The sequence below is a fragment of the Streptomyces silvisoli genome (assembly GCF_029269905.1).
Classification (GTDB): Bacteria; Actinomycetota; Actinomycetes; order Streptomycetales; family Streptomycetaceae; genus Streptantibioticus_A; species Streptantibioticus_A silvisoli_A.
On record NZ_JARJBC010000016.1, the window covers coordinates 1 to 114950 of the forward strand.

Annotated in this window: 103 protein-coding genes and 1 pseudogene (1 of these 104 running past the window's edge); 40 read left to right on the forward strand and 64 right to left on the reverse strand. The window is 71.1% G+C overall.

The features are described 5' to 3' along the window. Positions 1-674 precede the first annotated feature (674 nt). A complete protein-coding gene (gene trpS, locus P3G67_RS23430; RefSeq protein ID WP_276095234.1) occupies positions 675-1673 on the forward strand; it encodes a tryptophan--tRNA ligase in 999 nt (332 codons plus the stop codon). Positions 1674-1682: 9 nt separating this feature from the next. On the opposite strand, the gene proC is transcribed toward trpS, so the two are convergent. The 3 genes from proC to P3G67_RS23445 form a co-directional block, all read right to left on the reverse strand. Then, complete coding sequence (proC, locus tag P3G67_RS23435) at positions 1683-2492, reverse strand: pyrroline-5-carboxylate reductase (protein WP_269857799.1); 810 nt, start codon at positions 2490-2492, stop codon at positions 1683-1685. Between the two features lie 122 nt (positions 2493-2614). Beyond that, the gene (locus P3G67_RS23440) at positions 2615-3352 is read right to left on the reverse strand and encodes an ABC transporter permease (protein ID WP_276095235.1); all 738 of its coding nucleotides are present in this window, start codon (positions 3350-3352) and stop codon (positions 2615-2617) included. Continuing rightward, positions 3349-4110, reverse strand: a complete 762-nt coding sequence (locus P3G67_RS23445) for an ABC transporter ATP-binding protein (protein WP_276095236.1) — start codon at positions 4108-4110, stop codon at positions 3349-3351. The genes P3G67_RS23440 and P3G67_RS23445 overlap by 4 nt, the downstream gene beginning before the upstream one ends. Before the next feature lie 122 nt (positions 4111-4232). Between P3G67_RS23445 and P3G67_RS23450 the strand changes: the two genes are divergently transcribed. Both P3G67_RS23450 and P3G67_RS23455 read left to right on the forward strand, forming a co-directional pair. Beyond that, positions 4233-5627, forward strand: coding sequence for a sensor histidine kinase (locus P3G67_RS23450; protein ID WP_276095237.1), 1395 nt, complete (start codon positions 4233-4235; stop codon positions 5625-5627). Beyond that, entirely contained in the window at positions 5579-6226 is a 648-nt protein-coding gene (locus tag P3G67_RS23455; RefSeq protein WP_269857803.1) for a LuxR C-terminal-related transcriptional regulator, read from the forward strand. The genes P3G67_RS23450 and P3G67_RS23455 overlap by 49 nt, the downstream gene beginning before the upstream one ends. A 6-nt stretch (positions 6227-6232) precedes the next feature. On the opposite strand, the gene P3G67_RS23460 is transcribed toward P3G67_RS23455, so the two are convergent. The 5 genes from P3G67_RS23460 to P3G67_RS23480 all read right to left on the reverse strand — a co-directional run bounded on the left by P3G67_RS23460 (position 6233) and on the right by P3G67_RS23480 (position 11216). Further along, the gene (locus tag P3G67_RS23460; RefSeq protein ID WP_276095238.1) at positions 6233-6742 is read right to left on the reverse strand and encodes a hypothetical protein; all 510 of its coding nucleotides are present in this window, start codon (positions 6740-6742) and stop codon (positions 6233-6235) included. 11 nt (positions 6743-6753) lie between these two features. Then, a complete protein-coding gene (gene ilvD, locus P3G67_RS23465; protein ID WP_276095239.1) occupies positions 6754-8595 on the reverse strand; it encodes a dihydroxy-acid dehydratase in 1842 nt (613 codons plus the stop codon). Between the two features lie 89 nt (positions 8596-8684). Beyond that, positions 8685-9308, reverse strand: coding sequence for a TetR/AcrR family transcriptional regulator (locus P3G67_RS23470; protein WP_276095240.1), 624 nt, complete (start codon positions 9306-9308; stop codon positions 8685-8687). Further along, positions 9305-10117 carry a sugar phosphate isomerase/epimerase family protein gene (locus P3G67_RS23475; RefSeq protein WP_276095372.1) on the reverse strand — a complete coding sequence of 271 codons (813 nt, stop codon included), beginning with the start codon at positions 10115-10117 and terminating at the stop codon, positions 9305-9307. Before P3G67_RS23475 ends, P3G67_RS23470 begins: the two co-directional genes overlap by 4 nt. 175 nt (positions 10118-10292) lie before the next feature. Beyond that, positions 10293-11216 carry a Ppx/GppA phosphatase family protein gene (locus P3G67_RS23480; protein WP_269857807.1) on the reverse strand — a complete coding sequence of 308 codons (924 nt, stop codon included), beginning with the start codon at positions 11214-11216 and terminating at the stop codon, positions 10293-10295. A gap of 62 nt (positions 11217-11278) precedes the next feature. On the opposite strand from P3G67_RS23480, the gene P3G67_RS23485 reads away from it, so the two are divergent. After that, positions 11279-12082, forward strand: a complete 804-nt coding sequence (locus tag P3G67_RS23485; RefSeq protein ID WP_391858328.1) for a hypothetical protein — start codon at positions 11279-11281, stop codon at positions 12080-12082. Between the two features lie 87 nt (positions 12083-12169). Here P3G67_RS23485 and P3G67_RS23490 read toward each other — a convergent pair whose 3' ends face one another. Further along, positions 12170-13717, reverse strand: a complete 1548-nt coding sequence (locus tag P3G67_RS23490) for a BACON domain-containing protein (RefSeq protein WP_276095241.1) — start codon at positions 13715-13717, stop codon at positions 12170-12172. A gap of 346 nt (positions 13718-14063) precedes the next feature. Between P3G67_RS23490 and radA the strand changes: the two genes are divergently transcribed. Both radA and disA read left to right on the forward strand, forming a co-directional pair. Continuing rightward, positions 14064-15452, forward strand: coding sequence for a DNA repair protein RadA (radA, locus tag P3G67_RS23495; RefSeq protein WP_269857809.1), 1389 nt, complete (start codon positions 14064-14066; stop codon positions 15450-15452). 92 nt (positions 15453-15544) lie between these two features. Beyond that, positions 15545-16669, forward strand: a complete 1125-nt coding sequence (gene disA / locus P3G67_RS23500; protein WP_269857810.1) for a DNA integrity scanning diadenylate cyclase DisA — start codon at positions 15545-15547, stop codon at positions 16667-16669. Between the two features lie 9 nt (positions 16670-16678). Here disA and P3G67_RS23505 read toward each other — a convergent pair whose 3' ends face one another. Continuing rightward, entirely contained in the window at positions 16679-17482 is an 804-nt protein-coding gene (locus P3G67_RS23505; protein ID WP_276095242.1) for a hypothetical protein, read from the reverse strand. 123 nt (positions 17483-17605) lie between these two features. Between P3G67_RS23505 and P3G67_RS23510 the strand changes: the two genes are divergently transcribed. The 6 genes from P3G67_RS23510 to P3G67_RS23535 all read left to right on the forward strand — a co-directional run bounded on the left by P3G67_RS23510 (position 17606) and on the right by P3G67_RS23535 (position 22298). Beyond that, positions 17606-18514, forward strand: coding sequence for an A/G-specific adenine glycosylase (locus tag P3G67_RS23510; protein ID WP_276095243.1), 909 nt, complete (start codon positions 17606-17608; stop codon positions 18512-18514). Positions 18515-18734: 220 nt separating this feature from the next. Beyond that, complete coding sequence (locus P3G67_RS23515) at positions 18735-19292, forward strand: SigE family RNA polymerase sigma factor (RefSeq protein WP_276095244.1); 558 nt, start codon at positions 18735-18737, stop codon at positions 19290-19292. After that, complete coding sequence (locus P3G67_RS23520) at positions 19280-19870, forward strand: hypothetical protein (RefSeq protein ID WP_276095245.1); 591 nt, start codon at positions 19280-19282, stop codon at positions 19868-19870. The genes P3G67_RS23515 and P3G67_RS23520 overlap by 13 nt, the downstream gene beginning before the upstream one ends. Next, positions 19863-20558, forward strand: coding sequence for a two-component system response regulator CseB (gene cseB, locus P3G67_RS23525; protein ID WP_269857815.1), 696 nt, complete (start codon positions 19863-19865; stop codon positions 20556-20558). The genes P3G67_RS23520 and cseB overlap by 8 nt, the downstream gene beginning before the upstream one ends. Before the next feature lie 15 nt (positions 20559-20573). Beyond that, entirely contained in the window at positions 20574-21848 is a 1275-nt protein-coding gene (locus P3G67_RS23530; protein WP_276095246.1) for a sensor histidine kinase, read from the forward strand. Positions 21849-22046: 198 nt separating this feature from the next. After that, the gene (locus P3G67_RS23535; RefSeq protein WP_269857817.1) at positions 22047-22298 is read left to right on the forward strand and encodes a hypothetical protein; all 252 of its coding nucleotides are present in this window, start codon (positions 22047-22049) and stop codon (positions 22296-22298) included. Positions 22299-22370: 72 nt separating this feature from the next. Here P3G67_RS23535 and P3G67_RS23540 read toward each other — a convergent pair whose 3' ends face one another. Continuing rightward, positions 22371-24902: an ATP-dependent Clp protease ATP-binding subunit gene (locus tag P3G67_RS23540; RefSeq protein WP_276095247.1), complete on the reverse strand. Its 2532-nt coding sequence runs from the start codon at positions 24900-24902 to the stop codon at positions 22371-22373. A gap of 413 nt (positions 24903-25315) precedes the next feature. On the opposite strand from P3G67_RS23540, the gene P3G67_RS23545 reads away from it, so the two are divergent. Continuing rightward, positions 25316-25954, forward strand: coding sequence for an SCO3374 family protein (locus tag P3G67_RS23545; protein ID WP_276095248.1), 639 nt, complete (start codon positions 25316-25318; stop codon positions 25952-25954). Here P3G67_RS23545 and P3G67_RS23550 read toward each other — a convergent pair. The 12 genes from P3G67_RS23550 to P3G67_RS23605 all read right to left on the reverse strand — a co-directional run bounded on the left by P3G67_RS23550 (position 25885) and on the right by P3G67_RS23605 (position 36071). Then, a complete protein-coding gene (locus tag P3G67_RS23550) occupies positions 25885-26220 on the reverse strand; it encodes a histone-like nucleoid-structuring protein Lsr2 (protein WP_269857820.1) in 336 nt (111 codons plus the stop codon). The two genes, P3G67_RS23545 and P3G67_RS23550, sit on opposite strands and share 70 nt — an antisense overlap. A gap of 225 nt (positions 26221-26445) precedes the next feature. Further along, positions 26446-26997 carry an amino-acid N-acetyltransferase gene (locus tag P3G67_RS23555; RefSeq protein WP_276095249.1) on the reverse strand — a complete coding sequence of 184 codons (552 nt, stop codon included), beginning with the start codon at positions 26995-26997 and terminating at the stop codon, positions 26446-26448. A 9-nt stretch (positions 26998-27006) separates the two neighbouring features. Beyond that, positions 27007-27414 carry a BlaI/MecI/CopY family transcriptional regulator gene (locus P3G67_RS23560; RefSeq protein WP_255932763.1) on the reverse strand — a complete coding sequence of 136 codons (408 nt, stop codon included), beginning with the start codon at positions 27412-27414 and terminating at the stop codon, positions 27007-27009. Between the two features lie 65 nt (positions 27415-27479). Then, the gene (locus tag P3G67_RS23565; protein WP_276095250.1) at positions 27480-27662 is read right to left on the reverse strand and encodes a hypothetical protein; all 183 of its coding nucleotides are present in this window, start codon (positions 27660-27662) and stop codon (positions 27480-27482) included. Positions 27663-27750: 88 nt separating this feature from the next. Further along, complete coding sequence (locus P3G67_RS23570; RefSeq protein ID WP_276095251.1) at positions 27751-28419, reverse strand: hypothetical protein; 669 nt, start codon at positions 28417-28419, stop codon at positions 27751-27753. A gap of 196 nt (positions 28420-28615) precedes the next feature. Next, a complete protein-coding gene (locus P3G67_RS23575; RefSeq protein WP_269857824.1) occupies positions 28616-29413 on the reverse strand; it encodes a type III pantothenate kinase in 798 nt (265 codons plus the stop codon). Continuing rightward, positions 29413-30432, reverse strand: a complete 1020-nt coding sequence (nadC, locus tag P3G67_RS23580) for a carboxylating nicotinate-nucleotide diphosphorylase (protein WP_276095252.1) — start codon at positions 30430-30432, stop codon at positions 29413-29415. The genes P3G67_RS23575 and nadC overlap by 1 nt, the downstream gene beginning before the upstream one ends. Next, entirely contained in the window at positions 30429-32126 is a 1698-nt protein-coding gene (locus P3G67_RS23585) for an L-aspartate oxidase (RefSeq protein ID WP_276095253.1), read from the reverse strand. Before P3G67_RS23585 ends, nadC begins: the two co-directional genes overlap by 4 nt. Beyond that, positions 32123-32977 carry a pantoate--beta-alanine ligase gene (panC, locus tag P3G67_RS23590; protein ID WP_276095254.1) on the reverse strand — a complete coding sequence of 285 codons (855 nt, stop codon included), beginning with the start codon at positions 32975-32977 and terminating at the stop codon, positions 32123-32125. The genes P3G67_RS23585 and panC overlap by 4 nt, the downstream gene beginning before the upstream one ends. Next, positions 32974-33888 (reverse strand): Rossmann-like and DUF2520 domain-containing protein, encoded by a 915-nt coding sequence (locus tag P3G67_RS23595; RefSeq protein WP_276095255.1) that lies wholly within the window; start codon positions 33886-33888, stop codon positions 32974-32976. Before P3G67_RS23595 ends, panC begins: the two co-directional genes overlap by 4 nt. A gap of 247 nt (positions 33889-34135) precedes the next feature. Continuing rightward, complete coding sequence (locus tag P3G67_RS23600; protein WP_276095256.1) at positions 34136-34822, reverse strand: response regulator; 687 nt, start codon at positions 34820-34822, stop codon at positions 34136-34138. A gap of 46 nt (positions 34823-34868) precedes the next feature. Further along, entirely contained in the window at positions 34869-36071 is a 1203-nt protein-coding gene (locus P3G67_RS23605) for a sensor histidine kinase (RefSeq protein ID WP_276095257.1), read from the reverse strand. Positions 36072-36194: 123 nt separating this feature from the next. Between P3G67_RS23605 and P3G67_RS23610 the strand changes: the two genes are divergently transcribed. Continuing rightward, positions 36195-37208 (forward strand): SAM-dependent methyltransferase, encoded by a 1014-nt coding sequence (locus P3G67_RS23610; RefSeq protein ID WP_391858330.1) that lies wholly within the window; start codon positions 36195-36197, stop codon positions 37206-37208. 12 nt (positions 37209-37220) lie between these two features. Next, a complete protein-coding gene (locus P3G67_RS23615) occupies positions 37221-38363 on the forward strand; it encodes an NADH-quinone oxidoreductase subunit D (RefSeq protein ID WP_269857832.1) in 1143 nt (380 codons plus the stop codon). 68 nt (positions 38364-38431) lie between these two features. Here the strand turns inward: P3G67_RS23615 and P3G67_RS23620 are convergent, their stop codons facing one another. The 4 genes from P3G67_RS23620 to P3G67_RS23635 form a co-directional block, all read right to left on the reverse strand. Beyond that, on the reverse strand, positions 38432-39367 hold the full coding sequence (locus tag P3G67_RS23620; RefSeq protein ID WP_276095259.1) for a hypothetical protein: 936 nt from the start codon (positions 39365-39367) through the stop codon (positions 38432-38434). 90 nt (positions 39368-39457) lie between these two features. Further along, a complete protein-coding gene (locus P3G67_RS23625; RefSeq protein WP_276095260.1) occupies positions 39458-40429 on the reverse strand; it encodes an ABC transporter substrate-binding protein in 972 nt (323 codons plus the stop codon). Beyond that, positions 40426-41151 carry an ABC transporter permease gene (locus P3G67_RS23630; RefSeq protein ID WP_276095261.1) on the reverse strand — a complete coding sequence of 242 codons (726 nt, stop codon included), beginning with the start codon at positions 41149-41151 and terminating at the stop codon, positions 40426-40428. The genes P3G67_RS23625 and P3G67_RS23630 overlap by 4 nt, the downstream gene beginning before the upstream one ends. Continuing rightward, the gene (locus P3G67_RS23635) at positions 41151-41873 is read right to left on the reverse strand and encodes an ABC transporter permease (protein WP_269857925.1); all 723 of its coding nucleotides are present in this window, start codon (positions 41871-41873) and stop codon (positions 41151-41153) included. The genes P3G67_RS23630 and P3G67_RS23635 overlap by 1 nt, the downstream gene beginning before the upstream one ends. A gap of 251 nt (positions 41874-42124) precedes the next feature. On the opposite strand from P3G67_RS23635, the gene P3G67_RS23640 reads away from it, so the two are divergent. After that, a complete protein-coding gene (locus P3G67_RS23640; protein ID WP_276095262.1) occupies positions 42125-43276 on the forward strand; it encodes an ABC transporter ATP-binding protein in 1152 nt (383 codons plus the stop codon). A gap of 127 nt (positions 43277-43403) precedes the next feature. On the opposite strand, the gene P3G67_RS23645 is transcribed toward P3G67_RS23640, so the two are convergent. From P3G67_RS23645 to P3G67_RS23670, 6 genes are all read right to left on the reverse strand, one after another. Further along, complete coding sequence (locus P3G67_RS23645; protein ID WP_276095263.1) at positions 43404-43865, reverse strand: DUF3180 domain-containing protein; 462 nt, start codon at positions 43863-43865, stop codon at positions 43404-43406. A gap of 46 nt (positions 43866-43911) precedes the next feature. Continuing rightward, complete coding sequence (gene folK / locus P3G67_RS23650; RefSeq protein WP_269857838.1) at positions 43912-44502, reverse strand: 2-amino-4-hydroxy-6-hydroxymethyldihydropteridine diphosphokinase; 591 nt, start codon at positions 44500-44502, stop codon at positions 43912-43914. After that, positions 44499-44858, reverse strand: coding sequence for a dihydroneopterin aldolase (gene folB / locus P3G67_RS23655; RefSeq protein WP_276095264.1), 360 nt, complete (start codon positions 44856-44858; stop codon positions 44499-44501). Before folB ends, folK begins: the two co-directional genes overlap by 4 nt. 321 nt (positions 44859-45179) lie before the next feature. Then, positions 45180-45659, reverse strand: coding sequence for a nuclear transport factor 2 family protein (locus P3G67_RS23660; protein ID WP_391858331.1), 480 nt, complete (start codon positions 45657-45659; stop codon positions 45180-45182). A gap of 2 nt (positions 45660-45661) precedes the next feature. Continuing rightward, on the reverse strand, positions 45662-46516 hold the full coding sequence (gene folP / locus P3G67_RS23665) for a dihydropteroate synthase (protein ID WP_276095266.1): 855 nt from the start codon (positions 46514-46516) through the stop codon (positions 45662-45664). Between the two features lie 60 nt (positions 46517-46576). Beyond that, a complete protein-coding gene (locus P3G67_RS23670) occupies positions 46577-48418 on the reverse strand; it encodes a phosphatidylglycerol lysyltransferase domain-containing protein (RefSeq protein ID WP_276095267.1) in 1842 nt (613 codons plus the stop codon). A 203-nt stretch (positions 48419-48621) separates the two neighbouring features. Between P3G67_RS23670 and P3G67_RS23675 the strand changes: the two genes are divergently transcribed. Further along, a complete protein-coding gene (locus P3G67_RS23675) occupies positions 48622-49743 on the forward strand; it encodes an alpha/beta hydrolase (protein ID WP_276095268.1) in 1122 nt (373 codons plus the stop codon). A gap of 244 nt (positions 49744-49987) precedes the next feature. Here the strand turns inward: P3G67_RS23675 and folE are convergent, their stop codons facing one another. From folE to dacB, 6 genes are all read right to left on the reverse strand, one after another. Continuing rightward, positions 49988-50593, reverse strand: coding sequence for a GTP cyclohydrolase I FolE (gene folE, locus P3G67_RS23680; protein WP_269857844.1), 606 nt, complete (start codon positions 50591-50593; stop codon positions 49988-49990). Between the two features lie 114 nt (positions 50594-50707). Next, on the reverse strand, positions 50708-52792 hold the full coding sequence (gene ftsH, locus P3G67_RS23685; protein WP_276095269.1) for an ATP-dependent zinc metalloprotease FtsH: 2085 nt from the start codon (positions 52790-52792) through the stop codon (positions 50708-50710). Between the two features lie 254 nt (positions 52793-53046). Beyond that, complete coding sequence (gene hpt / locus P3G67_RS23690; protein ID WP_276095270.1) at positions 53047-53601, reverse strand: hypoxanthine phosphoribosyltransferase; 555 nt, start codon at positions 53599-53601, stop codon at positions 53047-53049. 33 nt (positions 53602-53634) lie between these two features. Next, positions 53635-54711: a tRNA lysidine(34) synthetase TilS gene (gene tilS / locus P3G67_RS23695; RefSeq protein ID WP_276095271.1), complete on the reverse strand. Its 1077-nt coding sequence runs from the start codon at positions 54709-54711 to the stop codon at positions 53635-53637. A gap of 166 nt (positions 54712-54877) precedes the next feature. Continuing rightward, positions 54878-56035: a zinc-dependent metalloprotease gene (locus tag P3G67_RS23700; RefSeq protein WP_276095272.1), complete on the reverse strand. Its 1158-nt coding sequence runs from the start codon at positions 56033-56035 to the stop codon at positions 54878-54880. Between the two features lie 79 nt (positions 56036-56114). Next, a complete protein-coding gene (gene dacB / locus P3G67_RS23705; RefSeq protein ID WP_276095273.1) occupies positions 56115-57638 on the reverse strand; it encodes a D-alanyl-D-alanine carboxypeptidase/D-alanyl-D-alanine endopeptidase in 1524 nt (507 codons plus the stop codon). A gap of 229 nt (positions 57639-57867) precedes the next feature. On the opposite strand from dacB, the gene P3G67_RS23710 reads away from it, so the two are divergent. After that, on the forward strand, positions 57868-58359 hold the full coding sequence (locus P3G67_RS23710; RefSeq protein ID WP_269857926.1) for an inorganic diphosphatase: 492 nt from the start codon (positions 57868-57870) through the stop codon (positions 58357-58359). Between the two features lie 138 nt (positions 58360-58497). Here P3G67_RS23710 and P3G67_RS23715 read toward each other — a convergent pair whose 3' ends face one another. Further along, positions 58498-60141 (reverse strand): threonine/serine exporter family protein, encoded by a 1644-nt coding sequence (locus tag P3G67_RS23715; protein WP_276095274.1) that lies wholly within the window; start codon positions 60139-60141, stop codon positions 58498-58500. A gap of 68 nt (positions 60142-60209) precedes the next feature. Further along, positions 60210-60941, reverse strand: coding sequence for a DedA family protein (locus tag P3G67_RS23720; protein WP_269857851.1), 732 nt, complete (start codon positions 60939-60941; stop codon positions 60210-60212). Positions 60942-61082: 141 nt separating this feature from the next. On the opposite strand from P3G67_RS23720, the gene P3G67_RS23725 reads away from it, so the two are divergent. Then, positions 61083-61451, forward strand: a complete 369-nt coding sequence (locus P3G67_RS23725; RefSeq protein WP_276095275.1) for a YbjQ family protein — start codon at positions 61083-61085, stop codon at positions 61449-61451. Between the two features lie 56 nt (positions 61452-61507). Here P3G67_RS23725 and P3G67_RS23730 read toward each other — a convergent pair whose 3' ends face one another. Beyond that, positions 61508-63193, reverse strand: coding sequence for a SpoIIE family protein phosphatase (locus tag P3G67_RS23730; RefSeq protein WP_276095276.1), 1686 nt, complete (start codon positions 63191-63193; stop codon positions 61508-61510). 269 nt (positions 63194-63462) lie between these two features. Here P3G67_RS23730 and asnB point away from each other — a divergent pair, with 269 nt between their 5' ends. Next, positions 63463-65313 carry an asparagine synthase (glutamine-hydrolyzing) gene (gene asnB, locus P3G67_RS23735; RefSeq protein ID WP_276095277.1) on the forward strand — a complete coding sequence of 617 codons (1851 nt, stop codon included), beginning with the start codon at positions 63463-63465 and terminating at the stop codon, positions 65311-65313. Positions 65314-65416: 103 nt separating this feature from the next. Here the strand turns inward: asnB and P3G67_RS23740 are convergent, their stop codons facing one another. Continuing rightward, the gene (locus P3G67_RS23740; RefSeq protein WP_269857855.1) at positions 65417-66067 is read right to left on the reverse strand and encodes a phosphatase PAP2 family protein; all 651 of its coding nucleotides are present in this window, start codon (positions 66065-66067) and stop codon (positions 65417-65419) included. A 116-nt stretch (positions 66068-66183) separates the two neighbouring features. On the opposite strand from P3G67_RS23740, the gene P3G67_RS23745 reads away from it, so the two are divergent. From P3G67_RS23745 to P3G67_RS23755, 3 genes are all read left to right on the forward strand, one after another. After that, positions 66184-66618 carry a BlaI/MecI/CopY family transcriptional regulator gene (locus P3G67_RS23745; protein ID WP_276095278.1) on the forward strand — a complete coding sequence of 145 codons (435 nt, stop codon included), beginning with the start codon at positions 66184-66186 and terminating at the stop codon, positions 66616-66618. Then, the gene (locus P3G67_RS23750) at positions 66615-67610 is read left to right on the forward strand and encodes a M56 family metallopeptidase (protein ID WP_276095279.1); all 996 of its coding nucleotides are present in this window, start codon (positions 66615-66617) and stop codon (positions 67608-67610) included. Before P3G67_RS23745 ends, P3G67_RS23750 begins: the two co-directional genes overlap by 4 nt. Before the next feature lie 214 nt (positions 67611-67824). Beyond that, positions 67825-68508: a DedA family protein gene (locus P3G67_RS23755; protein ID WP_269857858.1), complete on the forward strand. Its 684-nt coding sequence runs from the start codon at positions 67825-67827 to the stop codon at positions 68506-68508. 25 nt (positions 68509-68533) lie between these two features. On the opposite strand, the gene P3G67_RS23760 is transcribed toward P3G67_RS23755, so the two are convergent. Further along, complete coding sequence (locus tag P3G67_RS23760; RefSeq protein ID WP_269857859.1) at positions 68534-68782, reverse strand: hypothetical protein; 249 nt, start codon at positions 68780-68782, stop codon at positions 68534-68536. 229 nt (positions 68783-69011) lie between these two features. Here P3G67_RS23760 and tatA point away from each other — a divergent pair, with 229 nt between their 5' ends. The 14 genes and pseudogenes from tatA (at position 69012) to tgmC (ending at position 82208) form a co-directional block, all read left to right on the forward strand. Continuing rightward, on the forward strand, positions 69012-69317 hold the full coding sequence (gene tatA / locus P3G67_RS23765; protein ID WP_276095280.1) for a Sec-independent protein translocase subunit TatA: 306 nt from the start codon (positions 69012-69014) through the stop codon (positions 69315-69317). Positions 69318-69559: 242 nt separating this feature from the next. Continuing rightward, positions 69560-70177: an NAD(P)H-dependent oxidoreductase gene (locus tag P3G67_RS23770; protein WP_276095281.1), complete on the forward strand. Its 618-nt coding sequence runs from the start codon at positions 69560-69562 to the stop codon at positions 70175-70177. A 4-nt stretch (positions 70178-70181) separates the two neighbouring features. Further along, a complete protein-coding gene (locus P3G67_RS23775) occupies positions 70182-71408 on the forward strand; it encodes an MFS transporter (RefSeq protein WP_276095282.1) in 1227 nt (408 codons plus the stop codon). Next, complete coding sequence (locus tag P3G67_RS23780; protein WP_276095283.1) at positions 71405-72208, forward strand: arylamine N-acetyltransferase family protein; 804 nt, start codon at positions 71405-71407, stop codon at positions 72206-72208. Before P3G67_RS23775 ends, P3G67_RS23780 begins: the two co-directional genes overlap by 4 nt. Positions 72209-72262: 54 nt before the next feature. After that, positions 72263-72703, forward strand: coding sequence for a YybH family protein (locus tag P3G67_RS23785; protein WP_276095284.1), 441 nt, complete (start codon positions 72263-72265; stop codon positions 72701-72703). Positions 72704-72917: 214 nt separating this feature from the next. After that, the gene (gene wrbA, locus P3G67_RS23790; RefSeq protein ID WP_276095285.1) at positions 72918-73565 is read left to right on the forward strand and encodes an NAD(P)H:quinone oxidoreductase; all 648 of its coding nucleotides are present in this window, start codon (positions 72918-72920) and stop codon (positions 73563-73565) included. Between the two features lie 235 nt (positions 73566-73800). After that, positions 73801-75372, forward strand: coding sequence for a class I adenylate-forming enzyme family protein (locus P3G67_RS23795; RefSeq protein ID WP_276095286.1), 1572 nt, complete (start codon positions 73801-73803; stop codon positions 75370-75372). Positions 75373-75469: 97 nt separating this feature from the next. Continuing rightward, positions 75470-75961, forward strand: a complete 492-nt coding sequence (locus P3G67_RS23800; protein ID WP_276095287.1) for an RrF2 family transcriptional regulator — start codon at positions 75470-75472, stop codon at positions 75959-75961. 218 nt (positions 75962-76179) lie between these two features. Continuing rightward, on the forward strand, positions 76180-77664 hold the full coding sequence (locus P3G67_RS23805) for an MFS transporter (RefSeq protein WP_276095288.1): 1485 nt from the start codon (positions 76180-76182) through the stop codon (positions 77662-77664). A gap of 292 nt (positions 77665-77956) precedes the next feature. Next, entirely contained in the window at positions 77957-79174 is a 1218-nt protein-coding gene (locus tag P3G67_RS23810; RefSeq protein ID WP_276095289.1) for a helix-turn-helix domain-containing protein, read from the forward strand. Positions 79175-79273: 99 nt separating this feature from the next. Next, positions 79274-79606: pseudogene (locus P3G67_RS23815) on the forward strand (recombinase family protein); the annotation flags it as partial. Positions 79607-79720: 114 nt separating this feature from the next. Continuing rightward, positions 79721-80035 (forward strand): putative ATP-grasp-modified RiPP, encoded by a 315-nt coding sequence (gene tgmA, locus P3G67_RS23820; protein ID WP_269857927.1) that lies wholly within the window; start codon positions 79721-79723, stop codon positions 80033-80035. After that, positions 80032-80991 (forward strand): ATP-grasp ribosomal peptide maturase, encoded by a 960-nt coding sequence (gene tgmB, locus P3G67_RS23825; protein WP_276095290.1) that lies wholly within the window; start codon positions 80032-80034, stop codon positions 80989-80991. The genes tgmA and tgmB overlap by 4 nt, the downstream gene beginning before the upstream one ends. Then, positions 80988-82208, forward strand: a complete 1221-nt coding sequence (tgmC, locus tag P3G67_RS23830) for an ATP-grasp peptide maturase system methyltransferase (protein ID WP_276095291.1) — start codon at positions 80988-80990, stop codon at positions 82206-82208. Before tgmB ends, tgmC begins: the two co-directional genes overlap by 4 nt. On the opposite strand, the gene P3G67_RS23835 is transcribed toward tgmC, so the two are convergent. The 9 genes from P3G67_RS23835 to P3G67_RS23875 all read right to left on the reverse strand — a co-directional run bounded on the left by P3G67_RS23835 (position 82133) and on the right by P3G67_RS23875 (position 95019). After that, entirely contained in the window at positions 82133-83320 is a 1188-nt protein-coding gene (locus tag P3G67_RS23835; RefSeq protein WP_276095292.1) for an NAD(P)/FAD-dependent oxidoreductase, read from the reverse strand. The two genes, tgmC and P3G67_RS23835, sit on opposite strands and share 76 nt — an antisense overlap. Before the next feature lie 2 nt (positions 83321-83322). After that, on the reverse strand, positions 83323-84711 hold the full coding sequence (locus tag P3G67_RS23840; protein WP_276095293.1) for an FAD-dependent oxidoreductase: 1389 nt from the start codon (positions 84709-84711) through the stop codon (positions 83323-83325). Continuing rightward, positions 84708-86786, reverse strand: coding sequence for a molybdopterin oxidoreductase family protein (locus P3G67_RS23845; protein WP_276095294.1), 2079 nt, complete (start codon positions 86784-86786; stop codon positions 84708-84710). The genes P3G67_RS23840 and P3G67_RS23845 overlap by 4 nt, the downstream gene beginning before the upstream one ends. Beyond that, positions 86779-88197, reverse strand: a complete 1419-nt coding sequence (locus P3G67_RS23850; RefSeq protein ID WP_276095295.1) for an MFS transporter — start codon at positions 88195-88197, stop codon at positions 86779-86781. Before P3G67_RS23850 ends, P3G67_RS23845 begins: the two co-directional genes overlap by 8 nt. Positions 88198-88239: 42 nt before the next feature. After that, entirely contained in the window at positions 88240-89640 is a 1401-nt protein-coding gene (pcaB, locus tag P3G67_RS23855) for a 3-carboxy-cis,cis-muconate cycloisomerase (RefSeq protein WP_276095296.1), read from the reverse strand. Next, the gene (locus tag P3G67_RS23860; protein ID WP_269857877.1) at positions 89637-91616 is read right to left on the reverse strand and encodes an FAD/NAD(P)-binding protein; all 1980 of its coding nucleotides are present in this window, start codon (positions 91614-91616) and stop codon (positions 89637-89639) included. The genes pcaB and P3G67_RS23860 overlap by 4 nt, the downstream gene beginning before the upstream one ends. Positions 91617-91652: 36 nt before the next feature. Beyond that, complete coding sequence (locus tag P3G67_RS23865) at positions 91653-93278, reverse strand: class I adenylate-forming enzyme family protein (protein WP_276095297.1); 1626 nt, start codon at positions 93276-93278, stop codon at positions 91653-91655. Between the two features lie 59 nt (positions 93279-93337). Then, positions 93338-93880: an SRPBCC family protein gene (locus tag P3G67_RS23870; RefSeq protein ID WP_276095298.1), complete on the reverse strand. Its 543-nt coding sequence runs from the start codon at positions 93878-93880 to the stop codon at positions 93338-93340. A gap of 164 nt (positions 93881-94044) precedes the next feature. Beyond that, positions 94045-95019 (reverse strand): NADPH:quinone reductase, encoded by a 975-nt coding sequence (locus tag P3G67_RS23875; protein ID WP_276095299.1) that lies wholly within the window; start codon positions 95017-95019, stop codon positions 94045-94047. A gap of 292 nt (positions 95020-95311) precedes the next feature. Between P3G67_RS23875 and P3G67_RS23880 the strand changes: the two genes are divergently transcribed. After that, complete coding sequence (locus P3G67_RS23880) at positions 95312-96541, forward strand: IS701 family transposase (protein WP_276095300.1); 1230 nt, start codon at positions 95312-95314, stop codon at positions 96539-96541. On the opposite strand, the gene P3G67_RS23885 is transcribed toward P3G67_RS23880, so the two are convergent. After that, positions 96529-98484 (reverse strand): helix-turn-helix domain-containing protein, encoded by a 1956-nt coding sequence (locus tag P3G67_RS23885; RefSeq protein ID WP_276095301.1) that lies wholly within the window; start codon positions 98482-98484, stop codon positions 96529-96531. The two genes, P3G67_RS23880 and P3G67_RS23885, sit on opposite strands and share 13 nt — an antisense overlap. A 631-nt stretch (positions 98485-99115) precedes the next feature. On the opposite strand from P3G67_RS23885, the gene pabB reads away from it, so the two are divergent. After that, positions 99116-101215, forward strand: coding sequence for an aminodeoxychorismate synthase component I (gene pabB, locus P3G67_RS23890; RefSeq protein WP_276095302.1), 2100 nt, complete (start codon positions 99116-99118; stop codon positions 101213-101215). A gap of 83 nt (positions 101216-101298) precedes the next feature. Here pabB and tal read toward each other — a convergent pair whose 3' ends face one another. From tal to P3G67_RS23940, 10 genes are all read right to left on the reverse strand, one after another. Then, positions 101299-102441, reverse strand: coding sequence for a transaldolase (gene tal / locus P3G67_RS23895; protein WP_276095303.1), 1143 nt, complete (start codon positions 102439-102441; stop codon positions 101299-101301). 149 nt (positions 102442-102590) lie between these two features. Further along, entirely contained in the window at positions 102591-103175 is a 585-nt protein-coding gene (locus tag P3G67_RS23900; protein WP_269857886.1) for an NADPH-dependent FMN reductase, read from the reverse strand. 334 nt (positions 103176-103509) lie between these two features. Next, positions 103510-105114, reverse strand: a complete 1605-nt coding sequence (locus tag P3G67_RS23905) for an FAD-dependent monooxygenase (protein WP_276095304.1) — start codon at positions 105112-105114, stop codon at positions 103510-103512. A gap of 13 nt (positions 105115-105127) precedes the next feature. Further along, positions 105128-105928 carry an arylamine N-acetyltransferase family protein gene (locus tag P3G67_RS23910; RefSeq protein ID WP_276095305.1) on the reverse strand — a complete coding sequence of 267 codons (801 nt, stop codon included), beginning with the start codon at positions 105926-105928 and terminating at the stop codon, positions 105128-105130. Between the two features lie 51 nt (positions 105929-105979). Then, positions 105980-106996 carry a 3-oxoacyl-ACP synthase III family protein gene (locus P3G67_RS23915; RefSeq protein ID WP_276095306.1) on the reverse strand — a complete coding sequence of 339 codons (1017 nt, stop codon included), beginning with the start codon at positions 106994-106996 and terminating at the stop codon, positions 105980-105982. A gap of 219 nt (positions 106997-107215) precedes the next feature. Then, positions 107216-109099 carry an anthranilate synthase family protein gene (locus P3G67_RS23920; RefSeq protein WP_276095307.1) on the reverse strand — a complete coding sequence of 628 codons (1884 nt, stop codon included), beginning with the start codon at positions 109097-109099 and terminating at the stop codon, positions 107216-107218. Next, the gene (locus P3G67_RS23925) at positions 109096-109773 is read right to left on the reverse strand and encodes an isochorismatase family protein (protein ID WP_269857891.1); all 678 of its coding nucleotides are present in this window, start codon (positions 109771-109773) and stop codon (positions 109096-109098) included. The genes P3G67_RS23920 and P3G67_RS23925 overlap by 4 nt, the downstream gene beginning before the upstream one ends. 263 nt (positions 109774-110036) lie before the next feature. After that, a complete protein-coding gene (locus P3G67_RS23930) occupies positions 110037-110807 on the reverse strand; it encodes a 2,3-dihydro-2,3-dihydroxybenzoate dehydrogenase (protein ID WP_276095308.1) in 771 nt (256 codons plus the stop codon). A gap of 68 nt (positions 110808-110875) precedes the next feature. Beyond that, positions 110876-112039, reverse strand: coding sequence for a 3-deoxy-7-phosphoheptulonate synthase (locus P3G67_RS23935; RefSeq protein WP_391858332.1), 1164 nt, complete (start codon positions 112037-112039; stop codon positions 110876-110878). Between the two features lie 239 nt (positions 112040-112278). Beyond that, on the reverse strand, positions 112279-113910 hold the full coding sequence (locus P3G67_RS23940; protein ID WP_276095309.1) for a carboxylesterase family protein: 1632 nt from the start codon (positions 113908-113910) through the stop codon (positions 112279-112281). A gap of 768 nt (positions 113911-114678) precedes the next feature. Here P3G67_RS23940 and P3G67_RS23945 point away from each other — a divergent pair. After that, positions 114679-114950, forward strand: the start of a protein-coding gene (locus P3G67_RS23945; protein ID WP_276095310.1) for an nSTAND1 domain-containing NTPase. 3745 nt of this gene lie beyond the right edge of the window; only the first 272 of its 4017 coding nucleotides appear in the window; its start codon is at positions 114679-114681; its stop codon lies beyond the right edge, outside the window.

Below are 114950 nucleotides of genomic sequence, written 5' to 3' on the forward strand. Positions count from 1 at the left end.
CAGGAGGAATAATCCCGGTAGTGCACAGCGTCCTCGCTGTGTTATTTCTTCAAAGGAACCTCGTCCGAGATGGACGGGGTATCAACATATCTGGCGTTGACTTTTGGCACGCTGTTGAGTTCTCAAGAAACGGAAGCTTCCTTCGAGACCGTCTCACCGGTCCCTCCGGGCTTTCCCTTCGGGCTTTCCCTTCGGTTTCTCCAGCTTATCAGATCTTTTCGGACCCGATTCCCGCTGGCGGGATTTCCTGCTCTGCCTTTCCGGCCTCTCGGCCCGTCCGGCGTGTTCACTACTTTAGCGGATTTCCCCGCCGGCTCATAATCGAGCCGATCGAATCGAATTTCGGCATGCCGAAATTGACCCTGAAGGGAGGCCGTGCAGTAGTGGTTTGCCGCGGAGCGGCGGAAGTGGCTGCCGTTGGACCTTGTTCGGCCCGCGGCAACTGTTCGACTCTACACCAGGCCCGTATGGCTTACAAGCCGCGCCAGTTGGCTCGCCGCGCGCTACGCTGCCTGCCATGACTTCGCATGCGCTCACCCAGCAGTGGTGGCCCGCCTGACGGCGGCCGCCCCTCAGTGCATGCATCCAACGGCCGCCGCTTCGGCGGCCGTTGGCGTATCCGCTCCCGCATCCGGCCGCCGCGGTAGGCGGCCCGTATCCAGGGAGACAGCGAGATGACGCGAATCTTCAGCGGTATCAAGCCGACCGGCCACCTCACCTTGGGCAACTACCTCGGCGCCGTACGCCGGTGGGTGGAGGTGGACCAGCACCGGGCGGACGCCCTTTTCTGCGTCGTCGACCTGCACGCGCTGACCGTCGACCACGATCCCGGCCGCGTGCGGCGGCTGAGCCGCCAGGCGGCCACCCTGCTGCTGGCGGCCGGGCTGGACCCCGGCCGGTGCACCGTGTTCGTCCAGAGTCACGTCGACGAGCACGCCCGGCTGTCGTACCTGATGGAGTGCACCGCCACCGACGGCGAGATGCGGCGCATGATCCAGTACAAGGAGAAGGCGGCCCGCGAGCAGCAGCGCGGCGGGAGCGTACGGCTGTCGCTGCTGACCTATCCGGCGTTGATGGCGGCGGACATCCTGGCGTACCAGGCGGACGAGGTGCCGGTCGGGGACGACCAGACGCAGCACGTGGAACTGGCCCGGGATCTGGCGGTCCGGTTCAACCAGCGGTACGGGCACGCATTCACCGTGCCGAGGGCGGTCCGTCCGCAGGTGGCCGCTCGGGTGATGGATCTCCAGGATCCGGCTTCGAAGATGGGCAAGTCCCATGCCGCGACGGCCGGGATCGTCTATCTGCTGGACGAGCCGGACGTGATCCGCAGGAAGGTGATGCGCGCGGTGACGGACAGCGGCAGTGAGGTCGCGTACGAGCCCGACACGCGGCCGGGGGTGGCGAACCTGCTGGACATCCTGGCGGCGTGCACGGGGAGTTCACCGGAGGAACTGGCCGAGGGCTACGACTCGTACGGCGCGTTGAAGAAGGACACCGCGGAGGCGGTGGTCGAGGTGCTGCGGCCGTTGCGGGAGCGGCATGGCGAACTGTGCGCCGATCCGGGCCAGGTGGACCGGGTGTTGCGGGAGGGCGCCGAGCGGGCGCGGGCGCTGGCCCGCCCGACCGTTGACGCGGCGTACTCGGCGATCGGGCTGCTGCCAGCGCTGTAGGCCGGTGAATCAGCCGTTCCCGGAGGCCAGTTCGCGACTGCGGTCGCGGGCGGCCTCCAGGGCGGCGAGCAGCGCGGCCCGTACGCCGTGGTTCTCCAGTTCGCGGATGGCGCTGATGGTGGTCCCCGCGGGGGAGGTGACGGCCTCGCGGAGCTTGACCGGGTGCTCGCCGCTGTCCCGGAGCATGACGGCGGCGCCGATGGCGGCCTGGACGATCAGGTCGTGGGCCTGGGCGCGGGGCAGGCCGAGCAGGATGCCCGCGTCGGTCATCGCCTCGACCAGGTAGTAGAAGTAGGCGGGGCCGGAGCCGGACAGCGCGGTGGCCGCGTCCTGTTGGGACTCGGGGACCCGCAGCGTCTTGCCGACCGGCTTGAAGATCTCCTCGGTGCGGATCAGGTGCGCTTCGGTGGCGTGGCTCCCGGCGGAGATGACGGACATGCCCTCGTCCACCAGGACCGGGGTGTTGGGCATGACCCGTACCACCGGGGTGCCGTCGGCGAGCCGCTCCTGGAGGAACGCGGTGGTGATGCCCGCGGCGGCGGAGACCACCAGGCGGTCGGCGGGGACGTGCGCGGCGAGTTCGTCCAGCAGGGCTGCCATGTCCTGCGGCTTGACGGTGAGGATGAGGGTGTCAGCGGCCTTGGCGGCTTCGACGTTGCTGACCGCGTCGACACCGTACCGGGTACGCAGTTCCGCGGCGCGGTCCGCGCGGCGGGTGGTGACCAGCAGGTCCCCCGGGGCCCAACCGGCTCGGATCATTCCGGAGAGCAGCGCTTCGCCGATCTTTCCGGTGCCTAGTACGGCGACTTTCTGGGGCATCGTGCTTCACCTTTCCGCTGCCGTTCTGGCTGGTTGCCGGGCCATCGTCGCATCTCGGGGTGCGCGTGTGCGGGCCGGTCGCGGGTACGCGTGGGTTTTCCCCACCCGCCCGCTTCTCTGTCCTACGGTGTGCGGCGCCGTAGTGTGGCCGAGCCGAGGGCCAGTACGAGCAGGGCGCTGCCCGCGATGACGGCGAGGTCGCGCAGCAGGTCCGCGTTGGCGGAGGCGTCGAGCGAGACGCGGGTCATGGCGTCGACGGCGTATGACATGGGCAGGGCGTCGGAGACGTAGGACAGCGCGGTCGGCATGGCGCCGCGCGGTACGAACAGGCCGCACAGCAGCAGTTGCGGGAAGATCACCGCGGGCATGAACTGGACGGCCTGGAACTCGCTGGCCGCGAAGGCGCTGACGAACAGCCCGAGCGCGGTGCCGAGCAGTGCGTCGAGCACGGCGACGAGCAGCAGCAGCCAGGTGGAGCCGGCGAGGCTGAGGTGGAGCAGTCCGACGGCGAGGCCGGTGGCGAGGGCGGCCTGGACGATGGCGAGCAGGCCGAAGGCGAGCGCGTAGCCGAGGATCAGCTCGGCCTTATGCAGCGGCATCGACAGCAGACGCTCCAGGGTGCCCGAGGTGCGTTCGCGCAGCGTCGCGATCGAGGTGACCAGGAACATCACGATCAGTGGGAAGACGCCGAGCAGTGCTGGCCCGATGTGGTCGAAGGTCTGCGGGGTGGCGTGGAAGGCCCAGTAGAGCAGGGTGAGCAGAACGAGCGGGACGCCCAGCATGAGGGCGATGGTGCGCGGGTCGTGGCCGAGTTGGCGCAGTACCCGGCGGGCGGTGGCGAGGGTGCGCTGGGCGGTCATCGGGTCGCTTCCTGGTGGTGTGCGGCCTGGTCCACGAGGTGCAGGAAGGCGTCCTCGACGGTGGCGGTGCGGGTGCTGGCGCGTAGTGCGTCGGGGGTGTCGTCGGCGAGCAGTCGTCCGTCGCGCATGAGCAGCAGCCGGTCGCAGCGTTCGGCCTCGTCCATGACGTGGCTGGAGACCAGCAGGGTGGTGCCGTGGTCGGCGGCCAGGCGGTGGAAGAGGTGCCACAGCTCGCGGCGGAGCACCGGGTCGAGTCCGACGGTGGGCTCGTCCAGGACGAGCAGTTCGGGGGTGCCGAGCAGGGCGACGGCGAGCGAGGCGCGGGAGCGCTGGCCGCCGGAGAGGCGGCTGACGAGGTGGTCGGCGTGTGCGGTGAGGTCGACCTCGGCGAGTACCCGGCGAACGGTCGACCGGCGGTCGGCGCGTGCCGTGCCCGGGGCGAGCACGGTGGCGAAGTAGTCCAGGTTCTGACTTACCGTCAGATCTGTGTACACCGAGGGCGCCTGGGTCACGTAGCCGACGCGGGAGCGCAGTACGGGATGGCCCGCGGGGTGGCCCAGGACGTCGAGCCGCCCGGCGACCTTGGCCTGGGCGCCGACCAGGGCGCGCAGCAGCGTGGACTTGCCGCAGCCGCTGGGGCCGAGCAGGCCGGTGACCTGGCCGCGGGGAACGGTGAAGTCGAGGCCCTGGAGGACGGTACGGGCACCGCGGGTCACGGTGAGGCCGGCGGCGCGTACGGCCGGTGGAGCTGAATTCATCACGCGATGAATAATGCGCGTCGGTGCCGCCGGCGTCAAGGGGCGCGGGGTGGGTCTGGCCCCACCCCGGATCGGGCCCTGGAGGCAGTGCCAGCGGCCCGGCGCTCGCCGAAACTGGTGCCATGAGGGGACAAGGGCGAGCACGGCGGAGGACCCACGACCGCGAGCGGCTGGCCCGCCGGGTCCGGCGGGCCGAGCAGTGGAGGGCGCTGGGGCTCGGGCTGCGGATGTTCCGCAGGTCGCTGGGGACCGTGATGCCGCTGGCGGTGGCGCTGGCCGCCACGGCGTTGACGTTCTGCGTGGGACTGGTCTTCCTGGCACCGCCCGCGCTGCGGCTGACCCAGTGCATGGCCAGGCGCGAACGCCGCGTGCTGGCCGAGGAGTTCGGCATCGAGGTCCCGGAGGCGTACAAGCCGCAGGTCACCGTGGAGACGCTGCCCGACGGGCGGTACCGCTTCGGCAGGCGCGTCAAGCGCACGGTGCCGGGCCAGTGGGAGCTCGACTTCCAGCAGTTCACCACCGATCCGGCGATCTGGCGTGATCTGCGCTGGCTGTCCAGTGCCCTGGTGCTCGGGGTGCTGGCCACGGTACCGGCGGCGCTGATCGGCTATGGGCTGATCGGCCAGCTCATACCGGTGATCGCCTGGGGGGCGCACCATCTGGGACAGGGCGACAGCACCGTCTACACCTGGTTTCTGGCCGCGCCCGACGGGGAGCTGTCCTGGCCCGCGCACGTCCTGCTGGGCGCGACGTTCTTCGGCGGGTTCGGGCTGGCCCCGGCCCTGGTCCAACGCTACGGCGCCTGGTCGGCGAAGCTGCTCTCGCCGCCGCGGAACGCCCAGTTGCGGCAGCGGGTGCGGCGGCTCACCGAGACCCGGGCCGACGCCCTCGACGCACAGGCCGCCGAACTGCGCCGGATCGAAAGGGACTTGCACGACGGCGTCCAGGCCCGGCTGGTCGCGATGGGCCTGAACCTGGGCGCGGTCGAGCAGTTGCTGGAGCGCGACCCGGCCGCCGCCAAGGCGCTGCTGGCGCAGTCCCGGGAGGCGTCGGCGACGGCGCTGCGCGAACTGCGCGGCCTGGTGCGCGGGATCCATCCGCCGGTGCTCGCCGAGCGCGGCCTGGCGGACGCGATCAGGGCGCTCGCGCTGGACAGCCCGCTGGCCGTCGAGGTGACCGAGGACCTGCCGGGGCGGGCCGAACCACCGGTGGAGTCCGCGGTGTACTTCGCGGTGAGCGAGCTGCTGACCAACGCGGCCCGGCACGCGGCGGCCGACCGGGTGTGGATCGACGTGCACCACACCGGCGACGCGCTGCGGGTGCAGGTCACCGACGACGGCCGCGGCGGTGCCGACGCCTCCAACGGCAGTGGGCTGCGCGGCGTCGAGCGCAGGCTCGCTACGTTTGACGGCGTGCTGGCCCTGAGCAGTCCCAAGGGCGGACCGACCATCGTGACCCTGGAGCTACCGTGCGCATTGTCCTCGCCGAGGACCTCTACCTCCTACGGGACGGCCTGATCCGGCTGCTTGAGGCTCATGGCTTCGAGATCGCGGCGGCCGTGGAGAGCGGCCCCGAGTTGCAGCGGGCGCTGGTCGAACTGCGGCCGGACGTCGCGGTGGTGGACGTACGGCTGCCGCCGACGTTCACCGACGAGGGGCTGCAGGCCGCGCTGGCCGCCCGGCGCGAGGTGCCGGGCCTGCCGGTGCTCGTACTGTCCCAGCACGTGGAGCAGTTGTACGCGCGCGAGCTGCTGGCGGACGGCTCCGGCGGGGTGGGCTATCTGCTCAAGGACCGGGTGTTCAACGCCGAGCAGTTCACCGACGCGGTACGGCGGGTGGCCGCGGGCGGCACCGCGATGGACCCGGATGTCATCGCCAAGCTGCTGCGCAGCAACGCACGGGACGAGCCGCTGGCCGCGCTGACCCCGCGCGAGCGCGAGGTGCTGGAGCTGATGGCGGAGGGCCGCTCCAACACAGCTGTGGCGGGGCGGCTGTTCATCAGCGAGGGGGCGGTCAGCAAGCACACCACCAGCATCTTCGCCAAGCTGGGCCTGGCCGCCTCGGACGACGACAACCGCCGGGTGCTGGCCGTGCTGGCCTACCTCAACGGGGCGTGACGCGGGTCAACGGCGCTTGCGCCTGCCGGAGTTGGCGGAGCGTGCCGCCGGGTTGCCGGTGCGTGTGGAGCGCCGCCGCTCATACGCCTCACGGGCCCGCTCGTACTCGGTGCGGCGCAGCCGCTCCCCCGGCGCCTCACGCAGGCAGCGCACGAAGTAAGCGAACAGCGAGCCGATGAAGCCGATCAGCAGCAGTCCGCGGTTGTCGCCCCTGGACTCGGGGCGGCGGTTGAAGCCGTCCCAGGTCTGCCGGAAGGCCAGCGCGGTGCAGATGGCGAAGGCCGCGACGAACAGGATCTTGACGAAGGCGCCCACATCGGCGGTGTCGAAGCCCTGGTAGGCGAAGCGCACCACGAACGCCCCGGCCGCCGCGGCGAGCAGCGAGCCGATCGCGAGACCGGCCCGCCGCCAGCCGTAGCCGCCGTCGTGGTGCACCCAGGTGGTACCGAAGAACCGGATGGGCTCGGGCTCCGGGCCACCCTCGTCGCTGCTGCGCTGCTGCTCTGCCTCGCTCACACCGGCAATTGTCACCCGAGCTTGCTGACGTCCCGCACCGCACCCTTGTCGGCACTGGTCGCCATGGCCGCGTACGCCTTGAGCGCGGTGGAGACATGGCGGTCGCGGTCGACCGGGCGGTACACCCCGCCGAGCGCCGCGCGCCGCTCGGCCAGCTCCGACTCGCCCACCTTCAGCTCGACGGACCGGGCCGGAATGTCGATGCGGATCAGGTCACCGTCCCTGACCAGCGCGATCGTTCCGCCGGCCGCCGCCTCCGGGGAGACATGGCCGATCGACAGGCCGGAGGTGCCACCGGAGAACCGGCCGTCGGTGATCAGCGCACACGCCTTGCCCAGGCCGCGGCCCTTGAGGAACGCGGTCGGGTAGAGCATCTCCTGCATGCCCGGCCCGCCCTTGGGTCCCTCGTAGCGGACGACCACCACGTCGCCCTCCTTGACCCGCTTGTTCAAGATCGCGTCGACCGCCTGCTCCTGGGACTCCACGACCACCGCGGGACCCTCGAAGACCAGGATCGACTCGTCCACCCCGGCGGTCTTGACCACACAGCCGTCCACGGCGAGGTTGCCGCGCAGCACCGCGAGGCCGCCGTCGGCGGAGTAGGCGTGCGCGACATCACGGACGCAGCCGGACTCGGCGTCGGTGTCCAGCGAGTCCCACCGCTCGGACTGGGAGAACGCGGTGGCCGAGCGAACGCAGCCGGGCGCCGCGTGGAACAGCTCCACGGCCTCGGGGGACGGGGAGCCGCCGCGGACGTCCCACTTCTTCAGCCAGTCGGCGAGGGACGCCGAGTGCACCGCGTGCACGCTCTCGTCCAGCAGCCCGGCCCGGTGCAGTTCGCCGAGGATCGCCGGGATGCCGCCCGCCCGGTGCACGTCCTCCATGTGGTACGTGCCGTTGGGGGCCACCTTGCACAGGCACGGCACACCGCGGGAGAGCTGGTCGATGTCGGCCATCGTGAAGTCCAGCTCGGCCTCCTGGGCGGCGGCGAGCAGGTGCAGGATCGTGTTGGTCGAGCCGCCCATGGCGATGTCCATGGCCATGGCGTTCTCGAACGCGGCGCGGTTGGCGACGGCGCGCGGCAGGATGGTCGCATCGTCCTGGTCGTAGTACCGCTTCGTGAGCTCGACGACGGTGCGGCCCGCGTCCTCGTACAGCCTCTTGCGGGCGGTGTGGGTGGCGAGCACCGAGCCGTTGCCGGGCAGCGCCAGGCCCAGCGCCTCGACCAGGCAGTTCATCGAGTTGGCGGTGAACATGCCGGAACACGAGCCGCAGGTCGGACAGGCGGCCTCCTCGATCCGGGCCAGGTCCTCGTCGGAGACCGAGTCCGAGACGGCGTCGGACATCGCCGAGATCAGGTCGAGACCGGTGCGCACCGTTCCGTCCACCAGCACGGCCTTGCCGGCCTCCATGGGGCCGCCGGAGACGAAGACCGTGGGGATGTCGAGCCGCAGGGCGGCCATCAACATGCCCGGAGTGATCTTGTCGCAGTTGGAGATGCAGACCAGGGCGTCCGCGCGGTGCGCCTCGACCATGTACTCCACGGAGTCGGCGATCAGGTCCCGGGACGGCAGGGAGTAGAGCATTCCGCCGTGTCCCATGGCGATGCCGTCGTCCACCGCGATCGAGTTGAACTCGCGCGGGATGCCGCCCGCCTGCTTGATGGCGTCGGAGACGATACGGCCCACGGGGGCGAGGTGGGTGTGGCCGGGCACGAACTCGGTGAAGCTGTTGGCCACCGCGATGATCGGCTTGCCGAAGTCCTCACCGGCTACGCCTGCCGCGCGCAGCAGCGCGCGGGCTCCCGCCATGTTGCGGCCGTGGGTGACCGTACGTGACCTCAGCTCGGGCACGGGACCTCACTCCTCGAATTCGTGGGCGCCTTCCGAGGGTACGCCTACCGTGTCGGGATGCGGACGTGCCGTCCGCGATCCGGACAGCCTCACTCGGCGGCGGTCAGGTAGCGCTGGATGGTGGGCGCCACGTACGCGACGATCTCCTCCTCCGTCGCCGAGGCCAGCGGCTCCACCTTGAGCACGTAGCGCACCAGCACCACGCCGATCAACTGCGCGGCGGCCAGTTCCGCGCGCAGCCGGGCGTCCGGCAGGTCCAGCTCGCCCGCCACCTTCAGCAGCACCCGGCGCAGTACGAAGCCGCGCAGTACGCCCGCCGCCGTCTCGTTGGTGACCGCCGAGCGCACCACGGCGAGCAGCGGGGCACGGGTCGCCGGGTTGTGCCACACCGACAGGAAGTAGCGGGCCAGCCGCTCCCCCACCTGGTCGGGACCCGCGGCCAGCACGTCGGGCACGCCCAGCGCGGGCGCGAAGCTGACCTCGATCGCCGCCTCGAAGATCTGCTCCTTGGCGCCGAAGTAGTGGTGGACCAGCGCCGGGTCGACCTCGGCGGCCTTGGCGATCGCCCGGATCGAGGTCTTGTCGTAGCCGCGCTCGGCGAACACGCCACGGGCGGCGCCCAGGATCCGCTCCCGGGTGCCGGAGTCACCGGCGCGGGCACCGGTGGGACGGCCACGGCGGCGTCGGGTGGGCGGCTGCTCGTGTTCGGTCATCGGGTGCGGCCGACCCCCGCCTCGGAGGCCAGGTGCAGCCGGGTGAAGGCCAGGGCCTCGGCCAGGTCGGCCTCACGTTCGGCGGCGGACATCGCCCGCCGGGTGTTGACCTCGACCACCACATGGCCGCTGAAGCCGCTCGCGGCCAGCCCCTCCAGCAGTTCGGCGCACGGCTGGCTGCCCCGGCCGGGCACCAGGTGCTCGTCCTTGGCAGAACCGTTTCCGTCGGCAAGGTGCACATGTGCCAGCCGGTCGCCCATCCGGTCGACCATCTCCAGCGCATCGTTGCGGGCCGTCGCGGTGTGCGAGAGGTCGACCGTGAAGTGCCGGAAGTCCTCCTTGGTGGGGTCCCAGTCGGGGGCGTACGCCAGCATCTCGCGGTCGCGGTAGCGCCACGGGTACATGTTCTCCACCGCGAACCGGACATCGGTCTCGTCGGCCATCCGCCAGACGCCCCGCACGAAGTCCCGGGCGTAGTTGCGCTGCCACCGGAAGGGCGGATGCACCACGACCGTGGACGCGCCCAGCCGCTCGGCGGCGCTGCGGGCGCGTTGCAGCTTGATCCACGGATCGGTGGACCAGACCCGCTGGGTGATCAGCAGACACGGTGCGTGGACGGCCAGGATCGGCACGCCGTGGTAGTCCGACAGGCGGCGCAGCGCCTCGATGTCCTGGCTGACCGGGTCCGTCCAGACCATCACCTCGACGCCGTCGTAGCCCAGTCGGGCGGCGATCTCGAAGGCGGTCGCGGTGGACTCCGGGTATACGGACGCGGTCGACAGGGCGACCTTGGCGTCCGGCACCGTCACGGCACGGCGCTTCGCCGTGCCTCCTGCGCGCGGGGTGCGCTGCGGGTGCGGGTGCGTTGGGTCGGCCACGGGCAACAGCGTACGGGGGCACCGGCGCACGGCGAGCGTGATCCCGGTTACCCCGGGTGGGGGGTGGTCCCGGGTAGGCGCGTCGGCCCCGGGTGGAAGTGCCGGACTAGATCCGGTCGAGCCGCCGCAAGATGACTCCCTCCCGCAGCGCCCAGGGGCAGATCTCCAGCTCGTCCAGCTCGAACAGGTCCATCGCGCCCTCCGCCACCAGCGCGCCCGCCAGCAACTGGCGGGCACGCCCCGCGGACACCCCGGGCAGCATCGCCCGCTCTGCCGCGGTCATGTTCGCCAGCCGCGGCACCCACTCCTCCAGCGCCCGCCGCCCCAGCGTGCGCTGCACGTACAGCCCCTCCGCGGAGCGGGCCGCGCCCGCGATCCGGGCGAGTTGCTTGAACGTCTTGGACGTACCGACCACATGGTCCGGCGTGCCGAGCCGGGCGAACTCGGAGACCGTCCGGGCGATCTCCGCCCGGACGTGCTTGCGCAGCGCCCGCACGTCCTCCGCCGAAGGCGGATCACCGGGCAGACCGGCGGCCGTGAGCCGCCCCGCGCCCAGCGGCAGCGAGACCGCCGCGTCCGGCTGCTCGTCGATCCCGTAGGCGACCTCCAGCGAGCCGCCGCCGATGTCCAGCACCAGCAGCCGTCCGGCCGACCAGCCGAACCAGCGGCGGGCGGCCAGGAAGGTCAGCCGGGCCTCGTCCTCGCCGGAGAGCACGGCCAGCTCGGTGCCGGTCTCCTGGGCGACCCGGGCCAGCACCTGCTCACCGTTGGCCGCCTCCCGTACCGCCGAGGTGGCGAACGGAAGGACCTCCTCCACGCCCTTGTCCTCGGCGACCTGCCGGGCCTCCAGGATCTGCGCGATCAGCTGCTCGACGCCCGCGTCGTCGATGGCCCCCTTCTCGTCGAGCAGTTCGGCCAGCTTCAGCTCCGCCTTGTGGGAGTACGCGGGCTGTGGCCGCGCGCCCGGATGCGCGTCCACCACCAGCAGGTGGACGGTGTTGGACCCCACGTCGAGTACTCCGAGTCGCATAGCCAAGACGCTAGCGCGTCCGTACGCCGCGGTGAGCGGGGGCAGCCCCTACCCTGGACCGCGTGGCAAAGGCGGCAAAGGTGAAGAAGTCGAAGAAGAAGCAGCAGCGGGACGCGGCCGACGAGGTCGGTCTGGACTTCCCGCGGGCCTGGGTCGAGTTTCCCGACCCGGCCGATGACGAGCAGGTCTTCCGATGTGACCTGACCTGGCTCACCTCCCGCTGGACGTGTGTGTTCGGCCGCGGTTGCCAGGGCATCGAGGCGGGCCGGGCCAGCGACGGCTGCTGCACGCTGGGCGCGCACTTCTCGGACGAGGACGACGAGGCGCGGGTCGCCAAGCACGCGGCCCGGCTGACCCCGCAGACCTGGCAGCTGTACGACATCGGTACCGGCCCGGAGGGCTGGGCCGAGGTCAACGAGGACGGCGACCGGCAGACCCGCCGGGTGGACGGCGCGTGCGTCTTCCTGAACCGGCCGGGGTTCCCGGGCGGCGAGGGCTGCGCACTGCACACGCTGGCGCTGCGCGAAGGCCGCGAGCCGCTGGAGACCAAGCCGGACGTGTGCTGGCAGCTGCCGATCCGCCGGACGTACGAGTGGGTGGACCGGCCCGATGACAGCCGGGTGCTGGTGGTGTCGATCGGCGAGTACGACCGGCGCGGCTGGGGCCCGGGCGGGCACGACCTGCACTGGTGGTGCACCAGCGCCACCTCCGCGCACGGAGGCGGCGAACCGGTCTACCTGTCGTACCGGCCGGAGCTCACCGAGCTGATGGGTTCGGCCGGATACGGCAAGCTGGCGGAGCTGTGCGAGGCGCGGCTGGCCGCGCAGTTGCCCCTGGTGGCCCCCCACCCGGCGGATCCGGCGTAGCCCCTGCCGGGGCGGGGGTACGGGTCTGTGTCTTTCGGGGCGTCCGCCGAACCCCCGCTCACTCGGGGCAAGCCCCCGATGCCCCGGTTATGACGCCGACGCCCGAGGTGTCGGCGTCGTGGTGGCGGAGGGGGTCGGGGAGGGCTGGCCCTGGCCCTCGATGGTGACCATGGCGCCGGACGGCGTGAAGACGATGCGGCCCCGCCAGGGGCCGGCCGGTTCCGCCTGGCGGTTCACGGTCACCGTCACCGTGACGCTCTCGCCAGGGCTCAACTGACCCGCCGCGAGGCTGAGTTGGAGCCAGGACGCGCCCGTCGAGGCGGCCCAGTGGATCGGTGAGCCGCCCTCGTTGGTCAGTGTGATCAGCGTGTCGGTGCCGGCCGGCTGGGCACTGACGGTGAGTCGGCCCGGGGACGGCGCGCCGCTGCCGCCGGAGCCGGACGGGGACGGTGAACCGGGCGCGCCGGGTGCGGACGACACGCTGCCCGTACCGCTCGGCGAGGCGCCCGGGCTGCCGGGCAGCGCGCTGGGGCCGCCGCTGCCGTCCTTGCGTCCGCGCTCCTCCGCGAGCCGCCCGCTGCTGCCCGCCTTCTGGTACGAGTAGCCGTCACCGCCGTCCGCCTCGGTGGCGGAGACGGTGGTGGCGTCCTGGCTCTCCCCGGTGTGCGGGGCGCTGCGGTACGCGGCCCACAGCGCCAGGGCCGGGGCGGCCACCACGGCCGCGACCACCGTGGTGGTCACCGCGCGGTGCCGGATCAGCGCGCGGCGGGCGGCCCGGTCCTTGCTGTCCACCGGGAAGCCCCGCCGGTCGAAGTGCGGTACCGGACGGTGCCCACCGGCGCGCATGGCGCGCAGCGAGTGCTGCATGGCGCTGTGCGCGGCCTGCCGCGGCGCCTCCAGTACGGAGAGCACGGACGGGGTGGCGGTGCCCGGCCACGGTCCGGCGGCCACCGCCTGTTCCGCGGTGAGGCGGCACGCCGGGCACTCGTCGACGTGCCGTACGAGTTCCCGGCGCAGCGCCGTACCGAGCAGCACCTGGGTGTCCCCGGCGAGCCGGGCGACGGCCGGGCAGCTGCCGAGTTCGACCACCGCCAGCGCGGTGCGGGTGCGTTCGATCTCGCAGGCGGCTCGGGAGAGCAGGGCGCGGGCGATCTCCCGGTCCATTCCGGTGACCATCGCGATCTCGCGTTCGGACAGCTGGTGCCGTACGGCGAGTTCGATGGCCTCGCGCTGTTCCGGGCTGGTTCCGGCGGCCTCCGGCCAGGCGAGGGCGGCGAGTTCGCGGCGGCGCTCCTGGGCGGCCTGCTGCGAGGTCTCCGGTGAGCCGACGGCGGGGCGCCCCTCGGCGAGGCGGCGCAGGCAGGCCCAGCGGGCGATGGCGTACAGCCAGGGGCGGCGCAACTCGGGGTCGCGCAGCCGTCCCCGGTAGCGCTCGGCGACGGCGAGGGTGTCGCCGAGCGCGGCGACGGCGGTGTCGCGTTCGCACAGCACCGACAGGCAGTAGGTGAACAGCCCGTCCAGATACGGCTCGTACGGCGAGGGAGCGGGGCCGGGCACGCGGCGGCCGACTCGCGGCACGGCCCGGTGCGCACCGGTGATGGTGGGGGGCGACTGGGGGTGTTCGGGCCTGCTCATCACTGGGCGACGGTAGGGCGGCGATTAGCGCCATCCCACCCCCGATCGCAAGGTTTAACCCTTTCGGGTGCACTTCACCCGCAAAGGAGGACACCAGGTTCGGCCATATGGGTGACGCCGTACCGGGCCAACGGCGCACCACCCGGGTGCCTGCGGTGCCAGGCCGTCTTGCGGCATGCCGCCGCGAGTGAGCCGAAGGGCGCGCCGGTCCCGACGGCGACGAGGACGGCGGAGGGAGCGGCGGGGGACCGGCCGCTCGACGTGGAGTGCCGAGACCGGGGCAAAGCGCCCGGAGGCGAGAGAGCCCGGACCAGGGTTGTCGGACCCCACCGCTACGGTGGCGGTCATGGCTGCCCGTACGCGTACGACCGCAAAGGACCGACCGTCCTATCGCTGCACCGAGTGCGGCTGGACCACCGTCAAGTGGGTCGGCCGGTGCGGGGAGTGCCAGACGTGGGGCACCGTCGAGGAGTACGGCGCCGCCCCCGCCGTGCGCACCACCGCGCCGGGCCGGGTCACCGCACCGGCGCGGCCGATCGGGCAGGTCGACGGGCGGCAGGCGACCGCTCGCGGCACGGGCGTGCCGGAGCTGGACCGGGTGCTGGGCGGCGGCCTGGTGCCGGGCGCCGTGGTGCTGCTGGCGGGCGAGCCGGGGGTCGGCAAGTCGACGCTGCTGCTGGACGTGGCGGCGAAGGCGGCCAGCGGCCAGGCCAGGACGCTGTATGTGACGGGAGAGGAGTCCGCCGGGCAGGTGCGGCTGCGGGCGGACCGGATCGGGGCGATCAGCGACCATCTGTACCTCGCTGCGGAGACCGATCTGAGCGCGGTCCTCGGCCATCTGGACGACGTCAAGCCCGCGTTGCTGGTGCTGGACTCGGTGCAGACCGTGGCCTCGCCGGAGATCGACGGCGCGCCGGGCGGGATGGCGCAGGTCCGCGAGGTGGCCGGGGCGCTGATCCGGGCGTCCAAGGAGCGCGGGATGTCCACGATCCTGGTCGGCCACGTCACCAAGGACGGTGCGATCGCGGGTCCCCGGCTGCTGGAGCACCTGGTCGACGTGGTGCTGCACTTCGAGGGCGACCGGCATGCCCGGCTGCGGCTGATCCGCGGAGTGAAGAACCGGTACGGCGCGACCGACGAGGTGGGCTGCTTCGAACTGCACGACGAGGGCATCACGGGCCTGGCCGACCCGTCGGGCCTGTTCCTGACCCGGCGTGACGAGGCGGTGCCGGGCACCTGTCTGACCGTCACGCTGGAGGGCCGCCGCCCGCTGGTCGCCGAGGTGCAGGCGCTCACCGTCGCCTCGCAGATCCCCTCGCCGCGGCGGACCACCTCGGGGCTGGAGACCTCGCGGGTGTCGATGATGCTGGCGGTGCTGGAGCAGCGCGGCCGCATCCACCAGATCGGCAAGTGCGACATCTACAGCGCCACGGTGGGCGGGGTGCGGTTGTCCGAGCCGTCCGCCGATCTGGCTGTGGTGCTCGCGCTGGCCAGCGCGGCCAGCGACACACCACTGCCCAAGAACCTGGTGGCGATCGGCGAGGTGGGCCTGGCGGGCGAGGTCCGGCGGGTCACCGGGGTGCAGCGGCGGCTCGCGGAGGCGGCCCGGTTGGGCTTCACCCATGCCCTGGTGCCGCAGGATCCGGGCAAGGTCCCGGCGGGCATGCGGGTGACCGAGGTGGCCGACGTCAGCGAGGCCCTGCGGGTCCTTCCGGCCCGGGGCCGCACGCGCTAGCGGGCACCGGCAGCCCTCGGCGGCGGTGGCGTGGCCGGTAGACTTTGCCCTGGTCTCGCCCGTCCGGGCATCCGTACGACCGGAGGAGAGCAGTGGCAGCCAACGACCGGGCAGCGGCTTCCGGCAGGTCTGGCGGGGGTTCCGGCACCGACGGGCTCATGCGCGCCTCGCTCAGCGCGGTAGCGCCCGGTACGGAGCTGCGGGACGGTCTGGAGCGGGTGGTCCGCGGCAACACCGGCGGGCTGATCGTGCTGGGCATGGACAAGACCGTGGAGTCGCTGTGTACCGGGGGCTTCGTACTGGACGTGGAGTTCACCGCGACCCGGCTGCGCGAGCTGTGCAAGCTGGACGGCGCGGTGATCATGGACCGGGACATCACCAAGATCCTGCGCGCGGGCGTCCAGCTCGTCCCGGACCCGACCATCCCCACCGAGGAGACCGGCACCCGGCACCGCACCGCGGACCGGGTCAGCCGGCAGGTGGGCTTCCCGGTGGTATCGGTCAGCCAGTCGATGCGGCTGATCGCGCTGTACGTCGGCGGGCAGCGCCGGGTGCTGGAGGACTCGGCGGCGATCCTGTCCCGCGCCAACCAGGCGCTGGCCACGCTGGAACGTTACAAGCTGCGGCTGGACGAGGTGGCGGGCACGCTGTCCGCGCTGGAGATCGAGGACCTGGTCACCGTGCGGGACGTGACGGCGGTGGCGCAGCGGCTTGAGATGGTGCGCCGGATCGCCACCGAAATCGACGAGTACGTGACCGAGTTGGGCACCGACGGGCGCCTGCTGTCGCTCCAGCTGGACGAGTTGATCGCGGGCGTGGAGCCGGAGCGCGAGCTGGTGGTGCGGGACTACGTACCGGAGCCCACCGCGAAGCGCACCCGTACCGTCGGCGACGCGCTGGCCGAGCTGGACTCGCTGCCGCAGAGCGAACTGATCGAACTGACCACCGTGGCCCGGGCGTTGGGCTACACCGGCTCGCCTGAGTCCCTGGACACCGCGGTCAGCCCGCGCGGCTACCGGCTGCTGGCCAAGGTGCCCCGGCTGCCGAACACCGTCATAGAGCGGCTGGTCGAGCACTTCGGCGGTCTGCAGAAGCTGCTGGCGGCCAGCGTGGACGACCTGCAGATGGTGGAGGGCGTCGGCGAGGCCCGGGCCCGTTCGGTCCGCGAGGGCCTGTCCCGTCTGGCGGAGTCCTCCATCCTGGAGCGGTACGTCTAGTTCCGGCCCTCAGGAACCCCCGTTGAGGGTGAACGTGGTCTGCGCGGAACCGATTCCGCCCGTGGTGACCTTGACCTGGTAGTTGCCGGAGGGCGCGGTCTGCGCGCCGGACGGCGAGGCGCACTGCGGGACGCTCAGGGTGCGGTCCCACTGGACGTAGAAGCTGGTCGAACCACCGGCCGGGACCTGGAGCGGGTAGGCCTCACGGGTGGGCGGGCAGTCGTCCGAGGCCCACACGTGGTGGCCGGAGCCGTCCACGATGGTGACCACCGCGGCGGTGCTGCCGAAGTCCACCTTGCAGGCGCTGCCACCGGAGTTGACCGCCGTCAGCTCGAACTTGGGCTTGTCGGTGAGGTCGTAGGTGTTCTTCACGCTGCGCAGCTTCAACTGCACCTGTGCGGAAGCGCAGTCGGGCAGCGCGGAGTCCGCCGGAAGCGGCGGCGGGTTGCCACCGGAACCGGAACCACCGCCAGACGAGCCGCCGGAGGAACCGGAGTTGGCGCCCCCGGCGCCCCCGCCGCCCGCGTTGCCGCCGGAGCCTCCGGACGAGCTGGTGCCGCCGGTGTCGCGGCCGCCCGGCCGTGCGGTGATGCCGGTCTGGCTGCTCGTCGGACCTGGGGTGATGGAAGGAACCGGAGTACGGCCGCCGGGCCCCTGCGCCTCGCCCTTGTGCCCGGCGTTGCTGTCACCGCCGGGCAGCAGCATCCAGACTATGAGCCCGACGAGGAGCACGAACAGGCCCAGCACAACTGCCCGCCGCCGCCAGTAGATGGAGGAGGGCAGGGGGCCCACCGGGTTGCGCAGATTGCCCACGCACCAAACTCTATGGGAGATCCGACGCCGCTCTGTGCACCACCCGCCGCACGGACCTCAACTCTTTGCAGCTCTTCATATGTTTCGACGCCGCCGGAACGGTGTGGAAGGATCGAACACGTCATGACCACCGATACCGCCCGTACCACCGGGAACGCCGCCGCCACGCTGCACCTGCCGGTGAACGCCTGGTACGAGGCCAACGCCCGCGATCTGCCCTGGCGCCGCCCGGAGGCCGGTGCGTGGGGGGTCATGGTCAGCGAGTTCATGCTCCAGCAGACTCCGGTCTCGCGGGTGCTGCCCATGTACGAGCAGTGGCTGGCCCGGTGGCCTCGCCCGGCCGACCTGGCCGCCCAGCCGCCCGGCGAGGCGGTGCGAGCCTGGGGGCGGCTCGGCTACCCGCGCCGTGCGCTGCGGCTGCACGCCGCCGCGAACGCCATCACCGAGCGGCACGGCGGTGAAGTCCCCAGCGACCACGCCGAGTTGCTGGCGCTGCCCGGGGTCGGCGAGTACACGGCGGCCGCGGTCGCCTCGTTCGCCTACGGCCAGCGGCATCCGGTGCTGGACACCAACGTGCGCCGGGTGTTCGCCCGTGCGGTCAGCGGCCTGCAGTACCCGCCGAACGCCACCACGGCGGCGGAGCGGCGCCTGGCGCGCCAGTTGCTGCCGGACGAAGAGGCCACGGCGGCGCGTTGGGCGGCGGCCACGATGGAACTGGGCGCGCTGGTCTGCGTGGCGCGCGGTCCGCAGTGCGGGCGGTGCCCGATCGCGGCGCGGTGCGCATGGCGGCTGGCCGGGTTCCCGGAGCACGACGGTCCGCCGCGGCGCGGCCAGTCGTACGCGGGGACCGATCGGCAGGTGCGCGGCAAGCTTCTTGCCGTACTACGCGAATCCCGTGAACCCGTGACGCAAGCCACACTTGATGCGGTTTGGGACGAACCGGTACAACGGGCCCGGGCGTTGGACGGCCTGGTGGCCGACGGTCTGGTGGAGCCCGTCGCACCGGGCGTGTACCGCCTGCCCGTTGAGTGAGCGGCCGTCAGCGCGCTGTGACCGCGCAGTGATCGTCAGGGCCGTTGGTTCCGGTTGTTACACAACCGATGGGTTCCTGTGAAACCGCTGTGCGCCCAAGGTCGGGGTATCCGCAACAGCCGGTCCCTAGCGTCCTTCCCTGCGTCCTTCCTTTCTCGGGTTGACCAACCGATCGGACGCGAACGGTGACACCACGGCAACGGGACGTTTGGAGGCGGTCATGGCGGCGGACTCGGCGATCGACGGCAAGACGCTGGACTTCGAGGAGTACGTGCGAGCCCGGCAGGACTCGCTGCTCCGCAGCGCGCGCCGACTGGTCCCCGACCCCGTGGACGCCCAGGACCTGGTGCAGACCGCGCTGTGCCGTACGTTCCCGCGCTGGGAGCGGATAGCGGACAAGGGCCTGGCCGACGCCTACATGCGCCGGGTGATGATCAACACCCGGACCGAGTGGTGGCGCGCCCGCAAACTGGACGAGGTGCCCACCGAGAACCTCCCGGACGCCAGCATCGACGACGGAACCGAGCAGCACGCGGACCGCGCCATGCTGCTGGGCGCGCTCGCGGTGCTCGCCCCCAAGCAGCGGCAGGTCGTCGTACTGCGACACTGGGAGCAGATGAGCACCGAGGAGACCGCCAAGGCGCTGGGGATGTCCATCGGGACGGTCAAGAGCACCCTGCACCGCGCCCTGGCCCGGCTGCGCGAGGAGCTTGAGCGCACCGCGTACGGCCAGGAGCACGTCGACGGGGAGCCAGGGGAGGGCGCGTGCGCCGCATAGCCCCGTCCCCTTGGCGATGCGCACTGCTGACCGCCGCGCTCGCGCCGCTGGTGCTGATCACCGGCTGCGCCGAGGGCGGCGGTGTGCGTGTCGAGGGGACCGCCGGCACCGCCGCGGTGAGTTCCTCGCCCTCGCTACGGCCGACGCCGGCCACCAAGGTCGATCCGGTCGCACTGCTGAGCAACGACCCCAAGGTCGGCACCGACATAAAGCGGAACCTCAAGCCGTGCGCGGGCCACGAATACCCCATCGACACCAGCTACGGGAACCTGACCGGAAACTCTGTGCCCGATGTGGTGATAAACGTCCAGACTTGCGCGGATGGCGTGGGACTGGGTAGTTACGTCTACCGTATGGAGAACGGCGAATACACCGATGTCTTCGGGGACGAGCAGCCGCCTGTCTACATTGACATCGACAAGGGCGACCTGGTGCTGACGCGGCAGGTCTACGGGCCCGAGGACAAGGTGTGCTGTCCGTCCGGTGAGGACGTGATCACGTACCACTGGACGGGCGACCGGTTCGCCGAGACCGCCCGCACCCACAGCGACTACGGAAAAAAGGCCGCCGATGGCTGACACTCATGTCCTGTTCGTGGAGGACGACGACGTGATCCGCGAAGCGACGCAGCTCGCCCTGGAGCGCGACGGCTTCAAGGTGACCGCCGTCCCGGACGGGATCGTCGGCCTGGAGGCGTTCCGCGCCCGGCAGCCGGACATCGCGCTGCTCGACGTGATGGTGCCCGGCCTCGACGGAGTCAGCCTGTGCCGCCGGATCCGGGACGAGTCCACGGTTCCGGTGATCATGCTGTCGGCACGCGCCGACTCCATCGACGTGGTGCTGGGCCTGGAGGCCGGGGCCGACGACTACGTCACCAAGCCGTTCGACGCCGCGGTCCTGGTGGCCCGGATCCGGGCCGTGCTGCGCCGCTTCGGGCACGCCACCGCGCACGGCGGAAGGGAATCCTCCGCCGAGGACGACGGATCGCTGCGGTTCGGCGACCTGGAGATCGACACCGACGGCATGGAGGTACGGCGCGGTGGTGAGCCGGTATCGCTCACCCCGACCGAGATGCGGCTGCTGCTGGAGTTCTCCGCCGCGCCCGGCTCGGTCCTCTCCCGTGACCGGCTGCTGACCAGCGTCTGGGACTACGACTGGGGCGGCGACACCCGGGTCGTGGACGTCCATGTGCAGCGGCTTCGCACCAAGATCGGCCAGGACCGGATAGAGACGGTGCGTGGCTTCGGATACAAGCTCAGGGCCTGAGCGACCGTGGCCCCCTTGAACCGTGCCGCACTCCGCCGCGCTGGGCTGCGCTGGCCCGGGCTGCGCTGGAAGCTGACGGTGGCGATAGCGGCGGTCTCCGCGCTGGTCGCGCTGGCCATGGCCGTGGTGGTGCACAACGCGGCGCACCTCAGCATGCTCAACAGCGCCCGGGAACTACAGGACCAGCGGGTGCAGGTCGCGGCGCGGATCTACCAGTCCAACCACCGGCTGGTGATCTCGGCCAAGATCAACGACCCCAATCTGCCCGCACCGCTGAAGGCCGCTGCGGCGAAGGGACTTCGCGCCACCTACATCAAGAGGGTCAGCGGGGAGCCCATCGTCTGGGCCGAGATGCCGCTGCCCAACAACAAGGTCATCTCGCTCTACGACCGCTCCCCCGACCTCGCCCAGGTGCTCTCCGACCTGGACGGGGTGCTGATCGCGGGCTCGGTCGCGGTGGTGCTGGCCGGGGCGGCGCTGAGCGTGATCGTCGGCGGACAGCTCTCCCGGCGGCTGCGCAAGGCGGCCGTCGCGGCACGTGCGGTGGCGGGCGGCGAGCCGGACGTACGGGTACGGGACGCGGTGGGGCGCCGGGTACGGGACGAGACCGACGAGTTGGCGCGGGCGGTGGACGAGATGGCCGACGCGCTGCAGAAGCGGCTGGAGGCCGAGCGACGGGTCACCGCGGACATCGCGCACGAGCTGCGTACTCCGGTCACCGGCCTGGTCACCGCCGCCGAGCTGCTGCCGCCGGGCCGCCCCTCGGAGCTGGTGCGGGACCGGGCGCAGGCGCTGCGCACGCTGGTGGAGGACGTGCTGGAGGTCGCCCGGCTGGACGGCGCGGAGGAGCGCGCCGACCTCCAGGAGGTGGCGCTGCCGGAGTTCGTCCGCCGCCGGGTGCGCGGGCTCGCGCCGGAGGCGACCGTCGAGGTGGTACGGGACGCGTGGGTGCAGACGGATCCGCGGCGCCTGGAGCGCATCCTGGGCAATCTGCTGGCCAACGCGGTCCGGCACGGCAAGGGGCCGGTCGAGGTGATGGTGGACGGCACGGTCGTGCGGGTCCGCGACCATGGGCCGGGGTTCCCCGACGTGCTGCTCCAGGACGGGCCGAGCCGGTTCCGCACCGGCAGCAGCGACCGGGCGGGCCAGGGCCACGGCTTGGGCCTGACCATCGCCACCGGCCAGGCCCGGGTCCTGGGCGCCACCCTCTCCTTCCACAACGCCGCCGACGAGGATGGCGGCGGCGCCATAGCCGAACTCCACCTTCCACCCGCCCAGCCGGACGCGTAGCGGCCCCGAGGGCCGGTTTACGGGCGGGGGGTGCGGTCGGCTTGCACGGGCAGCCTCCGTACCGAGGGGGTTACGGGGATATACCGCCTCTTTTGGGAAATTTTTCCTGATCAGGCCAAAACTTCCCGGTGCCGCGGATCGGTAGGCAGGACGCATGTCCATCGGGCACCGTTGTGCCCCAGTTCGGCGAGGAGTTTCATGTCGTCCCTCAAGCGTCGGATCGCCCAGGTCACCCTGCTGGCCACCGCAAGCACCCTGCCCGTCATCGCCTCGGCGGGCTCCGCCAGTGCTGTGGGGGCCGACCTCGGCCCGCTGGTGGAGCGGGTGGCCAAGACGGCCGTACCGCTCGTCGCCAACACGCTGAACGGCTTGCAGGGCCGCCATGGCGCGGCCCCGCTGAGCAACGCCATCGGCCAGAGCGGCGGCATGGCCTCCCCGGGCGGCCTGTGACCGACACGCGCAAAGGGGTCGGCCCCGGAACCACATGGGTTTCGGGGCCGACCCCTTCTGTGTCCGCGTCTGTCAGACGTCCTTGCTGAGGTTCGGGCCGGCGCCACCCCTGCCCGCGGCCTCAACCGGCGGAGCGTCCGCCACCGTGACCTTCTCCTCGCCGCGGAAGGTGAAGGTCTTCTCCTCGCCTTCGCCCTCCGTGCCGACGACCACGATGTGACCGGGGCGCAGCTCGTTGAAGAGGATCTTCTCCGAGAGCTGGTCCTCGATCTCCCGCTGGATCGTGCGGCGCAGCGGCCGGGCACCCAGGATCGGGTCGTAGCCCTTCTTGGCGAGCAGCGACTTGGCCTCCTGGCTGAGCTCGATGCCCATGTCCCGGTCCTTGAGCCGCTCGTCCACCTTGGCGATCATGAGGTCGACGATCTGGATGATGTCGTCCTCGCTGAGCTGGTGGAAGACCACGATGTCGTCGACACGGTTGAGGAACTCGGGCCGGAAGTGCTGCTTCAGCTCCTCGCTGACCTTCGCCTTCATCCGCTCGTACCCGGTCTTGACGTCACCCGCGGCGGCGAAGCCGAGGTTGAAGCCCTTGGAGATATCCCGGGTACCGAGGTTCGTGGTCATGATGATGACCGTGTTCTTGAAGTCGACCACCCGGCCCTGGGAGTCGGTCAGGCGACCGTCCTCCAGAATCTGCAACAGCGAGTTGAAGATATCCGGGTGGGCCTTTTCGACCTCGTCGAACAGCACCACCGAGAACGGCTTACGGCGCACCTTTTCGGTGAGCTGGCCGCCCTCTTCGTAGCCGACGTAACCGGGAGGCGAGCCGAAGAGGCGGGAAACGGTGTGCTTCTCGCTGAACTCCGACATGTCGAGCTGAATCAGCGCGTCCTCGTCGCCGAAGAGGAATTCGGCGAGCGTCTTGGACAGCTCGGTCTTACCCACACCGGACGGACCGGCGAAGATGAACGAGCCACCGGGACGCTTGGGGTCCTTCAGACCCGCACGAGTGCGTCGAATGGCCTGGGAGAGCGCCTTGATGGCGTCCTTCTGGCCGATGACGCGCTTGTGCAGCTCGTCCTCCATGCGCAGCAGGCGGGAGGACTCCTCCTCGGTGAGCTTGAAGACCGGGATACCGGTGGCCGTGGCCAGGACCTCGGCGATCAGCTCCTCGTCGACCTCGGCGACGACGTCCATGTCGCCGGCCTTCCACTCCTTCTCCCGCTTGGTCTTCGCGGAAAGCAGCTGCTTCTCCTTGTCACGGAGCGAGGCGGCCTTCTCGAAGTCCTGGGAGTCGATGGCCGACTCCTTCTCCCGGCGCACGTCGGCGATCTTCTCGTCGAACTCGCGCAGGTCCGGCGGAGCGGTCATCCGGCGGATGCGCATCCGGGAACCGGCCTCGTCGATCAGGTCGATCGCCTTGTCCGGCAGGAAGCGGTCGGAGATGTAGCGGTCGGCCAGGGTGGCCGCCGCGACCAGGGCCGCGTCGGTGATCGAGACACGGTGGTGCGCCTCGTACCGGTCGCGCAGGCCCTTGAGGATCTCGATGGTGTGGGGCAGCGACGGCTCGGCGACCTGGATGGGCTGGAAGCGGCGCTCCAGGGCCGCGTCCTTCTCCAGGTGCTTGCGGTACTCGTCGAGCGTCGTGGCGCCGATGGTCTGCAGCTCGCCCCGCGCCAGCATCGGCTTGAGGATGCTCGCGGCGTCGATCGCGCCCTCGGCGGCACCCGCACCCACCAGGGTGTGGAGCTCGTCGATGAACAGGATGATGTCGCCGCGGGTGCGGATCTCCTTGAGCACCTTCTTCAGGCGCTCCTCGAAGTCACCGCGGTAGCGCGACCCGGCCACCAGCGCGCCGAGGTCGAGGGTGTAGAGCTGCTTGTCCTTGAGCGTTTCGGGAACCTCGCCCTTGACGATGGCCTGGGCCAGGCCCTCGACAACGGCGGTCTTGCCGACACCGGGCTCGCCGATGAGGACGGGGTTGTTCTTGGTACGGCGGGACAGCACCTGCATGACCCGCTCGATCTCCTTCTCGCGCCCGATGACCGGGTCGAGCTTGGTCTCGCGAGCGGCCTGCGTCAGGTTGCGGCCGAACTGGTCGAGGACCAGGGAGGTCGAGGGCGTGCCCTCGGCCGGGCCGCCGGCCGTGGCCGACTCCTTGCCGCCCTGGTAGCCGGAGAGCAGCTGGATGACCTGCTGCCGCACCCGGTTCAGGTCGGCGCCGAGCTTCACGAGGACCTGGGCGGCCACGCCCTCGCCCTCGCGAATCAGGCCGAGCAGGATGTGCTCCGTACCGATGTAGTTGTGGCCGAGCTGGAGGGCCTCACGGAGCGACAGCTCCAGGACCTTCTTGGCGCGCGGGGTGAAGGGAATGTGCCCGGACGGGGCCTGCTGGCCCTGGCCGATGATCTCCTCCACCTGCTGGCGGACCGCCTCGAGCGAAATCCCGAGGCTCTCCAGGGCCTTAGCGGCGACACCCTCACCCTCGTGGATCAGGCCCAGGAGGATGTGCTCGGTGCCGATGTAGTTGTGGTTGAGCATCCGGGCTTCTTCCTGAGCCAGGACGACAACCCGCCGCGCACGGTCGGTGAACCTCTCGAACATCGTTAATCGCTCCTCAGAGCGGTCAGGCAGATCGGGGCCGGTCCCCTCCCTGTCCTTCCGCATGCTAGTCCCGACGAGCGGGACAGCTCACTTCAACCGTCGACACCCGTGAGAAGCTTCGCTGCCCTCACAGCCGACAACAGCTCCAACCCGATGGTGCGAGACGATGTTCCCGCAGGCCAGGCGGATGAACACTTATCGCGTACGCCCGTGGCGAACGCCCACCTCACCTGCGATCGCGCCATCCCTCCCCACTAGGTATTTCTTACCCGCTCACACCGACAATCCATGCGGCGCACATCCGTCATGTCTGCTACCAGCGAACAACCTTGCGCCGGGTCGGCGCCGAATGCGCCCCGATGAACCATCACTCTTCGTATTGCCCGTACAGCTTTCCGTAACCCTTCTCGGGGATGGCAGTTGCTACGGGCATGGGACACGGCACGCTCGACTGGTACGAACGCGAGCTGGGGTGGGCCACATCCGGCCACACACCGGTGGAACTGCTCACCGGGCTGCGCTTCGACGTGCTCGACGTGCCCGCCGCCGCGGGGCTCGCGGTGCTGCGCAGGATCGCCCGCACCGGACCGGCCGCGTTGGCCGGGGAGAGGATCCTGCTGCTGGTCGCCGCGGGCAGCGCGGACGAGCTGCCAGGGCTGCTCGACTGGCTGGAATGGGGCGGTATCGAGCTGGATCTGACGGTGCGCGGCACGGGCGGACGCGTCCCCGCGCCAGTCGTCCCGGGGGAGGCCGGCTACCGGTCGGACACGGCCCCGGCCACGGCGACCGCCGGTGACCGGCACCGGCCGATGTGGCTACGGCCTCCCGAGCCGGGTCGCGAGGTGGAGCCGACACTGCCGTCGCTTTCGGTGTACGCGGGCGGCGGCGGGCCGGGCGGCACCGGCCCGGTAGGTCTGGTGCCGCTGGTTGGGGCGGTGGCCACCGAGTGCCACCGGACCCGGATCCTGTCGGCGCGGACGGATCAGCCGTGCGCCTTCTCGTACGCCTCGCGGATGGTGGCGGGGACGCGGCCACGGTCGTTGACCTCGTAGCCGTTCTCCTTCGCCCAGGCGCGGATCTTGGCGGTGTCCTGGCTGCTGCTGGCGGCGGCGCGCACGGTCCGGCCACGGCCACGGCTGCGGCCACCGGTCTTCCGGCCCGCGTCCACGTACTCCGCGAGCAGGCCGCGCAGCTTGTCCGCGTTCTCCGTGGTGAGGTCGATCTCGTACGTCGCGCCATCGAGGGCGAACGTCACGGTCTCGTCGGCCTCGCCGCCGGTGATGTCGTCAACGAGAAGGACCTGGACCTTCTGTGCCACGGGCTTCCCTTTCATCGATATGGTTCCGGGGACTCCCCGGGATAAAGCAGTACGAGAAAAGGAAACCGCTTTTCCCGGAAAAACTCAAACCCTTGGGCAGCGGTCGACCGCGCACCAGTACGGAGGTAGCGCGTTCCGCATGGCGCGATTCGGACATACCCGTACCGGGAGCGGGGCCATGCCGGTGGCAACATCTAGCGGAAAATACACCTCGGGGTGCGGCGGTCACAGATGCAAGAGCATCCGGCTGTTGCCCAGGGTGTTCGGCTTCACTCGTTCGAGACCCAGGAACTCCGCGACGCCCTCGTCATAGGAACGCAGCAGCTCGCTGTAGACATCGCCGTCCACCGGAGTCTCGCCGATCTCGACGAAGCCGTGCTTCGTGAAGAAGTCGACTTCGAAGGTGAGGCAGAAAATACGGCGCACTCCCAGCCAGCGCGCGGTCTGCAAGAGCTTGCCGAGCACCAGGTGTCCAACGCCTTTGCCGTGCTGGTCCCGCCGCACCGCAAGAGTTCGCACCTCGGCGAGGTCCTCCCACATCACGTGGAGCGCGCCGCAGCCCACCACCTCGGCGTCGGTGTCCTGTTCGGCGACCCAGAACTCCTGGATGTCCTCGTAAAGCGTCACGGTGGGCTTGTCGAGCAGGATGCGTTCGTGTACATAGCCGTCGAGCAACCGCCGGATCGCGGCCACATCACTGGTCCTGGCCCGGCGGATGGTGACGTGATTTGCGGCGCGGGGCGTTGTGGACGATGACGGCGAAGGCGCAGAGGACATAGCCGGACGCTATCGCCCGGGCGCTTCCCGGGTACCGGCGGGTTCGCCGGGAGCGGCTTCCGGCTGGACGATCCTGGACGCGTCCCGCAAGGCTTCGCGTTGTTCCGGCGACATCATGCTGAAGAACTGCACGAGAGCCGCGGCCGGGTTCTCGCTCGCGGCCCATGCCTCGTGCATCAGTGCGGCCGAGTACGCGTCCCGGGTGGAAACGGCCTCATAGCGATAGGCGCGGCCTTCGTGTTCCCGGCGGAGCATGCCCTTCTGATGCAGGTTGTCCATTACGGTCATCACCGTCGTGTAGGCGATGGACCGTTCCTGCTGCAAGTCTTCCAGCACTTCGCGGACCGTGACCGGGCGGTTCCACTGCCACACCCTGGTCATGACCGCGTCTTCGAGATCGCCCAATCGACGTGCCACAGCAGAATAGTAGTGGCAAATGTCACGGATGCGGCATTTTCAGGGCCGATTGGAGCCCCGAGACATTAACTCCGGGGCTCCGCTGAAGCGGCTTGGCGGGCCGCCTCGGCGCGGGCGAGCGCCGCGTCGACGGCGGCGTCCTCCTTGGACTTGTTGACACCACCCTGGTTCTTGATGATCGTCACGACGAGGTACGTGAAGGCCACCGCCATTACGATCGGCGGAACCAGCGCGGAGACGTAGCCCACGATTGCCTCACTCCTTCTACGGGAAACCGTGCCAAGGCTCCCAGAGTAGGCCAGTGGGTTTTCCCGTCCGGCCCCGAGGGGCCATAAGTCAGCCGATGGCGCGCCGTTCCTGTTCAGGCGTGGTGTCCCGGCGGCGCGGCGGCCAGATTTCCGCCGGGGTGGGCACCCGCCGCTCCGGGTCGGGGGATTGCGGCGGCTGCGGCGGCTCCTCGACGGGGCCGCCCGCCCGGCGGCCACCGGGGAGCGCCAGCAGCTTGCGGTCGGCCGGTCGCGCCCAGCTCCATTCCGCGGGCCTCGGGCGCGGCGTACGGCCGTCGAGCCGGGCGCGTGCGGCCCGTTCGGCGAGGTCTTCACAACGTCGGCGCATACCTTCCCTCCGGTACGACTCGGCGGGTCCGCAGGGCAGCCCGCACAACTCCCCCAGCGCGGTGAGGTCTTCGGGGCGCGGCAGATAGCCGCTGTCCAACGCCTCACCGAGCAGCTCCAGGTAGTCCGCCGCCGTGCCGGGCAGGGCCGCCCGGTACCGCGCCAGGTCGGCGCGGAGGAAGGAGCGCAGGCGGTCGCCCTCGCGAGCCGCCTCGTCCAGCGCTTCGGCGAGCCGCAGATAGTTGTGCACGGCGCCCGCCCGGTGGGCGGGCTCGGCCGGGAGTTCCGCGGTGGGTGCGGTGCGGGCGGCCTCGGCGAGGGCGCGCCGGAGCACACGCAGCTCGTCCGCGCTGAACGCCATGCCGCCTCGGGACCCGTGTGGCGTGGGCATGGCCTGACTTTACGTACTTAACGGACAAATGCCGCGCATTTGTCCGTGACGGCGCGGCGGACTGCCGCCGGACTCCGCGGTCGTGGTCGCTCACCGCCGCCGCGGTTTCCTTGTCGGGGGCAAGCCCTCGGACCCCCGAGCGCCAAGAAGCCGGGCGGCGCCGAAACCGCCGTACGCAGAAAGCCCGCCGGGAGGGCTACGTCACCGAGACGTTGCGTTCATAGACCAGGCGGAGGCCGATCAGCGTCAGCCAGGGTTCGTGGGCGTCGATGATGGAGGCCTCGCCCAGGACCAGGGGAGCCAGGCCACCCGTGGCGATGACCGTCACGTCGTCCGGGTCGTCGGCCAGCTCCCGGGCCATCCGCTCACCGATGCCGTCCACCTGGCCGGCGAAGCCGTACAGGATGCCGGACTGCATCGCCTCGACCGTGTTCTTGCCGACGACGCTGCGCGGCCGGGCCAGCTCGATCTTGCGCAGCTGCGCACCCCGTACCCCGAGCGCGTCCACCGAGATCTCGATGCCGGGGGCGATCGCGCCGCCCAGGTACTCACCGCGTGCGGAGACCGCGTCGAAGGTCGTGGCGGTGCCGAAGTCCACCACGATGCAGGGGCCGCCGTAGAGATGGACCGCGGCCAGCGCGTTGATGATGCGGTCCGCGCCGACCTCCTTGGGGTTGTCGGCCAGCACCGGAACCCCGGTCTTGACGCCCGGTTCCACCAGGACCGACGGCACGTCCCCGTAGTACCGCCGGGTCACCTCGCGCAGCTCGTGCAGCACCGAGGGGACGGTCGAGCAGATGGAGATGCCGTCGATGCCGTCGCCCAGGTCGTCGCCGAGCAGCGGGTGCATGCCCATCAACCCCTGGAGCAGCACGGCGAGTTCGTCGGCGGTGCGCCGGGCGTCGGTGGAGATGCGCCAGTGCTCGACGATCTCCGCGCCGTCGAACAGGCCGAGCACCGTATGGGTGTTGCCGACGTCGATGGTGAGCAGCATCAGTCCTGCTCCGCCCTGAAGTCCAGGCCGATGTCGAGGATCGGCGAGGAGTGGGTGAGCGCGCCGACCGCGAGGTAGTCGACCCCGGTCTCGCCGTAGGCGCGGGCGTTGTCCAGCGTCAGTCGGCCCGAGGACTCCAGCAGGGCCCGACCCGCGTTGATCGCGACCGCCTCCTCGGTCTCGACCGGGGTGAAGTTGTCCAGCAGCACCAAGTCGGCCCCGGCGTCGAGGACTTCGCGCAACTGGTGCAGGGTGTCCACCTCGACCTCGATGGGCAGCTCGGGGAACTCCGTGCGCACCGCGCGGAACGCCTCGGTGACGCCACCGGCCGCGACCACGTGGTTGTCCTTGACCAGTGCCGCGTCGGACAGCGACATCCGGTGGTTGACGCCGCCGCCGCAACGCACCGCGTACTTCTCCAGCGAGCGCAGGCCCGGAGTGGTCTTGCGGGTGTCGCGGACCTTCGCCTTGGTGCCCTCCAGCGCGTCGGCCCAGGCACGGGTGGCGGTGGCGATGCCGGAGAGCCGGCACAGCAGGTTGAGCGCGCTGCGCTCGGCGGTGAGCAGGTCGCGGGTGCGGGTGCGTACGGTCAGCAGCACCTGGTCCGCCTCGACCCGGTCGCCGTCCTCCACATGCCGTTCGACCTCGAACTCGTCGGTGCAGACCACCGACAGGACCGCCTCGGCGATCCGCAGACCGGCCACCGTGCCCGACTGGCGGGCGGTGAAGTCGCCCACGCAGACGGCGTCTTCGGGGACGGTGGCCACCGTCGTCACGTCGACGCCGTTGTCCAGGTCCTCCTCGATCGCCATGTGCGCGATGTCCTCGACCTGTACCGGGTCCAGTCCGGCGTCGGCGAGCAGCTGCGCCAGATCGGGGTCGAGGCCGCACTCCAGCGGGTCGACGTCGTACACCTCGGATTCTCCGCAGCCGCAGGCGTCACCGCAGCCTCCCGCGGCGTCGACCGGCACTTGCCCCGGGCGGCCGATCTGGAGGAGTGGCAGGTCTGGCGTGCTCATGAGCGGGGCTCCCTGTTGCTGTGGACGGGCTTGGGGAAGTCGGCGGTCGCGGTCAACGACACGGACAGCGTCCGCTCGGGGGTAAGGCGGACCACCAGGTGGCGGCGCCAGTTGGTGTCGTCGCGGTCCGGGCGGTCCTCGCGCCAGTGGCAGCCGCGGGTCTCCTCGCGGCGGCGGGCGGCGGCGACCAGCACCCGGGCGACCAGGTTGAGGTTTGTGGCCTCCCAGGTCTCCACGCAGGGTTCGGCGGTCTTCCCGTCCCGCTCCAGGTCCTCCACGGCCTGGGCGTGGATCCCCTCCAGCGCCTCGGCCGCCCGCGCCAGGCTCTCGGCGCTGCGCAGCACGCCCGCGCCGCGGGTCATCACGCGCTGGATCTCGTAGCGCGCGGAGTGCTCCAGCAGCGGGTCGCGGGACGGTCCCGGCGGCACCGGGGCACCGGCGGTCGGGGGGTTCGCCCGGATGTCGTCGGCGATCCGCTCGGCGAACACCAGCCCTTCCAGAAGGGAGTTGGACGCCAGCCGGTTCGCGCCGTGCACCCCGGTGCAGGCCACCTCACCGCACGCGTACAGACCGGGGACGGTGGTACGGCCGCGCAGGTCGGTGCGTACGCCGCCGGAGGCGTAGTGCGCGGCGGGCGCGACCGGGATGGGCTGGGTCACCGGGTCGATGCCGTTGGCACGGCAGGCGGCGAGGATGGTCGGGAAGCGGTGCGCCCACATCTCGGCGCCGAAGTGCCGGGCGTCGAGGTACATGTGCTCGGTGCCGGTCTCCCGCATGCGGCGCATGATGCCCTTGGCGACGATGTCGCGCGGCGCCAACTCGGCCAGTTCATGCTGGCCCCGCATGAACCGCACGCCGTCCGCGTCCACCAGGTACGCGCCCTCGCCGCGCACCGCCTCGGAGACCAGCGGCTGTTGGCCTTCGGCATCCGGGCCGAGCCACAGCACGGTGGGGTGGAACTGGACGAACTCCAGATCGGAGACCTCGGCTCCGGCCCGCAGCGCCAGCGCGACGCCGTCGCCGGTGGACACCGGCGGGTTGGTGGTGGCGGAGAACACCTGGCCCATGCCGCCGGTGGCCAGCACCACGGCGGGTGCGTGCACCGCGCCCACACCGTCGCGCTGCCCCTCGCCCATCACGTGCAGGGTGACTCCGGCGGTACGGCCCTCGGCGTCCGTGAGCAGATCCAGGACCAGCGCGTTCTCGATGGTCTCGATGCCCTTGCCCCGTACCGCGCCGACCAGGGCGCGGGAGACCTCGGCCCCGGTGGCGTCGCCGCCCGCGTGCGCTATCCGGCTGCGGTGGTGGCCGCCCTCGCGGGTCAGCAGGATCTCGCCGGTGTCCTGCGAGGTGTCGAACCGGGCGCCGGAGGCGATCAACCGCCTTACCGCGTCCGGACCTTCGGTGACCATGGCGCGCACCGCGGGCTCGTCGCACAGCCCGGCGCCCGCGACCAGCGTGTCGTCCAGGTGCTGCTGCGGGGTGTCGCCGTCGCCGAGGGCGGCGGCGATGCCGCCCTGCGCCCAGCGGGTGGAGCCGTCGTCCAGCTTGGCCTTGGTGACCACGGTGACCCTGGCGCCCGCGGCGGCGCAGCGCAGCGCTGTGGTCAGTCCCGCGACGCCGGAGCCGACGACGACCACGTCGGCCTCGATGGCCCAGCCGGGCGCCGGGGCGAGCAGCCGTATGCCGGTCATGGGCGGGCTCCGAACTCCAGGGGGACGTTGTCGATCAGCCGGGTGGTGCCGACCCCGGCCGCGACCGCGAGCACCGCCGGGCCGGTGTGGCCGGTCGCGACCTCGGTGAAGTCCGCCGGGTCGACCAGGGCAAGGTAGTCCACCGCCACCCCGTCGGCCGCGTCGAGTACCGCGCGGGCCGCCTTGCGTACCGCGTCCGGCCCGTCGGCGAGCGCGTCCCGCCCGGCGAACAGGGCGCGGGACAGCGCCAGGGCACGTCGCCGCTCGTCGTCGGAGAGATAGCGGTTGCGGCTGGACAGGGCGAGGCCGTCCGGTTCGCGGACGGTCGGTACGCCGACGATCTCCACACCGAAGTCGAGGTCGGCCACCATGCGGCGGATCAGCGCCAGTTGCTGGGCGTCCTTCTGGCCGTAGAAGGCGATGTCCGGACGGGTGAGGTGGAGCAGCTTGGCGACGACGGTGAGCATGCCGTCGAAGTGGCCGGGGCGCGAGGCGCCCTCGTAGCCCTCGCCCATCGGTCCGGCGGTGATCCTCACCCGCGGCTCGCCGCCGGGGTAGACCTCGTCGGTGCCGGGGGCGAACACCACGTCGGCACCGGCCTTTTCGGCGACCTTCACATCCGCGTCCAGGGTGCGCGGGTAGCGGTCGAAGTCCTCGCTGGGGCCGAACTGCAGGGGATTGACGAAGACGGTGACGACGACCTGGCCGTCCCGCACCCGCTCGCGGGCCGCGCGGATCAAGGCGGCGTGCCCCTCGTGCAGGGCGCCCATCGTCATGACGACGGCACGCGCACCGGACGCGGTGGCCGGCAGCGCGTCCAGTCCGCGCGAGGTGTGGACCAGCTCCGTCATACGTTCCCTCCATCGGCGAGCACGCCGAGCAGCGCCTCGGCCTGTTCCGCCTTCAGCATCCCGTTGGCCAGCGCCCGGTCGGCGGTCGCCCGGGCCATCGCCAGATACGAGTTGACGGCCTGCGGGGCGGCCTTGCGCAGTTCGGCGACGTGCGCCGCGACGGTGCCGGCGTCGCCACGGGCGACCGGGCCGGTGAGCGCCTGGTCGCCGGAGCGCAGCGCGTTGTCCAGTGAGGCGCCCAGCAGCGGGCCGAGCATCCGGCCGGGGTTGGCCACCCCGGCGGCGCTGAGCAGTTCGCGGGCCTGTGCCACCAGGGTGACCAGGTGGTTGGAGCCGATGGCCAGCGCCGCGTGGTAGAGCGGGCGGGCCTCCTCGGCGATCCACTCCGGTTCGCCGCCCATCTCCACCACCAGTGCCTCGGCGGCCAGCCGCAGCTCCTCGGGGGCGGTGACGCCGAACGAGCAGCCGGCCAGCCGCTGCACGTCGACGGCGGTGCCGGTGAAGGTCATGGCCGGGTGCAGCGCGAGCGGCAGCGCACCGGCGCGCAGCGCGGGGTTGAGGACGGCGGTTCCGTACCGCCCGGAGGTGTGCACCAGCAGTTGCCCGGGGCGGACGGCTCCGGTCTCGGCCAGCCCGGCGACCAGGCCGGGCAGCACGTCGTCCGGGACGGTGAGCAGGACCAGGTCGGCGCGGGCCAGCACCTCGGCGGGCTCCACCAGCGGTACGCCGGGCAGCAGTGATTCGGCGCGGCGGCGGGACGCCTCGGACACCCCGGACACGGCGACCGGCCGGTGCCCGGCCAGTCGTAGCGCGGCGGCGAGCGCCGGGCCGACCCGCCCGGCTCCGACCACACCAACGGCGAGCCGCGCCGGGCGCGACTCGGCGGACTCGGTGATTCGGTGGGTGTTCACTCGGCTGCGGCCTTCCGTTCCAGTCCGCGGGGGTACCGGACGTCTCTCATCATGCTACGCGAGACGGTTTCTCCCACCCCCCACCCGTTTTGCCTCGCGCCGTGCGCTGCGGGTGCGCGGTTGGGCCGCTTTGCCGCCCGCCCACCCGTTCGTCCTCGGCCCTCGCTTTCCGTTGCGCACGGGCGTTCGCGGGCCGGGTTGTGCCCTGTACGGGTTGTGCCCTGGACAAGAGGGCGGGCGGTCAGCGTCAGGCGCCGCCGGCTCTGACCAGGCCCGTTTCGTAGGCCAGCACGACCGCCTGGACGCGGTCGCGCAGATCCAGCTTGGTCAGGATGCGGCCGACATGCGTCTTCACCGTCGCCTCCGACAGCACCAGCCGCTGGGCGATCTCCCCGTTGGACAGCCCCTGTGCCACCAGCAGCAGCACCTCGCGCTCGCGCTCGGTGAGCCGGGACAACTCGGCGGTGGTGGGCTGGTCGCCGCTGGGCGGCAGCATCGGCGCGAAGCGGTCCAGCAGCCGCCGGGTGGTGCTGGGGGCGACCACCGCGTCGCCGCTGTGCACGGCGCGGATCGCGGCGAGCAGTTCGCTGGGCGGCACGTCCTTGAGCATGAACCCGCTGGCCCCCGCCTTGAGCGCGGCGAACGCGTACTCGTCCAGGTCGAAGGTGGTCAGGATCAGCACCCGGGGGCCGCCCGCGTCCGGGTCGTGGTCGGGGCCGCCGCAGATCCTGCGGGTGGCCTCGACCCCGTCGAGCTTCGGCATCCGCACGTCCATCAGCACCACGTCGACATCCGCGGCGCGCAGCACGTCCAGCGCCTCCGCGCCGTCGCCCGCCTCGGCGACCACCTCCATGTCCGGCTGCGCCTGGAGCACCATCCGGAAACCGGTGCGCAGCAGTACCTGGTCGTCGACGAGCATGACCCGGATCGCCATTCCCTCAGCCCTCAATCCCTCTGTTTCCACCAAATCTGACATGCCGTCAGCTAACTGGTTTGAGCGGCAGTTCCGCGCTGATCCGGAAGCCACCGCCAGGACGCGGCCCGGCGGACAGCGTGCCGCCCACCATGGCGATGCGCTCCCGCATGCCGATCAGGCCCTGACCGAGGCCGTCGGCGCCGCCCTCCTCGTACAGCTCGTGCTGCGCGCCGCGCCCGTCGTCCTCGATCAGCATCTTCAAATCGCTGTCGCCGTAGGTGAGGTGCACGGTGGCCCGCGCGTCCGGGCCGCCGTGCTTGCGGGTGTTGGTCAGCGCCTCCTGCACGATGCGGTACGCGGTCAGCTCCACCCCGCTGGACAGCGGTCGCGGAGCGCCGTCCACGGCGAAGTCCACCGGAAGGCCCGCGCCGCGCACCTGGTCTATGAGGTCGCCGAGCTGGTCCACGCCGGGCTGCGGTACGTACTCGCCGCCGCTGTCGTCCGAGGCGCGCAGCAGCCCGAGCAGGCGGCGCATCTCGGCCAGCGCCAGCCGCCCGGTCTGCGAGATGGTGGACAGCGCCTGCTTGGCCTGCTCCGGCGAGGCGTCCAGCACGTACGCGGCGCCGTCGGCCTGGACCACCATCACCGAGACGTTGTGCGCCACCACGTCGTGCAGCTCCCGGGCGATGCGGGCCCGCTCGGCGGCGACCGCGGCCTTCGACTGCGCCTCGCGCTCGCGCTGCAGCCGCTCGGCCCGCTCCTCCAGCTGCGCGTAGTAGGCGCGACGGGTGCGCAGGCTGTCGCCGATCACCCAGGCGAGGAAGAACGGAATGGTCATGAAGACGACGGCGAGGGCGATGTTGACCAGATGCCCGCTGGTCTCCGCGCTGGTCGGCCACCGCAGCTGGTACAGCCCCGCCGCGCTCAGCGATCCGACCAGCGCCAGCCTGCGGGCCCACTGAGCGCCGACCGAGGCGACCGTGTAGACGATCACCAGCATCGCGAAGTTGGCCAGAGTGGGCGTGACGCGCCAGACCAGCTGCGCGATGCCGGTGGCGATGGCCAGCAGCAGCAGCTTCTCCGGCGCCCGGCGACGCAGCGCCACGACCAGGCACAGCGCCACCGCGACCGGAAGCTCCATCAGCCGCTCACCGCGCGACCCGGACTCCGAGACGATCTGCAGCGCCCCGAACCCGAGCAGGACGAACGCCCAGAAGCTGTCGACCATGGTCGGGTGACGGCGGAGGAAGTCGTAGAGGCGCTGCACGTAACCCAGCGTAGGCACGGGTCATACGTGATGGGGTCAACCGGTAGAGCGATCCTGGGCGGCACCCGCTACTCCGCAGGGTGGATGGCTGATCAATCCACCGTCACCGCCTACGGTGGAGCGGTGACGACGCGGTGGCAGGGGTGGCGGCAGGCGACGGAGGCGGCGCTGTACGGGCCGAACGGGTTCTTCCACCGGCCCGAGGGGCCTGCCGGGCACTTCAGCACGTCCGTGCACGCCTCACCGAGGTACGCCGCCGCCGTCGCGGAACTGCTCGCGCGGGTCGACCGGGCACTGGGCGGACCGGCCGAGCTGGCCCTGGTGGACGTCGGCGCCGGACGCGGCGAGCTGCTGACCGGGGTGCTCGGGTGCGTACCGGCCGAGCTGTCCGGACGGTTGACGCCGTACGCCGTGGAGCGCGCGGCGCGGCCGGAGGGCCTGGATCCGCGGATCCGCTGGTGCGCGGAGCCGCCGCGCGGTGTGACCGGGCTGCTGTTCGCCAACGAGTGGCTGGACAACGTCCCCGTCGAGGTGGCCGAGTCCGACGAGCACGGTGTGCCCCGCTACGTCCTGGTGCGCGCCGAGGACGGCGCGCAGCGGCTGGGCGAGCCGGTGACCGGGGCGGACGCGGAGTGGCTCGACCGCTGGTGGCCGATCGCGGGCGCGCCGGGCGCCCGCGCCGAGATCGGTCGGCCCCGGGACGCGGCGTGGGCGGAGGCGGTCGGCTCGCTGGCCCGGGGGCTCGCGGTGGCGGTGGACTACGCGCACCAGCGGGCCACCCGGCCGCCGTTCGGCACCCTGACCGGCTACCGCGCCGGGCGGGAGGTCGATCCGGTGCCGGACGGCTCGTGCGATCTGACCTCGCACGTGGCGCTGGACGCCTGCGCCGCGGCGGTCGGCGAGACCGGGTGCCTGCTGCTCTCCCAACGGGAGGCGCTGCGCGACCTGGGGGTCGGCGGGGCACGGCCGCCGCTTTCCCTGGCCGCCACCGATCCGGCGGGCTATGTGCGCGCGCTGGCCGAGGCGAGCCGGGCCGCGGAGCTGACGGCCGCGGGTGGGCTGGGTGACTTCGGCTGGCTGGTGCGCTCGGTCGGCGTTCCGGTGGAGGCGGCTTTCACCACCGCGCCGCCCTCGTAGGAGACTGTCCCCATGACGGAGACGACGGTCGGCATCGGCGGCGCCGCGGAAGGCACCGACATGGTGCTCAACATCGGCCCCCAGCACCCCTCCACACACGGCGTACTGCGGCTGCGGCTGGTCCTGGAGGGAGAGCGGATCAGCCACGCCGAACCCGTCATCGGCTATATGCACCGCGGCGCGGAGAAGCTGTTCGAGGCGCGCGACTACCGCCAGATCATCATGCTCGCCAACCGGCACGACTGGCTGTCCGCGTTCTGCAACGAACTCGGCGTCGTCATCGCCGTCGAGCGGATGCTGGGCATGGAGGTGCCGGAGCGCGCGGTGTGGACGCGCACCCTGCTCGCCGAGCTGAACCGGGTGCTCAACCATCTGATGTTCCTGGGCTCGTATCCGCTCGAACTCGGCGGCATCACCCCCGTCTTCCACGCGTTCCGCGAGCGCGAGGAGTTGCAGAACGCCATGGAGGAGGTCTCCGGCGGCCGGATGCACTACATGTTCAACCGGGTCGGCGGCCTCAAGGAGGACCTGCCCAACGGCTGGCTGGGGCGGGCCCGCCAGGCCATCGCCGACGTGCGCTCCCGGATGGACGTCTTCGACCGGCTGGTGCTGGGCAACGAGATCTTCCGCGGCCGCACCCGGGGCGTCGGCCACCTCACTCCGCAGACGGTGCACGCGTACGGGGTGAGCGGGCCGATCGCCCGCGCCTCCGGCGTCGACTTCGACCTGCGGCGGGACGAACCGTACCTGGCGTACGGGGAGTTGGCGGACACCCTGAAGGTGGTCACCCGCACCGAGGGCGACTGCCTGGCGCGGTTCGAGTGCCTGCTGGAGCAGACGCACAACTCCCTCGACCTGGCGGACGCCTGCCTGGACCGGATCGCCGAGCTGCCGCCCGGGCCGATCAACCAGCGGCTGCCGAAGGTACTCAAGGCACCCGAGGGGCACACCTACGCGTGGACCGAGAACCCGCTCGGCATCAACGGCTACTACCTGGTGTCCAAGGGCGAGAAGACCCCCTACCGGCTCAAGTTGCGCTCGGCCTCGTACAACAACATCCAGGCGCTGACCGAGCTGCTGCCGGGCACGCTGGTCGCCGACATGGTGGCGATCCTCGGCTCGATGTTCTTCGTGGTGGGCGACATCGACAAGTAGCCGTCGCAAGGAGAAGGCCCGGCACCCGCTGAGCGGATGCCGGGCCTTCGGCCGCCTTGGGTACGCGGCTACTGGGCGCGCAGTACCCGAACGTCGATCTGCTCTGTCTCGTCGTGCGCCGTGAGGTCGATGACCTCGGGGTCGTCGTCGTGGTCCTGGCCCGCCCTGTGCTCGGCGTAGGCCTCGTCACCGATCACATCGGCGAGGTCGGGTGCGGCGGAGGTCTTGTGCACGCCGAAGAAGTCGAAGCCGCCCTGCGGGCGCTTGGCCGCCGTGCCCCGGGCCTGTGCGTAGGGCAGTACGGCGGCCGAGGCCGGGACGAGGCGCGGCTGCTCGGGGAGCGGCGCGTGGTCCTCGGCGGTGGTGGCCCGCGGCGGCACGGCCGGGGCCCGGTCCTCCGCCTTGGCGGCTTCGGCGGCGCGCTGCCTGGCGGCGTTGCGCTCGAAGTTGCGCAGCGCGTTGGCGGCCTTCAGATACGCGGCCGGGGACACCGAGCTGCCGCCGGACGGCGTCGCGGAGGCGATGGCGCCGCGCGGTACGGCGGCCTCGATCGCCAGCCTGCGGCGGCTCTCCAGGGCGCGGGCCCGCTCGCTCTCGGCGGTGGCGTACCGGCGCAGCAGGTCCGCGTGCTCTCCGCGCAGTCGGGACAGCTCGCCGCGCTTGGCGCGCAGCGCGCTCTCCAGTCGGCGGCGGATCTCGCGGGACTCCTCCACGTCGGTTTCCAGTTCGGCTATGCGCTCGTCGGTGCGCCACTCGTCGCGCACCCGGGCGGCGGTCAGCTCGGCGACCCGCTTGCCCGCGGCGCGGTCCCAGCTGCGCAGCAGCACCGCGCCGGCGCACGCGGCGGCGGCCGCCGCGGTGACGAGCGCACGCAGGACGACCGCATGTTCACCACTGGGACTGAACCAGGCACCTACGGCCAGGGCCGTGGCCGACCCGGCGACCGTCAACGGGGGAAGGAGCCTGTGCAGCGGCGGTGAATGGCGGTGTCGTCCACGTGGCATGGCTTGAAACCTAGCGTGCGAAAGAGGCCAGTGGGAGGGGACTGCCCGATTCGTCCCTTCCTGTTCTGTCACATATCGGATTGATCTTGCTCAACTCTTGATCAATCCCTTCGATTTGAGGTAATCCGTGGCGACATCCGACGGCTTCTTCCGCTCCGCGTCCACCTGTTTGTCGAGCGCGGTGAGATCGGCGGTGGTGAGCACCTTCGTCAGCCTGTCCAACGCCTCGGCGATCTGCGGCGATCCCGCGTGCTTGGCGTTCACCACCGGCAGCACGTTGTCGGCGTTCTGGACCTTCTTGTCGTCCTGAAGCAGGACCAGGCCGAACTGGTCCAGGGTCGCGTCGGTGGTGGTGGTCAGCACCAACTGGTCGGCGCCGTCCTTGACCGCCTGCTTGGACTGCGGGGTGCCCACGCCCTTGGGGTCGATGCCGGTCACGTCGATGCCGTAGGTCTGCTTCAGTACCGGCTCGCAGTACGGCCGGTCCGGGCACTCGTCCCCGGCGGCCAGCTTCACCGGCAGCTTGGACCTGCCCAGATCGCTGAGCGTCTTCAGATGGTGCTGGTCCGCGAACGCCTTGGCCACCGCGAACGCGTTCTGGTCCACCGCGTCGCCGGCGGCGAGCACCTTCAGCCCGCGCGGCCCGGCGAGCCTGGTCAGGGCGGCCACGGTCGCGGTCACGTCGGAGGAGGCGACCGGCTTGGCCTTCGAACCGTTCACCTTGGCGTTGAGGAACTCCGCCAGCGTCGCCGCGTACTCCGGGACCACATCGATCTGCCCCTTCTCCAGGGCGGGTTCGTACAGCTCGCGGTTGTTCAGCGTCTGGACCGACGTGGAGTACCCCGCGTCGCCGAGCACCTTCGCGTACAACTGCGCCAGGACCGCGCTCTCGGTGAACCCGGCGGAGCCGATCACCAGCGAGCCCTTGCCGCCGGGCCCGGAGGACGGGCTGCCGCCGTTCTGCTCCAGGCTCTTGCCACCGCAGGCGGACACTCCCGCGGCCAGTACCACCACGGCCGAGGCCGCGCCGACGGCGCGTATGCCGCGCAGACCCTTGCTCATTCGGTTACCCATCTCTTAGGCGTTCCACGGGAGTTGACGAACCGGCGACCGACGCGGCGCCGGTGCCGCAGCGGGTCGGCGATCCGGGACGCGACCGCGAACGCGCCCTCGACCAGCAGCGCGAGCACCGCCACCAGCAGCGCGCCCGCCACCACCTGCGCGGTGTCATAGCGGTTGAACCCGGCCGTGATCAGCCGGCCCAGGCCGCCGCCGCCCGGCAGCGCGGCGAGCGTGGCGGTCGCCACCACCTGCACCGCGGCGGTGCGCACCCCGGTCATGATCAGCGGAAAGGCCAGCGGGAGCTCCACCCGTACCAACAACTGCCCGCCGGTCATCCCCATGCCGCGGGCCGACTCCACCACGTCCCGGTCGACCTCGCGCATACCGACGTAGGCGTTGGTCAGCACCGGCGGAACCGCGAACAGCACCAGCGCGATGATCGTCGGCCACTGCCCGTACCGCCCCAGCGGGCTGAGCACCAGCAGCACCAGCACCGCGAACGTCGGCACCGCGCGCCCGGCGTTGGAGATGTTGACGGCCAGCGCACCGCCCCGACCGAGATGGCCCAGCAGCAGCCCGACCGGCAGCGCGATGGCACAACTGATCACCAGACACACCGCGGTGAGGTACAGGTGCTCCCCCAGCCGGTGCCAGACGCCGTCCGCTCCGGCCCAGTTGGCGCCGGTGGTCAGCCAGGCCCACGCTCCGGTGACCGCGCCCATCACACCGCCGCCTTCCCGGCTCGCATCCGTATTCGGCGTCCGGCACGCGCGGGCCTTCGTCCCCGCGTCCACGGCGTGAGCAGCCGCTGCGCGCCGAGCAGCAGCAGATCGGCGGCGATCGCCAGCACCACGCAGATCGCCGAGGCGGTGAGCACCTGGGCCTTGAACAGACTGTTCATGCCCTCGTAGATGAGGTTGCCCAGCCCGCCGTAGCCGACGATGGCGCCGACCGTGGTGAGCGAGACCGCCGAGACCGTGGCGATGCGCAGCCCCGCCATCACCGCGGGCAGCGCCAACGGCAGCTCGACGCCGAACAGCAGCCGCAGCGGCCCGTACCCCATCCCGCGGGCCGCCTCCCGGGCGTCCTCGGGCACCGACTCAAGCCCCGCCAGTATGTTGCGCACCAGGATCGTCAGCGAGTACAGCACCAGACCGGTGACCACCACCGCGGCCGAGATGCCGAAGACCGGCAGCAGCAGTGAGTACATCGCCAGCGACGGCACCGTGTAGAGCACCGTGGTGAAGCCCAGCACCGGCCCGGCGGCCGGGCGCCAGCGCCGGGCCACCAGCGCCAGCGGAAAGGCCAGCAGCAGCCCGATCGCCACCGAGACGCCGGTGATCCACACGTGTTGCAGCGTGGCGTCGGTCAACTCCTGGGCCCGGGAGCGCACATACTCCCCGCAGATCCAGTCGTTCGCCGCCAAGCAGTCCGCACCGGCCATCTCGCTCACCTCCCCCGTCTATCCCGCAGCGCGGGCCCAATGCCTGGTTCGGGCGCTGGTTTCGCCCGACACCCCTTCCACACCCACCCGCGTTCGATGTCTGACGACCCTAACCCGAGGCACCGACAATCGCCCGGGGCCGTCACACGGCGGCAACGCCGCCTTCACAACTCGCGTGCAGTGTCGGCGGGGCGGGGTACGGTCGAAAGCACCGGCCATCGCGGCACCACGAGCCGACCCAATGAGGACGCATGATCCGATTCGAGCACGTCACCAAGGGCTACCCGGACGGCACCGTCGCCGTGGACGACCTTTCCTTCGAGGTCGCCGAGGGCGAACTGGTCACGCTCGTCGGTCCGTCCGGCTGCGGCAAGACCACCACCATGAAGATGGTCAACCGGCTCATCGAGCCCACCAGCGGCCGGATCCTCCTCGACGGCGAGGACATATCCACCCTCGATCCGGTGGCGCTGCGCCGCCGGATCGGCTACGTCATCCAGCAGGTCGGCCTGTTCCCGCACAAGACCGTGCTGGAGAACACCGCTACCGTTCCGCATCTGCTCGGCTGGCCGCGCCGCAAGGCCCGCGAGCGCGCCGCCGAACTGCTCGACCTGGTCGGCCTCGACCCGGCCACGCACGGCGAGCGCTATCCCGACCAGCTCTCCGGCGGCCAGCGGCAACGGGTCGGCGTGGCCCGCGCGTTGGCCGCCGATCCGCCGGTGCTGCTGATGGACGAGCCGTTCGGCGCGGTCGACCCGGTGGTCCGCGAGCACCTGCAGTCCGAGTTCCTCCGGCTGCAACAGCAGGTGCGAAAGACGATCCTGTTCGTCACCCATGACATCGAGGAGGCGGTACGGCTCGGCGACCGGATCGCGGTCTACGGCAGCGGGCGGATCGAGCAGTTCGACACCCCCGCGACCGTGCTGGGCGCCCCGGCCACCCCGTACGTGGCCGACTTCGTCGGCTCCGACCGGGGGCTCAAGCGGCTCTCGGTCACTCCCATCGAGTCGGATGACCTCGAACAGCCGCCCGTGGTACGGCTGGACGACTCGGCCCCGCAGGCCGCCCGGCGGCTCGCGGACGAGGGCGCCCGGTGGGCGGTGGTGCTCGACGGGGACGGCGCGCTGCACGGCTGGGTCGCCGCCGACACGCTCGGGGAGGGGGCGGTGCGCGATCACGCGCGGCGCATGGAGGCGTGGCTTCCTGTGGGTGCCAGCCTGAAGCGGGCGTTCAGCGCGATGCTCCAGCATGACGCGGGATGGATCGCCGTCCTCGACGGCGACCGGTTCCTCGGCGTGCTCACGCCCGGGCGGTTGCACGTGGCGCTGCGGCGCTCGGTGGGAGCGGGCTTGCGGGACGTGGCCCGGGCCCAGGTGGAGTTGGAGACGGTGCCGGGAGCGTGAGGAGGCTTCTCCCTCCTGCATGCCCGTCGGCCAATTGGTGGGGTGCGTCTGGCAACGCCGGTCAGCGCCGTCGTGGTCGCTCGCCGTTGCGGCGGGACCTGCCCGGCGCTCCGCCCCCCTCGTTCCGTCAGCTGTCGTCTTCCGGGAGGCGGCAGATGCGTTCCAGCCACATCGCGGCCGCGCAGACCGCGATGCCGGTCAGCACGGACAGGCCGGCGTACACGGCCTGGTCGTGACGGGCCGGGGTGCCGATCGGCGAGGTCAGCAGGAGGGCTCCGACGCCGCCGTAGAGTCCGGCCACCAGGGCGGCGACCAAGGCGCTCGCATGGCCGAAGACCACCGCGCGGGCCGCCACCAGCGGGTCCACCCCCTTGGCCCCCGGGCGCCGCTCACGCTGGGCGCGCAGCCTGGCGCGCAGCGACAGCGCCGCGGCGGCCAGCACCACGGCGATCAGCCCGAGCACGATGGGCGCCGCGGCCGGCACACCGGGCAGCGTGCCCAGCGAGTCCCACATCCGGGCACCGGCCCACCCCAGCACTACGGCCACCAGGAACAGCCCGCCCAGCACCCGGAACCGAAGCTGCTTCAACAAGGTCTCCTCATCACGACGTCGCCCCCAACCCGAAGGGCAACGTCTACTCCGGCAGGCGCAGTTCCACGTCCGAGCGCGGTGTCACGCCCTCCCGGCCGACGTGCGCCAGCAGTTCCTCGACCGGTCCACGGCCCGGCAGTTCGGCCGCCGGGTCCACGTCGTGCCACGGTACGAGAACGAACGCCCTCTCGTGGGCGCGCGGGTGCGGAAGGGTGAGCAGCGGGTCGGTGGAGACCACGTCCTGATAGGAGACGATGTCCACATCGATGGTGCGCGGGCCCCAGCGCTCGTCCCGTACCCGGACGAACGCCTCCTCGATGGCGTGGGCGCGCTCCAGCAGCGAGCCCGGCGGGAGGGTGGTCTTCACCAGCACCACGGCGTTGAGGTAGTTGGGCTGGCTGCCCGGCTCAACGCCCCACGGCTCGGTCTCGTAGACCGGGGAGACCGCTTTGACCCGCATGCCGGGCGTGTCGGCGAGGGCGTCGATCGCGCCCTGGAGCGTCTCCAGCCGGTTGCCGAGATTGCTCCCCAGCGAGACCACCGCCCATTTGGGGTTGTGCAAGGTCGTGTCGGCGGCATCGACGCGCTCCTCCACGGAGGCGGGTACCGGCTGGACGGTGGGGTCGGAACTCACGGGCGCCTCCTATGGATGGTGATGGTCACGTCGTCAAACGGAACGTCGATCGGGGCATGCGGCTTGTGCACGGTCACCTCGACCTCCCGCACCGGCGGGTGGGTCAGGCACTGGGTGGCGATGCGCTCGGCGAGCGTCTCGATGAGGTTGACCGGCTCTCCCTCGATGACCCGTACGACCTCCTCGGCCACCACGCCGTAGTGCACGGTCTTGGTCAGGTCGTCCTCGGCGGCGGCGGGCGCCGTGTCGAGCCCGAGCACCAGGTCCACCAGGAAGTCCTGGCCGTTCTCCCGTTCCTCGGGGAAGACCCCATGGTGCCCGCGGCCCTTCAAGCCGCGTAGCGCGACGCGATCCACGAGACACCACTCCTGCTGGTCGTCGGACAACGGTCTTAGGTCCCGCCGATCATGTACGGGCCCGCCCGGTTCGAGGCCCCACGTCGGAACCACGAGTCGAAGCTACATATCGAATCTACCTGCGAGCACCGACAACCCTTGCTAACGGGGTGCCGTGCGACGCCTCGGGAGCGGCGCCGACCGCCAGGCGACGCCCGCATTGCAGGCGCCCTTACCCGACACTCGGGCGGCCACTCCTACATTGGGAAGTTCTTGGCTCGAACGGGTGGCTGGCCGTGTTCCGGCTGACCGCCGGCCACCCCACGGCCACCACCCGTACCGCTAGACGCCCGCGGCACCGTCCCCGTACTCGTCGTCCTCCTCGTCCTCGGTCTCCTCGGCCATCACCGGAGACCCGTGGTGCGACCACAGCTTCCAGCCGCCCGAGGTGTGCCGGAACACGTTCGTGGCCACCACCAGGCCGCCGACCAGCTCGCCCGCGGAGCCGTCCGGCTGGGCGGGCCCGCCGCTGAGGATGTTCTCGCTACAGGTCACCAGCGCGGTGTCGCCCGCCACCGCGACCTCGACGTCGGTGAGGAAGAACTGCATGTAGTCGGTGTTCGCCATGATCAGCGCGTACGACCGCAGTACGTGCCCGCGCCCGCGCAGCACCGGCCACCCCGGGTGCACCACGGTCACCGAGTCCGCCAGCGGGCCGTCGAGCAGGATCTCCTCCAGAGCCGCCAGGTCGCCGGACTCCACCGCGTCGTAGAAGTCCTGGTTGACGCGCTCGACCGCCTCCCGCTGGTCGTCTGGTCCGATGGTCACACGGCACCCTCGATCGCCCGGGCAACCCGTACCGCGTCGGCGGTCGGCCGCACGTCGTGCACCCGCACCGCCCAGGCGCCCTCGCGGGCGGCGATGGCCGAGACGGCCGCGGTCGCCGCGTCCCGCTCACGGGCGGGCGGCGGGTCGCCCCCGTCACCGGCGAGCACCCGGCCCAGGAACCGCTTGCGGGAAGCGGCCACCAGCAGCGGACGGCCCAACTCGCGCAGCCGTTCCAGATGCGCCACCAGCGCCAGGTCGTGTTGGGCCTCCTTCGCGAAACCGAGCCCCGGGTCGATCACAACGCGCTCCGGGTCGACGCCCGCCGCGACCACGGCGTCAAGGCGCTGCCGCAGTTCGTCCACCACCTCCGCGGTGACGTCCTGGTAGACCGCCCGGCTGATCATGTCGATGCTGGCGCCGCGCCAGTGCATCACCACGAACGGGATACGGGCGGCGGCGGCCATCGGCACCATGGCCGGGTCGGCGAGGCCGCCGCTGACGTCGTTGACCAGCCGCGCACCGGCCTCGACGGCGCGCTCGGCGACCGACGCCCGCATGGTGTCCACGCTCACCAGCGCCCCGGCGGCGGCCAGTTCCCGTACCACCGGGATCACCCGGCGGATCTCCTCCGCCTCCTCGACCCGCCGTGCCCCCGGCCGGGTGGACTCACCGCCCACGTCGACCAGGTCGGCGCCGGAGGCGATCAGGTCGAGGCCGTGCTTGACGGCGAGTTCGGGGTCGAACCACAAACCGCCGTCGGAGAACGAATCGGGCGTGACGTTGACCACGCCCATCACCGCGCACCGGTCCCATTCGGGCAGACCGGCCACCCGGCCTCGCACATTCACCATGCCCCAAAGCGTAGGGCCGGTCCCCCGTTTCGGGAGACCGGCCCACAGGAGCCCCGGGTGTCAGGCGGCGCGACCACTCGCCGCGGCCATCCGCTTGTGCTCGGGGTGCGCGCAGTCCCGGCGCTGCGGCTCCTTGCTGACGAACGGGATCCACCGCCGTACCCGGGCGGGCAGCTCCAGGGTGATGAACGCCTCGGCCTGCATCACGGCGAACCCGATCCGAGGCAGGTCGCGGTGGGTCGGGAAGACCATGAACCGCGGCTCCCAGACCGGCTGGAACTTGGCGTTGAACTTGTACAGCGACTCGATCTGGAACCAGCGGGAGAGGAACACCAGCAGCCCGCGCCAGAAGCGCAGCACCGGACCGGCGCCGATCCGCTCACCGCGGGCGAGCGCCGAGCGGAACATCGCGAAGTTCAGCGACACCCGGGTGATGCCCAGCTCCGGCGCGTTCTGCAGGGCGTGCACGATCAGCAGCTCGTTCATGCCCCCGTCGGCCGAGCGGTCGCGACGCATCAGCTCCAGCGAGATGCCGTCCTCGCCCCACGGGACGAAGTGCAGCACGGCCTTGAGGTCGCCGTGCGGCGACGGGTCGTCCTCCACCGTCTTGTGCGCGGTGACGACGACGCAGTTGCCGTCCTCCGGGTCACCGAAACGGCCCAGCGCCATGGAGAAGCCGCGCTCGGTGTCGGTGCCGCGCCAGTCGGCGGCTGCGGCGCGGATCCGGGCCCGCTCCTCCTCGTCCAGGTCGCTGACCCGGCGCATCCGGCAGCTGTAGCCGTTGCGCTCGACGCGCTTGACCATCTGGCGGACGTTGCGCATCGCCCGGCCGGACAGCGAGAAGGAGTCGGTCTCGACGATCGCCTCGTCGCCCAGCTCCAGCGCGTCCAGGCCGGTCTCCCGGGTCCAGACCTCACCGCCGGTCTCCGAGCAGCCGACCACGGCCGGGATCCAGGCGTGTGCCCTGGCCTCCTCCATGAACCGCTCGATGGCACCCGGCCAGGCCTCCACGTCGCCGATCGGGTCGCCGCTGGCGAGCATCACGCCGGAGATCACCCGGTACGAGATGGCGGCCTTGCCGGTCGACGAGAAGATCACGCTCTTGTCCCGGCGCAGCGCGAAGTGGCCGAGGGAGTCGCGCCGTCCGTGCTTCTCCAGCAGGCCGCGGATCTGCTCCTCGTCCTCCGGGCTGAGCACGGCGGTCGGGTGCTCGGGGCGCAGCACCAGGTACGCGGTGCTGAGCAGGATCAGGAAGCCGAGGCCGCCGAGGGAGTAGCCGACGATGTCGGCGGTGCGGTCGTGCGCGTAGCGCACCGGGCCGCCGAAGCCGAACAGGCCGTACAAGACGGTCTTCACCCGGTCGAGGAAGGTCGGGTTCCCGATCTCCGAGTTCGGGTGGGCGCTGACGATCAGCAGTCCGATGCCGAAGCTGACGACGGACAGCAGCACGAAGTTGAACGCCGCCCGCCAGCGGGTACGTGGGTCGGACAGCGCCGTGAACTGGCTGCGGTGGGTGAGCAGCACCACCATCAGACCCGCCGACAGGACGGTGTCGACTATCGACAGCCGGTGGTGCAGCACCTCCGCCAGTATCCCGGCGGGCAGCAGCACGACGGCGGCCGTCCAGGCCCGCCGCTTGCGGCGCTTGAGCCCGTGCGCGAGCATCAGCATCAACAGGCCCAGGATGATCGAGGCGGCTGCCGCGATGCTGCTCACCGCACCGGGCAGATAGCCCGTCCAGGTGTGCACCCGGCTGTGCCTGAGCTGCGGGATGATCCCGGTCGCCAGGTCCAGCAGCCCGATCACGGCGCCTACGGTGCCCACGAGTGCGGGCACCTTGCTGCTCGGGGTGAACCTCGGGAGGCGTGCGCGTGAATCCTGTGTGGCGGACGACTCAGTCATTGATGCCGCCCCCTGACGGAACCCTTTTAAGGCGTTCGGCATCTTTGTGTGCAGACATCGGTCTCCCAGCCCCGATAAATGGATCTTCCGGCCCGATGTGCGTCGGCCGTGCGAGCTCTGTGCGTCCTCTAGGACGAGAGCTTTGGCCGTGAGGTTCCACTTGGCGGGGCTGGACGGCCGGTCCACCGAACGGAAAGCGCCTCATGGGTCTCACTAGTAAGAAACTCCTGGTCTTGGTCATCGTGCTGGCGGTGGCCTTCTTCGTCGCCACCATCTGGCTGTGGCCACGGCTGTCCCGCCAAGGGGTCAAGCCCATAGCGGGCCGCGTCGGGCTGCTGTTCGGTGGCCAGCTGGCGATCCTCGCCGCATTGGGGCTGTCGATCAACTCGTACTTCGGGTTCTACTCCTCGTTCGCGGACCTGTTCGGGACGAACCAGGACCCGGGCCAGGTCGTGGACTACACGGCGGGCGCCACGAACGGCAAGGACGGCCTGGAGCACCTCGGCTCCCAGGGCGTCGGCGTGCCGGGCGGCGGGTCGCCGGATAAGGCCGGCCGGATCGACAAGGTGCAGATCAAGGGTGCCAAGACCGGCATCACCACCCCCGCCTATGTCTACCTGCCGCCGCAGTACTTCCAGAAGGGTTTCAGCAAGCAGAACTTCCCCGCGTCGGTGATACTCACCGGTTACCCGGGCACCGCCGAGTCGCTGATCACCCGGATGAAGTATCCGCAGACGGCGACGGAGCACATCCAGCAGGGCAAGATGCAGCCGATGATCATGGTCATGATGCGGCCGACCGTGGTGCCCCCGCGTGACACCGAATGCATGGACGTCCCCGGCGGCCCCCAGGTGGAGACCTTCTTCACCAAGGAGCTGCGGCAGGTCATCTCGGCCAACTACCGGGTCGGCAACGCCCCCCAGAACTGGGGCGTCATGGGCGACTCCACAGGTGGCTACTGCGCCCTGAAGATGTCGATGCGGCACCCCGACGCCTTCTCCGCGGCCGTCTCGCTGTCGGGTTACTACAACACCCACAACGACCCGACCACCGGCGACCTGTTCGGCGGCAGCAAGCAGCTGCAGAACGAGAACGACATGATGTGGCTGCTGAAGAACAAGCCCGCCCCGAAGGTCTGGGCGCTGGTCACCAGCAGCAAGCAGGGCGAGTGGGACTACAGCCGCACGGTGGCGTTCATGAAGGCGGTCAAGCCGCCGATGCAGATCGCCTCGATCATCCTGCCCAGCGGCGGTCACAACTTCACCACCTGGAACCGGGAGGTGCCGAGCGCGCTCGACGCGCTGAGCCAGCACCTCACCCAGTAACACCCCACCCCCACGGGGGCGCACCGTTCAACGCGGCCGGGAGGACAGGACGTCCTCCCGGCCGCGGCGCGTTCGCCCTTCGGACGGATCCGCCGGGCTGGGCGGGTTGCGGCACGTCGCGACGCCGACGGACGGAGCTGCGGGGGGCACGAGCCGTCGTGGCGGGGAATCACCGCCGACGCCGCGCCGAAACGACCAAGGGCGCGCCGACGGCGCCGGAACCGCCCCAAGGTCCCCAGCGGCCCTAGCGGGCCAGTATCAGGCTCATCGCCTCGGCGCGGGTCGCCGGGTCCCGCAGCTGGCCGCGCACCGCCGAGGTGGTGGTCTTCGCGCCGGGCTTGCGGATGCCGCGCATCGACATGCACATGTGCTCGCACTCGACGACCACGATCACGCCGCGCGGCTCCAGGATGTCCATCAGGGAGTCGGCGATCTGCGTGGTGAGCCGTTCCTGCACCTGGGGGCGGCGGGCGAACACGTCGACCAGCCGGGCCAGCTTGGACAGCCCGGTGATCTTTCCGCTGGTGGCGGGGATGTAGCCGACGTGCGCGACGCCGTGGAACGGCACCAGGTGGTGCTCACAGGTGGAGTAGACCTCGATGTCCTTGACCAGCACCATCTCGTCATGGCCGAGGTCGAAGGTGGTGGTGAGCACCTCTTCCGGGGTCTGCCAGAGGCCCGCGAAGATCTCCTTGTACGCCCGCGCCACGCGTGCCGGGGTCTCCCGCAGGCCCTCGCGGTCCGGGTCCTCTCCCACCGCGATCAGCAGTTCGCGGACGGCGTTCTCGGCCCGCTTCTCGTCGAACTCGCCGGCGGGGGCCGCGTCGACCAGCGTCACCGGGTCGGTCATATGCGCCTCGTTCCTGCTACACGTAACACCTGGCAAAGCGAAATGCCGCGCCTCCCAGGCTAGAACCTGGGAGGCGCGGCGTTCATTCCGGGCCGATGGGCCCCGGTGGGACCGTCAGCTGTCGCTCGGGCCCTGCGGGCCGTCCTCCGGCAGCTCGACCGTGTCGGTCGGCTGCGCCTGCGGCTGCTTCACCGTGGAGACCGCGGGCTGGGCGCTGCCGTTGGCCGTGCCCGCGCCGTTGGCCAGCGCCAGCTCGCGCGGCGAGAGCACCGGCGGGCGGGTCGACGGCGTACGGCGCGAGGAGCCGGTCCACGCCGGGCGCGCCGGGCGCTTGACCACCGGCTTGAAGATCTCCGCGACCTCCTCCTTGTTCAGCGTCTCCTTCTCCAGGAGCGCCAACACCAGGTTGTCCAGGACGTCGCGGTTCTCGACCAGGATCTCCCACGCCTCGTTGTGGGCGTTTTCGATCAGCTTCTTGACCTCTTCGTCCACCAGGCCCGCGACCTCTTCCGAGTAGTCGCGCTGGTGACCCATCTCACGGCCGAGGAACGGCTCGGAGTTGTCGGTGCCGAACTTGATCGCGCCGAGCCGCTCGGTCATGCCGTACTGGGTGACCATCGCGCGGGCGGTGGCGGTCGCCTTCTCGATGTCGTTGGCGGCGCCGGTGGTCGGGTCGTGGAAGACCAGTTCCTCGGCCGCCCGGCCGCCCATGATGTAGGCGAGCTGGTCGAGCATCTCGCTGCGCGACTGGGAGTACTTGTCCTCGTCCGGCAGCACCATGGTGTAGCCCAGGGCACGGCCGCGCGGCAGGATCGTGATCTTGTGAACCGGGTCGCTGTTGGGGCAGGCCGCGGCGACCAGGGCGTGTCCGCCCTCGTGGTACGCGGTCGCCTTCTTCTCCTTCTCGCTCATGATCCGGGTCCGCTTCTGCGGTCCGGCGACAACGCGGTCGATCGCCTCGTCCAGCATCTTGTTGTCGATGAGCTTGCGGTCGCTACGGGCGGTGAGCAGCGCGGCCTCGTTGAGGACGTTGCTCAGGTCGGCGCCGGTGAAGCCGGGAGTGCGGCGGGCGACGGCCTGCAGGTCGACGTCCGGGGCGACCGGCTTGCCCTTCTGGTGGACCTTGAGGATCTCCAGACGGCCCTGAAGGTCCGGGCGGTCCACCGCGATCTGCCGGTCGAAGCGGCCCGGGCGCAGCAGCGCCGGGTCCAGGATGTCCGGCCGGTTGGTGGCCGCGATCAGGATCACGCCGCCCTTGACGTCGAAGCCGTCCATCTCGACCAGCAGCTGGTTGAGCGTCTGCTCGCGCTCGTCGTGGCCGCCGCCGAGACCCGCGCCGCGGTGCCGGCCGACGGCGTCGATCTCGTCGACGAAGACGATCGCCGGGGCGTTCGCCTTGGCCTGCTCGAACAGGTCACGGACCCGGGAGGCACCGACACCCACGAACATCTCGACGAAGTCGGAACCGGAGATCGAGTAGAACGGCACGCCCGCCTCGCCCGCGACGGCGCGTGCGAGCAGCGTCTTACCTGTTCCGGGCGGGCCGTAGAGCAGCACGCCCTTGGGGATCTTGGCGCCCACGGCCTGGAACTTGGCCGGCTCCTGGAGGAACTCCTTGATCTCCTGGAGCTCCTCGACCGCCTCGTCCGCGCCCGCCACGTCGGTGAACGTGGTCTTGGGCGTGTCCTTGGTGATCAGCTTGGCCTTGGACTTCCCGAAGTTCATCACCCGGGAGCCGCCGCCCTGCATCTGGTTCATCAGGAACAGGAAGACGACGACGATCAGGACGAAGGGCAGCAGCGAGAGCAGCACACCGACGAACGGATTCTGCTTCGACGGCGAGATGGTGTAGCCGTCGGGCAGCTGCGTGCCGCCGCGCTGGTGGTCGTCGACCTGGGTCTGCAGCTTCGCCGCAAGGTCGGCGCCCTGGCGGCCGATGTAGCTCGCCTTGATCTTGTCGCCGAGGTCCTTGCCGTCGACCTTGGCGCCCGGCTTCAGCTGGACCGAGATGGTCTGCTCGTCACCGGTGGTGATTTTGGCTGACTGGGCGAGCCCCTGGTCGACCGCGGCGACGACCTGGCCGGTGTCCACCGTCTTGTAGCCGCCCGTCGAGCCGACGACCTGCATCAAGACGACCACGGCAAGGACGGCCAGCACGATCCACATGACCGGCCCACGGAAGTAGCGTTTGACGTCCATCCATGCGGGGCGGCGACGCCCCGTCCCTCCTGCCACAGTGAGAGCACTTCGGCCCCATCGGCCGATGTGCGCTAGCTAGGTGTATGACCCGACGGTTTATGACCCGACCTTCGGACGGTACCTCAGCATTGTCACCCGATGCTGCCGAGGACCGTTAACAAACCCCTCTTCCCTTGCTCCAACGGCAGGAAACCGGGGTCGGTTCCCCGGCTCCGACACCGGGTTTCCGAAATCTGGCCCAGCCGGTCGGCGTGTCAGCCGCCGTAGACGTGCGGGGCGAGTGTGCCCACGAACGGCAGGTTGCGGTACTTCTCCGCGTAGTCCAGCCCGTAGCCCACCACGAACTCGTTCGGGATGTCGAAACCGACATACGTCACATCGATGTCGACCTTGGCCGCCTCCGGCTTGCGCAGCAGGGTGCACACCCGCAGCGAGGCCGGGCCGCGCGAGCTGAGGTTGGACAGCAGCCAGGACAGGGTCAGGCCGGAGTCGATGATGTCCTCGACGATCAGCACATCGCGGCCGGCGATGTCGGTGTCGAGGTCCTTCAGGATGCGGACCACGCCGGAGGACTTGGTTCCGGCGCCGTACGAGGACACCGCCATCCAGTCCATGGTGACGTCGGAGGACAGTGCGCGGGCCAGGTCCGCCATCACCATCACGGCACCCTTCAGGACACCGACGATCAGCAGGTCCTTCCCGGCGTAGTCCCTGTCGATCTCCGCGGCCAACTCGGCCAGCTTGAGGTCGATCTCTTCCTTGCTGATGAGCACCTTCTCGAGGTCGGTGCCCATGTCCTTCTCGTTCACCCGCGCTACTTCCTGCAAGGCCTACCGGCTACGTCATTCGGCTGCGGTCGTCCGCCGGAAAACCAGTTTGCCATTCGACCGGCGGGCCTCGACGCCCCCGGGCAGGTTGATGGGGCCCTGACCGCGCCAACCGGTGATCAGCCGGTCGGTCTCCTCGATGTGCCGGGAGAACAGCGATCCGGCCGGGCTGCCCGCCGTGATGGCCGCGCGGCGCAGGACCCGGCGGCGTACGGCGGAGGGCAGCGGGAAGAGTTTGGCGGGGTCCAGCGCGTGGTCCGGGTCGCCGTCCACCGTGGCCTCCCGGGTGGCGGCCGCGGCCCACTGGTCGAGCGCGTCGGCGTCGTCCCGGAACAGCTGGGCGGTACGGGCCAGCGAGGCGACCACCCCGCGGCCCAGCGACTTCTCCAGTACGGGCAGCGCCTCGTGCCGGACCCGGGCGCGGGTGTACGCCGGGTCGGCGTTGTGCGGGTCCTCCCAGACGTCGATGCCCTGGGCGACGCAGGCCTTGCGGGTGGTCTCCCGGTCGAGCAGCAGGAACGGGCGGCGGTAGCGGCCGCCGGGGCCGGAGACGGCGGCCATGCCGGACAGTGAGCGGGTGCCGGAGCCGCGGGCGAGCGCCAGCAGGACGGTTTCCGCCTGGTCGTCACGGGTGTGGCCGAGCAGCACGGCGGCGGCGCCCAGTGAGCTGGCGGCGGCGTCGAGGGCGGCGTACCGGGCGTCGCGGGCGGCGGCTTCCGGGCCGCCCTGACGGCCGACGGTGACGCCGAGGGCCTCCACGGGGTCGAGGCCGAGGTCGCGCAGTCGGTGCACGACGTCGAGGGCGCGGGCGGTGGAGCCGTTCTGCAGGCCGTGGTCGACGGTGACGGCGCCGGCCCGTACGTCGAGCTTGCGGGCCTCGAAGGCGAGGGCTGAGGCGAGCGCCATGGAGTCGGCGCCGCCGCTACAGGCCGCGAGGACCAGCGGCCGGTCCATCAGGGCGCGGGAGCCGGCGGCGGTGGAGGTGGTCGGCGTGGAGGCTGCGGCGGGGGTGCGGGCCAGGTCGTTGAGCACGTCGTGCAGTACGCGGCGGACCGCCAGGCGTATCGCGGCGACCGCGGGGTGGGGACCCATATCCATTCCTCCTGAAATACACAGCCCACCTGAGGATTTTGGGAGGGCCGCGGGGGGATGACGGAGCGTGGCTAGATGGTGACAGATATGGAGCGCTACCCGAGCATCGCACGCCTACCCATCGGCCATGGTCCCTCGGATGGGTGAACTGTGGGGCGCTCAGGGTTCATGAATCAGTGCGACGATGCACCCTTGCGATCCAGTCCGCCGGTTTGGCGATCTCCGTCTTGGTGGGCAGGGTGTTGGGCGAGGTCCAGATCCGGTTGAAGCCGTCCATGCCGACCTCGTCGACCACGGAGCGCACGAAGCGTTCGCCGTCGCGGTACTGGCGCAGCTTGGCGTCCAGCCCGAGCAGCTTGCGCAGCGCCTGGTCGAGCCGACCGGCGCCGGTGGCACGGCGCTTCTGGAACTTCTCCCTGATCTCCGCGACGGACGGCACGACGTCCGGCCCCACGCCGTCCATCACATAGTCGGCATGGCCTTCGAGCAGCGACATCACGGCGGTCAGCCGGGCCAGGATCTCCCGCTGGGCCGGGGTCTGGACGATCTCGACCAGACTGCGGCCCTCGCTCTCCTCGCCCTCGGGACGGGCGCCGACGAACGACTGTGCGGCCTCGCGGACCCGCTCCAGCAGGGTGGCGGGGTCGACGTCGGTCTGCGACAGGAACTCCTGGATCTCCGATTCGATGTGGTCGCGCAGCCAGGGCACGGCGGTGAACTGGGTGCGGTGAGTCTCCTCGTGCAGACAGACCCACAACCGGAAGTCGTGCGGATCCACGTCGAGTTCACGCTCCACGTGCACGATGTTCGGCGCGACCAGCAGCAGCCGCCCGGTGCGCGGCGCGCCGGGCTCGGGGAGCACCGGACCGGCGGGCATCTCGCGGGTGGCCGGGGCGAAGGTCTCGTACTGGCCGAGCACCCGGGAGGCGAGGAACGACAGCAGCGCGCCGACCTCGACGCCGGTGACCTTGCCGCCGACCGCGCCGAGCACGGCACCGCCGGGGAGGGTGCCGCGGCGCGCCTGCATCTTGTCGAGCAGCGGCTTGAGGATCTCCCGGAAGCCCGCCACGTTGGCCTTGACCCAGCCCGGGCGGTCCACGACCAGGACCGGGCTGCCGTTCTGCGGCTCGTCGGGGCCGCCGGCGCCGTACATCTGCGTGAAGGACCGTACGTGTTCCTCGGACGACCTGGCGTGGCGGCGCAGTTCGGTCACCACGGTCCGCGCCTCCTCACGGCTGACCTCGGGACCCGGGCGTACCAGCCGGGTCGCGGTCGTCACCGCGAGGTTCCAGTCGACCATCTCCGCACCACCGATGCTCGTCATGGCTTCACGGTACGTGGCGCCGGGCGGCTTTCGCCGCCCGGCGCTGATTTTTGGGGGCCGCCCCCCTGCCTCCGGCGCCTTACCGGCAGCCGCAGTTCGTCACGGTGGCGGCCAGCCGGTCCAGCGCGGTGACCGCGTTCGTGGCGTTCTGGGTGCCGGAGGCCATGAACGCGAAGACCAGCAGGCGGCCGTCGGCGTCCACCGCCGTCCCGGCGAGGGTGTTGACGCCGGTGAGGGTGCCGGTCTTGGCGTGCACCAGGCCCGCCGCGTCGGACGTGGCACCGCTGAAGCGGTCGCTGAGGGTGCCGGTGAAACCGGCGATCGGCAGCCCGCTGAGCACCGGCCGCAGCTGCGGGTGGGCCGGGTCGGCGGCGGTGTACAGCAGCCGGGCCAGCAACTGCGCGGTGAGCCGGTCGTCGCGGTCCAGGCCGCTGCCGTCGTTGAAGCTGGTGCCGGCGAGCGGCAGCCCGAGCCTGCCCAGTTCCTCGCTGATCGCCTGCGCCCCGCCGGTGAAGCTCACCGGCTTGCCGAGGCTGATCGCGGTCTGCCGGGCCAGTGCCTCCGCGATGTCGTTGTCGCTGTTGGTCAGCATCCGCTCGACCAGTGCGGACAGCGGCATGGAGTCCACCTCGGCGAGCCGGGCCTCCTCGCCCGCGGGCGCGCTGCCCGGCCGTACGTCGCCGTCCACGGTGATCCCGCGGTCGCGCAGCATCCCGGCGAAGGCCTGGGCGGCGGAGTCGGCCGGGTCGGCGACCCTGGGGGCGTTCTCGGTGGAGTTGGGGTCGACCCGGCCCTCGTCCACCATGAGCGGGGTGACCGGGGCGATGTTGGGGTCGACGCCGATGGGGTGCAGCAGCGGGCCGGTGTAGAGCGAGGTGTCGTAGCTCAGCTGGACCTTCGTCCAGCCCCGCTCCTTGAGCGTCCTGGCGGTGGCGTCGGCGAGGTCGCTCAGGCTGGCCGGGGTGGCGTCCGGGTCGGTGCCCGGCGGCGTGGGCCGCGCGGTGAGGGTGGGGTCGCCGCCGCCGACCAGGACGATGCCGCCCGGTGCGGCGCCGGGGACGACGGTGGTGGGGATCCGGTAGTCGTCGCCGAGGCTCTGCAGGGCGGCGACCGCGGTGGCGATCTTGGTGGTGGAGGCGGGCGTGGAGGGGGCGTCCGGGGCGTGGCCGTACAGCTGCCGCCCGGTGGCGGCGTCCAGCACCACTCCGGCCCGCACCGCGCCGAGCGCCGGGTCGTCGAACAGCGGGGAGAGCGCGTTGTCCAGGCCCTGCCCGGTGGGCAGCGGTACGGCCTGCGGCGAGAGGCCTGGCCCGAGCCCGGCCAGCACCGGGGGCGCGCTGGGCGCCGTTGCGGGGGTACGGCCGGTACGTCCCGCGCCGTCCCGGGCGGCGGCCCAGTTCCGTTCCGCCACCCGCTGGCCGTCCGCCCAGGGGCCCGCCGCGGTGACGGCGACCAGCGCGACGGCCAGCCCGACGCCCCCCGCGCCGACCGCCACCCGCGTGGCCCCGCCCTCGAAGGTCGCCCTGCGGGCGGCCGCGAGAACCGGGCGCAACCCGGCCACCGCCCGGACCGCGCCCCGGTCCAGACCCGCGCGGCGGGACACGCTGACCGCCCAGCGCCGGACACGGTCAGAATTGCTATGGCTCCAGTCACGACCGATCATTAGCGGACGCCTCCGCGCCAGCGGTGGATCACCTGAACGGTCGCTGTTCGGGCGGCTGCCAGCCCCCGTCGTCGCACCCTGGACCAGCCCCTTTCGCGACCACACACCTGCGTGGGGGACACTTAATCATCCGAAGTATGTGCTGATCATGGCTGATGTTGGAGGAGCCTTGGAGTTCGACGTCACGATCGAGATCCCGAAGGGTTCGCGGAACAAGTACGAGGTGGACCACGAGACCGGTCGTATCCGCCTGGACCGTCGGCTTTTCACCTCGACCATGTACCCCGCCGACTACGGCTTCGTTGAGGACACCCTGGGTGAGGACGGCGACCCGCTGGACGCGCTGGTCCTGCTGGACGAGCCGACCTTTCCGGGCTGCCTGATCAAGTGCCGCGCGATCGGCATGTTCCGGATGACCGACGAGGCGGGCGGCGACGACAAGCTGCTGTGCGTCCCGGCCTCCGACCCGCGGGTGGAGCACCTGCGTGACATCCATCACGTGAGCGAGTTCGACCGCCTGGAGATCCAGCACTTCTTCGAGGTCTACAAGGACCTGGAGCCGGGCAAGTCCGTCGAGGGCGCCAGCTGGGTCGGCCGCGCCGAGGCGGAGGCCGAGATCGAGGCCTCCTACAAGCGGCTGCGGGAGCACGGCGGCCACTGAGGCCCCCGCGACCCGTCGTTGAAGGCCCCCGCCGCCATCAGGTGAGCGGGGGCCTTCACCAACTGCGGGAACCACCGGCTCATCAGGTGCCGGACGCCTGCGACACGCCTGCCCTGACAGCCGGTTGGCGGGTGCGGCTCAGAACCCGCGGGTGCGCTTGGCGGCGCGGCGCACCGGGCCGCCGCCCGGGAACTTGATGACCATACGGGCGACCTCGCCACCGAGGTTGACCCCGATCGCGACCGCCAGTGCCAGCGCCGCGGCCTTGGCGAGGGACGCCACGCCCACGTCCTGCTTCCCCTGTGTGAAGGCGAGCAGCCCGAAGTACGTGGCGCTACCCGGCAGCAGCGGGCCGATGGCCGCGGTGACGTACGGCAGCGCGGAGGCGAACCGGTACCGCGAGAGCAACTGGCCGAACAGGCCGACCAGACCGGCGGCGACCGCCGTCGCGGCGATCGGCGAGAGCCCCGCCTGGTAGTGCAGCGCCCCGTAGACCACCCAGGCCACACCGCCGTTGAGCGTGACGATCGGCAGCACCGAGCGCTCGCACTGGAGCAGCACCGCGAAGGCGAGCGTCAGCGTCATCGCCGCCACCAGTTGCACCGGCGCGTTCTGATAGGTGTGCAGGGCCTCGTCGGGATTGAGCTGGGCGTGCAGGCTCACCCCGACGTACAGCACCATCGTCACGCCGAAGACGATGCCGACGATCAGGTACATGACCTCCAGCAACCGGGCGGAGGCGGTGATGTAGAAGCCGGTCAGCCCGTCCTGCACCCCGGCCACCAGCGCCCGTCCCGGGATCAGCGCGTACAGCCCACCGGTGATCACCGCGGAGGACTGCACATGGCCGCCGCCCGGCAGGTAGGAGCCGTAGAGGTTCATCAGCACGCCCATGGCGGCGGCGGGCATCGCGGCGGCGACGAACTGGTAGAACTCCGGCAAGCCGCGCCCCGCGCACAGCCAGGCGAGCCGGTCGCCGAGCATCGCTCCGACGGCCGCCGCCACGAAGACCGTCGGGCCACCGCCGACCAGCATGCTCGCCGCGCCAGCCAGCACCCCGGCGCCGAGCGTCAGCAGCCAGCCGGGGTACGGGTGCCGGTTGCGGCGCATCTCGGCGAGCCTGCCGTAGGCGTCCTCAAGGGTCGCCTCGTGCGCGGTGATGTCGTCGATCAGCCGGAAGACGGCGGCGAGCCGGGTGTAGTCGGTGCCGCGGCGGCGCACCGTGCGGCTGGCCGTGATCGGGTCGTCGACCAGGGACGGCTGATGGGTGATGGACAGCAGGGTGAAGGTGACGTTGGGCTCGACCCGGTCGAGTCCGTAGGCGTGGGCGACGCCGAACATCGCCGCCTCCACGTCCTCCGCGCCCTCACCGCCGGCCAGCAGCAGCTCGCCGATACGCAGCGTCAGGTCGAGGACGCGGGGTACGGACGGGCCTTCGGACTCGGGCTTGCCGGCCCGCTCCGGCGCCGGGCGTTCGGCGACCGGCATCCGCAGCATGGCGCGCATCCGGTCCTGCCAGGGGGCGTCACTGGGCAGCCGGACCACGGGAATGCCCTCGGGCGGCGTGAAGGCGGGCAGGGTGTGGTTGCCGGTGGTGCTGCCGTTCGCGGCGGACGCCGGACGGGTGGGCGGCAGGAACGCGGAGCCCTCGGGCTCCGGTGCGGGCGGGAGCGGCACTCCCAGGGGCGGGGTGAACGCGGAGCGCGACTCGTCGGACTCGGGCTTGGCGTCCTGCGGGCTGGTGCCCAGCACACTGCCGTCAGTCCGCTTGCTCTCCGTCACCTGCTGCGATCCCTTTCCCGCTCCTCTTCGCCGGTTACCCAGACAAGGCTACGTGTAGACCGCAAGGTTCAGCGCTTGGCCGCTCTATGCCGGCCACGCTGCTGCGGGGCCGGGGCCGGCATCGGTCCGGCGTCCCGGCGGCCACCGCCGGTCGCTGTGGCCGCCTTCGCCGACTTGCGCCGCGAGCGCAGGTACTCGAAGGCGATCGGGATCACCGAGACGAACACGATCACGATGAAGATCGCCTCGACGTTGTCACGGATGAACGCGATCTGGCCGAGGAAGTAGCCGAGCACGGTCACGCCCGCGCCCCACAGCGTGCCGCCGATGAGGTTGAAGACGAAGAACGAGCGGTAGTTCATCCGGCTCACCCCGGCGATGATCGGGGTGAAGGTCCGTACGATCGGCACGAAGCGAGCCAGGATGATCGACTTCGGGCCGTGGTGCTCGAAGAACTCGTGCGCCTTCTCCACGTTCTCCTGTTTGAAAAGCTTCGAGTCCGGCCGCCGGAACAGCGCCGGGCCGACCTTGCGGCCGAACAGATAGCCCGCCTGGTCGCCGAGCACGGCGGCGACCGCCACCAGCAGGCACACCAGCCACAGCGGATAGTGCAGGTACTGGCCGTTGGCTATCAGCAGACCGGTGGTGAACAGCAACGAGTCACCGGGCAGGAAGAAACCGATCAGCAGACCCGACTCGGCGAACACCACCAGCAGGATCCCGACCAGCGCGAAGCCGCCGAAGTTCTCGATCAGCTGCTGGGGGTTGAGCCAGGCGGGGCCCAAGGCGAGAGTCGTCACGGGTGGCGTGCTCCTGGTCGTGGGCTCCGGACTGGCTCCTGCCACTTCCGGACTGGTCAATTCCCCACCAGTATGAACGTAGGCCCGAGACGGCGGGTTCCCCATGTGCGGCGGCCCGCCGGGCGGGGCAGGCTCAAGGGCATGAGCATCGATGACTACGGCGGCGGCCAGCCCACCCAGTCCGACGTCCTGGTGGTCACCACCAACGACGTGCCCGGTCACCGCGTGGAACGGGTGATCGGCGAGGTCTTCGGACTGACCGTGCGCTCCCGGCACCTGGGCAGCCAGATCGGCGCCGGACTGAAGTCCATGATCGGTGGCGAGCTGAAGGGGCTGACCAAGACCCTGGTGCAGACCCGCAACCAGGCCATGGAGCGCCTGGTGGAGCAGGCGAGGGCGCGCGGGGCGAACGCGGTGCTGATGATGCGCTTCGACGTGACCGAGGCCGCCGACGTGGGCACCGAGGTCTGTGCCTACGGAACCGCCGCGGTGCTGGTCCGGGAGGGCTGAGCGCGGCCGGATCCGCGCCCGGCGGCTGCGCCCGGTCAGCGTCCGCACGTCAGGCGTCAGGCCGGGCGCTTGCGCAGCCGGGCGGCGAGCACCGCCACGTCGTCCTCGGCGGTGCCGGTCACCAGCTTGGCCAGCACCCGGTCCAGCAGGGCGTCCAGGCTGATGTCGACGGGCGCGGCCAGCTCCGTCAGCCGGCGCAGCGAGCGGTCGATGTCCTCGCCGCGCCGCTCCACCAGGCCGTCGGTGAACAGCAGCACCGGACCGGGCAGCGCCCGCCGCTCGACCGGGACGTAGCCGCCGATGCCGGTGCCGAGCGGGGGCCCGGGCGGGACCGGCAGCAGTTCGAAGTGGCCGTCCATGTGCAGTGCGGCGGGCGGCAGATGGCCCGCGCTGGCATACGTCACCGTCTCCCGCTCCGGGTCGGCGACCGCCAGCAGGCAGGTGGCGGGGCGGTCGGTGCCGGTGCCGATGATCAGGGCGTCGAGTTGTTCCAGGATCTGGTCCGGCGGCAGGTCGGCGGCGGCCAGCACCCGCAGCATGGAGCGGTAGTGCCCCATGTCGACGGCCGCCTCCACGCCGTGGCCCATCACGTCGCCCATCGCCAACAGGGTTCGCCCGCCGGAGAGTTGGACGGTGTCGAACCAGTCGCCGCCGACCAGGGCGGTGCTCCCGGCCGGGAGGTAGCGGGAGGCTACCTCGACGGTGGGCTGCGGGGTCGCGGGCTCGGAGAGCAGGGCGCGTTGCAGTTCCAGGGCGATGCCGTGCTCCCGGGTGTAGCGGCGGGCGTTGTCCAGGCTGATCGCGGCGCGCCCGGCCAGGTCCTGTGCGATGACCACGTCCTCGTCGGCGAAGTCCGGGGTGTCCCCGGCCCTCATCAGCGTCACGGTGCCGATCGGGTGCCCCCTGGCGGCCAGCGGCACCACCATGCCGGAGTGGATCCCGGCGGCCCGGTAGCGGACGACGCGCTCGGCGTTCGCCGGGGACCGGCCGCCCTCGGGGTGGCTGAAACGGTTGTCGACCAGCGGCCGCCCGCTCTCCATGCTGCGCGGTATCGCCGAGCCGCTGCGGAACCGCACGTACTCCCCCGGCCCCTCGAACACCGCGGCGGCGCCCCGCAGTTCGGGCACCACCGAGATCGCCGCCCGGCGCAGCCGCAGCGTCCCGCGGGGCGACTGCCACGCCCCGTCCGCCTGCTCGGGGGGTATGACGTCGACGGTGACCGCGTCGGCGAGCACGGGCACCAGGAAATCGGCCAGTTCCGCGCAGGTGGTGTCGATGTCCAGGGTGGTGCCGATCCGGGTGGCGGCGGTGTCCAGCAGGGCGAGCCGTTCCCGGGCCTTCTCCAGGTCGTGCTGGACCTGCCGGGAGGCGCTGACCTCCAGCACTATGCCGACCAGGCCGGTGACCTCGCCGTCGCGTTCCAGCCGGTGGTAGGCGCCGTGCCAGTAGCGGCGCTCATGGCCGGAGGCGGCCCGGGTGTGGCCGCTGGAGGTGGTCTCCCGGGGTATGCCGTCGGCCAGTACCTGGCGCAGCACGTCCTCCCTGGCCTCCAGGGCGGGCAGCACGTCGGGGATGGTCCGGCCGGTGTGCTCGGCGGCGGGAACGCCGTTCATCCGGGCCAGCGCGGGGTTGACGTAGACGTACCGCAGATCGGTGTCCAGCACCACGATCCCGGCTTCCGTGCCCTCCAGGATCTGGCGCAGCACCTCGCTGTCCAGCGGCTCTGGAGGATCGGCGGCCACCGGGTTCCTCCTCGTCAGCGGTAGCGCCCGCGGCTGTGGGCCCCTCCATCCTCAGCCGTGGCCGGATCACCCGCATCCGGGCGTCGGCGGCGGGGCGACGGGGTGGCCTGATCTATACGTTGCCTCAGGCAATGGATGGCACTTACAACTAGATGGGCGTACATTGATCAGCGTGGTCCGGTGGCCGGACGTGCCGCGGGATCGCGCCCAACGGGGGCAGAGCCGAGCCCCGGACCCGGGGCCGCCGACCGGAGGAGGGGAGACCGCCTATGTGCGGGATCACCGGATGGATCTCCTACGAAAGTGACCTCACCCGCGAGCGGGCCACGCTCGACGCGATGACGCAGACCATGGCCTGCCGCGGCCCGGACGCCTCGGGCGTCTGGCTGGACCGGCACGCGGCGTTCGGGCACCGCCGCCTCGCCGTCATCGACATCGAGGGCGGCAAGCAGCCGATGTCCGTCGAGGCCGACGGACGCACCGTGCTCGTCACCACGTACAGCGGCGAGATCTACAACTACCGAGAGCTTCGCGCCGAGTTGACGTCCCTCGGCCACACCTTCCGCACCAGCAGCGACACCGAGGTGGCGCTGCACGCCTACCTGGAGTGGGGCGAGGACTTCACCGAGCGCCTCAACGGGATGTACGCCTTCGCGCTGTGGGACCCGCGCTCGGAGGAACTGCTGCTGGTCCGCGACCGGATGGGCATCAAGCCGCTGTTCTACTACCCGACTTCGGACGGCGTGCTGTTCGGCTCCGAGCCCAAGGCGATCCTCGCCCACCCCTCGGTACGGCCGGTGGTGGACGCCGAGGGGCTGGCCGAGCTGGTCTCCTTCTGCAAGACGCCGGAGCAGGCGATCTACAAGGGCATGAAGGAACTCAGGCCCGGCCATGTGCTGCGGGTGCGACGCGGCGGGCTGACCGTCAAGCGGTACTGGGCGCTTGAGGCCCGCGACCACACCGACGACCTGGACACCACCATCCGTACGGTGCGCGAACTGCTCGACGACATCGTCGCCCGCCAGCTGATCGCCGACGTACCGCTGTGCACGCTGCTCTCCGGGGGCCTGGACTCCTCCGTGATCACCGCGCTGTCGGCACACGGACTGGCCGCGGCCGGGCAGGGCCCGGTGCGGTCGTTCTCAGTCGACTTCGTCGGACAGACCGAGAACTTCGAGCCGGACGACCTGCGCGGCACGCCCGACGGCCCGTACGCGCACGCGCTCGCCGAACACGTACGGTCCGACCACCGGGACATCGTGCTGGACACCGCGGCGCTGATGGACCGCGGCAACCGGGACGCCGTACTGACGGCGCGCGACCTGCCGTTCGGCCTCGGCGAGGGCGACACCTCGCTCTACCTGCTCTTCAAGGCCATCCGAGAGCAGTCGACGGTGGCGCTGTCCGGCGAGTCCGCGGACGAGGTGTTCGGCGGCTACCGGTGGTTCCACGACCGGGACGCGGTCGAGGCCGACACCTTCCCCTGGCTCACCCGGCTGGGCATCAACAGCTTCGCCGGTACGAAGGCGGGCACCCGCGAGTCGCTGCTGGACGACGGGCTGCTGGCCAAGATCGACGTGGCCGGCTACCGGCGCACCCGGTACCGGGAGGCGCTGGCCGAAGTCCCGTACCGGGAAGGGGACTCGGGGCTCGAGCGGCGGATGCGGGAGATCTGCTACCTGCACCTGACCCGGTTCGTGCAGTTCCTGCTGGACCGCAAGGACCGGGCGAGCATGGCGGTGGGGCTCGAGGTCCGAGTGCCGTTCTGCGACCACCGGTTGGTGCAGTACGTCTTCAACACCCCGTGGTCGATGAAGACCTTCGACGGCCGGGAGAAGTCACTGCTGCGGGCGGCGGCCGGGGACGTGCTGCCGGAGTCGGTGGCGCAGCGGGTCAAGAGCCCGTACCCCAGCACCCAGGACCCGCGCTACACCCAGGCGCTGCGCGCCGAGTTGGGCGAGCTGCTGGCCGACAAGGAGGCCCCGGTACGCCCGCTGCTGGACCTGGCGAACGCGCGGGAGGCGGTGAACACCGAGGGCGAGGGCTTCCGTTCCAGCACCGAACTCGTGCTGGGCATCGACTCGTGGCTGCGCAAGTACGAGACGACGCTGGAGCTTTGACGCCCCGCCCTTCGGGCGAGGGACCGGTCGCACGCGAGGCTCCGGGGGCCTTCCGCCCCCGGAGCCTCGCGTCACCGGGGGCCGAAGGCCCCCGGTCCTGCTGTTACGCGTCCACCAGGAACGGCTTCATGCGGCCATCGCGGGCGCGGTCCACCGCGGGGGTGGCCAGGCGGCCGACGAGCGGGACGAGGGCGGCGGCGACCACGGTGCCGACCAGCGCGCCGACCAGCACGTCATGCGGGTAGTGCGCACCGACGTACACCCGGGAGGCGCCCATCGCGACGGCGGCCAGCACGGCCAGCCAGCCGATCCTGCGGTGCACCAGCAGCAGCGCGACGGCCGCGCAGAAGGCGACCACGGTGTGGTTGCTGGGGAACGCCCAGTCACCCGGCGCGGCGCACGCCTCCAGGTTGAAGCTGTGCGGCAGCTGCTGGCACGGCCGCACCTCCTTGACCACGGACTTCAGCAGGTCGTTGACGATGTAGGCGACGACCACCACGACCGGCGCGGCCAGCACCCGGGTCATCGCCCAGGACGGCTGCCGCCGCGCCGACCACCAGGCCAGCAGCATGAAGACGGCGAAGATCACGATGCCGTAGGCCGACCAGTACTTGATGATGTCGTCCAGCCAGCCCGGCGCGGTGCGCGCCCAGTCCGTGACATCCGTGTACAGCCCGCCGTCGACCTGTGAGCCGTCGAAGGCCAAGGTGGTGAGGGTGCTGTGGGCCACATCGGCGGCGGGCGGTGCGAGCACGGGCGGCATTCCTCCGATAATCGACGACGAGCGGCGTGCCGGGAACGGCCCGCCAAATGTCTACAGACTCGTAGACTGTGGGCCAACTGTAGTCGACGGGAAAGGGGACGGAATCCGTGACGGACATCGCGCGGCGCCCTGCGGGCGAACTTGAGGCAGCCGTCCTCGCCGCCCTGTGGGCGGCCCACACCCCGCTGACTCCACCACAGGTCCAGCGGTCGCTCGGCGGCACACTGGCCCGTACGACGGTGGCCACCATCCTGGCCCGGCTGTACGACAAGGGCACGGTGGTGCGCAGCCGGTCCGGACGCGCCTACGCCTACACCCCGGCGGTGGAGGACGAGGCGGCGCTGGCCGCCCGGCGCATGCACAGCGAGCTGGAGAAGGGCGACGACCGCAACGGGGTCCTCGCCCGCTTCGTCTCCCGGCTCTCCCCGGACGACGAGCGGGTGCTCCGGCTGCTGCTCGCCCAGGCCGACGCGTCGCGCACACCGGCGGCGACCACCGCGTCCACCCGAAAGGGATCGCCGGAGCCGAGGAGGCCGCGATGACCTGGGCCGTCTGGGCGCCGCTGCTCGCGCCGCTGCTCGCCGTACCGGCCGCCCGGCGGCTGGCCGACGCCCTCGCGCCACGCACCGCCGCGCTGCTGCTCGCGGCGACGGCCGCGATGCTGGCGCTGCTCAGCACCGGCTCGCTGGCACTGCTCACCGCGGCCGGGCTGCTGCGGTTGCCCGTCATCGCGGCGCTCGGGCACATGTCGGCGCCGCTGATGCGCCGCAGCAATCCCATCTACCTGCCCGTCGGGGCGCTCGCGGCGCTCGCGCTGGCCGTCGCGGCCTACGCGGTCTTCCGGGCCGCGCGGCGGCACCGCACGGACCTGCTGCGGGCGGCGAGCACCGCCGAGCGGCACGGGGGCGCGGGCGATCTGACCGTACTGCCGGATCCGGGTGCGGACGCGTACGCGCTGCCGGGGCGGCCGGGACGGGTGGTGGTCACCGCGGGCATGCTGCGCAAGCTGGACGCGCGGGAGCGGGAGGTGCTGCTGGCGCATGAGCGTGCGCACCTGCGCGGGCGGCACCATCTGCTGATCATCTGCGCCGATCTGGCCGCGTGCCTGCATCCCGCCCTGAGCGGGCTGCGGGCGCCTTTGTCGTTCCACCTGGAGCGGTGGGCGGACGAGTCCGCGGCGGCGGCCGTCGGCGACCGGCGGCTGACCGCCCGCGCGGTGGGCCGGGCGGCGCTGGCCGCGTCGGCCGCCCCGGCCCCGCAGCGCCCCGCGGCGGCGCTGGCCGCCTCGGCGGGGCCGGTGCCGAGGCGCGTCGCCGCGCTGCTGGAGACCGCGCCGCGCTCGCGGTTCAACGCCCTGCGGCCCGCCGCGGCGATCGCGGCCGTGCTGGTCGCGTGCGTGGTCGCCTCCGGCGTCAGCACTCTGGAGGCGGCGGACGACCTCCACGCCAACATCGAGCTGGCCCAGGGCGCGCCCCTGGACCACCCGCACCACCACAGCCACTCCTTCCCGTCCCTCCCGTCCTTCCCGGAGTAGGACCCGCGGCCCAAGGCGCGGTGAGGAACTCCACGTCAACCGGCCGCGCCGAAAGCGCCCCGGCACCGGCCGACGGCGCCGCGGCGGCCGGCACCCGTGAGGTCACGCGGCGGACAGCCGCGCCCCGTATGCTCCGGCAGCGCCGCAGGCGACACAGACCGCGCCGCGACCGTCTACACTCTCGTAGACCTTCACCTCCGCAGAGGGACGCCACATGTACCTGACCCACGGCTCGCAGCTGGCCGTCAACGTCCTGGACCCCAACTCACTGCTGTCGTCCTTCGGCGCCATCGGCATCCTGGTGGTGCTGTTCGCCGAGACCGGCCTGCTGGTGGGCTTCTTCCTGCCCGGCGACTCGCTGCTGTTCACCGCGGGTCTGTTCACCACGACCAGCGCGAAGTCCGCGGTCCACCTCTCGCTGACCTGGGTGCTGCTCGCCGCGGGCGTCGGCGCCCTGCTCGGCGCGCAGACCGGCTACCTGATCGGACGCCGCGGCGGCCCCGCCCTACTGGGCCGGGTCAAGAACCCCAAGCTGCACGAGGCCGTCGAGCGCTCCGGCGAGATGCTGGAGAAGTACGGCTACGGCAAGGCGATCGTGCTGGCCCGCTTCATCCCGCTGGTGCGCACCGTGCTCAACCCGATGGCGGGCGCGCTGGGAGTACCCGCCAAGGTCTTCACCTTGTGGCAGGTCGTCGGCGGCCTGGTGTGGAGCCTGGGCGTCACCATCGCCGGCAACGCGCTGGGCTCGGCCATCCCCAACATCGACAACTACCTGCTGCCGATCATCGGCGTGGTGGTCGTGCTGTCGCTGATCCCGGTCGCCCTGGAGATCCGCCGGGCCCGCCGCGCCCCCGCGAAGGCCGCCGCGATGAGCGGTGCGCCGGAGCACGAGGCATAGGCCGCGCGTGCCTACCTCCGATCCGTCAGCCGGTCGGCGCGGTTCCGCGCAGGAACGCGTCACCGTGCTGGCGGATGTGCGTCTCCACCGCCTCCAGGGCGCTGGTCACCGCCTCGTGCGAACCGGATCCGCGCTGCTCGGCGTAGTACGCGGCGCCGAGCCTGCGCAACAGGTCATGGCCGGTGCGCAGCGCCTGCACCTCCTCGACCTTCTCCTTGCCGACGTCCAGCCCGCGCTGGGCGACCTCCTTGGCCCGGTCCAGGAAACTGGTCATGCCGTGCCCTCCTCCTCGTCCTCGTCCCCGTAACAGATCAACGCTCCCATCCGAGGGTGTAGTTCCCCAGCCGGTCGGCGGCCGGGCTGGGCCATCCGGGGTTCCGGCGATGTTTTCCGGCGAAAGCTTCCGGTCTGGTGCCCGGACAGGCGATACTCCGGAGTCAGGAAGCCCAATCGGACAGCCGTGCGTCACCCGGCGGTGACCATGGCGGGAGCGAGGCCGCAGGATGTTCAGGAACGGACTCGAACCGTGGCACATCGTCCTGGTCGTGCTGGTGTTCGTGTTGCTGTTCGGATCCAGGAAGCTTCCGGACGCCGCGCGCGGCATCGGCAAGTCACTACGCATCCTGAAGTCGGAGACGCGCGCCCTGAGGGACGACGACAAGCCCGCCGACGCCCCGGCCGACAGCACCGGCGGCGCGGAAGGCGCCGCCCGGGACGCGCAGTCCCAGGAAGCGCTGGAGCACAAGCCCGCCGCCCAGCCCAGCCCGGACCCGAACCGCACGCCTGAGGACCGCCGCCACACGGCGTAACGCCCGCGGCGCACCGCGAACCGCCCCCCGCCCGGCGGCCCCAGCGGCTGGAGACCCAAGGCCGGGCGGCCCCCACCGCGCCCCGCGGCGCGGCAGCGCACCCCAATCCCCGTGTCCTGGCGCCCACTTGACGAAGTGCCGGGGCGCTCATTGGCGCCCCCACACGCGCTGACACAGGATCGGAAGGCCCGCAAGCCAACGGTCAGTGCGGCTGGCCGATCCGTCGAGGGAGCGCTACGGACATGACCAATGTCGCCGTCATCTACTACTCGTCCACCGGAAGCACGTACAAGCTCGCCGAGGCGGCGGCCGACGCCGCGCGCAAGGCGGGTGCCGACGTACGGCTGCGCAAGATCGCCGAACTGGACCCGCAGGCCGCCGCCTCCAGCCGCGACGGCGCGGCGGAACACCGTGCCGCCACCGCCGACATCCCGGTCGCCGCGCCCGAGGACCTGGAGTGGGCGGACGCCATCCTGCTCGGCTCGCCGGTCCACTTCGGCCTGCCCGCACCGCAGTTGATGCACTTCATCAACGGCACGTCAGCGCTCTCCATCCCCGGCAAGCTGCTCAACAAGGCGGTGTCCGCGTTCGCCTCCGGCTCCGCCAACCAGGGCGGCCAGGTCAGCACCATCCTCGCGCTGCACAACGCCATCTGCCACTGGGGTTCGGTCATCGTCCCCACCGGCTCCACCGAACCGGTGCTGTACGAGCCGAACAACGGCAACCCGTACGGCGTCAGCAGCACCACCAAGAACGCCGTCGGCCACGCCGACGAGGAGAACCTCGCCGCGATCGACTTCCAGACCCGCCGCACGATGGAGATCGCCGCGGCGATAGCCAGCGGCACCAAGGCCGTCTGACGCCATGGCCACCGCTGACGACCACCGCGCCCCGTTCGCCGCCACGGTGGCCACCATCAGCCTCGTCGGCATGGTCGCCGTCGGCCAGTTGTACGTGACGATCCCGCTGATGCCCCGGATGAGCGCCGCCTGGGGCGTCCCGCAGGCGTCCGCCGCGTGGACCACGACCGCCTTCGCCATCGCCTACGCGTGCGGCTCGCTGCTGAGCGGCCCGCTGTCCAACCGCTACGGACGGCGCGCGGTGATGACGGTGAGCACCGCGGCGATGGCGTTCGCCACCGCCCTGGTGCCGTGCGCCACCAGCCTGGGCACCGGCTCGGCGCTCCGGGCGTTACAGGGCCTGTTGGCCGGGGCGTTCGTGCCGATGTCGTACTCCTACCTCAGCGCCCGGATCCCGGCCCGCCGGCTGCCCCTGGCGCTGACCACGGTGTCCTGCTGCCTGGGCGGCACCGTGGTGATCGGCCAGGTCGAAGCGCAGTTGCTACAGGCCGCGTTCGGCTGGCGGGCCGTCTTCTGGATCACCGCGCCGCTGCTCCTGCTCGGCGCCGGTGCGACGGCGAGGGTGCTGCTGCCCGACCCGGCGCGCCCGCCCCGCCAGACGGCGACCGGTCCGGCACCGGCAAGCGGGCGTTCGCGGCGGCTGCCGCTGTACCTGGTCACGTTGACCGTCGCCGGAAGCCTGACCGCGGTCTACACCGGGGTGCAGTTGTACGGGCCCAGGCAACTCGTCGGCCATGACGGCGCGATGCTCGCGCTGCGCGCCAGCGGACTGCCCGCGCTGCTCGCCTCGGTGCTCATCGCTCCGCTGCTCGGCCGGATCCCCGCCACCCGGCGGGCGGCCATGGCCTCGGCGGTGGCCGTGGCGGGGCTGCTGGCCGCCGCGCTGTGGGCCGACGACGTGATCGCGCTGGGAGTCGCGCTGTTCGTCTTCATGCTCGGCCTGTCCAACGTCGGCCCCGCCCTGGTGCAGACGATCGGCAGCAGCGCGGGCGCCGCGCAGACCACCGCCATAGCGGTCTACGGATTCATGCTCAACCTCGGCGGTGGAGTGGGCGCCCAACTCCCGGCGCCCATAGGGAACCTGACCGTACTGGCGCTGGTGCTGGCGGCGCTGATGACGGTCACCGCGGCCGTCATCGGCCTGACCGCCAGGACCGGCCGCCGCGTACCCGTACCCGTGCCCGACTACCCGACGGCGGGCCGGGCCATGCTGAAGACGAGGGGGCAATGACGATGGACGCCGCCATGGTGGACGAGTACCTCAGCCGGATCGGTGCGAGCCGGCCGCGGCGCGCGGACCTGGACGCGCTGCGCCGACTGCAGGAACGCCATGTGCTGTCGGTTCCGTTCGAGAACCTCGACTACCACCTCGGCCGGGACATCCTGCTGGACGAGCGGGTGGTGGACAAGATCGTGCGGGACCGACGCGGTGGCGGCTGCTACGAGTTGAACCCGTCGTTCGGCTTCCTGCTGGAGGCGCTCGGCTACCGGGTCAGCATCCTCGGCGCCCAGGTGCGCCGTCCGGACGGTCTGGGCTCGCCGCTCGGCCATCTGGTGCTGCGGGTGGACCTGGAGGAGTCCTGGCTGGTCGACGTGGGCTTCCGGAAGAACAGCCGGCTGCCGCTGCGGCTCGCCTCCGGCGACGTCCAGCCGGACCCGCACGGCGACTACCGGCTGGCCCGTACGCCGGACGGCGCGATCGACGTGTCCGCCGACGGTGTTCCGCTGTACCGGGTGGACGACCGGCCGGTGCGCCTGCAGGACTTCCGGCCCACCCTGTGGTGGTTCCGCACCTGCCCCGACTCCCCCTTCATGAGCGACCTGTTCTGCTCGCTGCCCACCACCGACGGCCGGGTCACCCTCAAGGGCGACCGGCTGACCCGCACCCGCGCTGGTGAGCGGACCGTCGAGGTGCTGCCGGACGACCAGGCGGTCCGCGCCGCCTACCGGAAGTACTTCGGCTTCGAACTCGATGAACTGCCGACCCCGCCCGCGGTCGCGCCGGGCTCTCCCGGCGTCCAACTGGACTGACCCGCACGGGCGGTTAGACCGCGCGCATCTCAGCAGCGCCCTCCAGGAGTGGCTATGACCTCGCGATCCGTCCCCATCGGTGACATCGGCGACGCCGAACTGGTCACCGACGTAACCGACCCCGCACAACTGCCGGTCGTCTTCATGCACGCATTCAACCGCGGCGACCTCGACACGATCGACAAGCTCTTCGAGCCCGCCGCGATACGGGTGCTCACCCCCGGCGAGGTGGTGACCGGCGACGGCCGGCGCAACGCCACCCGCAGTTTCCTCAAGCTCGGCATTCCGATCAGGCTCACCGTGCGGCACGCCTACGTCTACGACGATCTCGCGCTGCTCCTCGGCGACTTCCTCATCGAGGGCACCAAGCCGAACGGCGAGTACGTACGGATGGAAGGCACCGCCACCGATGTGCTGCGGCGGGACGCCAACGGATTCTGGCGGTACGCGATCGACAATCCGCCCGGTGTCGAACGCGAGGTGGCCCGCCCCTGAACCACCGGCCAGGACAACCGCCGCGCCCCGGGGAGCGGCGGTTCTCGGCCGTCGCGGCGGCAACCGGCCAAAACGAGCGGCCAGTTGACAAAGTTCCATGGCGCGGATGGCCGCCCCCGACGCCCAGGCACAGGATTGGATCACCGGCCGGCCGCGTCGCGGCGGCGCGGCGTACCCGTTCGTGAGAAGCACTCCGTGAAGGAGCACTACGGCCATGACGAATGTCGCCATCATCTACTACTCGGGCACCGGCAACGTCCACAAGCTCGCCGTGGCCGCGGCCGGCGCGGCGGAGAAGGCGGGCGCCGAGGTGCGCCTTCGCCGGGTTCCCGAGTTGGTCAACGAGTCCCTGGCGCCGGACTTCACAGAATGGACGCAGTCCTGGGAGGAGCACGCGCAGACGGCCCGGGAGGTCGCGCTGGCCAGCGTGGACGACCTGGACTGGGCCGACGCGGTGCTGTGGGGCACGCCGGGCCGCTACGGTCTGCTGGCCGCGCCGCTCAAGCAGTTCATCGACCAGACCTTCGCGCTGCACGCCCGGCGCGGTCTGGTGAACAAGGTGATGTCCGCGTTCACCTCCACCGGTACCCAGCACGGCGGCCAGGAGAGCACGATCCTGTCGCTGAGCAACGTCTTCTACCACTGGGGAGCGATCATCGTCCCGCCGGGCGTGGTTGACGACATCCAGCTCGCGCCCTCCAACGGCAATCCGTACGGCGTGAGCGCGGTCGCCGGTCTGCAGGCCGTTCCCGGGCATCTGGCGGAGAACGTCACCGAGGACAACCTGGCCGCCATCGAGTTCCAGACCCGGCGCACGCTCGAAATCGCCACGGCGCTGCGCAAGGGCCTTTCCACGGACTGACCAGGACGAATTTCCAGCATCCCGGGCGGGGTCCGCGACAGGTGTTCGCGGACCCCGCTTTCCACGTTCCGCGAATTCACCGCGGTTATCCCCGATCGGGTCTCAAACAGCAGGTCAGACGGTGTGACCAAGGTGACAGAGTTCTTGTGCCCTCCTTTCTCCCAACTGCCGCGCTCTGCCAGCATGTTACGTGCCAACGAACCGTGTGCCGGTTCCACGCTGAGGAAGAGGACAGATGTTTAGGACTTCCAAGAACAAAAACCTTCTCTATCTCGGAATCGTGGCCGAGCAGGCTGCGGTCAAGAATGGCAGCACGACCATCACCCTCGACCACGAACTGGAAAGCCTCGGGGTCGGAAAGGTGTTGACCCTGGGGCAGTTCGCCGGCCATGTCGCCGACATCGCCAACCGGTTGTGGGCCGCCGGTGTGCGTCCCAGCGAGCATGTGGTGATCCACAAGTCCGCCAGCTTCGACATCTGCGTCTACGCCTGCGCCGCGGCGCGCGTCGGCGCGGTGCCGGTGATGCTGTCACCGCTGCTGGACGGTCCGACCGTGGCCGCGCTGCTGGACCGGCTCAAGGGGGCCTCGCTGCTGACCGACGAGGCCAAGCTCACCGGGCCGTTGGCCGATGTGCCGTTGCCGGAACTCACCGCCCGCGTGGTCACGGTGACCGGCTCCCATCCGCTGGCGGTGTCGATGGCCGACCTGGCGGGCGCTCCGGAGCGCAAGCCGGTGCTGCTGGACGCCGACCAGCCGGCGCTGATGACGCACACCTCGGGAACGACCGGAATTCCCAAGCTGGTTGTGCACACCGCGCGCTCCATAGGTGCGCGCGAGGCGTGGCAGAACCGCGTGGTGTCGATGATCCGCAAGCCGGAGACGGTGCTGATGCACGTCAGTTACGTGCACTCGCGGATGTACCCGGGGTTCGCGGTGCTGGCCAAGCGCGGCATGCCGATGGTCTTCCTCAAGGACGCCCAGCCGGACAAGGTCGCCGACGCGCTGGTCAAACACCGCCCCGGTGTCTTCGAGACGCACCCCAACTCCTTCCTGGAGTGCGAGGCGATACTCGACGATCCGCGTGAGCCGATCGCCAGCGTGCGGTTCTTCAACTCCACGTTCGACGCGATCCACCCCAGCACCATGCACAAGTTCCTGCACGCCTCCAAGCGCCGCCACCCGGTGTTCCTCCAGGTGTACGGGCAGAGCGAGTGCGGTCCGATCGCCGGACGCACGGTGACCCGCAAGAACGCGCTCACCATGGACAGCCGCTGCCAGGGCTACCCCATACCTGGTCTCGGCAAGTACCGCCTGGTCAGCCGGAACGGCGCCAAGCCGAGCCGGGAGACGCCCGGTTACATCGACGTGTGGACCGCCGGGCGGGCGATGACGTACTACGGCGAGGAGGAACGGTTCAACAAGCAGGTGATCGGCGAGTGGTGGCGCGGCAACGACGTGGGCTACCGCACCAAGTGGGGCTGCCTGCACCTGCTGGACCGCGAGGTCGACGTCATCCCGACGATCCACAGCACCCTTGAGGTCGAGGACACCCTGCTGCACCGGCTGGAGGAGCTGACCGAGCTGGTCATCGTCCCCGGTCCGCAGAAGGAGCCGATTCCCGTCGTCTGCACCAAGGACGACCGTCCGCTGGACCTCGCCCGCTGGCGGAAGGCGGTCGCCGACCAGGCGCCGATGTCCGACCCCGTGGAGATGCGGTTGTCCGAGCTGCCGCGTACCGCGACCGCGAAGATCCAGCGCATCGAGCTGGCCCGGCGACTGCGCGAGGACCTGGAACAGGCTTCCTGAGCCAGGCGGTTGAGCCGTCCCGTGAGGCCCGTGGCGACCTGACACTCTTTCCGGAAGGAGGTTGTGGACGATGTTCCGGACATCCATTATCCAGGATATGAAGCTAAGCGAAGGCGTGGAGTGGGCAGTGCACTGCTGCCTGAACCTGTCCTGGGTGGCGCCGGAGCGGACCGTGACCGCGGCCAAGCTGGCCGCCTTCTACAACCTTCCGACCGCCTACCTCAACAAGCAGTTGCAGGCCCTGGGCCGGGCGGGCATCGTCTCGTCGACCTCCGGACCCCGCGGCGGGTTCCAGCTCGCGCGGCACCCGGAGAAGATCACACTGATGGATGTGGTGACCGCGATCGAAGGCTCCGAACAGGCCTTCCGATGCACCGCGATCCGGCAGCGCGGACCCGCGGGCGACCTGGACGCGCTGGACGGCTACCGCAAGCCGTGCGCGGTCTCCCAGGCCATGCGCACCGCCGAGTTCGTCTGGCGCCGGGAGCTGGCGTCGCGCACGGTGGCCGACCTCAGGGCCGCCGTGGAGCGCAGCACCCCGCACGCACCGGCTCGGGTGCGCCGCTGGTTCGACAACTCACGTACCTGACCGCGCAGTTCGCCATGGCCGCCGGGCGGCCCGACAGGCACCACGAAGGAGGTGATTCTGGATGCCCGATATCCCGTTATCCCTGTGGTCCAACGCGCCGACGACAGTCCCAGGCTCCACCGGGCCGCCCCGTACGCCATGACCTCCGCTGCCTCCAGCGCACATACCGATCACCCCCGTCTCCACCGCTTCACTCCTCCCAAGGGAAAGGGACTGCAATGTCTTCTGCAGCCGTAGACGCCTCCACGGCACCGCGGCGTCGCCACCTGGGGCTGCTACTGGCCCTGTTGGCATTCGCCCAACTCATCATCTCCATCGACTACAACATCGTTTATGTGGCACTTCCGGACATCGGCCACGGGCTCGGCTTCTCCTCGCAGACCCTGCAGTGGGTGATCAGCGCGTACGCTGTGGCGTTCGGCGGCTTCCTGCTACTCGGCGGGCGGGCCTGCGACCTGTTCGGGCCGCGCCGGATGTTCGTGCTCGGCCTGTCGCTCTACGGTGCCGCCTCGCTGATCGGCGGCCTCGCGGTGAACCCCGCGATGCTGATCGCCGGGCGCGCGGTGCAGGGCATGGGCGGTGCGTTCCTGTTCCCGGCCACCCTGACGCTGGTGGGCACCAGCTTCGCCGAGGGCAAGGAGCGCAACCGCGCCTTCGCCGTCTGGGGCACCGCGGGTGGCAGCGGCATGATCCTCGGTTCACTGCTCGGTGGCGTGCTGACCCAGGCCTTCGGCTGGGAGGCGGTCTTCTTCGTCAACGTTCCGCTGGCCGTCCTCGCGATCCTGTTCGCCTTCCCGCTCATCGCGCCGGACGCCGTGCGGTCCGCCGGCCGCAAGTTCGACCTCGGCGGTGCGCTGACCGCCACGGTCGGCGTGACCGCGGTGGTCTTCGCCCTGGTCCAGGGTCCGGTCTCCGGTTGGGGCGCGCCCACCATCGTGACCGCCGCGATCGTCGGCGTGGCGCTGCTGCTGGCCTTCTTCGTCATCGAGAAGCGCAGCTCCGACCCGCTGATGCCGCTGAGGCTGTTCGGCAACCGCAACCTGAGCACGGGTGTCGGCGTCACCTTCCTCTACATGGCCACCTTCGGCACCCTGCTGTACTTCCTCACCGTCTACTTCCAGAGCGTGCACGGATACAGCGCGCTGCAGACCGGTCTCGCCTACCTGGTTCCGATGGTCGCCATCTCCGCAGGCGCCCAGCTGGCCGGTCGGTTCGCCACCCGCTTCGGGATCCGGGCGATCATGATCGCCAGCCTGGTCATCGGCGGTGTGGGCACCGTGATCACCGGTCTGACGATGTCGGCGGGCGCCTCCTACGCGGTGCTGATCCCGGGGCTGATCGTCCTCGGCCTCGGCCAGGGCGCGGGCTACACCCTGATGTTCGGCGCCGCGGCGATCGGCGTGGACGCGTCGGAGCAGGGCATCGCCTCCGGTATGGCCTCCACCACCCAGCAGGTCGGCGGTGCGGTGGGCCTGGCGATCCTGGTCGCCATCGCCAACTCCGGCACCAAGGGCCTGACCGGCCAGGCGCTGCGCAACGCCACCACCCACGGGCTGCGTGAGGCGATCTTCATCGCCGCGGCGGGCATCGCCATCACCACCCTGGTCGCCTTCGGCTTCAAGCGCCCGACGGCGACGGCTCCCACCGTGGAGCCCGCGGACCAGCTCACCGAGCTCCCCAGCGAACAGGTGGCCCAGGTCTGACCCCCGTTCCACCCCGTCCTCCGCCCTCGCGCTCCACACCCCCGGGAGCGCGGGGGCGGACTCTTGCCCGCAAGTCCCGCCCGTTTGCCGGCACTTCGGGGGCAAGCCCCCAGGCCCCGGGCAGCTTCCGCCTCGCAGCGTTGTTTTGCGGACCGATCGCCTCGTTGATAAGGCCGAGTGCCAACGCGTTGCCGACCCCGGCCGCCCGGGGTGCGCTGCGCCCGATGAGGTACTACAACTCTGCCGCGCGGCGTACCGTGAGGATCAAGTCCTCTGGCGGGGGTGTACGTGCATGCGCAGTACCAGCATTGGTGATCGGCTTGCGAACCTTCGGGAGTTCCGCGATCTCACGCAAGAGCAGCTCGCGGAGCGCGCCGGTGTCCATGTGGACACGATCCGGAAGCTGGAACAGAACCGTCGCTCATCGGCAAGGATCAATACGCTGCGCGCGCTCGCGTCCGCGCTGGACGTCGAACTTGAGCGACTACTGGGCCAGCCCACGGTGACCCAAGAGGTTCCAGACGAGGGCGGTTTGCTCGCCCTGCGCGACGCCATCCAGGACGTATCCACGCTGCCCGGCGTGCTGGCCGACGACCTGGATGAAGACCCACCCAGCCTGGATGAGTGGACCGACTCGGTGCGTGCGGCCACCAACCTGTACTGGCAGGGGCGTTACTCGAAGTTGTCTGGCGCCCTGCCGCTGATCCTGCGCGACGGCCGCGCGGTAGCCCGGGACGCCAGCGGAGCGGTGGCCGAGCGCGTGTGGCAGCAGTTGGCGCTTGCCTATCAGCTGGCGGCGTCTTTGACGACGCAGGCTGGGCATACGGCGTGGGCGTTCGAGGCGGTCGCCAAGCAACTGGAGGCTGCACAGCGCGCATCCGACCCGCTGATGGAGGGTATGGGCGTCTCAACCCTTTCCTGGGTGCTGCTGCGGCAAGGACGCTGGACGCAGGCCCAACAGATCGCGGAGCGCAAGGCAGACGCGTTGGAGCCGTCGTTCCGACGGGCGAAACCGGCGGAGTTGGCCGTGTACGGCAACCTGCTGGTTGCCGCCGCGACACCGGCCGCGCGGCAGGACAAGCGCGACGAGGCGAACGAAATGCTGAACCTGGCCCAGGCGGCGGCAACCCGTTCCGGACCGACGCGGGCGTACGGGACAGCGTTCAGCCCGGTCGACGTGCAAACGCAGGCGGTGAACATCGCGATGGCCGGGCAGGACAACGAGCCCGCCCAGGCGCTGCGCCTCGCTGCGGAGGTCGACCTGGGGGCGATCACGCGGCCTGTCCATCGTGCGTCGCACCGGCTCGATGTGGCACAGGCCCAGTACCAGACCGGAGACGGCGACGGCGCCCTGACGACGCTCCTCGACGTCGAGGGAGGGCAACCGGAGTGGATCAAGTACCAGGTACTCGCGGTGGCGACAGTGCGGGAGATGCTGGAGGCGGATCGGCGCCGGAAGAGTGAACTGCGTTCGCTGGCCGCCCGGTTGGGCGTCGATCCCACCCTGTGAGGGCCTAGGACAAGACGTCATAGTCGCGGGACCACCGCCCCGGCGAGTGGTGGACTCCGTCACTGGGGCGTGGTGCCACGCGCACGTAGCGTGATCCGCATGACCGCGTCGCTGCCCCGAGTCGCCACACTGACCGCTGAACAGTCCACGCTTGCCTACGTCTATGACCGCTGCGTGACCGAAAACAGAGCCGAGTTGGAGCGTCGCCTCCAAGCCTGCGCCGCGTATGTCGGTAGTCAGGGTTGGGGCTTCGGTGGATGGTGGGTGGATAACGGCGACTCCGCCTTGACCAACGACCGCAGGCCCGCGTTCCGCGCTTTGCTGAACACCGTGCGGGCCACCGACAGCAGCCGTCCTCGCGTGTGCTTGGTCTACGAGTGGAGCCGCCTCAGCAACGATCCCGCGGCCCGCGACCTGTTCATCCGTCGCGTGCTTCAGCTGGGCGCCTGGGTGGAGACATGTCTGGGCGAGAAGCGGTTGCCGGACGGCACCTGGGTACAGCGCACCCGATTCGGCTCACGGAACTGCGAGAGGAAGGAAAGCCCCATGTTCAGCCACTCCGACCGGTTCCCCACCGGGACGCCACTCCCGCAAGGGCACCTGACCCCCGCGCCATGGGGTCTGCGCCGTCTCGTGCCGTATCCGGGGGCGGAGGGGCCGCGGTACGGCCGTGTCGAGCTCGACGCCGTCACACAGACCGCGCGCTACTACGCCTCCGATGGCACCCTCACCGTGGCGCCCGGCCACGGGACCTCCTCGGGGACCAACCCGCCCACGGGCACGGGCAACCCCAGCGACGGGGCCGGGCCCGGTGGAAGCGGTGGCGGGGACAGGGACACCGGGAATGACACCGACCAGTGACTCACCAATCCCGTGCGGTGTTGGTCGTCACCAACGTGGACGACCCGACGGCTGATGTTGTGATCAACGAGCTGCACGGCCGGGGTGTCCCGGTCGTGCGGTTCGACTCCGGTGAGTTCCCCGCCACCTTGTCCTGCTCCGCCCACATCGGCGGCGAAGCACGTCAGTGGCGCGGAAGCGTGCAAACGCCCACCCGTACCTGCGAGTTACCGGCCGTCCGGGCCATGTACTACCGGCGCCCCTCCGGCTTCGCCTTCCCGCACCTGAACGAGCAGGACGCGCGCTTCGCCGCCGCGCAGGCCCGGTACGGCCTCGGCGGCGTCCTGACGTCCCTGCCCGACTGCCTGTACGTCAACCACCCGAACCGCATAGGCGACGCCGAGTACAAACCCGCCGGCCTGGCCGCGGCGGCGAGTTGCGGCTTCAGCGTGCCGCCTACGCTCGTCACCAACGTGCCCGACGACGCACGCCGGTTCGTCGGGGCACACGGTCCGGTCATCTACAAGCCGTTGTCCGTACCGCTGTACCTGATCGACGGCACGGCCCAGACCGTCGAAGTCGCGGAGGTGGGCGCGGACGAGATCGACGACAGCGTCAGCGGCACCATGCACCTGTTCCAGATCCGGGTGGACAAGGTCGCCGACGCACGCGTCACCGTCATCGGCCGCCACGTCTTCTGTGTGCGTATCGACTCCGACCTGTTGGACTGGCGCACGGACTACCGTCGGCTCACGTACTCGGTCATACAACCGCCGCCGGGCATCCGCGAGGCCCTGTTCGCCTACCTCCGCCACTTCCGGCTGGTCTTCGGCGCCTTCGACTTCTCGATCGACCGCCAGGGCCGATGGTGGTTCCTGGAATGCAACCCGTCGGGCCAATGGGCGTGGCTGGAGCCGGAGACCGGTCTGCCCATGGTCGCGGCGATGGCCGACCTGCTGGAGAGGAAACCCAGGTGAGCACAGACGAGCAGTTGCGCCAACGACTTGCCGACGACCTGGCGGCAGGCGGCCACCTTCGGGGTCAGCGGTGGCGGCGGGCCGTCGAAGCCGTGCCCCGGCACGTGTTCCTGCGTGGTGGGTTCTTCGAGCAGGTCCCGGGTTCGGTACCCACCGCGTGGCGGCCGGTCCTGCCGGACAGCCCCGGGTGGCTTGAGCGCTGCTACGCGGACGAGTCGCTGGTGACGCAGATCGCGGGCACGGTCGTGCCCACGGACATCCGCGGCGAGATCATGCGCGCGCCGACTTCGTCCAGCACGATGCCGAACCTCGTCGTGCGCATGCTGGAGGAGCTGCAAGTCGAAAACGGTCAACGGGCGTTGGAGATCGGCACCGGTACCGGCTACTCCACGGCGCTGCTGTGTCACCGCCTCGGCGACGAGTACGTGACGTCCGTCGAGGTCGACCGGGACGTGTCGGCCCGGGCCCGTACAGCGCTCGGCGAATGCGGGTACTTCCCCGGTCTCGTGGTGGGCGACGGGCTGGCCGGAAACAAGGACGCTGCGCCGTACGACCGGGTGGTCGCCACGTGCGGCGTGCTCACCGTGCCTCCGGCGTGGATCGAGCAGACACGGCCTGGCGGCGTCATCCTCGCCACCTTGTGCGGCTGGCTGTACTCCTCCGAACTGGCGCGGCTCACCGTTGCCGAGGACGGCACTGCCGTGGGCCGGTTCCTGGGCGGTCAGATCTCGTTCATGCTGGCCCGCCCCCAACGTCCCACATCCTTGGGAATGTTGCCTGATCTGGAGTGCGGGGCAGAACGCCCAGCCCAGTTGGGCGTGGACGTGCTCGATGACTGGACCGCACGGTTCGTCGCACAGCTCGCCGCTCCCCGAGCGCAGCGCATCACCCTGCCTCGCGACGACCGGACGGAAGACATCATCATCGATGTGGACTCCGGCTCATGGGCCGCTCTGTGGCGGGACGGAGAGCGGTGGCGGGTCCGGCAGGGCGGCCCCGCGCCGTTGTGGGACGCGATCGAGGAACACGTCCTGCGCTGGCGCGCGGACGGAGCGCCGCCCGTGGATCGGTTCGAGATCACCGTCACCCCTGAGGGCCGGACCGTCATCGCCTGGCCTGCTCGTGAACCGCGTCGAGGGGATCAGCCCGCCAGGCCCAGCAACTCCTCCGGCGAAGCCGGGAGTTCGCGTCCGACCAGTGTGCGCAAGAGGGCGTAGGCCGATGTGTCGCCGGTCAGGATGCCGCCCAGTAGCGTGTTGGCGTCGGGGGCCAGGACCAGTTTCCGGTACGTGTTCGGCGTGGCGTGGGTGAACTCCACGGCACCCGCCGTGATGGCGCGTGCGTCGCCGAAGCTGGCGACCGGGACGTCCAGGAGCTTCAGCCTGGTGGAGGTGTCGGCGCCCTTGAAGCGGGCTTCCGCGGTGCCCAGGAGTTGGGCGGCCACCGCTTCCGCCATGCGGTAGCCCGGGGCCGACAGGCCGTAGCAGCGGCCGTTCACCGCGGCGCATTCGCCTATGGCCCAGATGTGGGGGTCCGCGGTGCGGCACTGGTCGTCGACGAGGAAGCCGCCTTGCTCCGCTCGCTCCAGCCCGGCGGTAAGCGCCAGTTCGTCGCGGGGGCGGACGCCCGCGGAGAAGACCACCAGGTCCGCCTCGACGGCCGTGCCGTCCGCGAGCCGCACCCGGCCCGGCGCGATGGACTCGGTGGCCGTCCCGCAGTGCACCCGTACCCCCGACCCGGCCACCAGCCGGGCCAGTAGCGCTCCCGCAGCCTCGTCCACCTGCAACGGGAGCAGCCAGGGCGCGAGTTCCACCACCTGCGGGCGCATGCCGAGCAGGCGAAGCGCGTTGGCCGCCTCAAGGCCCAGCAGACCGCCGCCGATCACCACACCGGGACGGCCGGGCCGGGCCGCCGCACGGATCGCGTCGAGGTCGTCCAGGGTCCGGTAGACGAAGCAGCACGGCAGGTCGTGCCCTGGTACGGGCGGTACGAACGGCCGTGAGCCGGTGGCCAGTACGAGGGCGTCATAGCCGATCACCGTGCCGTCGGTGGTCCTTACGGTGCGGGTGGTGCGGTCGACCGCCGTCGCGGTGGTGGACAGCCGTAGTTCCACCGCCGGATCGGCCAGCAAATCGTCATCGGCCAGGGTGAGTTCGGCCGCGCTCCTGCCGTCGAAGTACGAGGAGAGGGCCAGCCGGTCGTACGCCGGACGGCGCTCCTCGGCGAGCACCACGATCCGCCACTCCCCGGCGCGGTCCCGGGTGCGCAGCTCCGTCACCAGGCGGTGGCCGACCATGCCGTGTCCGATGACCACGAGTGTGCGCGGCATCGCTATCCCGTCTCCCGTTCCAGGACGGCGCACAGCCGCCGTACGTCCGGCGCGCAGCCGCCGCAGCCGGTGGTTGCGCGGGTCGCCGCGGCGAGGTCCGGCAGCTCGCGGGCGCCGCCCCGCCAGGCATCGGACAGCGTTCGCTTCATCACGTTGTTGCACAGGCAGACCACCGCGTCGTCCGGAAGTTCCAGCGACCCGGAGCCGCGCCGCGAGGCGGTGCCGAGCAGCAGCGCCAACCGGTCCGCGGGCACCGGCAGGTCCCGGTCGTAGAGCTGGCTCACCGAGGCGATGGCCTGCGGAAGGCCGATCAGCACGGCACCGGTGATCCGCTGCTCGCGCAGCGCCAGCGAGGCGTACCGGCCGCGCGCCGGATCCGAGAACGTGACGACTTCCGCGCCCCCGCCGTCGGGCGTCCCCAGTGCCGCGATGTGGATGCCGGGAGTGCGCGGCCGGATGACGGGCTTGGCCGCGCGGTGGCCGACCCGCTCGCCGGTGAGCACCCGGGCCAGGGTGTCGGCCTGCTGCCAGGCGGACTCGACCAGCCCGGACACCCGGCCCGCGTGCTCCGCGCAGTCGCCGATCGCGTGGACGTACGGGTCGCTGGTGCGCAGTTGGTCGTCCACCACGACGCCGCAGGCCACGGCCAGACCGGCGGCGCGGGCCAGGCCGGTCTCGGGTGTGACACCGGTGCACAGCAGCAGGGTGTCGGCGGGCAGCGTCCGCCCGTCGTCCAGCAGCAGCTTGCCGGGCGCGTACCCGACGGCTCGGTGGCCCAACTCCAGCTCCACGCCGAGGTCCCGCAGCCGCCCGGCGAGCAACTCGCCTCCGTGCGGGCCCAGTAGCCGCCCCATGGGCTGCGCCCGCCGGTGTGCCAACGTCACCTCGTACCCCGCCCGTCGCAGCGCCAGCGCCGCCTCCACACCCAGCACACCGGCGCCGAGCACCGCGACCTGGCCGGGGCCGATCCGCTCGCAGTCGGCGAGCGTACGCAGACACCGCACCCCTTCCGCCAGCCGCCCGCCGGGCATACGCACACCGGCCACCTCGGGGATCCGGGGCCGCGCCCCGGTGGCCAGCACCAGCCGGTCGTACCGGTACGACAGCATGCCCCGGCCGTCGTCCGCGCGGGCCAGCACCAGCCGTCGGGCCCGGTCGACGCCGACGGCGGTCACGCCGAGCCGTACCCGGGTGCCGTCGGGGTGCCGGGGCAGCGCGATGGCGTCCGGGGGCAGGCTGCCGTCCAGTACCGAGGTCAGCAGCACCCGGTTGTACGCGGCACGCGGCTCCGCGCCGAGCACCGTGACGCCACCGGAGTGGCCGAGCTGGCGCAGCCGGTGCACCAGGCGGTGCGCGGCGGGGCCGTTGCCGATCACCAGTACCCCGGTCATGCCGGGCCCGGATGGGGTTCGATGCGTACCGCCGAGACCTTGAACTCCGGCATCTCGCTACGCGGATCGAGCGCGTCGCCGGTGATCAGGTTGGCCCGGCCGGTGCCGGGATAGTGGAACGGCAGGAACACCGTGTCCGTCCGCATCGTCGCCACCAACCGCACCCGGGCCACCGTGCGGCCGCGCGCCGAGCTGACGGCGGCCAGCTCGCCCTCGGCGAGCCCGGCGCGCGCCGCGGTGTCCGGGTGCACCTCGACGTACATCTGCGGCGCGGCGGCGCCGAGTTCCGGGACCCGGCGGGTCTGCGCACCGGACTGGTAGTGGGCGAGCACCCGGCCGGTCGTGCCGTACAGCGGATACCGGTCGCCGACCGCGTCGGCGGACTCCCGGTGGTCCACCGCGGCGAACCGGGCGCGCCCGTCCTGGTGCGCGAAGCGGTCCAGGAACATCCGGGGCGTACCGGGATGTCCCGGCGCGGGGCACGGCCAGTGCAACTCCTCCCCGGCGTCGAGGCGTTCGTAGCTGATGCCGCAGTAGTCGGCCCGGCCGCCTCGGGTCGCCCGGCGCAGTTCCTCGAAGACCTCGCGCGGTGCGGTGGGATACCGCTCGGGCGGCTCGCCGAGCCGTACCGCCAGGCCGTGCAGTACGTCCAGGTCGCCGCGTACGCCCTCGGGCGGGTCCAGCAGCCGCCTTCGGCGCAGCACCCGCCCTTCGAGGTTGGTCATGGTGCCGTCCTCCTCGGCCCACTGGGTGACCGGTAGCACCACGTCGGCGAGCGCGACCGTTTCGGACGGCACGAAGTCCGCGACGACCAACAGGTCGAGGGCGGCCAGCCGTTGGGCGACGTGGGCGGCGCGCGGCGCGGACACCACAGGGTTGGAACCGAAGACCAGCAGCGCCCGGGGGCCGCCCGGGGTGCCGAGCGCGTCAAGCAGTCGGTACGCGCTGCGGCCCGGTCCTGGCAGGCACTCGGCGTCGACTCCCCACACCGCGGCGATGTGCCGGCGGGCCGCCGGGTCGGCGATCAGCCGGTAGCCGGGGAGCTGGTCGGCCTTCTGGCCCAGCTCGCGGCCGCCCTGGCCGTTGCCCTGCCCGGTCAGACAGCCGTAGCCGCTGCCCTCGCGGCCGGGCAGGCCGAGCGCCAGGGCGAGGTTGATGAACGCGGCGACGGTGTCGGTGCCCTTGCTGTGCTGCTCGGCGCCGCGCCCGGTCAGTACGTAGGCGCGTGCCGCGTCCGCCAGCATCCGTACCGCGGTGCGCTGGGCCTCGACCGGTACCCCGGTGACCCGTTCCACGCGCTCCGGCCACCAGGTCATGGCGTACTGCCAGGCGGCCTCGAAACCGGTGGTGCGGTCGCGTACGTAGCGCGGGTCGCGATGGCCCTCGACCACGGCGAGGTGCAGCAGGCCGAGCGCCAGGGCGAGATCGGTGCCGGGTACGGGTTGCAGATGGAGTGCGGCGCGCTCGGCGGTGGGGGTGCGGCGCGGATCGACGACCACCAGTTCGGCGCGGCCGAGGTGGCGCATGAGCGGCGGCATCGTCTCGGCCGGGTTGGCCCCGGCGAGCAGGACGGTGTCCGCCCGGCCCAGGTCGGCCACCGGGAACGGCAGGCCGCGGTCGACGCCGAACGCGGCGGTTCCGGCGGCGGCGGCCGAGGACATGCAGAAGCGGCCGTTGTAGTCGATCTGGCTGGTGCCGAGTGCCAGCCGGGCGAACTTGCCCAGCAGGTAGGCCTTCTCGTTGGTCAGCCCGCCCCCGCCGAACACCGCGACCGCGTCCGGGCCGTACCGCTGCCGTATCCGCCGCAGCCGCTCGGCCACCGTGTCGAGCGCGCCGTCCCAGTCGGCTGGGGTGAACGCCCCGTCCGCACCGCGCACCAGCGGTGTCCGCAGCCGGTCGGGGACGGTCAGCAGCGTGGGCGCCGTCCAGCCCTTCTGGCACAAACCGCCCTGGTTGACGGGGAACCCGGGATCCGGTCGTACGGCCGCGCCCGCACCGTCCCGGCCGAGCAGGGTGCCGCACTGCAGGGCGCAGTACGGGCAGTGGGTGGCCACTTCGCGCCGGGCCTCAGACACGGTCGGCCTCGCCGGAGACCGGTGCGGGCACCGCCACCGCGGAGGCGACCGGCGCCACCGCGAGCACGGACGGCCGGGCGTTCAGCGGGCGCCGCAGATAGACCGCCCACGTCACGCCCACGCACACCGCGTAGTACCCGAGGAAGCCCCAGAAGGCGGGCGTACCACTACCGTGCGGCCCGTCGTACGCGGCCCGGAAGGCCAGGTCGACGGCGACGCCGCCGAGCGCGCCCAACGCTCCCGCGATGCCCATCACCGCACCGGACAGCCGCCTGGCGCGGTCCAGCGCGCTCGCCGCGGGCTCGCCTGCCGCACGCGCCCGCCGCGCCTGCTGGGCGAAGACCGCGGGGATCATCTTGTACGTGCTGCCGTTGCCGATCCCGCTCAGTACGAACAGCGCGGTGAACGCGGTGACGAACAGCGGGAACGACCGCGACCGCGAGGCCACCAGCAGTGCCCCGGTGCCCGCGGCGAGTGCCAGGAACGTCCAGCAGGTGACCCGGGCACCGCCCAGGCGGTCCGCCAACCTCCCGCCGAGCGGCCGGAACAGCGAGCCGAGCAGCGGCCCGAGGAAGGTGTAGGAGGCGGCGCGCAGCGCGGTGCAGCCGAACTCGTCCTGCAACACCAGCCCGAAGGCGAACCCGTAGCCGATGAACGAGCCGAAGGTGCCGACGTACAGCAGCGAGATCCACCAGGTGTGCGGATTGGCGGCGGCCTCCCGTTGGGCGCCCGGCGCGGTGCGCACCGCCTGGATGTTGTCCATCGACAGCGCGGCGAGCACGCTGACGACCACGATCAGCGGCAGGTAGACCGCGACGACGTACTCCGGGTGCCCGCTGCCCGATGTGGCGATCACCAGCAGGCCGAGGAGCTGCACGACGGCGACGCCCAGGTTCCCGCCGCCCGCGTTGACGCCCAGCGCCCAGCCCTGGCGCCGCCTGGGGAAGAAGTGGCTGATGTTGGTCATCGAGGAGGCGAAGTTGCCGCCTCCCGCCCCGGCCGCCGCGCCGATCAGCAGGAACACCCACAGCGGGGTGCCCGGACGCTGCACGAAGTACAGCGCACAGCCGGTCGGCACCAGCAGCACCGCTGAGGAGAACACCGTCCAGTTCCGGCCGCCGAACCGGGTCACCGCGTGGCTGTACGGCAGCCGCAGCACGGCACCGACCAGCGTGGGCACGACCACCAGCAGGAACTTCTCGCCGGGGGTGAAACCCAGGCCGGTCCTGGGGGACATGAACAGGACCAGGACCGACCACAGGCTCCACACGGAGAAGCCGACGTGCTCGGAGAGCACCGACACGATCAGGTTCCGGCGGGCGATGTACTTGGCACCGCGCTCCCAGAAGTCCTCGTCGTCCGGGTCCCAGTGCTCCACCCGACGCCCGGAGCGGGACGGTGCGTTCGTCATCTCTCCTCGGCCTTTCGTGAATTCCCGGGAGCGGCAGGTGCGTTATGCCCGTAGCGCCCGGTCGACAAGCGGTCCGGCGGCACCGGTGTACGCCGCCGGGTCGCACAGCTCGGCCAGTTCGCGGGTGGTGATCCGGCCTTCCAGTTCCGGCGCCTCGGCCAGCACCCTGTGCAGCGGCCGGCCGGTCTTCTCCGCGGCGCTGGACGCCCAGGTGAGCAGTTGCTTGGCGGCGGCCTTCCCCAACTGGGGTGCCAGCACCGCCGCGATCCGCTCGGAGACGACCTGGCTTCCGGTCAGGTCCAGGTTCTCGCGCATCCGCTCGGCCTGGACCGTCAGCCCCTCGGCCAGCTCGACCGCGGTGTGCGCGGCGCCGCCGGTGAGCCGTAGGCACTCGCGCAGCAGCAGCCACTCGGCGTGCCAGGCACCGGCCGACCGCTCGTCCTCGGACAGCAGGCACTGGGTCAACCCCGTTGCCAGCACCGGGACCTGCAGCGCGGCGCTGCGCAGCATGGTGGCCAGCACCGGGTTGCGCTTGTGCGGCATCGCCGACGAGCTGCCGCGACCCGCCGCGGTCGGCTCGGTCACCTCGCCGACCTCGGTCCTGGTCAGCGACTGCACATCGACCGCGATCTTCCCGAGCGCCCCCGCGGTGAACGCCAGGGCGCCGGCCAGGTCGGCGATCGGGGTGCGCAGCGAGTGCCAGGGCAGCACCGGCCGGGCGAGCCCGGTCTCGGCGGCGAAGGCGTCCAGCAGCCGGTCGAGGTACTCGCCCGGTTCCGGCCGCCCACCGCCGTCGATGGCCGCGTACTCCAGGTACCCGGCCAGGGTCCCGGCCGCGCCGCCCAGCGCGACCGGAAGCCCCGACTCCATTACTTGGCCCAGCCGTTGGTCCGCGTCCAGCACCAACTGCCGCCAGCCCGCCGCCTTCAGCCCGAACGTGGTGGGCACCGCGTGCATCGCCAGGGTGCGGCCCGCCATCAGCGTGTCCCGGTGCCGTCCCGCGAGAGCGGCCAGCGCGGTGGCGGTGCGGTCCAGGTCGGCCCGGACGATCCGCAGCGCCCGGGTGGCGACCAGCATCGCGCCGGTGTCGAAGACGTCCTGACTGGTGGAGCCGCGGTGCACGTACTCCGCCGCGGTCAGGTCGGCATCGGCCACGATCCGGGTGAGCGCCTGGACCAGGCCGACCACCGGGTTGGCGGTCTCCCGTGCGGCGACCGCCAGGGACCGCAGGTCGAGGCGCTCGGCCCGGGCCACCGTGGTGATGGCGTCCGCCGCGCTCTGCGGCAGCGTGCCGAGCCCGGCCTGGGCGCGGGCCAGCGCGGCCTCCGCGTCCAGCATGGCCTGGAGCCACGCCTGGTCGCAGACCGCCTCCTCGACCGGGGTCCCGGCCCGTACCGGCGACAGCAGCCCGGTGTCCGCGTGGGCGTCCGGCGGCCTGGTCATACGACCACGCCGGTCAGGTCGATGTCACTCACCACCGGACGCACCGCCGCCGGGACGTGCGCCACCGGTGGCAGCGCCAGCACCGCACGGGCGATCGCGTCGGAGTCGCCCAGCGTCACCGAGTCGACCCCGGGCCGGATCCCGGCCGCGGTCACCCAGTGCACGGACTCGGTGGGCACCCCGTAGGCGAACCGGCGCGGATGCGCCCGACCGCGGGCGTCCAGGATCCGGTACGGCGTCTCGGTGACCGCCAGCCCACCGGTCTCGTACACGGTGCCGTGCGAGCCGGTGATGCGGTACGGCGCCGCCTGGTCGGTCTGCAACAGGTGCAGCAGCAGCGGGTCGTCGGTGCGGCGCAGGTCGGGCTCGGGCAGCCGGGCCTCGATCAGCGCGGTGGACCGGATCGGCGGTCCCGGCACGATGGTGGACTCGGCCACGAACGCCGGGGTGGTGGTGTCGAGCCGGATCTGGGTGCCGGGGCCGGTGATCACCAGGATCCCGGCCTCGATCAGCGCCATCATCTCCTCGATGCGGGAGACCGGCGGGCCGATGGACAGGAAGGCGTTGAGCGGGGTGTACCAGCCCTCCAGGTCGTCCCGGTGCGAGTTGCCGTCCAGGCCCCCGTGGTCGACGGCGAGCCGGATCTCGTTGCGCAGGTCGCGCAGCACGTCGAGGGCGGCCTTGAGCGGGCCGCTGAGGTTGCCCTGGCGGGCGGCGGCCACGTCCTTGGCGAGGTAGTCCAGCAGCCAGGCGGCGAAGTCGGCCCGGTCGGCGAACTCCCGTCCCAGGTAGGGCTTGGACAACCGCTCCCAGTCCCAGCGGTCGGCGATCGCGATGCCGTAGGCGTCGAGCAGTTCGTCCCGCTTCGGCCCCTCGGGCAGCGCCAGGTACCGCCCGACGAACTCCTCGCGGTCCGCGTCGCTGCCCCTGGCCTCAAGCAGCGTGCCGTAGTAGACGCTCTCCACCTCGCGGGAGATCAGCGGCCACAGGTCGGCGCTGAACACCAACGGCTCGCCGTTGTCGGCGCGTTCGCGCAGTCCGGCGATGTACTCGGCGGTGAGCAGCTTGGGGTAGTACCGGCCGTAGGCGCCCTTCTCGTTCTCGCCGCGGGCGTGGTACGGCACGCCGCGCCGGGAGCTCGCGTACAGCCGGGGCTCCTGGCCCGAGGGACGGTAGACCAGCTTGCCGCCCTCGCGCACGAACGTTCCGCCACGGCCGGCGGTGAACAGCGCCATGTGGTCGAAGAAGTTCAGCCCGAGACCGCGCAGCAGCACGGCCTGGCCGGGCTCGATCCCGCTGAGGTCGAGGTCGGCGGGGTTGGCCGGGGTGATGTAGGTCAGGTAGTGGATGCGGGCCAGGCTGGCGGTGCGCGCCTCGCGGGGGGTCAGCCGGGCCGGTACGTGGCCCTGGGCCAGGATGACGGCGTCCAGCTCGTTGAGCCGGGTGCCGTCCTCCAGCCGGACGCCCTGCGGACCGCCGGTGACGCCGTGCGTGTCGGCCATCGCCACCGCGCGGGAGCGGTGCACCTTGACGGTGACGTGGTCGGGGGCGCCGGCCACGACCCGCTGGAAGCTGTCGTGCAGATAGCGGCCGTAGAAGGCGCGGGTGGGGTAGGTGTCCGGGCCGAGCCGCTCGGCCTCGGCCAGGGTCTGCTCGTCGTAGCTGTCGAGCTGGCTGAGCACGGAAAGACTCTTCGCCCACTCGTACAGGGTCGGTCCGGGCTCGATCGGCCCGGCGATGCGCGAACTGTCGTCGGTGAAGACGGTGATCTGCGACGCCACGGTGTTCATCAGCAGGTGGCGGGACTGCTCGGGACGCCATACGGTTCCGGCGCCGGGCGCCGACGGATCGACGACGTGCACGACCACCTCGGCGTGTGACGGCGCCTTCCGCTCGTTGGCGCACAGCCGTTCCACCACGGACAGCCCGCGGGGTCCGGCACCGACGACGCAGACCTCAAGGCGGCTGCTGCTCATGCGGGCACTCCGTTTCTGGGCAGGGGAAGCATGGGGCTAGGCGCTCTTCTTCTCGTCGGCGGGCTCGGCCGCGGCTGAACTCGCCTTCCGCTGCGGGCCGTTCTTCTGCTCCTCGACCAGGCGGGCCAGTTCCAGCCGCTTGATCTTCGTGGTGGCGGTCTGCGGCAGGTCGTCCAGCCGCCACTGCACCGGCGGGGCCATCTTCGGCAGGTCCGCCACCGCCGACTTCCAGGCGATCTGGTCCAGCGGCACGTCGTCCCTGGTGCACACCACGGGGACCGGGGTGCCCTTGGAGTCCTGGACGATGATGACCTCGATCAACTCCGGTACCCGCGCGAAGAGTTTGTCCTCGATCTCCAACGTGCTCTCGATGCCGGGGATCTCGTCCACCTCGCGGTCCAGCAGGTGCAGACAACCCCACTTGGTGCGGTAGCCCAGGTCGCCCATCCGCCACCAGCCCTCGTCGGCCTGCTTCTCCCAGCGCTCGTGCTCGCCGAGGTAGGTCACGATGCGGCCGTTGCTGGAGACCTCGATGTATCCGGGGGACTGCTTGGTGGGGGTCTTTCCGTCCCGGCTCACCACCCGGACCCCGGTCATTCCGGGAAACGGCCGCCCGACGCAGCGGCCGTCCGCGTCCGCACCGCGGTTCTTGGTGTAGGTACGGGCGGCGATCGGGCCCACCTCGCTCTGGCCGTACGCCTGGGCGAAAAGCGGCTGCTTTCGCTCGGAGGCGCCCAGCAGGGTGTGCACGGTGCGCGGGTGGATGGCGTCGAAAGTGCTGCTGAAATACTTCACGTTGGCCAGCGGCTTACCAGGGTCGTCGGCCAGCACCTCCCAACGCAGGAAGGTGTTGGGGTGCGCCTCGATGAACCCCGGAGGCACCTGGGTGAATATCTCGCCGACGCTCTTGGGGTCGTCGTCCCGGAGCACGATCAGCGGATGCCCCTGCAGCACGGAAATGGGCATCGCGGTGAACATCCGGGAGTGCACGAACGAGACGTGCAGGGCGATCGGTTCGCTCTTCTTGACAGCCATCGCGACGATGGTGCCCTGCGGGCGGTAACGGGACTGGAACGTATGGCCGGTGTGCACCGCGAGTTTCGGTGTTCCGGTGGTGCCCGAGGTGTGCGTGATCAGCGTCGGGTAATCCGGCGGCATGGTGATCGCGGGAACCCGCGCGGCGCCGGCGAGCGATTTCAGTTCCAAAGCACCGGAATAGCTGCCGGAAGTGAGCAGCACCCGCTCGGAAAGACCGAACACCTCGGCCGGAAGGTCGTTTTCCAGCTTCGCCTGGTCGGTGACGAGGAACGGCTGGTCCACCCTGCGCAGCAGTTCGGCGACGGTCACTCCGTCCAGCTTCGGCGACAGCAGCACCGGGACGGCACCGACCCGCACGATCGAGCAGGCCAGCAGCGAGATGTCGAAGTTGTCGGACTTGTGGACGACGACCCGCTCCCCCGGACGGACCTTCGCGGCCCACAGGCGGGCGGCGAAGTCGTCCACCAGGTCGGCCACTTCGGTCAGCGTCGCCCGACGGCCCAGTTCCGGGGCTATGTCCAGATCGTGGTCGAGGATGACCAGGCTCGCCGGGTGCCGGGCCGCCGCCCGTTCGAACAGCGTGCCGAGGCGTATCCCCTTGTTCCCTATTCGTTGCAGAAACATGTACCCGCCCTCTCGGAAGGTAGCGGTCGCCGGAACTGCGGCGTCACCGCGCTGCGGCGTCACCGCTTTTCGATGACGTCCTTGATTCGCTTGAGCGTGTCGTCGAGGTCCTGCACCAACTTGGCGGTCCAGTCGGTGACGAACTGCTTGCGCTGTTCCTCGTCCAGCTCGGCTACGATGTGGTGGATTCCGGCGGTGGCCTTGCCCATCCGGAAGTGGTGGGTCAGGAGGGAGCCTTCCGCGGTCGGCTCGATGTCGAATCCCCAGACGCTCTCCTGGTCATCGCGGGCGTGGGTGAGCATCATCCAGCGGAAGGTGCGGCCGGGTTCCGCGGCGACGACCTTGGATTCGGTGTACCAGACACCGCGGATCAGCGGCGCCCAGGCGACCACGTCCTCGCTGCGGTCGTTCTCCCCGCGGAAGATCGCGCCAACGGTGCGCGGCTCCCCCGATATCCACTCACCGCCCCGGCATTCCGGGCTCCATTCGGCGCTGCGGGTCAGGTCGCTGACCACCGAATAGACCTCGTCGGGAGTGGCCGAGACGGCGATGTCGGCGCGGAGTTCGAAAAGCGGCGAGATTTCGATGATGGATTTACTCATGTCCGCAATCCTCCAGAGGACGTGCCACACGGGCAATGCATGTGGTTCGGGTCCGTCAGGTTTCAACGAATCGGGGGAGCAGGCGAGTTGAACTCCCCGGCGGAAGACGTCCCGGTGGGGGTTCGGCCGTTCTCCCGATCGAAAGACCCCCAGGCGGCAGGCGCCTACGTGTGCAGGACCAGCCGGATGCCGTGCGCCTCGCCGGCCTCCACGGCGCGGTGCGCCTCGGCCGCCTCGCTGAGCGGCAGCGACCGCGTCCGGCGGGGGCGCAACCGCCCGTCGGCCAGCAGGCGGTTGATGGCCGTGGCGGCCTCCGACAGCTCCGCGGTGGTCGCCTGGGAGATGGCGAAGCCGACCACCGAGCAGTCCTTGAGATACAGCGGGCCGACCGGCAGCACGGGCCGGGTCCGCATGCCGGCGAGCAGCACGATCCGGCCACGTTTGGCCAACAGCCCGACGGCGGCGTCCAGGTCGTTGTGCGCGGCCGTGTCCACGTGCAGGTCGACGCCGCCGGGGCTGGCGCGCAGGACGCGCCCGGGAACGTCGGGGTCCCGGTAGTCGATGACCTCCGCGGCGCCCAGCGAACGGCAGTACTCGGCGTCCCGCGGACCGGCCACCGCGATGACCCGTGCCCCCGCCTCGGCGGCCATCACCACCACCGCGGCGCCGACGTTACCGGCGGCGCCGAGGACGACCACGGTGTCCCCGGCCCGCATCCGGCCGTGGGTGAACAGCGCGAGGTAGGCGGTGGCGGCAGGGTGGGCCAGGGCGACCGCGTCGCCCGGCTCCACCCCGTCGGGCAGGTGGTAGAGCCGGTCGGCCGGGACCACCGCCTTCTCGGCGGCGGCGCCCTGCCGTCCGCCGTGGCCCAGGCTGTTGCACCACACCCGGTCGCCCACGGCGAACCCGGGCGCGCCGGGACCGGCCGCGGCGACCCTACCGACCAGGTCCCGGCCGATGACGAAGGGGAACTCGACCGGGGTGCGCCAGGCACCGGACCGGACGAAGGTGTCCACATGGTTGACGGTGGCGACCTCGACGTCCACGAGCACGTCGTTCGGTCCTGGCTGCGGAGTGGGCAGCTCGCCGTAGCGGATGGCCTCCGGCGGTCCGAGCTGCTCGATATAGGCGGCACGCATGGTCATGGATTGTGAGGGCGGTCCGAGCCCGGGTCGGCAGGTGCGCGCGGGGTGTGTCAGGTCCCCACGTCCAGCCGCCCGACCGGCCGTCGCCCGGCCCATGGTGGTCCGGGCACACCCCCACGCGGCCATAACGGGAGATCAACGTCGGCAGGTGCGCACCGGGTGGTGGTCCGACCACCATCCCCCGTTGCACCCGTGTGCTCTGCGCACCTGTGCGGGACGGAGCCGTGACGCGCACCGTTGAGGTGCATTCACCAGGCTGTCCGTCGAGTCGAGATGGGGGATATCGATGAGTGGCATCGCTTCCTTCCCGAGCGCACTGCGCCGCCAGGCGCCCGAACCCACTTATGTCCGGGCCTATGACGCGGTACTGAACGAGCTGTGCGCCGAGCTGTTCACCTCGCTGCCGCGCAGCGACCAGCGCCGCAAGGGCATGGACTACGTGCGCGGCCTGCTGGAGGCCAAGGGACGCAAGTCGATAAGGAACATCGCGGCGCTCAGCGGTGGACAGGCCACCGAGCAGAGCCTGCACCACTTCGTGTGCAGCTCCACCTGGGACTGGGCACCGGTGCGCCGTGCGCTCGCCCACTACCTGGTGCGCGACACACCACCGCACGCCTGGGTGGTACGGCCCATGGTGACCCCGAAGGCGGGCGAACACTCGGTGGGCGTCGACCGGCGCTACTCCGCGGCGCTGGGCCAGGTGCTCAACGCGCAGCAGGCGGTGGGCGTTTGGGCGGCCACCGAGGACTTCAGCGCCCCGGTCAACTGGCGGCTGCACCTGTCCAAGGCGTGGATCGACGACTCCGACCGCCGCAACCGGGCGTCCATCCCGGAGGACCTCGACGCGGAGACGCTGGGCGACTGCGCGGTCCAGGCGTACCTGGACATGGCGCACGGCTGGGGGCTGCCGGTTCGGCCGGTGGTGATGGACGCCCGGGAGGCGGACGCCATGTCCACCATCGGCAAGCTGCGGGCCTGCGGCGCGCCGCTGCTGGTCCGCATCAACCCGAGCCAGCCGCTCACCCCGGCCGACCCGACCATGGCCGCGCGGGCGACGGAGCCGATGGCTGCCCACCAGATCATGATGTCCATCAAGGACATGCGCCGGCCGGTGATGTGGTCCGACCACGGCCCCGGCACCGGCATGCGCACCAGTCTGGTCGCCGCCATCAGGGTGCGGGTGCCGTTCCGGCCCACCCGGATCACCGGCCCGCAACGGGTCGCCCGCGGCGGCGAGTTGGTGCTGCTGGGCGAGTGGGACACCGGCCGCAGCATGCCCGCGGAACTGTGGCTGACCGACCTCACGGCGGTCCACCCGGCCGCGCTGCTGCGGCTCAGCAAGCTGACCCGCAGGGTCGACCGCGACTTCACCCAGATCGCCGACCAGGTCGGCATCCGCGACTACGCGGGCCGCTCCTTCAGCGGCTGGCACCGCCACGTCACCCTGGCCTCCGGCGCCCACACGGTGGCGGCGCTGTCCTCGGTGGCGGAGCGGGAGATGAGCTATGTGTCCTGATCCTCCGAGCGTTCCTTGGCGATGGTTGAGCCACGCCGTAGCAGGCCGGAGCGCACCCGGGAAAGCCGGAGCGCGAGCTGTACTTCGAGCGCCCGCTCCGGCTGCTGCCACTCAGGACCGAGCAGCTCGCTGATCCGTTCCAGCCGCCGAGCCACCGTGTTGGGATGCACATGCAGTTTCTTGGCAGCGTAGGTAGGACTGCCGCCCGCCTCGAAATAGACCTCCAGGGTGCGCGTGAGCTCGGTCGAACGCAGACGGTCGTAGTCGAGCACCGGTCCGATCGCCGAGTCGATGTACCCCTCGACGTCATGGTTGTCCGAAAGGAGCACCCCGAGAAAGCCAAGTTCACGCGAGGAAGCGGCGCGTCCTATGGCGCCGAGGGAGGTCATCGCATCGAGGCACCGCAGTGCCTCCTGGTATCCGTGGAACACGGACCCCGGCCCGGTCACCGGTCCCGCGGCGCCTGTTGTGAGCGGATGGCCCAGTAGCGGCGACAGTTCCTCCCCCACCGCCCGGGCCGCCGCTCCGGCGTCCGTACCAGGCAGCAGAAGGACCGCGCAGCCGTTGCGCATGCTCTTCAGCCCGCTCATACGGTGGGCATAGGAGGAGGCCCAGATGGCGGCCTTGCCCAGGGACTCACCCTCAGACCGCGCGATGACCACCACATGAGGTTTGCTGAGGTCGATGCCGAGGCGTCGTGCGTGCTTCTCCAACTGCTGGGGCGGGCGCGGCGGACTGGCCAGCAGGTCATCGAGAAGTTCGTCGCGGACCTGGCCTTCGGCGAAGGCGGTGCGATTCTGCAGCAGAATCTGGATCGCCGCCGCTTGGGCGACCAGGCGTAGCAACTGTTCGTCGCGCGGGGCGATCGGCCGACCGGGGCGCAGCAGCAGCGTGCCCAGATCCTCGCTGCCTGCGGCGATCGGCGCCGCCCACAGCCCGTTCTCCAACAGCACCGGCTTGTGGGCGGTATGTGCGTCCATGGTGGCCAACACGACGGATCTGCTGCCCCCTTCGGGCATGTCGCCCGCCGTAGTGAGCACCGTCCCGTTGGCCGCGCATATTCGCACGGCTCCGTCGAGTCTTCGGCTGGCCGCCTCGGCCAGCGCGGGCAGGTCGCCACCGGAGAGCACCAGTTCGATCAGCTCGTTGTGTACGTCGCTGAGTTCCCGCATTCCGGCCATGACCGCCGCGGTACGCGCGCTCTGCGCCTCAAGCTCGGCCACCGCCGCGGCGGACCGGTCGAGCAGCGTGGCGCGCTCGATGGCGACACCGGCGAGGTCTCCCAGCGAGCTGAGCAGGGCGACCTCGTCGGCGGTGAAGTGCCGCACGCTACGAGAGGAGACGTAGAGGGCACCGAACGGCTTGGTTCCGTGGCTCAACGGCACGGCCATGACGGCTCGTTGCCCTTCCGCCCTGACGACCCGATCGATGACCTCGCTGTGCCGAATCCGGGCGTCGTTAAGGTAGTCGGGAGTCCAGAACGGTGCGGGGTTGGCCAGGACGCTGCTGCCCAGCCCCGCGTCATGCGGCAGCCGCAGGCCTACGTTGAGCGTTGACGTGTGCCCGTCGGAGGTGCGCACATAGACATATCCGTCCTCGTCATCCGGGAGGCTGATGTACGACATGTCGATGCCCAGCAGCAGCCGCGCGCGCCTGGTAATGACCTTGAGCATGCTGTCCAGATCGTGCGGTTCGGCCAGCTCGCGGGCGGTGTCGACCAAGGCCGAATACCCGGCCTCCCGTTGGCGATGCCGCTCCAGTTCCTCCGAGATGGTCATCGCGACGCGTTTGGCACGCTCCAAAGCGGCCAGTTCTTCGGCGCTGACGCCTTTCTGGCGCGCCTCAGAGACAAGAATCTCAAACTGATTCAACGGCGCTTCGCTGGCCAGCAGGTCCAGTACCGCGTACGCGCCGGTCCCCGCCCACGCGTTGTCCTGCGCCACGATTCCCCCAACTCTCGTTTCCCCCGCGGCTGCACGGCTGTGAGCCATGGCGTGCTTGACCGGGAAGTTACGCATCGCGGTCGGCAGGCGTCAACCCGTGGTGATCGCAATCTGCGGACCGCGCACCACACGGCCGTAACACGGACGGTGCCCGGATCACCATGTCCACTCGCCAAGCCTGTTGTTGGATCACCTTCCGGCGGAGTGGCCCGCCAAGGAATGGTTGAACTCGTCGACGCGAGAAGTGTTGGCCAGTCAATGACCTCATGGGGGAAGGCAATGCCGGAGGTAAACGAGCGTATCCAGCCAACGCGGCTGTCATCAATCCGCTTGACGGGACTGGCCAGCTCCGGCGCTTAGCCGCGAAGCACTCGGAACTTCAGCCGCGTGGCGTTCCCTGAGTACCACAAGATCTACTCCTGCCACGGACAGGCACAGTAGGCCCGTTCAGCGTCCCACAGGGCACCGGGAGTACCGGTGCACACACGGATGGCAACAGGCCTTCCGCCGCGAAACGACGATCTGAGATCGACGTCAGGCCTCGATAAAGCACAGCCTTCGACAGATCCGTACGTGAAGGAACCAGGTACACACCACAACCCAACACCGTACACACGACGGGGGAAACATCGTGCGCACTCTGCTGATCGACAACTACGACTCGTTCACCTACAACCTCTTCCACTACCTGGCCGAGGTCAACGGCCGGCAGCCGGAGGTCGTGGTCAACGACGATCCGCGGTGGCGGATCGGGCACCTTCGGGACTTCGACAACGTGGTGATCTCGCCGGGACCGGGGAACCCGGGGCGGGGCGCGGACTTCGGGATCTGCGCGGAGGTGCTGGAGCACGGCCAACTGCCGACGCTCGGGGTGTGCCTTGGGCACCAGGGGCTGGCGCTGGTCCACGGCGGGCAGGTGGTGCGGGCACCGCAGCCCTACCACGGGCGGGTCTCGCCCGTGGTGCACAACGGCACCGAGCTGTTCGCCGGGATCCCCTCGCCGTTCGAGGTGGTCCGGTACCACTCGCTCGCCGTCGACCAGCTTCCCGACGTGCTGGAGGCGACCGCGTGGACGGCGGACGGCGTGCTGATGGCGGTCCGGCACCGGGAGCGCCCGCTGTGGGGCGTGCAGTTCCACCCCGAGTCGATCGGCGGCAGCCACGGCCACCAACTGCTGGACAACTTCCGCCGGTTGAGCGAGCCCCACCGCCGCCGCACCGCGCCCCGCGTACTGCCGCTGGCCACCGCACCGGCCGCGCCGGCACCGGCCACCGCACCCGCCGGGCGACGCGCGCCGCGGCAACTGCGGGTACTGGTCAAGACGTTGGAAACCCGGTGGAACGACGAGGTGGCCTTCGACGAGCTGTTCCGCGGCGGTGACCACGCGTACTGGCTGGACAGCAGCCGCCGGGACCACCACACCGGCCGCTTCTCGATCATGGGCGACGCCAGCGGCCCGCTGTCCCGGGTGGCCACCGCCGACATCTGGAGCAGCACGGTGACCGTGCGCTCCCCGCGGTCGGCCGAGATCGTCACCGGTGAGTTCCTCACCTGGCTCGACGAGGACCTACGGGCCACCCGAACCGAAGTGCCCGAGCTGCCCTTCGAGTTCGCGCTCGGCTGGGTCGGCTACCTCGGCTACGAGCTGAAGGCGGAGTGCGGCGGCGACCGGGCGCACCGGTCGCAGGAGCCGGACGCCGTGATGGTGTTCAGCGACCGCGCCCTGGTCTTCGACCACCACGAGGGCACCAGCTATCTGCTCGCCCTCACCGAGAACGGCGAGGAGGGCGCGGCCCGCCAGTGGCTGGCCGACACCGCGGAACGACTGGACAAGATCGCCGACCGCCGTCCCCGCTGGGTCGGACCCCAGGAGGCACTCGGCGAGCTGCGGCTGCGCCATGACCGGCCCGCCTACCTGGAGTTGATCGACGCCTGCCAGCGGGAGATCGCCGCCGGTGAGACCTACGAAGTGTGCCTGACCAACATGGCCGAGGCGCACGGCTCCCTGGACCCGTGGCGGGGCTACCGGCTGCTGCGCCGCTCCACCCCGACGTCGTTCGGCGCGCTGCTCAGCTTCGGCGAGGTGAACGTGCTCAGCGCCTCACCGGAAAGGTTCCTGCGCATCGACCGGGACGGTCTCGCCGAGTCCAAGCCGATCAAGGGCACCAGGCCGCGCGGTGAAACCCCCATGGAGGACACCCGGTTGATGGCCGACCTGATGACCAACGAGAAGGACCGCGCGGAGAACCTGATGATCGTGGACCTGGTCCGCAACGACCTCGGCCGCTGCGCCGAGGTGGGTTCGGTCCAGGCCAAGGAGGTGTTCCAGGTGGAGTCCTACGCCACCGTCCACCAACTGGTCAGCACGGTACGGGCAAGGCTGCGCGAGGACAGCTCGGCGGTGGACTGCGTACGGGCCGCGTTCCCCGCCGGGTCGATGACGGGGGCGCCGAAGCTGCGCACCATGCAGATCATCGACCGGCTGGAGGCCGGGCCGCGCGGGGTCTACTCGGGCGCCATCGGCTACTTCTCGCTGACCGGGTCGGCCGACCTCAACGTGGTGATCCGCACCGCGGTGGTCACCTCGGACCGGGTCCGCTACGGGGTGGGCGGCGCGATCATCGCCCTGTCGGACGCGGAGGCGGAGTTCGAGGAGACCGCCGTCAAGGCGCTGCCGTGCACACTCCTTACCGGCACGGAGTTTCCGCGGCACACCGCGGTGAACGCCTAGCACTTCGTCCCCAGCCGCCGGACGGGCTTTCCCAGAAGCCCGTCCGGCGACCGCGTTCCCAACGCCCGCCGGCCGGCCGGGCGTCAGATGTGCAGTCCGGTCGCGACCGCCTCGCGCAGTGCGCGCCATGCGGCGGCGAGGCGTGCCTCGCTGTCCGTCGCCGCCTTGCGGACCACCGTCTCGTACGAGATGCCGAGTCGCTCCAGTTCGCCCAACGCCGCCTTAGCGCTGTCCTGTTCGCCCATCAGCGTGTCGCCGCGCAGGTCGCAGTGGTGTACCGCCGCCTCCAGGGTGGGCAGCGTCATGGCGCTGACCGTGCCCCAGGCGACGATGCCGTCCACGTAGCCGGTGCCGGGCCGCTCGGGGTCGCGCACCGCGGTGTCGGACCACATCAGCCGCTGCGGTCTGGCCCCCGCCGCGCGCAGTGCGCGCCACCGCTCGCTGCCCAGCCGCTCCTCGTAGACCTGGTACATCAGGCGGGCGTTGGTCAGCGCCGCGGTGCCGCGCACCGTACGGGCGGCGGCCCGGGTCGGCTCGTCCAGGCCGCGCAGTTCGTCCAGCCGGACGTCCACCTCGGTGTCCAGCCAGCTGACGGGGAAGGAGGCCAGCGAGGCGATCGCGGAGAGCCGCTCGCCCTCGGCCAGGGCGCGCTCCATCCCGTCGAAGTACGCGTCGACCGTCTCACGGTAACGCGCCACCGAGAAGATCCCGGTGGCGTGCACGCTGATCCCCCGGCCCAGACAGTCGCGTATCGCGGCGAGCCCCTCGATGGTGGCCGGGATCTTCACCAGCGCGTTGGGCCGGTCCAGGGCCCGCCACAGCTCGGCCGCCGCCCTGGTGGTGGCGGCCGCGTCATGGCACAGCCCCGGGTCGAGGTCCACCGAGACCTGTCCGTCATGGCCCTGGGTCTTCTCGAAGACCTCGTTCAGCTCGTCGCACGCCTCGCGGGCGTCGTGCACCTGTAGCGCGCGCAGCGCCTCGCCGACGGTGGCGCCGCGGTAGGCGAGTCGCACCAGTTGGTCCCGGTAGACGGGATCACCGGTCACGGCTTCGGCGAGGGTTCCCGGATCGCAGACGGCTCCTCTGACCCCGGCGTCCTTGATGAGGCGGGCCAGGCAGCCGGAGACGATCAGGCTCCGGTGGACGCCTTCCACCCAGGGCGAGACGCCCTCGGCGATCAACGGGTGCAGATCGCCGCCACTCGCCACTGCCGCCGGGTCCTTCATGGCAGTACCACCACTCCTCTTGTCTCGGGGGCGGCCAGGCGCGAAGCCCCCGGAAGAATCCCCGCGCCCCCGCCCGGGATCCCGGGGGCGGCGCCCCCAGCGCGGGCCCCGGCCGAGGGCGCTCGGAAGACCGCTCCGGCGGTCGGACGTCAGCCGCTGTACGGGTGCCGCGCCTTCCACTCCACCAACGCCCCGGCCCACCAGGCGAGTTGGTCCAGCAGCGCCTTGGCGGCGTTCTCCGCGCCGGTGGGGTTCCGCAGCTCGCCCTTGTCGTCGAACTGGTCCCACGGCTGGTGGAAGACGACGGTCTGCCGGATGGTCATGGCGTGCGCCTCGGAGAAGATCGGCCGCAGGTGCTCCACCGCCCGGATGCCACCGGCCTGGCCGCCGTAGCTGATGAAGCCGACCGGCTTGGCGTGCCACTCCACCGTGTGCCAGTCGATCAGCGCCTTCAGCGAGCCGGGGTAGCTGTGGTTGTACTCGGGGGTGACCACGACGAAGGCGTCCGCCTCGGCCAGCCGCGGGCCGACCTTGCCCAGGCTCTCGGTGAGCTCGGGCCCGGGCTCGTCGGTGAGCCGGTTGGGCAGGTCGTAGTCGGCGAGGTCGACCAGGTCTATCTGAAGGTCCTCGCGCTGTCCGGCGATGCCGGTGAACCAATTCGCGATGGTCGGGCCGAGCCGTCCCTTGCGAACGCTGCCAATGATCACCGCGACGCGAATGCGGTCACTCGACATGACTTTCCCTCTCGACATCGGAAACTGAAACTAACACCTGGGATGTTGCGGTTGTGACCGCGTTCGCGGTGCCGCCAATCACGCCTGCGGCAGGTTCGATTGAGGTCCGTACCAAACGCCGCCAATGGGCGTCGACAGCGACATCAGACATCCAGAATCAAGTGGCGGTAAGGCCTCGTTGGGTATTTTCCATTTCACACCCCCACCCTTCCGGACAATCTAGACGGTACATGTCTAGATTGCTTGCCGCAACCCCAACTCCCCTTATTCGGTCGGCTAGTTGGAGCGCCGCTATCAGGCCTTGCGGCGCGCCACGCAATTGCCGGTTCCGCGATTATGTGGAGATTCTGCGGAGGGTCGATCCCAACTCCGCCTCCAGCCGGTTCAGATCGCCCTCATGGCCGTGCGCGGCGATGTGTCCGTCCGGCCGCACCAGGTAGTAACCGGCTCGGCGGCAGTCCGCCTGCACCGCGGCGTCCCGCCGGGGCAGCCGCACCACCCGTACGTTCGGCCAGCGCGCCGCGATATGGCCGACCTCGGCCAGCCAGGCGGCCTCGTCCGCCGGCGGCAGCACCGCCAACGTCCAGCCCAGCGGATCCACCCCCGGCCCCGACACGCCCAACTCCAGCGCCAACCGCCGCGGGAACACCGCGCCGATCCGCAGCGCGCCCGGCACCCGCCTGCGCACCCGGCAGCCGGACCAGCCGGAGGGCCGCTGCGTCTCCCGCACCGGCGGGTACGCCAGCCGCCGCCCGGCCATCACCGGAGCGTAGAGCCTGGTCACCGCCCCCGTACGGTCCAACAACCGGAACGCGGTGTCACGGGCCAATACCTTCGCCGGATGATGGGCCACCCAGGCCCGGGTCTGCAGATCGGTGTCCCGCACGATCTGCCGGGTCGCCTCGGAGCGCTCCGCGCCGTAGCTGTCCAGCAGCGAACTCGGCGACTCGCCGCGGATCACCGCGGCCAGCTTCCAGCCGAGGTTGTGCGCGTCCTGCAGTCCGTTGTTCATGCCCTGACCACCGGCCGGACTGTGCACGTGCGCCGCGTCGCCGGCCAGGAACACCCGGCCGCGCTGGAAGTCGGAGGCGTGCCGGGCGTGCACCCGGAACACCGCCTGCCACACCGGCTCGCTGATCCGCACCCCGCGCGGACCGCGCTCGTCGATGATCGCCTGCATCATCTCGGCGCTGACCTCGTGCCTGCCCTCCGGCATCACCGACAGGAACCGGAAGACACCGCCCGGCATCGGCACGATCACCAGCGCACCGGTCGGCGCCTGGTAGAACCGGCACTCGTCGGCCGGAAGTTGGCCCTCGATCCGGGTGTCGATCAGCGCGAACGCCATCTCGTAGGTGGTGCCCTGGAAGCCGACGCCCAGCTGGCCGCGCACCGCGCTGCCCGCGCCGTCCGCACCGACCACGAACGGTGCGCGCACCCGCTCCACCACACCGTCGCCGTACTCCAGCACGGCCGTCACACCGTCGCTGGCCTCGATGCGGCCGGAGAAGTCCACGTCGTCCAGGGCCAGCAGCCGCACCCCGCGCTCGACCTTGCCGCCGAGCGCGTGCAGCCGCTCGGTGAGCAGCCGCTCGGTGACATGCTGCGGCAGCACCCGGCAGGCGGTGTCCTCGGTCAGGCCGAACGAGGCCAGCGGGCGCCGCTCGGAGAAGTAGCTCAGCGTGTTGATCAGCACCGACTCGCGGCGCACAGCGTCCTGGAGCCCGCAGTCCTCCAGGATGTCGAGGGCGCGCGGCCACACCGACAGCGCCTTGGGAGCCCGCATCGGCTCCGGCGCCCGGTCGACCACCCGCACCCGCACCCCGCGCCGCAGCAGTTCGCAGGCGGCCAGCAGACCGGTGGGGCCGGCGCCGACGACCAGGACGTCGAAGTCCTGGTCCGCCGCCTTCCGACCGGCCCCCGTGGATGTCGCAGTCATCTCGGCTCCGCCCTCAGCTCGTCCGCACGCCCGTGGTGCCGCCCTCGACCACCGGTTCCCTCGGCAGCTTGTCGAGACCGAAACCGAAGTACTTCTTGTACGCCTCAAGCACCGCCGCGTCGTCGGGCAGCACCTCCTTGGCGCGCTCCTCGCCGTCCACCCGGGTCAGCTGGTTGCCCTTCAGCGTCACCAGGCCGTTCTCGGTCCGTACGGAACAGAACAGCGCCTGGAGGAACGACGAGTCGGGGGCGGTGCGGTACCACCACAGGCTGGGGCCGAAGTCCTCGATGCGGACCGGCTGTTGCTCCAGCTGGTAGAGCGGCTTGCCGTTCAGCAGCACGTCGACGGCGCCGCTGTCGGTCTCCACCAGTTGGTAGTCGCCGTGCGGATCCTTTTGCACCTCACGGGAGTTCAGCGGCAGCGGATGCCGGCTGTTGCGGCCGAAGCCGGTGTCCACCAGCCAGGGCTCGTCGAGTTGCACCCGCAGCGCCAGGTGGCCGAGCAGCGGCCCCAGTCCGTCCGGCCGGTAGACCCGGCCCGGCAGGATGTCGACCGTGAAGCCCAACGAGCGCAGCAGGAAGGCCAGCGCCGGGTTCACCTCGTAGCAGCCGCCGCCGCGTCGTTTGCGGACGATCTTCTCCAGCACCCGCTCGTCCATGAAGATGGGCTCGTCCAGGTGGTAGTCGAGGTTCTCGAACGGCACGGTCAGCACCTGGCGTTCCTGAAGGTGCCGCAGCGCATGAATATCGGCGGACGTCGGCTTCGTCGCGCCGATGCGCCTGAGGTATTCATCCACCAGGGTCTGGTCCAGCATCGCCGTCTCCTTACCAGGTCGGGTTCTTCGGTGCGCTTGAGGGTGGGATCACTACCACCTGAGCAGGGTCAGGCCCATTGCCATGCCGCCGCCGAACGCGGCCAGCAGGATCAGGTCGCCGGTGCCGACGGCACCCGCCCGGGCGGCGTGATCGAGCGTTATCGGAACCGACGCGGCTCCGGTGTTGCCCAGTTCTTCGAACGTGGTGCGGGTGCGCTCGAAGGGAATGTCCAACCGCTGTGCGAGGTCTTCGAGCATCCGCCCGTTGGCCTGATGCGGTACGAAGTGCGCGAGGTCCGCCGCCGGGACCCCGGTGTCCGCCAGGAAGTCACGGATGCCCTCGGTCACCGTCTCGGCGACGAAGTCGCGGACCCCGCGGCCGTTCATGGCGAAGTAGTGCAGCCCGGCCCGCACCGTCTCGACGGAGGGCGGGATACGGCTGCCGCCCGCCGGGACCTGGATCAGGTCCCGCTCGGCGCCGTAGCCGGCCAGTCGGCCCGCCAGCAGCTCGCCGGCGCCGGACCTGCCCAGCACCACCGCCCCGGCGCCGTCCCCGAAGAGGATCGCGGTGCGCCGGTCGGCCGGGTCGAGGATGCGCGAGTAGACGTCCGCGCCGATCACCAGCGCGTACTCGGAATCCGTGCCGCGCAGGATGCCCTCGGCGGTGGTCAACGCGAACAGGAAACTGCTGCACACCGCGTTCACGTCGAAGGCGGCGGTGCCGGGGCGGGCCCCGATCTCGTCCGCCACAATGGCCGCGGTGGGCGGCTGCGGGGAATCCGGGGTGGAGGTCGCCACGATGACCAGCGAAATGTCCGCCGCACTGATCCCGGCACTCTCCAAAGCGGCCCGCCCGGCGATCACCGCGAGGTCGGAGGTCGCCTCGTCCGGCTTCGCACGGCGTCGGTTGCGTATTCCGGTCTTGCCGAAAATCCATTCGTCGGTCACCCCGGCCGGTTCGCCGACCTCCGCGTTGGTCACCGCATGGGCCGGTAGGTAGGAACCGGTTCCCACGATGCCGATGGTGGAAGTGGACCGGGCGGCGCGGTTTATCCCTGTCGTAATCATCGTTGACCCCTCGTTTTCCGCAGGCTGGTCCTTCTGTGAAGGCGAAAGGGATTCCAGGCCGCCCGCGAAATCGATCGTCCCGCGTTCCGGAGAGACCGGGCAAAGCCTGTGCCCCTACCTTGTCAAGTACGGTGGCGGCGACCCCGCCGCCCAAGGTGATTGCGTCATGAATGCGCTGTGCGTGCCGCGGCGCCCGAGCGGCGCCGCGGCACTCTGGCATCAGGTCGGAACCGCGGCCAGCGCCAGTTCGGTGAGCAGCGTGCCGACGATGCGCGGCCCGTCCTGGGTCAGCACCGACTCGGCGTGGAACTGCATGGACGCGAAGTGCGGTCCGCGCAGCGCGTGCACCTCGCCGGTGCGCGGATCCCGGCTGACCTCCACCTCTCCCACGCCCGGGCAGTCCACCCGGTCCGCGTCGCAGCGGGCCGCGAACGTGTTGTAGAAGCCGACCCGTTCAGGCCTCCCGAACAGGTCGATCTCCCGTTGCACACCCTGGTTGGGCACCCTCCGGCGCACCAGGTCGAAGCCGAGCGCCAGGCTGAGCACCTGGTGGCTCAGACAGACGGCCAGGAACGGGCGCCGCCGCTCCAGCAACTGGGCGGTGGCGGAACGCAGATGGGCGATCTTGGGGTGGTTCTCCTCCCGTGGATCGCCCGGCCCGGGCCCCATCACGACCAGGTCGTGGCCGTCGAAGGCGTACGGCTCGTCGAAGCGCCGTACCGCCACCTCAAGGCCCATGGAGCGAAGTTGCTGCTCGATCATCGACGTGAAGGTGTCCTCCGCGTCGACCACCAGCACCCGCCGCCCCGCCAACTGAGGCGCGGGACAGGCGCGTTGCGCCCGGTCCGCCAGCCAGAAGTCGGCTATGCCGGCGTTGCGCCGGTCAAGGGCCGCCCGCACCATGGGGTGTTGCCCGAACCGTCGCGGCCCCGACTCCAGCGCCGCCAGCAGCCCGGCCGCCTTGGCCCGGGTCTCGGCCACCTCCGACTCCGGGTGGGAGTGCCGTACCAGCGTCGCGCCGACCCCGATCCGCATCCGGCCGCCGCCGTCGATGTCGGCGGTGCGGATGAGGATGGCGGAGTCCAGCGTGCGCTCCCCGTTCGCGTCGCGGCCGATGAGCGCGGCCACGCCGCTGTAGTAGCCGCGGCCCTGCGGCTCGTACCGGCCGATCACCCGGCAGGCGCTCTCCAGCGGGGAGCCGGTGACGGTGGGCGCGAACATCGTCTCCCGCAGGATGTCCCGCGGGTCACTGGTGGTGTGCCCCTCGATGAAGTACTCGGTGTGCGCGAGACGTGCCATCTCCTTCAGGTAGGGGCCCACCACCCGGCCGCCGCCGTCGCAGATCCGGGCCATCATCTTCAGTTCCTCGTCCACCACCATGTACAGCTCGTCGGCCTCCTTGCGGTCGGCGAGGAAGTCCATCACCTCCGGCAGGGTCGGCCCGGACGGCGGATAGCGGTAGGTGCCGCTGATCGGGTTCATCACGGCGGTACCGCCGCGCACGCTGATGTGCCGCTCGGGTGTGGCGCCGACGAACGTCCTGGTGCCGGTGTGCACGATGAACGTCCAGTACGCCCCCGACTCCCGCTCCAGCAGCCGGCGGAAGAAGACCAGCGCGCTGAGCGGGGTGAAGTCGGAGATGTCGGCGACGAACGAGCGCTTGATGACGAAGTTCGCGCCCTCCCCCGTGCCGATCTCGTCGGCGATCACCCGGCGGACGATGTCGGCGTACGCCTCGTCGTCCACGTCGAAGTCCCCGCCGTCCAGCCGGATCGGCAGGTCGGGGATCCGGTCCAGCAGTTCCCTGGACGGGACGGTCGCCTGGCCGGTGACGGTCATCGCGATCAGCGGTGATCCGTCGTCGGCGGAGGTGAAGCCGCGCTCCGCGATCTGCCGGTACGGGACGATCGCCAGCACCTCGTGGCGCGGGGCGCCGGTCGGACCGTCGGACAGCGGTATCGCGGCCAGCGTGTCCGGGGTGGACACCTCGCCGAGCAGAACCTCCAGCACCTCCGGGCCGGTCGACTCCGGCCGGTGCAGCACCGCGAACGGCGGTGGGGCCGGCGCCAGCACCTGTTGGAACAGCTCCTCCGCGGCGCTCATACGGCGGCCCCGCGCAGCGCGTGGGCGAACCGGTCGGCTCCGCGGTCCAGTTGGCCGATGACCGCATCGGCGGTGGTGACCACGGCGCAGCGCCGCGCCGCGTACTCCACCGCCAGCCGGTGGTACTCGGGCGAGAAGTCGCCGACCGCGTCGGCGACCAGGAACGGCTGGATGTCGTTGGTGAACGCCTCCACCGCCGTCATCAGCACTCCGACGTGCGCGTACACCCCGCCGATCACCAACTGGTCGCGGTCATGGGCGCGCATCCGCTCCAGCAGCCCGGACTGGAAGAAGGCGCTGTAGCGCCACTTGGTGAACACCCAGTCGCCCGGTGCGGGGGCGAGCGCGTCCACCACCTCCCGGTCGGTGGGCGAGGTGCGCATGCCGGGTCCCCAGAAGTCCTTGAGCAGACCGCGCTGTTCCTCGGTCATGCCGCCGGGCTGCGCCGTATAGGCCACCGGCATGCCGAGGGCGGTGGCCCGCTCCCGCAACCGGGCCAGGTTGCGCACGAGTTCATGCCGCAGGTCGTCGGGAAAGGGCTTGAGGAAGTAACGCTGCATGTCGTGGATGAGCAGCACCGCGCGGTCCGGGTCGACCGTCCACTCGGCGGTGCTGGCGGGCAGTTGGGCCGCGGTGGGCATCGGATAGGGGTCGATGGCGGGTATGCCTGCCATGGCGTTCTCTCGTTTCTGAAGTCGCTGTGGTGGTGTGCGAGCTGGAGACTGCGGCGGATCGGCCCACGGCGCCGCCGTGAGTACCCGCGGCCGGAGCGGGCGAGCGCTGAAGGACGCCGCGGCGCCGCCGGTCCGCGCCGTACGGGTCCGTGTCGCCGTCGCGGGGGTGACGAGTCCCGCCGCGACGGCGAACGGCCACGACGATGTGGACCGGCGGCCATGCCACCGCCGCGGACCCACGGCTCACGATCCGCCGGACAGGCCTAAGCGCCGAGTCCCGCGCCGCCGTCGACCGTGAGGACGTGCAAGGTGATATGCGCTGCCTGGTCGGACAGCAGGAACACGACGGCGTCGGCGATGTTGGACGGGCGGGCCAGCCGGCCCAGCGGGATGCCCACCCGGAACGCGTCGGGGCGGCCCTCGATGGTTCCGGCGGGTCCTGACTCGTCGTGCCACATCGAGCTGAGCATGGGTGTGTCGGTGGACCCGGGGGCCACGACGTTGCACCGGATACCGAACCTGGCGACCTCCAGGCCGAGGCTCTTGGTGAACATCGAGGCCGCCGCCTTGGAGGCGGCATAGGCGGCCATCTCGGTACGCGGTGTCCCGGCGGCGTTGGACGCCACGGTGACGATCGCGCCGCGCATCCGCGGTGCCATGCGGTTGACCACCGCCCGGGACAGATGGAACACGCCGTTCACATTGACCCCGAAGGTGGTGGACCAGTCCTCGTCGCTGAAGTGCCTGACCTCGCCGAGGCGCAGCACCCCCGCGGCGTTGACCAGGTACTCCACCGGACCCAGCCGTGCCTCCACCGCTTCGACCACGGCGTCGACCTGGGCGCTGTCGGTGACGTCGGCGGGGAACGCGGCGACCCGCAGGCCGTCGGCGGTCAGCTTCTCCACGACGTCCCGCAGCCCGTCGGCGTCCCGGTCGACGGCGGCCACCGCGGCGCCGCGCTCGCCCAGCGCACGGACCACGGCCGTACCGATTCCGCCCGCTGCCCCTGTGACAAGGGCGACCTTGTTCTCCATTGCTGTGGACCTCCCTGCGGCCGTTCCCAGAACGGCAGTTGTGTGGTGGGCTCGGTCGTGCCGGTGGCTCAGGCCGCCCAAGCCGAGACCACGGATATGGCCTGACCCGGGTTGAGCCGCGGGTCGCAGAAGCTCGTGTACTTGTCGCCGACCTGGTCGATACCGGACTCGTTGACGCAGCACTCGGTGACGTCGTCCGGTGTGGTCTCCAGGTGCAGCCCGCCCGCGATGCCGCCCGCCGACCGCACCGCGCACTGGAAGTCCCGCACCTCGCGCACCACGGTGTCGACGAAGCGGGTCTTGAGACCGTCGGCGGCGGTGACGGTGTTGCCGTGCATCGGGTCGGTGAGCCAGATCACCGGATGGCCCGCCGCCCGTACCGCCTTGACCAGCCGGGGCAGCCGTTCGGCGACGACCTCGGCGCCCATCCGGGCGATCAGCGTGAGCCGTCCGCGCTCCCGCCACGGGTCGAGCCGTTCGCACAACTCCAGCAGTTCGTCGGACGACATGCCGGGACCGACCTTGCAGGCGATCGGGTTGGCCACCTCGGCGAGCAGCGCGACATGGGCGCCGTCCACCTGCCGGGTGCGCTCGCCGATCCACGGCCAGTGCGTCGAGGCGAGGTACTGGCGGCCGTGCTCGTCCTGGCGCAGCATCGGGATCTCGTAGTCCAGCAGCAGCGCCTCGTGACTGGTCCACACCGGCGGGCAGATGCCGGACCTGCGGGCCGGGTTGAGCCAGCCGAGGTGGGTCATCGCCTCGCTGGCCGCCTCGTAACCGGCGAGCAGCCGCCGCGGGTCGGGCCTTCTCAGAAAGGGGTCGGGTTCCGGGCTGTTGACCATGTGGCCGCGGTAGACATGGAGTTCACGGCCGCCGACCCGCTCGGTGGGTTTGGATCGGGGCTTGCCGAACTGCCCGGCCATACGGCCCGCGCGCACCACCGGCCGGTGCGTGATCATCTTCATCACGCCGGCCAGCACGTCCAACAGGCCCGCCTTGCGGGCGACATAGCCCGCGGTGCACTCGGCCGGGTCCTCCGCGCAGTCACCGGCCTGCACCACGCGGGCCTCGCCCGCGGCGACGCTGGCCAGCAGGGTGCGAAGTCGGCGTACGTCCGACGCGTTGACCAAAGGCGGACGTGCCGCCAACTCGTCCGTGACCCACTGGAGTTGGTCGCCCGACCAGTCGGGCTGCTGAACGGCGGTCTTGGACCTGATGGATTCGATGCTGATTGATTCGATACTCGATGGGATGCTGACAAGAGCGTTGTCCACTGGTGTCTCCTGGTGTCTCCCAAGCGGAGGTGTCTCGCAGGGCGGAGGTGCTATGTGGCGCGGCGTTTCACGGACGCCGCGCCGCCGGCACGGCCCCCTGTCGCGCGAGGCGATGCGGGGACCTCCCGTAGAGCTCCACACCGAACCGGCACGGTCTCCTCCGGAACGGCGCGTATCAGGGCGCCTCATCAGGCGCGTCAGGGCCTTGGCACCCAGCCGACGTCATCCCAGAACCGCAGTGAGCGCGGGTACGGGGTGGTGGCCAGCCGGGCCAGGCGGGGGCCGTCGGCTTGGGCGGTGCCGTCGGCGCCGAGAACCAACGTGGTGGGGCGGCCGGGGCGGAAGACCGGCCAGTCCGGTACGCCCGCGGCGCTCGGTACGCCGTCGCGGGCGAAGGAGGCCACGAGGTCGATGAACATGTCGCAGACCCGCCGTTCCGACGGACCGTCTCCGTAGGCCCAGGCGTTCTCCTCGATGCCGTGGGTGCCGAACAAGAACCTGGATGTGGCCTCGTGCGGGGTGCCGAACGCGGGCGGCCGGGTGGGATGCGCGAACTCCATGACGTACTGGGCCGCTTGGCGCTCCCCGGCGTCCCGTTCGGCGAGTCGGACGATCGGGTACCGGAACAGCCCGTCGCCCCAGATCCCGGTCCACAGGGACAACGGGTCCCGCGGCAGCCCCTCGGCCGCGGCGGCCTGCCGGTAGGCGGTCAGACAGTCGTCCACCAGGCGGTCGCTGACCTCGGGCGTCCGCTTCTCCAGAACCCTTCGCACGGCCGCCCGCAGCTCCGGCTCGTCGCGCGGCGCCGGTGGCGCCGGAAGGGCTGACAGGCCGGGGACGGTGAAGAACGCGCCCTCGGTACGGGTGTAGACGATCATCGACGGCAGGTCGGGCGCGGGCAGTTGGTGGTCGAAGCCGCGCATCCACCGGCCGTCCGGCACCGGTCCCCGGTACTCGCGTCCGCTCGCCACGAGGCGCGTGGCCGGGCTGCCGGAGAACACCCGCTGCCAGGCGTCGAGCAGCGCGCCCGCGGGCACGTGCCGTAACCCCCGTACGTCGGTGCCCAGTCGCCGGGCGATGGCCGCGTAGACCGTGCGCGAGTCCTCGGCGGTCAGCCCGACGGCGGGCTGCCAGACATGGCAGGGGCTGAGCGGGACGATCCGGCGGATCAGCGGGCGTACCTGGGGCAGCAGCGCGAGCTGCCAGGCGCTGGCGCCACCGGCCGACGTACCGCTCAGCGTGACGTTGCCGGGGTCGCCTCCGAAGGCCGCGGCGTTCCGCCGCACCCAGCGCAGCAGCTCCACCTGGTCCTGCAGCCCCCAGTTGGCGAACGAGCCGGTGCGCGGGTCGGTGAGATCCTCGTGTAGGCCAAAACCAAACGCGCCGAGCCGGTAGTTGAACGTCACCACCACCAGATCGCCGCGCACCGCGGGACGGGCCCCGTCGTACGTCGCCAGTTCGCCGCCGCCTATCTGCCAGCCGCCGCCGTGGACGTAGACCAGCACCGGCCGGGATCCGCGCACATCCGGCGTCCAGACATTGGCGTACAGGGCGTCCTCACGGCTTTCCGGCACGCCGGGCTGGAGGAACGGCGGCACGAACCGTCTGGCGTCGCGCACTCCGTCCCAGGCGACCGGTGGCAGCGGCGAGGAGAATCGCAGCGCCCCCAACGGGGGCCGGGCGTAGGGAACTCCGCGGAACACGGCGAATTCGGGATGCCGCGTTCCGGCGACAAGTCCTTCCGTGGTGCGAACCACGACGTCACAGGGGTGGGCGGAGGACGCGGAGTCCGAATGTGTCAGCTCGGTCAGCACATACGGTTTCGCCATCTCAGGAACCATCCAGTCCGCGGGCTATCGCGGCGGCGCCGGCCATGACAGCGGTAATTTGCAGGACACGACGGGCTTGGAATTCAACGGCGGCATTGCTCATGGCCACAGTGCTCCCTCAACGAGCGAAAGTACGACACGTACCGGGCCGCACCGGCCTCGCACAGCCGGGCCGCCGAACAACTTGCGGGTTTTAGATCGTGTGCCGGAGCGGGAGCCGCGACCAATGCGCGTTTGAAAAATCCGTCAGGTGAGCGGTAATCCATCAGGTTCCGGCCACGATTCACCCCGGTAACCTGACAAATACCTGCCGGTATGTCACGGCGACAAAAAAGAGGCGGCTGTTTTCGGCCTTTGTGCCGGGAATTCGCTTTGGTGGCACGGCGGTTGGGGCACGGTGACCGCGCGGCGGAGACGGGCGCGGACGCGTCGGCGCCGGGCAGCGAGTGGGCCGGGGGCCGTGTGCGGGCGTGGACGCGGTCGCGAGGCGCGAGCGGGGGCGACCCGGTTTCGGGCGCTCGGGCCATTGGCCGGAAGTAGCGGAGGCTTCGCGTCCAGGACGCTCGTTCGGCGCCGGTCCCTCCCCTCGTGGAGACCGGTGCCGAACGAGATCGTCGCGTGGTTCCGCATCCTGCCAGCAAAGCGCCTCCGCGCCGCGGTTCCGGTTCCGGCCGGACGGCGTCGCCGCAGGTCACTGCGCTAGAGTCAGTTTTCCGGTCCGGACGGTACGGGCGGCGGGGGACGGCAGGAGACTCGACGGAGGAGACCTTGAGCTCCGGTTCGGAGGCGCGCGCGGCCTTCGCGGAACAACTCGCGCTGCTGTACAAGGAGGCTGGAAACCCGCCCCTGAGGACCGTGGCGGAAGCGGTCCGCCGCCTTCAACGGGTCGACGAACGAGGGCGTCCGGTACAGGTGTCCGCCCAGCGGATCAGCGACTGGCGGCGAGCCCGCAACGTACCCGCGCAGTACGCCGCGCTGGCGGCCGTGCTGCACGTCCTCATCCCGCAGGCCCGGCGGCTGGCGCCGACGCCGGTGAGCAC

Bases quoted from the DNA above. Each gene is read 5' to 3' on its own strand.
- P3G67_RS23940 (WP_276095309.1), bottom strand. From the start codon at position 113,910: ATGGCGAAACCGTATGTGCTGACCGAGCTGACACATTCGGACTCCGCG.
- P3G67_RS23515 (WP_276095244.1), top strand. From the start codon at position 18,735: ATGGCGGCGGACTCGGCGATCGACGGCAAGACGCTGGACTTCGAGGAG.
- P3G67_RS23920 (WP_276095307.1), bottom strand. From the start codon at position 109,099: ATGAGCGCCGCGGAGGAGCTGTTCCAACAGGTGCTGGCGCCGGCCCCA.
- P3G67_RS23915 (WP_276095306.1), bottom strand. From the start codon at position 106,996: ATGATTACGACAGGGATAAACCGCGCCGCCCGGTCCACTTCCACCATC.
- P3G67_RS23555 (WP_276095249.1), bottom strand. From the start codon at position 26,997: ATGTCCTCTGCGCCTTCGCCGTCATCGTCCACAACGCCCCGCGCCGCA.
- P3G67_RS23625 (WP_276095260.1), bottom strand. From the start codon at position 40,429: ATGAGCAAGGGTCTGCGCGGCATACGCGCCGTCGGCGCGGCCTCGGCC.
- P3G67_RS23780 (WP_276095283.1), top strand. From the start codon at position 71,405: ATGACGATGGACGCCGCCATGGTGGACGAGTACCTCAGCCGGATCGGT.
- P3G67_RS23670 (WP_276095267.1), bottom strand. From the start codon at position 48,418: ATGACTGAGTCGTCCGCCACACAGGATTCACGCGCACGCCTCCCGAGG.
- P3G67_RS23540 (WP_276095247.1), bottom strand. From the start codon at position 24,902: ATGTTCGAGAGGTTCACCGACCGTGCGCGGCGGGTTGTCGTCCTGGCT.
- P3G67_RS23585 (WP_276095253.1), bottom strand. From the start codon at position 32,126: ATGACCGGCATACGGCTGCTCGCCCCGGCGCCCGGCTGGGCCATCGAG.
- P3G67_RS23800 (WP_276095287.1), top strand. From the start codon at position 75,470: ATGAAGCTAAGCGAAGGCGTGGAGTGGGCAGTGCACTGCTGCCTGAAC.
- P3G67_RS23755 (WP_269857858.1), top strand. From the start codon at position 67,825: ATGTACCTGACCCACGGCTCGCAGCTGGCCGTCAACGTCCTGGACCCC.
- P3G67_RS23910 (WP_276095305.1), bottom strand. From the start codon at position 105,928: ATGCTGGACCAGACCCTGGTGGATGAATACCTCAGGCGCATCGGCGCG.
- P3G67_RS23770 (WP_276095281.1), top strand. From the start codon at position 69,560: ATGACCAATGTCGCCGTCATCTACTACTCGTCCACCGGAAGCACGTAC.
- P3G67_RS23865 (WP_276095297.1), bottom strand. From the start codon at position 93,278: ATGTTTCTGCAACGAATAGGGAACAAGGGGATACGCCTCGGCACGCTG.
- panC (WP_276095254.1), bottom strand. From the start codon at position 32,977: ATGACGGAGCTGGTCCACACCTCGCGCGGACTGGACGCGCTGCCGGCC.
- P3G67_RS23785 (WP_276095284.1), top strand. From the start codon at position 72,263: ATGACCTCGCGATCCGTCCCCATCGGTGACATCGGCGACGCCGAACTG.
- P3G67_RS23905 (WP_276095304.1), bottom strand. From the start codon at position 105,114: ATGACTGCGACATCCACGGGGGCCGGTCGGAAGGCGGCGGACCAGGAC.
- P3G67_RS23870 (WP_276095298.1), bottom strand. From the start codon at position 93,880: ATGAGTAAATCCATCATCGAAATCTCGCCGCTTTTCGAACTCCGCGCC.
- tal (WP_276095303.1), bottom strand. From the start codon at position 102,441: ATGAAGGACCCGGCGGCAGTGGCGAGTGGCGGCGATCTGCACCCGTTG.
- P3G67_RS23835 (WP_276095292.1), bottom strand. From the start codon at position 83,320: ATGCCGCGCACACTCGTGGTCATCGGACACGGCATGGTCGGCCACCGC.
- tatA (WP_276095280.1), top strand. From the start codon at position 69,012: ATGTTCAGGAACGGACTCGAACCGTGGCACATCGTCCTGGTCGTGCTG.
- nadC (WP_276095252.1), bottom strand. From the start codon at position 30,432: ATGAGCACGCCAGACCTGCCACTCCTCCAGATCGGCCGCCCGGGGCAA.
- P3G67_RS23850 (WP_276095295.1), bottom strand. From the start codon at position 88,197: ATGACGAACGCACCGTCCCGCTCCGGGCGTCGGGTGGAGCACTGGGAC.
- P3G67_RS23570 (WP_276095251.1), bottom strand. From the start codon at position 28,419: ATGCCCACGCCACACGGGTCCCGAGGCGGCATGGCGTTCAGCGCGGAC.
- P3G67_RS23445 (WP_276095236.1), bottom strand. From the start codon at position 4,110: ATGAATTCAGCTCCACCGGCCGTACGCGCCGCCGGCCTCACCGTGACC.
- trpS (WP_276095234.1), top strand. From the start codon at position 675: ATGACGCGAATCTTCAGCGGTATCAAGCCGACCGGCCACCTCACCTTG.
- P3G67_RS23725 (WP_276095275.1), top strand. From the start codon at position 61,083: ATGAGCATCGATGACTACGGCGGCGGCCAGCCCACCCAGTCCGACGTC.
- wrbA (WP_276095285.1), top strand. From the start codon at position 72,918: ATGACGAATGTCGCCATCATCTACTACTCGGGCACCGGCAACGTCCAC.
- tilS (WP_276095271.1), bottom strand. From the start codon at position 54,711: ATGGGTCCCCACCCCGCGGTCGCCGCGATACGCCTGGCGGTCCGCCGC.
- P3G67_RS23925 (WP_269857891.1), bottom strand. From the start codon at position 109,773: ATGGCAGGCATACCCGCCATCGACCCCTATCCGATGCCCACCGCGGCC.
- P3G67_RS23600 (WP_276095256.1), bottom strand. From the start codon at position 34,822: ATGGCGATCCGGGTCATGCTCGTCGACGACCAGGTACTGCTGCGCACC.
- P3G67_RS23545 (WP_276095248.1), top strand. From the start codon at position 25,316: ATGGCAGTTGCTACGGGCATGGGACACGGCACGCTCGACTGGTACGAA.
- folE (WP_269857844.1), bottom strand. From the start codon at position 50,593: ATGACCGACCCGGTGACGCTGGTCGACGCGGCCCCCGCCGGCGAGTTC.
- P3G67_RS23775 (WP_276095282.1), top strand. From the start codon at position 70,182: ATGGCCACCGCTGACGACCACCGCGCCCCGTTCGCCGCCACGGTGGCC.
- P3G67_RS23510 (WP_276095243.1), top strand. From the start codon at position 17,606: ATGACCACCGATACCGCCCGTACCACCGGGAACGCCGCCGCCACGCTG.
- P3G67_RS23575 (WP_269857824.1), bottom strand. From the start codon at position 29,413: ATGCTGCTCACCATCGACGTCGGCAACACCCATACGGTGCTCGGCCTG.
- asnB (WP_276095277.1), top strand. From the start codon at position 63,463: ATGTGCGGGATCACCGGATGGATCTCCTACGAAAGTGACCTCACCCGC.
- P3G67_RS23635 (WP_269857925.1), bottom strand. From the start codon at position 41,873: ATGGCCGGTGCGGACTGCTTGGCGGCGAACGACTGGATCTGCGGGGAG.
- P3G67_RS23675 (WP_276095268.1), top strand. From the start codon at position 48,622: ATGGGTCTCACTAGTAAGAAACTCCTGGTCTTGGTCATCGTGCTGGCG.
- P3G67_RS23480 (WP_269857807.1), bottom strand. From the start codon at position 11,216: ATGCGACTCGGAGTACTCGACGTGGGGTCCAACACCGTCCACCTGCTG.
- P3G67_RS23840 (WP_276095293.1), bottom strand. From the start codon at position 84,711: ATGACCGGGGTACTGGTGATCGGCAACGGCCCCGCCGCGCACCGCCTG.
- P3G67_RS23875 (WP_276095299.1), bottom strand. From the start codon at position 95,019: ATGCGTGCCGCCTATATCGAGCAGCTCGGACCGCCGGAGGCCATCCGC.
- P3G67_RS23620 (WP_276095259.1), bottom strand. From the start codon at position 39,367: ATGCCACGTGGACGACACCGCCATTCACCGCCGCTGCACAGGCTCCTT.
- P3G67_RS23795 (WP_276095286.1), top strand. From the start codon at position 73,801: ATGTTTAGGACTTCCAAGAACAAAAACCTTCTCTATCTCGGAATCGTG.
- P3G67_RS23930 (WP_276095308.1), bottom strand. From the start codon at position 110,807: ATGGAGAACAAGGTCGCCCTTGTCACAGGGGCAGCGGGCGGAATCGGT.
- pcaB (WP_276095296.1), bottom strand. From the start codon at position 89,640: ATGACCAGGCCGCCGGACGCCCACGCGGACACCGGGCTGCTGTCGCCG.
- ftsH (WP_276095269.1), bottom strand. From the start codon at position 52,792: ATGGACGTCAAACGCTACTTCCGTGGGCCGGTCATGTGGATCGTGCTG.
- P3G67_RS23640 (WP_276095262.1), top strand. From the start codon at position 42,125: ATGATCCGATTCGAGCACGTCACCAAGGGCTACCCGGACGGCACCGTC.
- P3G67_RS23750 (WP_276095279.1), top strand. From the start codon at position 66,615: ATGACCTGGGCCGTCTGGGCGCCGCTGCTCGCGCCGCTGCTCGCCGTA.
- P3G67_RS23535 (WP_269857817.1), top strand. From the start codon at position 22,047: ATGTCGTCCCTCAAGCGTCGGATCGCCCAGGTCACCCTGCTGGCCACC.
- P3G67_RS23760 (WP_269857859.1), bottom strand. From the start codon at position 68,782: ATGACCAGTTTCCTGGACCGGGCCAAGGAGGTCGCCCAGCGCGGGCTG.
- P3G67_RS23860 (WP_269857877.1), bottom strand. From the start codon at position 91,616: ATGAGCAGCAGCCGCCTTGAGGTCTGCGTCGTCGGTGCCGGACCCCGC.
- tgmA (WP_269857927.1), top strand. From the start codon at position 79,721: ATGTTCAGCCACTCCGACCGGTTCCCCACCGGGACGCCACTCCCGCAA.
- P3G67_RS23470 (WP_276095240.1), bottom strand. From the start codon at position 9,308: ATGACCGAACACGAGCAGCCGCCCACCCGACGCCGCCGTGGCCGTCCC.
- P3G67_RS23630 (WP_276095261.1), bottom strand. From the start codon at position 41,151: ATGGGCGCGGTCACCGGAGCGTGGGCCTGGCTGACCACCGGCGCCAAC.
- cseB (WP_269857815.1), top strand. From the start codon at position 19,863: ATGGCTGACACTCATGTCCTGTTCGTGGAGGACGACGACGTGATCCGC.
- P3G67_RS23700 (WP_276095272.1), bottom strand. From the start codon at position 56,035: ATGACGAGCATCGGTGGTGCGGAGATGGTCGACTGGAACCTCGCGGTG.
- P3G67_RS23880 (WP_276095300.1), top strand. From the start codon at position 95,312: ATGAGTGGCATCGCTTCCTTCCCGAGCGCACTGCGCCGCCAGGCGCCC.
- P3G67_RS23615 (WP_269857832.1), top strand. From the start codon at position 37,221: ATGACGGAGACGACGGTCGGCATCGGCGGCGCCGCGGAAGGCACCGAC.
- P3G67_RS23490 (WP_276095241.1), bottom strand. From the start codon at position 13,717: ATGAGCAGGCCCGAACACCCCCAGTCGCCCCCCACCATCACCGGTGCG.
- radA (WP_269857809.1), top strand. From the start codon at position 14,064: ATGGCTGCCCGTACGCGTACGACCGCAAAGGACCGACCGTCCTATCGC.
- P3G67_RS23810 (WP_276095289.1), top strand. From the start codon at position 77,957: ATGCGCAGTACCAGCATTGGTGATCGGCTTGCGAACCTTCGGGAGTTC.
- folP (WP_276095266.1), bottom strand. From the start codon at position 46,516: ATGGTGAATGTGCGAGGCCGGGTGGCCGGTCTGCCCGAATGGGACCGG.
- proC (WP_269857799.1), bottom strand. From the start codon at position 2,492: ATGCCCCAGAAAGTCGCCGTACTAGGCACCGGAAAGATCGGCGAAGCG.
- P3G67_RS23450 (WP_276095237.1), top strand. From the start codon at position 4,233: ATGAGGGGACAAGGGCGAGCACGGCGGAGGACCCACGACCGCGAGCGG.
- P3G67_RS23900 (WP_269857886.1), bottom strand. From the start codon at position 103,175: ATGTCGAGTGACCGCATTCGCGTCGCGGTGATCATTGGCAGCGTTCGC.
- P3G67_RS23805 (WP_276095288.1), top strand. From the start codon at position 76,180: ATGTCTTCTGCAGCCGTAGACGCCTCCACGGCACCGCGGCGTCGCCAC.
- P3G67_RS23440 (WP_276095235.1), bottom strand. From the start codon at position 3,352: ATGACCGCCCAGCGCACCCTCGCCACCGCCCGCCGGGTACTGCGCCAA.